Source organism: Edaphocola flava, from assembly GCF_004118155.1.
In the GTDB taxonomy this organism is placed as follows: Bacteria; Bacteroidota; Bacteroidia; order Chitinophagales; family Chitinophagaceae; genus Edaphocola; species Edaphocola flava.
In genome coordinates, this window is sequence record NZ_SAIQ01000002.1 from 634,384 (window position 1) to 749,726 (window position 115,343).

Annotated in this window: 93 protein-coding genes (2 of these 93 only partly in view); 52 read left to right on the top strand and 41 right to left on the bottom strand. The window is 44.5% G+C overall.

Features of this window, described 5'->3' with window-relative positions:
• The 3 genes in view from EMP01_RS08995 to kdsB are tightly spaced (at most 31 nt apart) and all read left to right on the top strand, a layout consistent with a single transcriptional unit that may run on beyond the window.
• Positions 1 to 313, top strand: partial view of a sensor histidine kinase gene (locus tag EMP01_RS08995; protein ID WP_129021176.1) — the 3' end only. The gene continues 461 nt to the left of window position 1, outside the view; the window shows 313 of its 774 coding nt (coding positions 462–774); the start codon falls outside the window, past its left edge; it ends in the stop codon at positions 311 to 313.
• Between the two features lie 14 nt (positions 314 to 327).
• A complete protein-coding gene (locus tag EMP01_RS09000) occupies positions 328 to 981 on the top strand; it encodes a response regulator transcription factor (protein ID WP_129021177.1) in 654 nt (217 codons plus the stop codon).
• 31 nt (positions 982 to 1,012) lie between these two features.
• Positions 1,013 to 1,753, top strand: coding sequence for a 3-deoxy-manno-octulosonate cytidylyltransferase (gene kdsB, locus EMP01_RS09005; RefSeq protein WP_129021178.1), 741 nt, complete (start codon positions 1,013 to 1,015; stop codon positions 1,751 to 1,753).
• A 116-nt stretch (positions 1,754 to 1,869) separates the two neighbouring features.
• On the opposite strand, the gene EMP01_RS09010 is transcribed toward kdsB, so the two are convergent.
• Positions 1,870 to 2,532, bottom strand: coding sequence for a CBS domain-containing protein (locus EMP01_RS09010; protein ID WP_129021179.1), 663 nt, complete (start codon positions 2,530 to 2,532; stop codon positions 1,870 to 1,872).
• 164 nt (positions 2,533 to 2,696) lie between these two features.
• On the opposite strand from EMP01_RS09010, the gene EMP01_RS09015 reads away from it, so the two are divergent.
• The 4 genes from EMP01_RS09015 to EMP01_RS09030 all read left to right on the top strand — a co-directional run bounded on the left by EMP01_RS09015 (position 2,697) and on the right by EMP01_RS09030 (position 6,450).
• Positions 2,697 to 3,269 (top strand): RNA polymerase sigma factor, encoded by a 573-nt coding sequence (locus tag EMP01_RS09015; protein ID WP_161971280.1) that lies wholly within the window; start codon positions 2,697 to 2,699, stop codon positions 3,267 to 3,269.
• On the top strand, positions 3,266 to 4,471 hold the full coding sequence (locus EMP01_RS09020; RefSeq protein ID WP_129021181.1) for a hypothetical protein: 1,206 nt from the start codon (positions 3,266 to 3,268) through the stop codon (positions 4,469 to 4,471). Before EMP01_RS09015 ends, EMP01_RS09020 begins: the two co-directional genes overlap by 4 nt.
• 75 nt (positions 4,472 to 4,546) lie before the next feature.
• Complete coding sequence (locus tag EMP01_RS09025) at positions 4,547 to 5,788, top strand: mechanosensitive ion channel family protein (protein WP_161971282.1); 1,242 nt, start codon at positions 4,547 to 4,549, stop codon at positions 5,786 to 5,788.
• Between the two features lie 68 nt (positions 5,789 to 5,856).
• On the top strand, positions 5,857 to 6,450 hold the full coding sequence (locus tag EMP01_RS09030) for an HD domain-containing protein (protein ID WP_129021183.1): 594 nt from the start codon (positions 5,857 to 5,859) through the stop codon (positions 6,448 to 6,450).
• A gap of 355 nt (positions 6,451 to 6,805) precedes the next feature.
• Here the strand turns inward: EMP01_RS09030 and EMP01_RS09035 are convergent, their stop codons facing one another.
• Positions 6,806 to 7,864 (bottom strand): branched-chain amino acid aminotransferase, encoded by a 1,059-nt coding sequence (locus EMP01_RS09035; protein WP_129021184.1) that lies wholly within the window; start codon positions 7,862 to 7,864, stop codon positions 6,806 to 6,808.
• A gap of 168 nt (positions 7,865 to 8,032) precedes the next feature.
• Here EMP01_RS09035 and EMP01_RS09040 point away from each other — a divergent pair, with 168 nt between their 5' ends.
• Both EMP01_RS09040 and rdgB read left to right on the top strand, forming a co-directional pair.
• Positions 8,033 to 8,458 carry a hypothetical protein gene (locus EMP01_RS09040; protein ID WP_129021185.1) on the top strand — a complete coding sequence of 142 codons (426 nt, stop codon included), beginning with the start codon at positions 8,033 to 8,035 and terminating at the stop codon, positions 8,456 to 8,458.
• Between the two features lie 14 nt (positions 8,459 to 8,472).
• The gene (gene rdgB / locus EMP01_RS09045) at positions 8,473 to 9,054 is read left to right on the top strand and encodes an RdgB/HAM1 family non-canonical purine NTP pyrophosphatase (protein WP_129021186.1); all 582 of its coding nucleotides are present in this window, start codon (positions 8,473 to 8,475) and stop codon (positions 9,052 to 9,054) included.
• Here rdgB and EMP01_RS09050 read toward each other — a convergent pair.
• Positions 9,035 to 9,349: a cell division protein ZapA gene (locus tag EMP01_RS09050; protein ID WP_161971284.1), complete on the bottom strand. Its 315-nt coding sequence runs from the start codon at positions 9,347 to 9,349 to the stop codon at positions 9,035 to 9,037. The two genes, rdgB and EMP01_RS09050, sit on opposite strands and share 20 nt — an antisense overlap.
• A gap of 88 nt (positions 9,350 to 9,437) precedes the next feature.
• On the opposite strand from EMP01_RS09050, the gene ftsY reads away from it, so the two are divergent.
• The 3 genes from ftsY (at position 9,438) to EMP01_RS09065 (ending at position 16,343) form a co-directional block, all read left to right on the top strand.
• Positions 9,438 to 10,412: a signal recognition particle-docking protein FtsY gene (gene ftsY, locus EMP01_RS09055; RefSeq protein ID WP_129021188.1), complete on the top strand. Its 975-nt coding sequence runs from the start codon at positions 9,438 to 9,440 to the stop codon at positions 10,410 to 10,412.
• 118 nt (positions 10,413 to 10,530) lie between these two features.
• The gene (locus EMP01_RS09060; protein ID WP_129021189.1) at positions 10,531 to 13,308 is read left to right on the top strand and encodes a carboxypeptidase-like regulatory domain-containing protein; all 2,778 of its coding nucleotides are present in this window, start codon (positions 10,531 to 10,533) and stop codon (positions 13,306 to 13,308) included.
• Positions 13,309 to 14,132: 824 nt separating this feature from the next.
• Positions 14,133 to 16,343: a B12-binding domain-containing radical SAM protein gene (locus EMP01_RS09065; protein ID WP_237559506.1), complete on the top strand. Its 2,211-nt coding sequence runs from the start codon at positions 14,133 to 14,135 to the stop codon at positions 16,341 to 16,343.
• A 124-nt stretch (positions 16,344 to 16,467) separates the two neighbouring features.
• On the opposite strand, the gene EMP01_RS09070 is transcribed toward EMP01_RS09065, so the two are convergent.
• A complete protein-coding gene (locus EMP01_RS09070) occupies positions 16,468 to 17,439 on the bottom strand; it encodes a polyprenyl synthetase family protein (RefSeq protein ID WP_237559507.1) in 972 nt (323 codons plus the stop codon).
• A 149-nt stretch (positions 17,440 to 17,588) separates the two neighbouring features.
• Between EMP01_RS09070 and EMP01_RS09075 the strand changes: the two genes are divergently transcribed.
• The 3 genes from EMP01_RS09075 (at position 17,589) to EMP01_RS09085 (ending at position 20,208) form a co-directional block, all read left to right on the top strand.
• Positions 17,589 to 18,461, top strand: a complete 873-nt coding sequence (locus tag EMP01_RS09075) for a murein L,D-transpeptidase catalytic domain family protein (protein WP_129021190.1) — start codon at positions 17,589 to 17,591, stop codon at positions 18,459 to 18,461.
• Positions 18,462 to 18,670: 209 nt separating this feature from the next.
• Complete coding sequence (locus EMP01_RS09080) at positions 18,671 to 19,612, top strand: hypothetical protein (RefSeq protein ID WP_129021191.1); 942 nt, start codon at positions 18,671 to 18,673, stop codon at positions 19,610 to 19,612.
• Between the two features lie 11 nt (positions 19,613 to 19,623).
• Complete coding sequence (locus EMP01_RS09085; RefSeq protein WP_129021192.1) at positions 19,624 to 20,208, top strand: hypothetical protein; 585 nt, start codon at positions 19,624 to 19,626, stop codon at positions 20,206 to 20,208.
• Between the two features lie 95 nt (positions 20,209 to 20,303).
• On the opposite strand, the gene EMP01_RS09090 is transcribed toward EMP01_RS09085, so the two are convergent.
• The gene (locus EMP01_RS09090; protein ID WP_129021193.1) at positions 20,304 to 22,826 is read right to left on the bottom strand and encodes a T9SS type A sorting domain-containing protein; all 2,523 of its coding nucleotides are present in this window, start codon (positions 22,824 to 22,826) and stop codon (positions 20,304 to 20,306) included.
• A 646-nt stretch (positions 22,827 to 23,472) separates the two neighbouring features.
• Between EMP01_RS09090 and EMP01_RS09095 the strand changes: the two genes are divergently transcribed.
• Entirely contained in the window at positions 23,473 to 23,841 is a 369-nt protein-coding gene (locus EMP01_RS09095) for a DoxX family protein (protein ID WP_129021194.1), read from the top strand.
• On the opposite strand, the gene EMP01_RS09100 is transcribed toward EMP01_RS09095, so the two are convergent.
• From EMP01_RS09100 to EMP01_RS09120, 5 genes are read right to left on the bottom strand one after another with little or no spacing between them, the layout of a single operon-like run.
• The gene (locus tag EMP01_RS09100; protein ID WP_129021195.1) at positions 23,820 to 24,542 is read right to left on the bottom strand and encodes a type 1 glutamine amidotransferase; all 723 of its coding nucleotides are present in this window, start codon (positions 24,540 to 24,542) and stop codon (positions 23,820 to 23,822) included. The two genes, EMP01_RS09095 and EMP01_RS09100, sit on opposite strands and share 22 nt — an antisense overlap.
• Positions 24,539 to 25,279, bottom strand: coding sequence for a YggS family pyridoxal phosphate-dependent enzyme (locus EMP01_RS09105; protein WP_129021196.1), 741 nt, complete (start codon positions 25,277 to 25,279; stop codon positions 24,539 to 24,541). Before EMP01_RS09105 ends, EMP01_RS09100 begins: the two co-directional genes overlap by 4 nt.
• Positions 25,264 to 26,001, bottom strand: coding sequence for an AAA family ATPase (locus EMP01_RS09110; RefSeq protein ID WP_129021197.1), 738 nt, complete (start codon positions 25,999 to 26,001; stop codon positions 25,264 to 25,266). The genes EMP01_RS09105 and EMP01_RS09110 overlap by 16 nt, the downstream gene beginning before the upstream one ends.
• Positions 25,988 to 26,527 (bottom strand): GNAT family N-acetyltransferase, encoded by a 540-nt coding sequence (locus tag EMP01_RS09115; protein ID WP_129021198.1) that lies wholly within the window; start codon positions 26,525 to 26,527, stop codon positions 25,988 to 25,990. Before EMP01_RS09115 ends, EMP01_RS09110 begins: the two co-directional genes overlap by 14 nt.
• On the bottom strand, positions 26,517 to 27,077 hold the full coding sequence (locus tag EMP01_RS09120) for a GNAT family N-acetyltransferase (RefSeq protein ID WP_129021199.1): 561 nt from the start codon (positions 27,075 to 27,077) through the stop codon (positions 26,517 to 26,519). Before EMP01_RS09120 ends, EMP01_RS09115 begins: the two co-directional genes overlap by 11 nt.
• Before the next feature lie 69 nt (positions 27,078 to 27,146).
• Here EMP01_RS09120 and EMP01_RS09125 point away from each other — a divergent pair, with 69 nt between their 5' ends.
• Positions 27,147 to 28,628 (top strand): aminotransferase-like domain-containing protein, encoded by a 1,482-nt coding sequence (locus tag EMP01_RS09125; RefSeq protein WP_129021200.1) that lies wholly within the window; start codon positions 27,147 to 27,149, stop codon positions 28,626 to 28,628.
• Positions 28,629 to 29,103: 475 nt separating this feature from the next.
• Here the strand turns inward: EMP01_RS09125 and secDF are convergent, their stop codons facing one another.
• Positions 29,104 to 32,181 (bottom strand): protein translocase subunit SecDF, encoded by a 3,078-nt coding sequence (secDF, locus tag EMP01_RS09130; RefSeq protein ID WP_129021201.1) that lies wholly within the window; start codon positions 32,179 to 32,181, stop codon positions 29,104 to 29,106.
• Positions 32,182 to 32,374: 193 nt separating this feature from the next.
• Between secDF and EMP01_RS09135 the strand changes: the two genes are divergently transcribed.
• The 3 genes from EMP01_RS09135 to EMP01_RS09145 all read left to right on the top strand — a co-directional run bounded on the left by EMP01_RS09135 (position 32,375) and on the right by EMP01_RS09145 (position 34,106).
• Entirely contained in the window at positions 32,375 to 33,400 is a 1,026-nt protein-coding gene (locus tag EMP01_RS09135; protein WP_129021202.1) for a Smr/MutS family protein, read from the top strand.
• 4 nt (positions 33,401 to 33,404) lie between these two features.
• Positions 33,405 to 33,716, top strand: a complete 312-nt coding sequence (locus tag EMP01_RS09140; protein WP_129021203.1) for a hypothetical protein — start codon at positions 33,405 to 33,407, stop codon at positions 33,714 to 33,716.
• Positions 33,717 to 33,815: 99 nt separating this feature from the next.
• Positions 33,816 to 34,106, top strand: a complete 291-nt coding sequence (locus EMP01_RS09145; protein ID WP_129021204.1) for a hypothetical protein — start codon at positions 33,816 to 33,818, stop codon at positions 34,104 to 34,106.
• Positions 34,107 to 34,163: 57 nt separating this feature from the next.
• Here the strand turns inward: EMP01_RS09145 and trmD are convergent, their stop codons facing one another.
• Together trmD and pyrF are read right to left on the bottom strand one after the other, a co-directional pair.
• Entirely contained in the window at positions 34,164 to 34,856 is a 693-nt protein-coding gene (gene trmD / locus EMP01_RS09150; RefSeq protein ID WP_129021205.1) for a tRNA (guanosine(37)-N1)-methyltransferase TrmD, read from the bottom strand.
• Positions 34,857 to 34,880: 24 nt separating this feature from the next.
• Entirely contained in the window at positions 34,881 to 35,693 is an 813-nt protein-coding gene (pyrF, locus tag EMP01_RS09155; RefSeq protein WP_129021206.1) for an orotidine-5'-phosphate decarboxylase, read from the bottom strand.
• A 108-nt stretch (positions 35,694 to 35,801) separates the two neighbouring features.
• On the opposite strand from pyrF, the gene EMP01_RS09160 reads away from it, so the two are divergent.
• Together EMP01_RS09160 and EMP01_RS09165 are read left to right on the top strand one after the other, a co-directional pair.
• Positions 35,802 to 36,404, top strand: a complete 603-nt coding sequence (locus EMP01_RS09160; protein ID WP_129021207.1) for a trimeric intracellular cation channel family protein — start codon at positions 35,802 to 35,804, stop codon at positions 36,402 to 36,404.
• Positions 36,401 to 36,919 carry a C40 family peptidase gene (locus tag EMP01_RS09165; protein WP_129021208.1) on the top strand — a complete coding sequence of 173 codons (519 nt, stop codon included), beginning with the start codon at positions 36,401 to 36,403 and terminating at the stop codon, positions 36,917 to 36,919. The genes EMP01_RS09160 and EMP01_RS09165 overlap by 4 nt, the downstream gene beginning before the upstream one ends.
• Positions 36,920 to 36,958: 39 nt before the next feature.
• Here EMP01_RS09165 and EMP01_RS09170 read toward each other — a convergent pair whose 3' ends face one another.
• From EMP01_RS09170 to EMP01_RS09190, 5 genes are all read right to left on the bottom strand, one after another.
• Positions 36,959 to 37,270, bottom strand: a complete 312-nt coding sequence (locus tag EMP01_RS09170; protein ID WP_129021209.1) for a phosphoribosylpyrophosphate synthetase — start codon at positions 37,268 to 37,270, stop codon at positions 36,959 to 36,961.
• Between the two features lie 116 nt (positions 37,271 to 37,386).
• Complete coding sequence (locus tag EMP01_RS09175; RefSeq protein WP_129021210.1) at positions 37,387 to 38,442, bottom strand: prolipoprotein diacylglyceryl transferase; 1,056 nt, start codon at positions 38,440 to 38,442, stop codon at positions 37,387 to 37,389.
• Between the two features lie 162 nt (positions 38,443 to 38,604).
• Positions 38,605 to 39,330: a type IX secretion/gliding motility protein PorT/SprT gene (gene porT / locus EMP01_RS09180; protein ID WP_129021211.1), complete on the bottom strand. Its 726-nt coding sequence runs from the start codon at positions 39,328 to 39,330 to the stop codon at positions 38,605 to 38,607.
• Between the two features lie 81 nt (positions 39,331 to 39,411).
• Positions 39,412 to 40,149 carry a bifunctional demethylmenaquinone methyltransferase/2-methoxy-6-polyprenyl-1,4-benzoquinol methylase UbiE gene (gene ubiE, locus EMP01_RS09185; protein ID WP_202616030.1) on the bottom strand — a complete coding sequence of 246 codons (738 nt, stop codon included), beginning with the start codon at positions 40,147 to 40,149 and terminating at the stop codon, positions 39,412 to 39,414.
• A gap of 56 nt (positions 40,150 to 40,205) precedes the next feature.
• Positions 40,206 to 40,700 (bottom strand): GNAT family N-acetyltransferase, encoded by a 495-nt coding sequence (locus tag EMP01_RS09190; RefSeq protein WP_129021212.1) that lies wholly within the window; start codon positions 40,698 to 40,700, stop codon positions 40,206 to 40,208.
• Between the two features lie 295 nt (positions 40,701 to 40,995).
• On the opposite strand from EMP01_RS09190, the gene rpoB reads away from it, so the two are divergent.
• From rpoB to EMP01_RS09220, 6 genes are all read left to right on the top strand, one after another.
• The gene (gene rpoB / locus EMP01_RS09195) at positions 40,996 to 44,826 is read left to right on the top strand and encodes a DNA-directed RNA polymerase subunit beta (protein WP_129021213.1); all 3,831 of its coding nucleotides are present in this window, start codon (positions 40,996 to 40,998) and stop codon (positions 44,824 to 44,826) included.
• Between the two features lie 123 nt (positions 44,827 to 44,949).
• Positions 44,950 to 49,272, top strand: a complete 4,323-nt coding sequence (rpoC, locus tag EMP01_RS09200; protein ID WP_129021214.1) for a DNA-directed RNA polymerase subunit beta' — start codon at positions 44,950 to 44,952, stop codon at positions 49,270 to 49,272.
• Between the two features lie 188 nt (positions 49,273 to 49,460).
• Entirely contained in the window at positions 49,461 to 50,546 is a 1,086-nt protein-coding gene (locus tag EMP01_RS15520) for a DinB family protein (protein WP_161971286.1), read from the top strand.
• Positions 50,547 to 51,191: 645 nt separating this feature from the next.
• Positions 51,192 to 51,893 carry a hypothetical protein gene (locus EMP01_RS09210; RefSeq protein WP_129021215.1) on the top strand — a complete coding sequence of 234 codons (702 nt, stop codon included), beginning with the start codon at positions 51,192 to 51,194 and terminating at the stop codon, positions 51,891 to 51,893.
• A 299-nt stretch (positions 51,894 to 52,192) separates the two neighbouring features.
• Complete coding sequence (locus tag EMP01_RS09215) at positions 52,193 to 53,404, top strand: hypothetical protein (protein WP_129021216.1); 1,212 nt, start codon at positions 52,193 to 52,195, stop codon at positions 53,402 to 53,404.
• A 239-nt stretch (positions 53,405 to 53,643) separates the two neighbouring features.
• The gene (locus EMP01_RS09220) at positions 53,644 to 54,417 is read left to right on the top strand and encodes a hypothetical protein (RefSeq protein ID WP_129021217.1); all 774 of its coding nucleotides are present in this window, start codon (positions 53,644 to 53,646) and stop codon (positions 54,415 to 54,417) included.
• Between the two features lie 73 nt (positions 54,418 to 54,490).
• On the opposite strand, the gene EMP01_RS09225 is transcribed toward EMP01_RS09220, so the two are convergent.
• The gene (locus EMP01_RS09225; protein WP_129021218.1) at positions 54,491 to 55,039 is read right to left on the bottom strand and encodes a type 1 glutamine amidotransferase domain-containing protein; all 549 of its coding nucleotides are present in this window, start codon (positions 55,037 to 55,039) and stop codon (positions 54,491 to 54,493) included.
• A gap of 31 nt (positions 55,040 to 55,070) precedes the next feature.
• Entirely contained in the window at positions 55,071 to 55,577 is a 507-nt protein-coding gene (locus EMP01_RS09230; protein ID WP_129021219.1) for a pyridoxamine 5'-phosphate oxidase family protein, read from the bottom strand.
• Between the two features lie 481 nt (positions 55,578 to 56,058).
• Between EMP01_RS09230 and trxB the strand changes: the two genes are divergently transcribed.
• The 3 genes from trxB (at position 56,059) to EMP01_RS09245 (ending at position 59,325) form a co-directional block, all read left to right on the top strand.
• A complete protein-coding gene (trxB, locus tag EMP01_RS09235) occupies positions 56,059 to 57,009 on the top strand; it encodes a thioredoxin-disulfide reductase (protein WP_129021220.1) in 951 nt (316 codons plus the stop codon).
• Positions 57,010 to 57,093: 84 nt separating this feature from the next.
• A complete protein-coding gene (gene tgt / locus EMP01_RS09240) occupies positions 57,094 to 58,224 on the top strand; it encodes a tRNA guanosine(34) transglycosylase Tgt (protein WP_129021221.1) in 1,131 nt (376 codons plus the stop codon).
• Between the two features lie 18 nt (positions 58,225 to 58,242).
• Positions 58,243 to 59,325, top strand: a complete 1,083-nt coding sequence (locus EMP01_RS09245) for an LptF/LptG family permease (protein ID WP_129021222.1) — start codon at positions 58,243 to 58,245, stop codon at positions 59,323 to 59,325.
• A gap of 62 nt (positions 59,326 to 59,387) precedes the next feature.
• Here EMP01_RS09245 and rfaE2 read toward each other — a convergent pair whose 3' ends face one another.
• From rfaE2 to EMP01_RS09275, 5 genes are all read right to left on the bottom strand, one after another.
• A complete protein-coding gene (gene rfaE2 / locus EMP01_RS09250; RefSeq protein WP_129021223.1) occupies positions 59,388 to 59,879 on the bottom strand; it encodes a D-glycero-beta-D-manno-heptose 1-phosphate adenylyltransferase in 492 nt (163 codons plus the stop codon).
• Positions 59,851 to 60,864: a lysylphosphatidylglycerol synthase transmembrane domain-containing protein gene (locus EMP01_RS09255; protein ID WP_129021224.1), complete on the bottom strand. Its 1,014-nt coding sequence runs from the start codon at positions 60,862 to 60,864 to the stop codon at positions 59,851 to 59,853. The genes rfaE2 and EMP01_RS09255 overlap by 29 nt, the downstream gene beginning before the upstream one ends.
• A gap of 77 nt (positions 60,865 to 60,941) precedes the next feature.
• The gene (locus tag EMP01_RS15715; RefSeq protein WP_237559508.1) at positions 60,942 to 62,048 is read right to left on the bottom strand and encodes a TraR/DksA family transcriptional regulator; all 1,107 of its coding nucleotides are present in this window, start codon (positions 62,046 to 62,048) and stop codon (positions 60,942 to 60,944) included.
• 2 nt (positions 62,049 to 62,050) lie between these two features.
• Positions 62,051 to 65,419 carry an isoleucine--tRNA ligase gene (ileS, locus tag EMP01_RS09270; protein ID WP_129021225.1) on the bottom strand — a complete coding sequence of 1,123 codons (3,369 nt, stop codon included), beginning with the start codon at positions 65,417 to 65,419 and terminating at the stop codon, positions 62,051 to 62,053.
• 233 nt (positions 65,420 to 65,652) lie between these two features.
• Positions 65,653 to 67,191: a T9SS type A sorting domain-containing protein gene (locus tag EMP01_RS09275; RefSeq protein ID WP_161971290.1), complete on the bottom strand. Its 1,539-nt coding sequence runs from the start codon at positions 67,189 to 67,191 to the stop codon at positions 65,653 to 65,655.
• A 747-nt stretch (positions 67,192 to 67,938) separates the two neighbouring features.
• On the opposite strand from EMP01_RS09275, the gene EMP01_RS09280 reads away from it, so the two are divergent.
• Both EMP01_RS09280 and EMP01_RS09285 read left to right on the top strand, forming a co-directional pair.
• Positions 67,939 to 69,834 carry a RecQ family ATP-dependent DNA helicase gene (locus tag EMP01_RS09280; protein ID WP_129021227.1) on the top strand — a complete coding sequence of 632 codons (1,896 nt, stop codon included), beginning with the start codon at positions 67,939 to 67,941 and terminating at the stop codon, positions 69,832 to 69,834.
• A gap of 82 nt (positions 69,835 to 69,916) precedes the next feature.
• Positions 69,917 to 70,975, top strand: coding sequence for a class I fructose-bisphosphate aldolase (locus tag EMP01_RS09285; RefSeq protein ID WP_129021228.1), 1,059 nt, complete (start codon positions 69,917 to 69,919; stop codon positions 70,973 to 70,975).
• A 441-nt stretch (positions 70,976 to 71,416) separates the two neighbouring features.
• Here the strand turns inward: EMP01_RS09285 and EMP01_RS09290 are convergent, their stop codons facing one another.
• From EMP01_RS09290 to EMP01_RS09300, 3 genes are read right to left on the bottom strand one after another with little or no spacing between them, the layout of a single operon-like run.
• Positions 71,417 to 73,360, bottom strand: a complete 1,944-nt coding sequence (locus EMP01_RS09290; RefSeq protein ID WP_129021229.1) for a DUF3857 domain-containing protein — start codon at positions 73,358 to 73,360, stop codon at positions 71,417 to 71,419.
• Between the two features lie 19 nt (positions 73,361 to 73,379).
• Positions 73,380 to 75,305: a transglutaminase-like domain-containing protein gene (locus EMP01_RS09295; RefSeq protein ID WP_129021230.1), complete on the bottom strand. Its 1,926-nt coding sequence runs from the start codon at positions 75,303 to 75,305 to the stop codon at positions 73,380 to 73,382.
• A 60-nt stretch (positions 75,306 to 75,365) separates the two neighbouring features.
• A complete protein-coding gene (locus tag EMP01_RS09300) occupies positions 75,366 to 78,659 on the bottom strand; it encodes a tetratricopeptide repeat protein (protein ID WP_161971292.1) in 3,294 nt (1,097 codons plus the stop codon).
• Between the two features lie 183 nt (positions 78,660 to 78,842).
• On the opposite strand from EMP01_RS09300, the gene EMP01_RS09305 reads away from it, so the two are divergent.
• A complete protein-coding gene (locus tag EMP01_RS09305) occupies positions 78,843 to 79,205 on the top strand; it encodes a hypothetical protein (protein WP_129021232.1) in 363 nt (120 codons plus the stop codon).
• Positions 79,206 to 79,320: 115 nt separating this feature from the next.
• On the opposite strand, the gene EMP01_RS09310 is transcribed toward EMP01_RS09305, so the two are convergent.
• The gene (locus tag EMP01_RS09310; protein ID WP_129021233.1) at positions 79,321 to 79,962 is read right to left on the bottom strand and encodes a DUF4272 domain-containing protein; all 642 of its coding nucleotides are present in this window, start codon (positions 79,960 to 79,962) and stop codon (positions 79,321 to 79,323) included.
• 40 nt (positions 79,963 to 80,002) lie between these two features.
• Positions 80,003 to 80,878, bottom strand: a complete 876-nt coding sequence (locus tag EMP01_RS09315; protein WP_129021234.1) for an RDD family protein — start codon at positions 80,876 to 80,878, stop codon at positions 80,003 to 80,005.
• Between the two features lie 249 nt (positions 80,879 to 81,127).
• On the opposite strand from EMP01_RS09315, the gene EMP01_RS09320 reads away from it, so the two are divergent.
• The 4 genes from EMP01_RS09320 to EMP01_RS09335 all read left to right on the top strand — a co-directional run bounded on the left by EMP01_RS09320 (position 81,128) and on the right by EMP01_RS09335 (position 86,843).
• A complete protein-coding gene (locus EMP01_RS09320) occupies positions 81,128 to 82,894 on the top strand; it encodes a T9SS type A sorting domain-containing protein (protein ID WP_161971294.1) in 1,767 nt (588 codons plus the stop codon).
• Positions 82,895 to 83,091: 197 nt separating this feature from the next.
• The gene (gene abc-f / locus EMP01_RS09325) at positions 83,092 to 84,681 is read left to right on the top strand and encodes a ribosomal protection-like ABC-F family protein (protein ID WP_129021236.1); all 1,590 of its coding nucleotides are present in this window, start codon (positions 83,092 to 83,094) and stop codon (positions 84,679 to 84,681) included.
• Between the two features lie 14 nt (positions 84,682 to 84,695).
• Positions 84,696 to 85,397 (top strand): deoxyribonuclease V, encoded by a 702-nt coding sequence (gene nfi, locus EMP01_RS09330; RefSeq protein WP_129021237.1) that lies wholly within the window; start codon positions 84,696 to 84,698, stop codon positions 85,395 to 85,397.
• 93 nt (positions 85,398 to 85,490) lie between these two features.
• Positions 85,491 to 86,843, top strand: coding sequence for a methyltransferase RsmF C-terminal domain-like protein (locus EMP01_RS09335; protein ID WP_129021238.1), 1,353 nt, complete (start codon positions 85,491 to 85,493; stop codon positions 86,841 to 86,843).
• Here EMP01_RS09335 and EMP01_RS09340 read toward each other — a convergent pair whose 3' ends face one another.
• Positions 86,844 to 87,503 carry a J domain-containing protein gene (locus tag EMP01_RS09340; protein WP_129021239.1) on the bottom strand — a complete coding sequence of 220 codons (660 nt, stop codon included), beginning with the start codon at positions 87,501 to 87,503 and terminating at the stop codon, positions 86,844 to 86,846. It lies immediately after the preceding gene.
• A gap of 120 nt (positions 87,504 to 87,623) precedes the next feature.
• On the opposite strand from EMP01_RS09340, the gene EMP01_RS09345 reads away from it, so the two are divergent.
• Positions 87,624 to 87,884: a hypothetical protein gene (locus EMP01_RS09345; RefSeq protein WP_129021240.1), complete on the top strand. Its 261-nt coding sequence runs from the start codon at positions 87,624 to 87,626 to the stop codon at positions 87,882 to 87,884.
• An 86-nt stretch (positions 87,885 to 87,970) separates the two neighbouring features.
• Here the strand turns inward: EMP01_RS09345 and EMP01_RS09350 are convergent, their stop codons facing one another.
• Complete coding sequence (locus EMP01_RS09350; protein ID WP_129021241.1) at positions 87,971 to 89,476, bottom strand: tetratricopeptide repeat protein; 1,506 nt, start codon at positions 89,474 to 89,476, stop codon at positions 87,971 to 87,973.
• A 131-nt stretch (positions 89,477 to 89,607) separates the two neighbouring features.
• Here EMP01_RS09350 and paaZ point away from each other — a divergent pair, with 131 nt between their 5' ends.
• The 5 genes from paaZ to EMP01_RS09375 all read left to right on the top strand — a co-directional run bounded on the left by paaZ (position 89,608) and on the right by EMP01_RS09375 (position 98,322).
• A complete protein-coding gene (paaZ, locus tag EMP01_RS09355; RefSeq protein ID WP_129021242.1) occupies positions 89,608 to 91,683 on the top strand; it encodes a phenylacetic acid degradation bifunctional protein PaaZ in 2,076 nt (691 codons plus the stop codon).
• A 177-nt stretch (positions 91,684 to 91,860) separates the two neighbouring features.
• The gene (locus EMP01_RS09360; RefSeq protein WP_129021243.1) at positions 91,861 to 92,382 is read left to right on the top strand and encodes a hypothetical protein; all 522 of its coding nucleotides are present in this window, start codon (positions 91,861 to 91,863) and stop codon (positions 92,380 to 92,382) included.
• Positions 92,383 to 92,468: 86 nt separating this feature from the next.
• On the top strand, positions 92,469 to 95,882 hold the full coding sequence (locus EMP01_RS09365) for a methylmalonyl-CoA mutase family protein (RefSeq protein ID WP_129021244.1): 3,414 nt from the start codon (positions 92,469 to 92,471) through the stop codon (positions 95,880 to 95,882).
• 158 nt (positions 95,883 to 96,040) lie between these two features.
• Positions 96,041 to 97,438, top strand: a complete 1,398-nt coding sequence (locus tag EMP01_RS09370) for a hypothetical protein (protein ID WP_129021245.1) — start codon at positions 96,041 to 96,043, stop codon at positions 97,436 to 97,438.
• 158 nt (positions 97,439 to 97,596) lie between these two features.
• A complete protein-coding gene (locus EMP01_RS09375; protein ID WP_129021246.1) occupies positions 97,597 to 98,322 on the top strand; it encodes a fatty acid desaturase in 726 nt (241 codons plus the stop codon).
• An 82-nt stretch (positions 98,323 to 98,404) separates the two neighbouring features.
• Here EMP01_RS09375 and EMP01_RS09380 read toward each other — a convergent pair whose 3' ends face one another.
• The 4 genes from EMP01_RS09380 to EMP01_RS09395 all read right to left on the bottom strand — a co-directional run bounded on the left by EMP01_RS09380 (position 98,405) and on the right by EMP01_RS09395 (position 101,084).
• Complete coding sequence (locus EMP01_RS09380) at positions 98,405 to 98,596, bottom strand: cold-shock protein (RefSeq protein WP_129021247.1); 192 nt, start codon at positions 98,594 to 98,596, stop codon at positions 98,405 to 98,407.
• 267 nt (positions 98,597 to 98,863) lie between these two features.
• On the bottom strand, positions 98,864 to 99,055 hold the full coding sequence (locus EMP01_RS09385; protein WP_129021248.1) for a cold-shock protein: 192 nt from the start codon (positions 99,053 to 99,055) through the stop codon (positions 98,864 to 98,866).
• A 28-nt stretch (positions 99,056 to 99,083) separates the two neighbouring features.
• Positions 99,084 to 99,518: a cold-shock protein gene (locus EMP01_RS09390; RefSeq protein WP_129021249.1), complete on the bottom strand. Its 435-nt coding sequence runs from the start codon at positions 99,516 to 99,518 to the stop codon at positions 99,084 to 99,086.
• A 390-nt stretch (positions 99,519 to 99,908) separates the two neighbouring features.
• Positions 99,909 to 101,084, bottom strand: coding sequence for an acyl-CoA dehydrogenase family protein (locus EMP01_RS09395; RefSeq protein WP_129021250.1), 1,176 nt, complete (start codon positions 101,082 to 101,084; stop codon positions 99,909 to 99,911).
• A 337-nt stretch (positions 101,085 to 101,421) separates the two neighbouring features.
• Here EMP01_RS09395 and EMP01_RS09400 point away from each other — a divergent pair, with 337 nt between their 5' ends.
• Positions 101,422 to 102,279: a sigma-70 family RNA polymerase sigma factor gene (locus EMP01_RS09400; RefSeq protein WP_124634262.1), complete on the top strand. Its 858-nt coding sequence runs from the start codon at positions 101,422 to 101,424 to the stop codon at positions 102,277 to 102,279.
• 122 nt (positions 102,280 to 102,401) lie between these two features.
• Here the strand turns inward: EMP01_RS09400 and EMP01_RS09405 are convergent, their stop codons facing one another.
• The 3 genes from EMP01_RS09405 to rsfS form a co-directional block, all read right to left on the bottom strand.
• Complete coding sequence (locus tag EMP01_RS09405; protein WP_129021251.1) at positions 102,402 to 102,908, bottom strand: DUF4476 domain-containing protein; 507 nt, start codon at positions 102,906 to 102,908, stop codon at positions 102,402 to 102,404.
• Positions 102,909 to 103,038: 130 nt separating this feature from the next.
• A complete protein-coding gene (gene ftsH / locus EMP01_RS09410; protein ID WP_129021252.1) occupies positions 103,039 to 105,063 on the bottom strand; it encodes an ATP-dependent zinc metalloprotease FtsH in 2,025 nt (674 codons plus the stop codon).
• Between the two features lie 48 nt (positions 105,064 to 105,111).
• Entirely contained in the window at positions 105,112 to 105,519 is a 408-nt protein-coding gene (rsfS, locus tag EMP01_RS09415) for a ribosome silencing factor (protein WP_129021253.1), read from the bottom strand.
• A 64-nt stretch (positions 105,520 to 105,583) separates the two neighbouring features.
• Between rsfS and EMP01_RS09420 the strand changes: the two genes are divergently transcribed.
• The 5 genes from EMP01_RS09420 to EMP01_RS09440 all read left to right on the top strand — a co-directional run bounded on the left by EMP01_RS09420 (position 105,584) and on the right by EMP01_RS09440 (position 109,898).
• Positions 105,584 to 106,351 (top strand): biotin--[acetyl-CoA-carboxylase] ligase, encoded by a 768-nt coding sequence (locus EMP01_RS09420; RefSeq protein ID WP_161971297.1) that lies wholly within the window; start codon positions 105,584 to 105,586, stop codon positions 106,349 to 106,351.
• Between the two features lie 66 nt (positions 106,352 to 106,417).
• Positions 106,418 to 106,930 carry an LptE family protein gene (locus EMP01_RS09425; RefSeq protein ID WP_129021255.1) on the top strand — a complete coding sequence of 171 codons (513 nt, stop codon included), beginning with the start codon at positions 106,418 to 106,420 and terminating at the stop codon, positions 106,928 to 106,930.
• A gap of 12 nt (positions 106,931 to 106,942) precedes the next feature.
• A complete protein-coding gene (locus EMP01_RS09430) occupies positions 106,943 to 107,788 on the top strand; it encodes a hypothetical protein (protein ID WP_129021256.1) in 846 nt (281 codons plus the stop codon).
• Between the two features lies 1 nt (position 107,789).
• A complete protein-coding gene (gene secG, locus EMP01_RS09435; protein ID WP_129021257.1) occupies positions 107,790 to 108,104 on the top strand; it encodes a preprotein translocase subunit SecG in 315 nt (104 codons plus the stop codon).
• A gap of 654 nt (positions 108,105 to 108,758) precedes the next feature.
• Complete coding sequence (locus EMP01_RS09440; RefSeq protein ID WP_129021258.1) at positions 108,759 to 109,898, top strand: acyl-CoA dehydrogenase; 1,140 nt, start codon at positions 108,759 to 108,761, stop codon at positions 109,896 to 109,898.
• Positions 109,899 to 110,164: 266 nt separating this feature from the next.
• On the opposite strand, the gene EMP01_RS09445 is transcribed toward EMP01_RS09440, so the two are convergent.
• Positions 110,165 to 111,094 carry a helix-turn-helix transcriptional regulator gene (locus EMP01_RS09445; RefSeq protein ID WP_129021259.1) on the bottom strand — a complete coding sequence of 310 codons (930 nt, stop codon included), beginning with the start codon at positions 111,092 to 111,094 and terminating at the stop codon, positions 110,165 to 110,167.
• A gap of 189 nt (positions 111,095 to 111,283) precedes the next feature.
• Here EMP01_RS09445 and EMP01_RS09450 point away from each other — a divergent pair, with 189 nt between their 5' ends.
• Positions 111,284 to 112,789, top strand: a complete 1,506-nt coding sequence (locus EMP01_RS09450; RefSeq protein ID WP_129021260.1) for an aldehyde dehydrogenase family protein — start codon at positions 111,284 to 111,286, stop codon at positions 112,787 to 112,789.
• Between the two features lie 116 nt (positions 112,790 to 112,905).
• Entirely contained in the window at positions 112,906 to 113,280 is a 375-nt protein-coding gene (locus tag EMP01_RS09455) for a DUF779 domain-containing protein (RefSeq protein WP_129021261.1), read from the top strand.
• Between the two features lie 1,366 nt (positions 113,281 to 114,646).
• Here EMP01_RS09455 and EMP01_RS09460 read toward each other — a convergent pair.
• Positions 114,647 to 115,343 carry the 3' portion of a pseudouridine synthase gene (locus EMP01_RS09460; RefSeq protein WP_202616031.1) on the bottom strand. 71 nt of this gene lie beyond the right edge of the window, so 697 of the gene's 768 nt are visible here — the last part of the coding sequence; its start codon lies beyond the right edge, outside the window; its stop codon occupies positions 114,647 to 114,649.

Genomic DNA, 115,343 nt, shown 5'->3' on the forward strand with positions numbered 1-115,343 from the left:
TTCCGGTGAGGTCAGGGTATTGGATACTAATGTAGAATTGATTATCTTTCGTATCTGCCAGGAGTTTATTACCAATTCACTGAAACATGCGCAATGCGATCGTATTGATATTACCTTAAGGTATAATCCGCACCAGCTGATGCTACAGCTGAGCGATAATGGCTCCGGATTCAATATACAGGACATTTCTGAAGGAAATGGCGTGCTCGGATTTTATAACCGTGCCAAAATCATTAATGCCCGGATAGAGATGGATTCCGTTCCTGGAAGCGGTACCACACTATCCCTGGTTTACAATACACCACAACAATAAAATACCGCACGATCATGGAAAAGGTAAATGTAATCATAGCCGACGATCATGAACTGATGTCCCGGGGTATCTGTACCCTGGTCAATTCTATACCGGATCATGAAGTGATTTATGAAGCACGGAACGGCAAAGAACTGGTGCGCTACCTGGAAACCGGCGGTAACCTCCTGCCGGATATTATCCTGCTCGATATCAATATGCCGGTCATGGATGGGTTTAAAACCATGGAGTGGATGCAGATCAATCATCCCGAACTGCCCGTACTGGCCCTGACCATTAATGATGATGATGCCTCTGTGATCAATATGCTGCGCTTGGGGGTAAAAGGTTATCTGCTGAAAGAAACCGATTCTGAAGAGTTGATCCTGGCGATGAAAACGATACTGAACAGAGGATTCTACAGTTCGGAAATAGCCAGCGCAAAGCTACTGCAGGCCGTAATGCAACCCAAAGGAGCCATGGCTGTGAAAGTGGGCCTGAAAGAAAGAGAACTCGAGTTTCTGAAACTGGCCTGTACCGACCTTACTTATACACAGATTGCTGACCGCATGTGCCTTAGTCCTAAAACGGTAGACCACTATCGTGATGCACTGTTCGAAAAATTCGAAGTGAAATCGAGAGTTGGTCTCGTCATCTTTGCGATAAAAAACAGGCTGGTGCAGATTTAAGCAGTACATTTGCCTTCAAAAAAAAGTATACATGAAAGCGATTGCGCTCATCCCGGCACGACTGGCTTCCACACGGCTGGCCGAAAAATTACTGATAGAACTGGAAGGTAAAACAGTGATCCAGCGGACCTATGAGGCTACTCTGGCCACAGGCCTTTTTGAATCGGTTGTCGTGGTGACTGACAGTGATGCCATAGAATCCATCATCAGGAATTGTGGCGGAACCGTGTTGCGCAGTACAGAGGAGTATGAATCCGGTACCGACCGTATCGCTGCTATTGCTGCTCAGCTGGAAGCAGACGTATTCCTGAATGTACAGGGAGATGAGCCTTTTGTGCAGCAAAAACCACTGGAACAATTACTCGATTTATTCCGAGACGAAGCCGGAAAGCAGGTTAGGGTAGGGAGCATTCGCAAGCCTATTGCCGATCCGGCGCTGATCAATAGTCCCAATGTCGTAAAGGTAGTTTGTGACCTGGATGGCAATTCCCTGCTGTTTTCCCGCAGCCCTGTACCATATGTGCGTGATGAAACTGTTCCCAATACTTATTACCAGCATATAGGCGTTTATGCTTTCCGCAAAGAGGCCCTGATGTTGTTTCCGACACTGCCTATGACCCCTCTGGAAAAAGTAGAAAAGATAGAATGTCTTCGCTTTTTGGAGCATGGCATTCCATTGAAGATGACTACTGTTTCTGAAATGGGTATTGGTATTGATGTGGCCGATGATGTGGAGCGGGCCAGGGCTTACCTGAAAACAATTCAACAATAAAAAATCAAAAAGACAAGCCTTCTTGGACCCGGGTTGAAGGAGCTTGTGCACATCTTATAAAAAGTGTTGCGCGGCCCAAAGGGCCGCGCAACACTTTTTATAAGACTTTTTTTTAATTACATATTGATATAAGTCATCAGCAATTTATAACGCTGTGCCAGATCATCATAAGCTGGCAGGTCACCATACACTTCTTTTACGGTATACTCAAAGCGCTCAAACGCAGCAACAACAGTTTGTAACTCCTGTTTATTCATTTTCAGCGTTACTTCCAGCATACCGGTTTGCGTATTGGTATACACCCTGCTGTTGAGGATAATCACATTTTCTCCTTCGCAGATACGGGCAATCTGTCCCAGGCTGTAATCGCCCAGTTTCATTTCCAGTACAATGATGCCGCCAGGCTCATTCAGGCTGCCATTCTCTCCAAGATAATAAAACAACGCATCACGGGAGATTGAACCCAGGTATTCCTGCTCCTGGTTGAGTACCGGTACAACAGGAAACTTGTTCTGTATCGCCATTTTTACGGCCTCAAAAGGGTGTAGCTGTACATGACAGAACAGACGGTTCAGCCTGCCTTCAAGCACCGACAATTCATCATCCGGATTCTCCCAGTCCAGCAGTATCGATTCCTTAACCATGCCCAGGTAATTCTTGCCGTTTACCAGAGGTAATTGTTCCAGGTGCGTCTCTGCAATCATACGTAACGCATCATCGACAGTATCGGAAGGTTTCAGTACAGGTATGGTAGGTTCTATTAAAGCGTCTAATGGCATGATGTGATTGTTTATCCTGGTGAGCAGATATTGTTGCAAATGTAGGCAATATGCCTGTTGCAGTGGTTAATTTAAGTCTAAAATTATTTTAAAGAACATATTGCCGGTTTTTACAGTCAAAAACATAGAAAAACATTATTTTTACGATTCAAAACCTTTTTCCTTTGTCGCATACAATCTATCGAAACCTATTGGACGAGGAACTCTTGTACAGGGTTGCTCATAAGCGTGATCAGGAGGCACTGGCCACCCTGCATAAACGTTATGCACACCTGGCTTTGGGTGTGGGTATGAAATACCTTTCTGCCGACGCTGCAAAAGATGCGGTGCAGGTCGTTTTTATCAAAATATGGACCGATGCGGCACAGTATAAAATCAAGAGTTTTAAACCCTGGTTATATACCGTTGTAAAGAACCATTGCCTGATGGAACTGCGGAAGCAGCAACCGACTACTCCCGTAGATGCAGAAAATACATTTGACTTTGTGGAATATGAAGACCTTTCGCATCATAAGATGGAACAGGAACAAGTATTACGTATTCTCGAATCCTGCCTGAGTAAATTACAGGAAGCACAAAAAGCCTGTATAGAGCTGTTTTACCTGCACCAGAAGACCTACGCAGAAATTGCTGCACACAATCAGATGGATGACAAACAGGTGAAAAGCTACCTGCAAAACGGCAGACGTAATCTGAAACTTTGTTTTGGTCAACATAAAAACAGCATTGCATCATGAACAGTAGAGCCAGATTGATAAAAGCGATAGATAACAGTGCCTGCCTGACCAGAAGGCAGATTAATGATTATATCTATAAAAAATTATTTCCGGAAGAGCAGTATGTTGTAGAAATGCACCTGAATGAGTGCCCTTTCTGTAACGATGCTATAGAAGGTTTCTTAAAGACATCCAATGCCAACCAGTTGCTCAGCGAAGTAGACACCCTTCAGTTACCTGCGGTTGAGGCTGCTCCCGAGCCATTGGTAGAAAAGGTTGTGCCTAAAAAAGAAGTTATCGTACCTCCGGTATCCAAAACGGCGACAGAAGGACCGGTACATCCGACACAACGTAAAACAGTTGCATTTGATACACCTGACCGTAAACGTGGCATGAACTGGAAAGTAGGACTGGCTGCAGCTGCAGTCGTTGGTCTGGGTATCTGGGGACTGAATCAATTTAACAATCATAAAGCGGAGAAAGCCGCTATGCTGGCGAAAGCAAACGAATCGGCCGGCGCGCTGGATGAAGGTGTAAGCCCTCCGGTAAGCCGACAGGACGACTCTGTAATGAACGCCAAATATGGAATGCAGCCACAGGCAGCTCCGGTTGTAGCCAGTCACAGCAGTGCCAGGGTGAGTAATGTTGCTGCTGATAGTGATGCCGCCATGGTGGCTGCGGCCGATGTGCCTGCAGCTGCTGCACCGGCATCTGCAGCGATGTCCAAAGAAGCCGCTCCTGGCACTGTCGCGGCAAAAACAGCCGCTCCTGCGGAAAGTAAGGCTAAGACAAATGCGACACCTGCATTAGCGAAAGCGACCCCTGCCGAAACAAGGGCTAAAGCTGCAGAAGTAGTGAAAGAGGCCGATATGCGTACAAGCAGCAGCAGTACTACAACGACTAAACCAGTTGTTACAGCCGCGAAGACGGCAACAACAGAAAGGACGGTCGCTAAAGAAAAAGTACGCCCGTCTGCCAAAACACCTGAGGAGCGCGCCAAAGATGCCGCAACTAAAAAAGCAGCAGCAGAAGAGAAAGCGATCACACAGGCAGAAGCAGACTTTAAGAAGGGTATGGATTTGTACAAAAAGAAACAATATGCCTCGGCATTGCCTTATTTCCAGGCAGTGGCTAAAAAGCCTGATATGCCGAACAGCAAGCAGGCGGCCAAATATGTGAAGCTGTGTAAAGAGCAGCTGGCCAAAACTAAGGACGATAAGTAATGCGGCCTGTAAGCGGGTGTAACAGAATAGCGGTGTTGCCCGATGTACTTACAGGTTACTAAAACGGATGATTTTATGCTGAAAGAATATATCAATATAATTGACCGCTATATCAGGGATGAATTTCCTTTACAACTGCGGGAAGTGTCAGTATTGGCGTATAAAATAATCGCGCTGATACTGCTATTCCTGGTACTGTCATTTGTCCTGAAACGGGTCTTTATACCCATCATCCGATGGATCGTTTTTAAATCCAAGAGGCCGTTTTATATTGCCTGTTACAACCGGCACGTGTTCCGATCCTTTCTCAATTTTATTCCCATGCTGTTCTGCTACTGGATTATTGAGGATGTGTTTTACCGGAGCAAACGATTCCTGCCCTATATAGATGCTATATTTAACTGGCTTATCATCACCGTAGTCGCCGTCATTCTGCACAGGCTCATCAAAGCGGTGGAGGATTATGCCGATGGCAATCAGCTAAACTATAATGCAACCGGTATCAAAGCAGTGGCACAGTCCATGCGCATTATCGGCATCATAGCCTACGTCATTATTTCCCTGTCTATATTCCTGCGCATCTCTCCCGGTAGTATTTTTGCCGGACTGGGTGCCATGACTGCTGTTGTACTGCTTATTTTCCGGGACACGATCCTGGGGTTTATTTCCGGTATCCATGTGGCGACATCAAGACTCTTCAAAGTAGGAGACTGGATTAATGTAACCAAATATAAGCTGGAGGGAAATGTGATAGAGATCAACCTGCTGACGACCAAGATCAAGAATTTTGATAATACCATATCCTCTATCCCTACCTACGACCTGATCTCTACAGAAGTGCGCAATGCACAGGTGCTGATCGATAAGAACTCCAGGAGGATTAAGCGATCTATATTTTTCAGTATCAAATCATTTAAATTTATTGACCTGGTGGCCTACCAGCGCCTGCAAAGGATCGATATGCTGAAAGATTATTTCCTGACCAAAGAAATGGAAATACATCGCCTGGAAGAGATCAATACCGGTGAGGCGGTAGATGAATACCTGATCAATGGTAAGCAACTGACCAATATCGGAACCTTCAGGATGTATGTATACAATTACCTGAAGCGCCATCCGCAGATCGATGAACAGCAACCGATCATGGTACGCCAGATGGAGATTACACCCAATGGGATGCCCCTGGAGATCTACTGTTTTACCAAGCTGGGGATCTGGAGCGATTTTGAAAACCTGCAATCCGATATTTTCGATCACATACTGGTAGCTGCCCGGGAGTTTGACCTGGATATAGTACAGACGGTAGCCAGCTCATAGCCACAATGCAAGCTGCGGTAGGATCGAAGGTCGGGAAACAAATATGTAATCAATATATAGTGTACAATATGATACCCGAAAAACTGCTGCAGCAAATTGATTTTATTAAAGAAATAGATAAGGTCAAGTACATTCAGCGCAGAACCAAATTATTCAACAGCGACAGAAATGAAAACGATGCCGAGCACAGCTGGCACCTGGCCTTAATGGCCATCGTACTTGCAGAGCATGCCAATGAGCCGGTAGATGTCCTGAAAGTGGTGAAGATGGTGCTGATTCATGATATTGTAGAGATCGATGCCGGAGATACCTTTATCTACGATATGCAGAAAAATCACAGCAATACAGATGAGGAACTGCTGGCCGCAAAACGCATCTTCGGTATGCTGCCACAGGCACAGGCCGAAGAGATGATTGCGATCTGGGAAGAGTTTGAAGCCGGTGTCAGCATCGAAGCCAGGTTTGCCCGCTCGATGGACAGGCTGGAACCATTGCTGCAGAATACTTCTAACAATGGAGGCACCTGGAAAGAATTTGATGTTCCCTATCAGAAAGTATATGAGAAGAAAAGTGTCGTTAAAGAAGGCTCAGAGCCGATCTGGTCCTTTGCCGAAGGGCTGATCAATGATAGCGTGGAGAAGGGCATTTTAAGAAAGGATTAAGCATAATGCTTCGCTCCGTTACTCTATGGTCGATATCACGAAGTGATCCATACCGCACAGATCGCTCCAAAAGGCTTTATAAATCCGGCGTCAAGAAAATCATTGGCTCGGTCGATAGGGTTGCAAACCACTGTCTGAACGAAGTGAGTCTGGTTTGCGACCGACCGACACCTTGATTTTTAGCCAGGGATTTATACAGCCTTGATTTTTTGGCGGTACCTTTTGCATCAAGGCAAAAGGTAGCAAAAGATATAAATAGAATGCTAGACTTTGCTTCCTTTAAACAGATATTCAGTAAATAAATAAATGGCCGGATCATTGATCCGGCCATTTATTATATGCTAAAAGCGATTGATTAGTTTACTTTAAACAACCATCCGTTTTTATCTTCTGTACGTCCGTAACGGATATCGTCCAGTTGTTTTTTGATTTTGTTCGCGATCGGGAATGTCTCTGCAGGAGGCAGGGTCAGTGTTTCGCCTTCGTAAGTCAGGTCCTGGATCAGGGACATAGACGCCGCTGTACCAGTACCGAATGCTTCCTGGAATTTACCTTCTTTATACGCTTGTACCAGCTCTAAGATGCTGATCGGACGCTCTTCAACAGGAATTCCGTTTTCTTTTAGCAGGGCGATAACGCTGTCTCTGGTTACACCAGCCAGGATTGTACCGCTGTTCAGATCAGGTGTCAGGGCTTTACCATCAACGATGAAGAACACGTTCATGGTACCGATTTCCTGTACGAATTTATGCTCAAATGCATCTGTCCACAGGATCTGATCGTAACCCATTTTCTTGATTTCGCTGGTAGGCAGCATGGATGCGCCATAGTTACCAGCAGCTTTGGTATACCCGATACCGCCAGGCACCGCGCGTACATATTTCTCCTGCACATAGATACGTACCGGTTTGCTGTAGTACGGACCAGCAGGGCTATTGATGATCATGAATTTATAATCGTGAGAGCTTCTTACACCCAGGAACTCATCTGTAGCCATCATAAAAGGACGGATGTACAGAGATGTACCATCTTCGTTAGGTACCCATGAGTTATCCAGCGCAATCAGCTGACGCATACCTTCCAGGAAAATTTCTTTAGGAATCTCTGGCATATCCAGGCGGGCAGCAGATTTATTTAAACGTTCCCAGTTTTTTTCCGGGCGGAAAACCGCAGCCGTTCCATCTGGTTGACGATAGGCTTTAACACCTTCAAAAATAGCTTGTCCGTAATGTAAAGCAGAGGTCGACGGACTTAAGCTTAAAGGACCATAAGGTACAATTTCCGGAGTGCCCCACTGCCCATCTTTATAATCACATACCAACATGTGGTCTGCATACTCCTTACCAAAAACCAGTTCATCTTTGCGTAGCTCATGTGCGCGACTGTTTGCTACTTTAGAAATTTTAATGTCCATATTGTCTAAATAATAGATTTAATATAATTATGACCCGGCTCTAGTGCTAGTCAATGACTTACAAAGCCGGGGCAAATCTACGTTTTTTTGAACAATATAGAAGTGTATTGCAGTTTGTTCATAAAAATTTACTTTTGCCGGGAACGCTTTCTATACGTACTTTACCATATGATACAGCAACTTTTTGCCTCCGAAACACTGGTGCATAACCTGCCTAATTTTAACAGTTTGTCAACACCCGAAGGGGTGCGTGTACTGGTGATCCTGGACCGTTTTGTAGACGAAAATGCTGATAAAGAACAGATTACGAAGATTTTTCAGGCATGTAAAGTCACGCCGGAGCAACTGTATATTACAGACGAGTGGGTAGCCTGGCAAAACATCAGTGGGGTAGAAAGTATTAAAGAAGTATTTCTGTTCAACGTAGATCCGAAAAGTATACATATTCATTATACCTTATTCCCTTATAAAATGCTGGGTATCGGAGATAAGCAGATCATGCTGGCAGATGAGCTGCGCATGATTATGGGCAATGCCCAGCTGAAGGCCGACTTCTGGAACAAGGCACTGAAACCATATTATATCGGAAAATAAACACATACAGATTCATGACCAGACTAGTATTAGCCTCCAATAACGCACATAAGATTGCAGAGATCAACGGCCTCCTGGAGGGCGCTTTTGAAGTGATCAGCCTCAAAGATACCGGCATTACAGAAGAGATTCCCGAGCCATACGATACCTTCGAAGAGAATGCTCTGGCTAAGGCCAACTATGTATATGAGCGTACCGGCCTCATGACCTTCTCCGAAGATAGCGGCCTGATCGTACCCGCGCTGGGTGGTGCACCAGGAGTGTTCAGTGCACGCTATGCCGGCGAGCCGCGCAGCGATGAGCGCAATACCGAAAAGCTATTGCAGGAGCTGGAGGGTAGTACAGACCGCCATGCCTATTACCAGACGACAATTTGCCTGGTAGGCAGCGGAGCACCAGTATATTTTAAAGGAATCTGTGAGGGAGATATTGCCACAGCACCATCGGGCAGCGGAGGCTTTGGCTACGATCCTGTATTTATCCCAAAAGGGTATGACCAGACTTTCGGACAGCTACCCGCAGAAGTGAAGAAGGCCGTAAGCCATCGCGCTAAAGCCATGGCTCAGTTCGTCGGGTTTATAAAACAAGGTCTGTAGCAGGGGCAGACTTGTCTTCGAGGCAGTCGTCTATAGATTGCATCATTTCCTGTATCGTATCCTGCTGCACCGGGGTGAAGCCACTGTGATCGGTCACCTGGTCGGTAGCATACATCATCAGGCACATCGCCAGGAAGTCCTGTTCATCTTTGCCCACGATATCGTTGCGCAGTTTGGCCAGTCGCTGTTCAGCTACTTTCATGGCCTGGCGTATCGCCTGTTCCTCTTCCGGCTTTACCCGGATGCGGTAACTGCGGCCGGCCAGCCATAAGGTTATAGGGATGGTGTTTTCCATAACAGCATTCATTTTCAGCAAAAATAAAATTTTGTATCCTTATATAATAGACTAATTTTACACCTTATAATTTTTTATATTATCTGTTATGGGTTTTTTTGACAAACTATTCAAAAGAAATAAAGATCAGGAAGAACAAAAAGCGGTATTAGACGAAGGACTAAAACAGACCAAAGAGAATTTCTTTAGCAAGATCTCCAAAGCCATTGCAGGAAAGAGTGAAGTAGATGAAGAAGTGCTGGATAACCTGGAAGAAGCCCTGATTACAGCAGATGTAGGCCTGGATACGACCGTTACCATCATCAAAAATATCGAAGCACGCGTTGCCAAAGATAAATACATCAATACCGGCGAACTGAACAACATTCTTCAGGAAGAAATCGCCAATATCCTTACCGACTCATCCAGTACCGATTACAAAACGTACGGCACACCGCTGGATAAAAAACCTTATGTAATACTGGTTGTAGGCGTAAACGGTGTAGGTAAGACTACAACGATTGGTAAGCTTGCATATAATTTCAAAAAGAACGGTAAGTCTGTATTGCTGGGTGCAGCCGATACCTTCCGTGCCGCAGCTGTAGATCAGCTGAGCATCTGGAGCGATCGTGTAGGCGTACCTATTGTAAAGAAAGAGATGGGTAGCGATCCAAGTTCTGTAGCTTATGATACTATCGTCAGTGGTATAGCCCGCGATGTAGATGTGATCATTATCGATACCGCCGGTCGTCTGCATAATAAAGCGCACCTGATGGAAGAGCTGAGCAAGATCAAACGCTCTATCGGTAAAAACATGGAAAATGCTCCGCATGAAGTTATGCTGGTGCTGGACGGCAGTACAGGGCAGAACGCACTGGAGCAGGCCAAGCATTTTACCGCAGCTACAGAAGTGACCTCACTGGCCATTACCAAGCTCGATGGCACGGCCAAGGGTGGTGTGGTATTAGCCATCGCCAATCAGTTCAAAATACCGGTAAAATATATAGGTGTAGGAGAGCGAATGGAGGACTTACAAGTATTCAATAAATATGAATTTGTAGACTCTTTATTTTCCTTGCAGTAACATATGGTTAATGGTAGATAAATAACAATTACTTTATACAGTTTCTCTCAGTAGCGGCAAAACTTATTCTAGTTTTGCCGCTACTTTTTAGAACCATTTTTTTAGTTATTTATACTATATGAAGCACGTTTTACTGCTCTCAGTTATTTCATCTTTTTCCGTTATTGTGCAGGCGCAGACTGCCCTGGTAAAAGGTGTTCTGGAAAACAAGGATAACGGCAGGCCACTTACCGAAGTGGAAGTGACCATTCCGCAACTGAAGCTGATGAAGATAACCAATGCAGAAGGGCGCTTTACCTTCAGCCAGGTGCCGCATGGTACCTACAAGCTGGTTGTAAATACTTCTGCCAACAAACAAGAAACAGTAACGATCAATGTAGACCAGGATGTGGTAGACCTGGGCGCACTGGCTTTCGGGATTGATGAACAGGCCATAAGCGTAGCGGCCAATCAGGCACCGACCATTTCGCTGGAAGAGAATGCCTCTTCGGGAGATGATGATGGTATCAGCGATCAGAGCGTGTCCGGTGTACTCACCGCATCACGCGATCCTTACCTGGCCGCAGCCTCTTATACCTTCGGGCCGCAGCGCTTCCAGATTCGTGGATATAAAAGAGATCAGCTGGAAGTATATATGAATGGTCTTCCGATGAATGATGCTGAATCCGGTTCAGCCTTCTTCGGGCAGTGGGGCGGACTGAACGATGTGTTCCGCAACCAGACCGTAACCTACGGACTGTCGCCTTCAGAAGTAGGCTTCGGCGGACTGAGCGGCGCGACACAGATCGAAGCCACTGCTGCCGATCAGCGCAAGCAGACCCGTATCTCCTACGCTGCCTCTAACCGTACCTACCGTAACCGTGTGATGATTACCCACAGCTCTGGCCTTAACGAGAAGGGCTGGGCTTATTCCGTATCTGCTTCCAAAAGATGGAGCGATGAAGGCTACATTCCAGGTACATTCTACGACGGCTACTCAGCCTACCTGGCCGTGAGCAAGAAGATCAATAATGCCAACTCCATTCACCTCACCGCCTTCGGCGCACCAACCAGCCGTGGCAAGGCCATGCCTGCTACGCAGGAGGCTATGGATCTGGCCGGCAGCAACTTCTATAATCCTAACTGGGGTTATGTAAATGGAGAGAAGAAAAATTCTCGCGCCAACAATTCTAACCAACCCGCGGCTATACTCACCTACAAGTATAACCCGGACAATAATACCCAATGGAATACCTCACTGGGCTTCCAGACCGGTTATAATGGCAATACCTCCCTCGACTGGTACAATGCTATGGACCCTCGTCCTGATTACTACCGCAACCTGCCTAGCTATTACCTGTATGATCCGAGAGGCGCAGACGAGGCTATGGCCAATGCACAGCGCGATTACCTGCTGGCAGATCCAAGTCGTATGCAGGTCAACTGGGATAGACTGTATGGTGCCAACCGTATGAATGTACGTACCGTAAATGGCGTTACCGGCAAGCGTTCGGTATACCTGATCGGCGAGGACAGAGACGATATCAATAAATACATGCTCAACTCCACACTGCAAAAGGTAATAGGAGCGCACGTAAAAGTAACTGCCGGTGTAGCGGGCATCCTGCAAAAGACTGCCAGCTATCGCAAAGCCTATGATCTGCTGGGTGGCGACTATTATGTAAACCTGAACCAGTTTGCAGAACGTACCTATATCGGTAACAACGATTACAACCAGAATGACCTCAACAATCCTAATGGTATTGTGTACAAAGGCGATAAATACGGTTATTACTACAAGTCAGACTTTGTGCGCTCTTACGCATGGGCACAGGGCGAGTTTACCTACAACAAAGTAGACTTCTTCCTGACTGGTCGCCTGGGTATGGAAGGCTTCCGCAGAAATGGTATGTTTAAGAACGGTCTGTTTGCCGGAGATTCCGAAGGCCAGTCAGAACGTTTCGACTTCCTCACCTATGCCGTAAAGGGCGGACTGACCTACAAACTGGATGGTCGTAACTATCTGTACGTAAATGGTGCGGTAATGACCAATGCACCTACATTTGACAATACCTTCGTATCACCACGCACCCGTAACAAGGCTGTAGGCAACCCGGTTGTAGAAAAGATCACATCATTAGAGGGTGGATATTTACTGCGCTCGCCGTTCCTGAATGGTCGCCTGAGCGGGTTTGTAACCGAGATGAAAGATATTACCGACATCAAACGTTTCTATCACGAAGATTACCGCACGTTTGTAAACTATGTATTACAGGGTGTAAATATGCGCAACCTGGGTGGAGAGTTTGCCCTCAAAGCCAAGATCAGCCCGAGCCTGTCTGCCACCGCAGTAGCCAGCTGGACACAAGCCTTCTATACCAGCCGTCCTACGGCCAGCGTATTCCTGGACAATGATACCTCTACCAAAGTAGCTACGCAGACCATCTACCTGAAAGACTATTATGTAGCATCGGGCCCGCAATCGGCCTACACACTGGGGTTGAACTACAGCTCGCCTAAATACTGGTGGGCCAATGTAAATGTCAACTTCTTTGATCGCAACTATATCGACGTAAACCCTGCCCGCCTCACTTCCGATGCCGTAGAGTTTGTACAGAAAGGTACACCACAGTGGAACGATATACTGGGTCAGGAGAAGCTGCCGGCATATTACACCATCGACCTGTTCTGCGGTACCTCCCTGAAGCTGAAGAAATACATCAGATCGGCCAGCAACGATATGTTCCTATACATCAATGTTGGGGTTAATAACCTGCTGAACAATAAGAACATCCGTACCGGAGGTTTTGAGCAGTTGCGTTTCGATGCCGCTACACAGAATGTAGAGCGCTTCCCGGCCAAGTACTTCTATGGCTATGGTGCCAACTACTTTGTGAGCGTTACCTACAAGTTCTAAGCATTCGATCCTATAACTATATACATGGCCCTTCCTCAGCAGGAAGGGCTTTTTGTTTCGTCTATTGTTGGCGCGCATTCACAAACGCGTGCCTCTATTGATACAAACAGACACACGCGAGGGCGCGTGCGCTAGCTTGGGGAGAGGAGATGTCTCCATACGATCGACATCACGAAGGGACGTAAACCGTTCGCTGAGGCCCTCGAAGTGATAATGTTGTGCATAAAGTACCTCTCGATGCTGGCGCGCGCCCCCAGGCGCGTGTCCTCGCATACCTCATGACCCCACCTCAGAGGTACCCCCTGCTACCCCAAACCTTAATGAACGCGATAAAAAGCTCAATTCGATTTGCCAAAAAGCTCAATGAAGCGACCTAAAAGCTCAATCAAGGGTATATAAAAGCTGCGCGCGAGGGATAAAAAGCTCCATTCGCGCAGCTTTTTGCTTAATTCCATTTCATAAAAAGCTGCGTGCATTCCATAAAAAGGTGCGCCCGGCCACTAAAAAGCTAAATGATATGTAGCTTTTTTGCGCGTCGATTCAGGTTTTCAGCGGGTGAATGTAGCTCCCAAAACAGGTTGATGTAGTTTTTTTGCGTGCCAATGTTGTATAGCGACAGATCGATTTAGTTTTTGTCCGGGTCGGTGTAGCATACCGGTACATTGCCGCGGCTTTTTATATCGTTCATGTTGCGCTGAATAGGGTAGACTTAAGGTAGACTTAAGTACAAGAGCGCACGCGCGAAGGCGCGTGCCTACAACATAAAGCTACCTTCCGCACGTGCCAGCAAAAAGGCCTATCTTTGCATATTGTTGAATAATAATATGATGCGTCCCGTGCAACAATCCGTTTTCCTGGTCACCCCTCCGTTTACACAGCTCAATACCCCATACCCGGCTACTGCTTACCTCAAAGGTTTTCTGAATACCAAAAACATTGAGTCGCACCAGGCCGATCTGGGTATACTGGTCATCAACGAGTTGTTTTCTGCAAAGGGGCTGGAATCCTTGTTTGCCGAGATTGAGGCCGGCGGTTATGTGCTCGATGGCAATATAGCCCGTATCATGACCCTGAAAGAGGATTATCTGCACACGATAGACCCGGTCATAGCCTTTCTGCAGGACCGCAATCCTACACTGTCATACGCCATCTGTACCGGTAACTATCTGCCAGAGGCAAGTCGTTTTGAGCAGGTGGCTGACCTGGAGTGGGCCTTTGGTACACTGGGTATCCGCGACAAGGCACGACACCTGGCTACCTTATATTTAGAAGATATTTCAGACCTCATCATTGCTACCGTCGATCCGTTGTTCGGGTTCAGCCGGTATGCCGAGCGACTGGCCAGCAGTGCCCGCTCTTTTGATGACCTGTACAATGCCTTAAAGGCACCGCCTACCTTTACCGATCGCATATTGCTGCGCATACTGGAGGAGCAACTGGCGCTGTACAAGCCTACCTTGATGGGGCTTTCGGCACCATTTCCCGGCAATCTGTACAGTGGTCTGCGCTGCGGACAATATATCAAACAACATCACCCCGACATCAAGATCTGCCTCGGCGGCGGTTATGCCAATACCGAGCTGCGCAGCCTGAGCGATGCCCGGGTATTCGAGTTTCTGGACTATGTAACCCTCGACGATGGCGAGGCGACCGTACTGCACCTGATCGAGATGCTGGAGGGCAAGCGCGATATACACTTTCTCAAGCGCACCTTTGCTTTGGATGAAGAGGGTGTGGTACAATACTACAACGGCACCATAGCCGGAGATTATAAGCAGGCCGATGTGGGTACGCCCGATTACGGAGACCTGCCGCTGGACCGCTACCTGTCGGTGATAGAAGTAGCTAACCCGATGCATCGCCTCTGGAGCGATGGCCGCTGGAACAAGCTGACCCTTGCACATGGCTGCTACTGGGGCAAATGTACCTTCTGCGACATCTCGCTCGATTATATTAAAAATTACGAAGCTACTACGGCTGTAGTGCTGGTTGATCGTATGGAGCAGCTGATCCGCGAGACGGGACAGCATGGCTTCCACTTTGTCGATGAGGCAGCACCGCCTGCACTCATTCGGGAGGTGGCGCTGGAGATCCTGCGCCGTAAGCTGACCATTACCTGGTGGACCAATATCCGTTTCGAAAAAAGCTTTACCCCCGACCTGTGTCGCCTGCTGGCGGCCTCGGGCTGTATAGCGGTATCGGGCGGGCTGGAGGTAGCCTCTGACCGATTGTTGCAACTGATCAAGAAAGGGGTAACCGTAGCCCAGGTGGCTAAGGTGGCCGATAGCTTTACCGAAGCGGGCATTATGGTACATGCCTACCTGATGTACGGCTTCCCTACACAGACCGAGCAGGAGACGATCGATAGCCTGGAGGTGGTACGCCAGTTATTTGAACTGAATGTGGTACAATCGGGTTTCTGGCACCAGTTTGCCATGACGGCACACAGCCCGGTGGGCATGAATCCTGAGCTCTTTAAAGTGAAAAATGTGCTGGAGGGAGTAGGGGCATTTGCCAATAATGACCTGCCGCATATAGATGAGACGGGAGCAGACCATAGCCGTTATGCCGGTGGTCTGAAAAAGGCGCTGTATAATTATATGCATGGTATCTGTTTCGACTTCCCACTGCAGGATTGGTTTGACTTCCGGGTGAAACGACCAACCATAGCCCCGGATTATATAGAACGCAGCCTGGCCGAAGCACCGGAGCCGCCATTGCGCCCCAGTACCAAGATCGTATGGACGGGCAAGCCGCCGCAACTGGAGGTAAATCATCAGAAACATAAAGGTAAGATTGTGACCCGTGCACAGCTGATCTTTCAGCAGAAACGCAGTGCCCTGGAGCTGAATGTAACCCCTGCTGAGGGTAAGCTGATTCAGGAATTGCTGGAGCGTTGTCATGTAAGTAACCAGGCCATGACTGTAGGTGCGCTGCAAGACCATTTCATGCAAACCCACCATACCGACATTATGCCTTTACTGGAAGGCCCTACTATACAAGACTTAAAAGAAATGGGCTTATATATTCTATAAGCCCATTGTGGTATTTGTCACAATTATTTTAATGTTCGTCCTGTCGACCAGCGTGGAGACATCTCCTCTTGCAGCGATCAGAGATTTCTCGGCACCGCTGCGCTCGCTCGAAATGACGGGCACATTAGTAATCTCTGTTGATGAGGAATTGTACCAGTTCGCGGAATGGTGCTTTCTTTTCGTCCGGCACCTGCACTTCGTTCAGCGCTTGTAATGCCTTTTGGGTATAAGCATCTATCGCTTGTTTGCAGATAGATCCTACACTCAGGGTATTGTACAACTGAATGGTATCCTGTACTTTGGTAGTACCATGACCATGCGCCAGTATGTTTATGGCTGTTTTCTGCGTATCGCTTGCCTGTAGCATAGCCGTAATAGCTAGGAAGGTTTTTTTATTGGCCTGTATATCTCCGCCTATTTGTTTGCCTACTTTATCGCCATCACCAAAAGTATCCAGGTAGTCGTCCTGTAGCTGGAAGGCAATACCCAGGTTCTTGCCGAAGGTGTACAGGCGGGCTGCATCCTCTTCCGTAGCACCGGCTATCAGCGCACCGATCTGCATACTGCAGGCTAGTAATACGGCTGTCTTCTGCGCAATCATGTGTATGTAAGCCTCTTCGGTAACATTGTCCTGCTGCTCAAAATCCATATCCAGTTGCTGCCCCTCACATACCTCTATTGCTGTACGGTTAAAAATGCCCAGCAGTACGGGTATCAGTTCCGGTTTTACCCTTTCCAGGCACTGAAATGCCATAATGTTCATCACATCGCCGGAGAGGATTGCTGTAGTGGTACTATATAACTCATGAACGGTAGTCTTGCCACGACGCAGCGGGGCATTATCCATAATGTCATCATGTATGAGGGTGAAATTATGAAACAGCTCTATAGCTGCAGCGCCCCAGTATACATCTGGTGTAATGCCTTTGTATAAGGCAGCGGCCATAAGGCATACCGATGGTCTGATTCTCTTACCGCCAATCGATAATATATAACTGCAAGGTTCATATAAATTCCGGGGTTCGCGGGAGAAGAGTTGCTGCTCCTGTAAAAACTGCTCAAAAGCCTGAGCGTGGTGCTGGAAAGACTGCATCATAAAGGATTTCAGAGAGATAAATGTCCGTTGCGAAAGTAAACAATCTTTGTGAGAGCGATGGGCTAATATGTTAAAATTTCCCCCTAAAGGGGTGATATTTCTAATATATTTTTTAACTTTGAATATTAACCAACAGAAAATTTTATTTGATGATACAAACTAAAAACTGGGTAAAGGCATTTATTCTTTTTTTATCAGTACACATCATTCCGGTGTCGAACGTAATTGCAGAGGGTTTGGTAATACCAACTTCTACCAAAACAGTAGAAGATAACGCAGCCCGTCTTTATCAGGAGATCAACTTCGGTAACTTCCGAAAATTGTCTAAAGACGTATTCCTTAAAGGATATCAAGGCTTCCTGAATCTGAAACAAAGTGGTCAGTTAAATGATCGTGATGTTTTAACCATTTGTGACTTTAGTCTTTCTTCTAACGTTCCGCGCCTGTGGGTGATCGACCTGAAAAAGAAAAAAGTGCTGTTTAACTCTCTGGTCGCACATGGCCAGGGTAGTGGCGAAGAGTTTGCAACAAACTTTTCTAATGTAGAGAATTCTCATCAGAGCAGTATGGGTTTTTATGTAACCGATAATACATACTATGGTGATAAAGGATATTCTTTGAAATTGCAGGGTAAAGATGTCGGGTATAATGACCAGGCATTTAGCAGGGCAGTGGTAATACACGGAGCAGATTATGTCAGCTACGATTTTATTAAAGGCAATCAACGCCTGGGTCGCAGCTGGGGATGCCCGGCATTACCGGTAGAGCTTACCCGTCCTATTATTGATAATATCAAGGGTGGTACCGCTTTATTTATCTATACGTCAAACCGTAAGTACCTGGCCAGTTCAAAATGGCTGAACAAATCTCCTAAAGTTAAAATGGAGGATATGTTTAACCCCAATGAACCGAGAATGCTGGCAGAAAACGCACAGGAAACGAGAGACACTGTAGCCAAGCCGGTAGCCCCGAAATTGCCGGTAGAAAAGAAACCGGTGCCCGCAGAGATGTACTTTAATTGAACTTTAGTATTGGTTGCTTTTGGCGCATACAAATATGCTTGAGCAATAGTTAAAAGGCCGCAGCAATAGCTGCGGCCTTTTTTTATGCGGATTTTTAAATACTGTAATATTATAATTTGTTGGATTGCTTATTTATATATTTCTCTGTATTGTAAAAAAATAAAATAAGTATTACTTTTGGATTCTTATTTATTAAATAATTTTCTTAGATGAAAGCACCGTTTTTTATTGAAAATATATCAGAAATAAATCCTAAGACTAGATATTGGTTTGTTAGAACAGAAGGAGGTGGATTATATGATATTTATAAAGACGATAATTTTATTGCTATCGGTTGGAATCAAATATCAATAAATATGTTAGAAACTTTGTCTTTTAATAATATTGCTGATATTTATGCTAAAACATTACAAGAAACCCGTTCAAAGAAGGATATATCAACAACCGTTAATCAACTTTTTAGATTTTATAATATTGAGAAAAATGACATTGTAATTATTCCAAGTAAAAATTCTACAAATTATACCTTTGGTATTGTGCAAGATGAAAGGCCATACGAGTCTTATGAAAATGACATGTGTGAATATAACAAACGTAGAAAAGTAAAGTGGGTTAAGACAGTGTATGTTGGAAATATAGATCCGCATTTCTATAAAATAAGAAATCGACATACAATTACGAATGTGGATTACCTTTCAATTTATATTGATAAGGTAGTTGAGAAGTTATATAGAAAAGGTGAGAATATACATTTAGTATTTGATATAGAAACAAAGGAAGCCATTAATGTAAAAATTCTTGCAGAATTGCTAACGGATATTCAAAGTTTAGTTGAGGATGCTAATGCATTTTACAGTTTTGAAGAAGATGTACAATCTACTTCAGTAAGATTAAACTTACAATCTCCTGGACAAATTGAATGCATAACAAAAATCGGAAAGTCTCTTGCAGTGGTGGCAGGTGCTTTGGCATTTGCTAGCTGTGGTGGGATTAATAATAATAAGAGCTCGAGCACTATTGAAGATGATACTAAAAAATTGTCTAATTTTGTTCGAGAAAATGAGGCAAAAATAAGGCGGATAGAAGAAAATCAGAAAATACTCAACTCAAATAATAATAGCGATTATCAAGATGTATTATTTGGCAAATAGAATATTTTGTTATGGGCATCAGTGAATTCTTTCCTAATTCAGATAATTTTTACAAGTTTTTACTTGTTGGAGGGGCGATTTTAATTGTTTTTGCATTAGCATATCCATCAGAGAGAGAGTTGCAAATAAGGACTGAACAAAAAGTGCTGTTAAAAGATGCGGAAATATTAAATAATGAATTGAGCTTTTTAGAAAATAGGTATGAATGTTTGCTTAAAGAAAGAGATTCAGTGAATAAGCTTAGAGTTCAATCAATAGTTTCAAGTAAAACAAGCCAATTTATTAACGTTCATTATAATAAATCAGTTATACTTGATTCTTGTCTTAGAGTTGCTAAATCTAAAAATATTGAAATAAAATATAAAGCAGAGCAAGTAGAGGTTTTGAAAAGCCAAATTTCCTTTTTTGCTTGGCTTAAATGGGTGTTGATTGGTGTGGGTATTATAATGCTTATTTTTGGATTGATTAAATGGTTTGTCGCTACTTCAGAAAATGATAAGTTACGTCGTCTTGAGATAGAAGAAAAAAGGAGAAAACTTATTAATTATAATTCATATTGGACAGGTTCAAATACTACTTCAACAACAAATAATTAATGCATTAAATTTTTCTACTTAATACCGAATGAAACAATGGGTCCGCAGCAATTGCTGCGGACCCATTGTTTCATTCGGTATTTTAAGCGTCTGTACTATTCTTTTACAAACGATGATCTGGATAACTGAGCGCCAGCCTGGTCTGCCACGATGCATAAGTATACACCAGCAGGCAAGTGCTTCATATTTACCTGTACAGCGCCTGCTTTTGTTTTGCCGGTATATACCACCTGACCATTAGTATTGTACACCGTTACGGTTTCAGTACCTTTCAGGCCATTGATTGTTACCGATTCACGGGCGGGGTTAGGGTATAGGTCGATACCATTGTTCGGAGTATATTTCACCATTCTTACCGGGCTGTATGCATAAGCACCATCATGATCTTTTTGTTTCAGGCGATAGAAGTTATCTCCGTACACGGGTTGCAGATCGGTATAAGTATACCTGCCCTGCGACACCGCTGCATTACTGCGTACTGAACCAATAATGTTCCAGTCCTTGCTGTCTGTACTTCTTTCGATATCAAATCCCCAACTGTTTTGCTCTGCAGTGGTCAGCCATTCCAGCAGTACACTGTTGGGTTGCTTAATGGCTTCGAAGCGCAGCAATTGTACCGGCAGCGGACAGGTTACCTGGTATGCCACGGTATCTCTGCTCATACAGCCTCCCATAGGACTGGTTATGGTCCATACAAAGCGATAAGTACCTACAGAGTCCATATTGTTCGCCATCGTAGAAAAGCTGGATGTTGAAGCAATAATTGGTACTGCACCTGCCGGAGCCTGTGCAACGGTCCATGCACCGGTGCCGGAACCTGGATTATTGCCCAGCAAAGCTGCACTGTTGGCACACAATCCAGACTGATCCGATCCGGCATTTGCATTGATTGGATTTTCTACATGAATGGTAAAGGTTCCCGTCATAGAAGAACCGGAGCATGCATACTCCTGGTCCAGGAACGGACCCACACCACCGGTTGCCCGTGTGGCCGTTATGCTGAATACATAATCTCCTGCCTTGTCCAGGTTACTGATGAGCGTAGAAGTGCTGGTTATTGAGCGCAGATTAGAGGAGGTATAGGTAGGGGTAGAAGATCCTGCCGGTTTGGAGATTACCGCAAAATTATAGATGCCATTGAACTCCTGAAAGTAACTACTGTTGACTACGCCCTTATAGATAGCGGGCAGAGGTATATTGGCCGAAATAGCGCCGGTGCCCGGGTAGCAGATGCTCTGGTCAGGAACGGCAACATCCGGACGGTTATTGTCGGATATATGGATGTAATAGGGTTGAGAAATCGAGCAGGAACCGTTAGAGGTACTGATGTTGAACTTATACGTACCGATCTGCCAGCCGCCTGCAGGAGGGGTTACCGTTACGGTTCTGTTATAGGTGCCGGCTCCGGACAGGCTCACCGAAGGGGCGCCTCCCGGAGGCAAAATGCCAGTTGTTGTAACGGTAGTGGTCACCGTGGCCGGATCAGATGGGTCAATGTCAAAGTAAAATAATTCTGGTGCGGTAGTGCCGACTTTATTAGTGCAATGTAACTCTCCTCCGCTACCGGTGCTTACATACACCATGGATTGCTCCGGATGGCTGGGCAGCGCGAAGTTAACCAGGTTAGGCGTGGTGCCGGAATAGGTAAATGATATTGTCGGGGTAGTATAGGTACCGCAACTGTTGGTAACGGTCAGGGTAAACTGATAAGTACCGTTTACACTCATACCGTTAAAATACACACGCGATAACTCAATAGCATTAAAAGTCATATTAGCTCCTGCCGGCTGGCTGATTACATTTAGAGTAACCGTGGTGCCGTTGGCTACAGTGCCCGCCGATCCTGCATATGCAGTACTGAAGGCCGGTGAGGTAGATTGTAAATCGTAAAAGTCCACAGTGTTGGCCAGGTTTCGGCATTTGGATATGGTTGTTGGCGAAACGATCTGCGGATTAGGCACAAAACGAACGATGGTAGTATCCTCATAACTACATACACCATCCAGCGAGGTAATCTTCAATATGGCATAATATGCAGGATCTATTTCATGATTAGTAGTGTTGATCAGGGAAAATGTTGGCGTAGCAGAGGTGGTACTGCTGAATTGTGCATTGGTCGATACCTGGGTGCTGAAGCGGACAAGGCTGAAAATATTTACCGCTCTCCAGCTTCCGGTATAACCGGCTGGAATTACCCCGGCAAGGTTCGTGGTACCGGTGGTAGCACAGATCGTAGTAATATCTGATCCTGCTGTAAAGCTGGCAGGTCTTGGATGTGCGGTGATGGTTACATTAGATGTAGCTGTACCAGTACCGCAAGGGTGGCTGAGGCTGAACACATAATCTCCGTTTACGGTCATGCCGGTAACTGTTGTGGTAAGGCTGTTGGGAGTAGTGATCACAGGGGTTGTGGGGCCGGACACAAAGGTCCATGTAGGATTGCCCGCGCCGACTGTACCGGATACCCCTCCTGTAAGGGTAGTGGAGGAGCCGCAGATGATGGCATTTCCACCGGCATTTACGGTACAGTTAATACCTTGTGCATACAGGTTAGTTGCAGCACCGGACAGAATGGCCAGGTATAGTGCAACAATTAAACGGGTAAAGTTTAGTTTCATGATTTTTGGTTTTGATTTAAAAATTGCTTGGATTGTGTTAAAGAAGAGTAGGGTGCGCTATAGTAGTATTTCCTGGGTTGTCGTGGTGCAATGTCAATACTGTTATGCTTTATAAAAAAATCGATCCGGTCTTTCGCCTGTGAGCAGGCAAAGAGGAGAATCGATTTCAGGGTTTATTTTTTGTAAGGTGTGTAGTATGGAGAGAACTAATCTCTTCATCATTTAAGTTGTTCTGCGATTAATTCTGCAAGCAAAGTAAAGCCAGGAGATATAGAATAATAAATTATATAGTATCTCCTGAATACTAAGCTGCGGTTTTTACAATTGTTTTGCAGTACATTTCCGATAGTATTAACCAATCAATAGTATTCTCGGTGCTTCAAAGTAGTGCAGTGTCTTGCTGGTGAGCGAAATAGAAGTTTATGGCGCGCAATTTTCCCCGTAGTTCCTGCAGTATGCAGCCTGGTTTCTTTCGGGTTGCTCAGGTTTTATATTCGGGAAGTACTATAATGCAGGTTAAGTTATAGCAGAGTATGGCAATGAGATGGGCATGGAATGGAATAAGCACTCTTGTGCTTAGATTTGTTTTATAAGCGTATACCGGCTTAATTTTGCTGCCGGAAGCTGTGACACAGCGATTTTATTTATGATGAATACCATATTGTGGGTACTACAGATCCTGCTGGCGCTATTTTTCATCATGCCGGGTTACGGCAAGCTGTTCAGCAGCAGGCAGCAGCATATTGAGGATAAGCATATCGAAGCTGATGGCCAGGTATGGCCGATAAGAGTGCTGGGCGCGTTGGAGTGGCTGGGTTGTATCGGCATTATACTGCCCTGGTATACCGGCATAGCACCAGTGCTGACACCATTGTCTGCATTGGGTTTCGGGCTCATTATGCTGTCCGGTATATTCATGCATGAGCGCAGGAAAGAACATAAAATGCTACCCATGCTGTTTATTGTCTTTTTAATGGCTGCAATCGTTACGTATTATCGGTTTGCAGGGTTGTAGCTGTAGGGTAACCACTGCTCCAGGATTGCCGCCATTATAGCGTTTGAGCGCCCGATGTGATCCATCTTGCTCAGTATAGTCTCCCGGTCCTGCACAAAAGGATTATTCGTAATGTCAGCCGGAATGTGCTCCAGCACCTGCTGCAGGCTTTCCTTCGTTAGCTCCAGGTGAAACTGTAAGCCGATAACTTGTGTGCCATTATACATAAATGCCTGGTGGCCGTTGGCCTCTGACTGTAACAGATCCAGTGCATTGGCTGGGATAGTGAACTGGTCGCCATGCCAGTGAAATACAGTTGGTTTGCCGCGGAATAAATCATCAAACCAGGGCACCTGATTACAGTCAAAGTCTGGTAACACAGGCCACCATCCAATCTCTTTATGGTCTGCCATCACCACTTTTGCACCCAGGCAATGCGCGATGAGCTGTGCTCCCAGGCATATGCCCAGTACTTTTTTGCCGGAGCGGATACATTCTTTTATCAGCGCTTTCTCCTGGCTCAGCCAGCTGTACCGGTCTTCTTCATACACATTCATCGGACCGCCGAGAATGATCAACGCATCAATTGCAGGCGCATCCGGTAACACATGGTTTGCTTCATAAAGCCGGGTAGCAGAGAGGTTGTGCTGATGCTCCTTTAACCATGTTTCGATATAACCCAATCCTTCGAAAGGGGCATGTTGCAGGTAGTGTACATTCATATCAGTGTTGTATGTTCGTTCCAGTAATAATGGTCAGGCGTATTGCGCTGTCCGAATACAGCGGTGCCTACCCTGATGATGGTTGCCCCCTCTTCAATGGCCGTTTCCAGGTCGCCGCTCATCCCCATCGATAATTCGTCCATTGATACTTCAGGAATATCCAGGGCAATAACCTCCTGCTGTATGGAACGGAGTAGCTGAAAGCACTTGCGTACCTGCTCTGTATCTGCACTGAACAGGCCTATGGTCATCAAACCTTTTATCTGTAAAGTGCCCAGTTGGGATACCTCCTGTATAAGGGCAATAGCCTGGTCGGGATGTACGCCAAACTTACTTTCCTCTCCAGAAGTATTGACCTGTATCAGCACTTCCATTTTCCTGTTTTCTGCGGCTAAGCGCTGATGCAGCTTTTCGGCAAGTTCCCATCGGTCCAGCGATTGCAGGCAGCTCACTTCATATTTGAGGATGTCTTTAATCTTATTGGTCTGCAGGTGGCCGATGAAATGGTTGGTATGTGGTATCGTTTTCAGGGCCTCGTACTTTTCTTTCAGTTCCTGCACCTTATTTTCTGCAATAAGGGAACACCCCTGTTGCAGCGCCACACCAATACGTTCCGGTGGGACCGTCTTGGTGGCCAGTAAGAGTTTGACTTCATTACGTGGTCTTCCGCTTTGCAGGCAGGCTTTTGCAATGCGATTCTCTATCTGCGCTATATTATGGGTTATGTCGTTATACATAGTTCTGCTTCCGTTACGGCTTTTGCTTCCAGTTCATTGATCAGGTTTGCTTTCACAACCCCCAGTGCATAATCTTTAGCTTCGGCAAAGGAGCAGCCATATCTGCGTTCAATGATTCGGAACTGTTCCGGGAAGCGCGATAGTAATAGGGTATAGTAGGTGTCCAGTGCCTCATCTGTCGGCATTTCAAAAGGCAGCTTCAGCTGAAAACGGCGGATCAGGGCTGAGTCAATAATCTCCGGGTGATTGGTCGCACAAATCAGCAATGCCGTATCAGGATAATAATCGATCAGTTGTATTAACGTATTGACCAGTCTGCGCATCTCGCCCACATCTTTATCCTCACTGCCGCGGGCTTTACCGATCTGGTCAAATTCGTCCAGGAAGAGGACTGCCTTATCTCTTATGGCGCGGTCAAATACCTGTTTGATGTTCTGTGAAGTCTCCCCGATACGGGAGCAGACCACATTACTCAGGTTCAGGATCAGTATCTTTTTACCTAATGCTTGTGCCAGCGCCTTTGCGGTCATCGTCTTGCCGCAGCCGGAGCTGCCATACAGTAATATTTTATTGTCCAACGGTAAGCCATGCTGATGCAGTTCTGTAGCGAAACGATGTTCCCGTATCAGTTGCAGGACTTTAGCTCTGTTCTCTTCAGACAGTACAGTATCATCCAGCGATACAATCTCTTTATCATTTATGATCAGGTCAAACGAGTTCATTATGCCATTTACTTTTAGTGATTTGATATGCAAAGTTAAGCTTCGGTTGCTCTCCGAAATAAGTAACTTCCTGTTCTGCGATTTTTTCTGCACCCAGTCGTGAAATAGCGATCTGCGAGCGGATATTCTGTGCCCCGATATGGAAATGTACCTTCGATACAAAACGGAACAGATAGTCCAGCATCAGGCGTTTTACAGACTGGTTATAGCCTTTGCCCCAGCAGGATACCGCATAAAAGGTATAGCCGATAAAGATACTGTCATCCTGTTCATCATAATCGTACAAGCGGGTGCTGCCGATGACTCTGCCACTATGCCTGTCGGTAATGAGAAAGGCACCTTTGCTCTGCATAGCCCCTTCAAAGAACGTGCGGAACACATCCTGCTTCCAGCGGTCTTTGTTGGGATGCTGTTCCCAGATGGCCGGGTCGGCGGCAACAGGATATAATATATCAAAATCCTGCTCACGGAGCGGCGTCAGTACGGCAAGTTCATTTTCCAGTAAGGGTTGAATATTAAAATGCATGTTTTGTGTACACTAATTTGGGGTTTAAGATTTTCTTCATCATCAGATCGGTTTGCTCATCATTACCCAGTCTGAAAATATGTTTGTCGAAGACCGTAAATCCGTTCTTCTCATAAAACCGCAGCGCGCGTTTATTTTCCTCCCATACGCCCAGCCATATATACTGTGCCTGTTCCTGCGCGGCAACTTCCATTGCCTTTTCAAACAACACTTGTCCTACCTGTTGCCCGTGATATGCCTGCAATACATAGATCCGCTCTATCTCCAGCGCAAGGCTATCTCTCAGTTCTGTCTGTGCAATACCTATATTGAGTTTGAGGTATCCCAGTAACTGATTATCCCGTAGCGCAAAATAGAACCGGGTATGCTCATTCTGCCACTCTTCAGTCAGCTTTTCGATAGAGAGGTTTTGCTCGAGATACTGCTGCATGTTTTCTGCGGTATTAACGGAAGAGAACGTTTCTGAAAATGTGTTGCGACTGAGCTCTTGCAGCAGGGGTATTTCGGCTGCTGTTATGGGTCTGATCTCTATTGATGTAATCGTGTGCATGAGGATACTCTATTAACACCCCAAAAATAAAATAGTATTGGATTATATTTGTAGTCCAATATTAATAAAATGGATAGTCCAATTACAGATAGTTTGTTCAGCAGTATACAGTTCAGTAATACCGATAGCAGACCGGTATACCTTCAGGTTGCCGATGCTATACTTTTACTGATCAGAGAGGGGAAATTAAAGCCGGGACTGCAACTGCCGAGTTCGAGAGCGGCTGCACAACTCCTGCGGCTGAACAGGATTACCGTCTCAAAAGCGTATGAGGAACTGCAGATGCAGGGCTGGCTGGAGCGCTTTGTAGGGCGGGGTACCTTCATTTCTATGCACATCCCGGAGTCTGAACCCAAACACTGGGATGATAGCGCCTTAAACCGTGCCCGGAAGACTGCCGGTTTTTCTGTAGACCGCAGTGCCTATCCTGAAAATGACTTTTTTGTACCCTCCGTTCCGCTCCACCTTGATGATGGTTTTCCAGATCCTAAACTGGCGCCGATCAAAGAGCTGTACAGGGCATACCGGGCACAGCTGACCCGCAGCGGATTGTACACTAAATTTGGCAGCTATAGTAACCCTGATGGTTCTGCAATCTATAAGGAAGCGCTGTCTTCGTACCTGAATGAGACGAGGGCATTAAAAACAACTGCTGCCAATATTCTGTCGGTGCGGGGTACATTAATGGGCATCAACCTGGTCTGCAATGCGCTGATCAGGCCGGGCGATGTGGTGGTTTCGGGCATTCCGGGCTGGCAGCGGGCGGAGCATAATTTCCTTCATGCCAGCGCCAGGCATATTGGTATACCTGTAGATGAGCATGGCATAGTGGTTGCAGCCCTGGAGCAGATCTGTAAGCAACAAAAAGTAAGGATGGTGTATGTAACCCCGCATCACCATTATCCTACAACGGTATCCTTACGCATCGATCGCCGACTGGAATTGTTACGCCTTGCCAATGAATACGGCTTTATCATTTTTGAAGACGATTATGATTTTGACTTCCATTACCGGCACAGACCTTTATTGCCCCTGGCCAGTGCAGATGAGAATGGTATGGTTATCTATTGCGGCTCTTTTAGTAAAAGCTTCTCACCGGCTTTCCGTATGGGCTACCTGGTGGCCTCGGAAAATGTAATTGAACACTTGGCTAATGTACGGATATTGCTGGACAGGCAGGGCGATCATGTGCTGGATAATGCTATGTCCGAGTTGTTGAATGATGGTACTATTCAACGCTATCTGCGCAAAGCATTGACAGTATATGAAGACCGAAGGAACTTTTTCTGCGATGCCTTGCAACAGGAATTGGGTGGGCTGGTGGACTTTTCTATACCAGAAGGGGGAATGACCGTATGGACAAAATTTGATAAATCAGTCGATCTGCAAAAGCTTTCTAAGCAGGCTTATACCAGAGGCTTATACCTTTCTGCCGGAGTAATGCATCAGTATCCAGGTTATAATGAAAATGCTGTGCGGCTGGGCTTTGCCTCTTCGACAAAAGAGCAACTGGCAGAAAGCATCGGCATTATGAGAAATCTCTTGAAATAGTGGAAATACATTAACTGAGTATCTGCTTGTAGGAACCAGATAATTATGTTACACTGTTTTGATTTGGCACCTTTTGCCTTGATGCAAAAGGTGCCGCCCAAAAATCAAGGCTGTATAAATCCTAGGCTAAAAATCAATGTGTCGGTCGGTCGCAAACGCAAACTCGCTGCGCTCAGACAGTGGTTTCCGACTTAATCGACCGAGCCAATGATTTTATTAACGCCGGATTTATAATGCCGTTTCGAGCGATCTGTACTGTACTGCTCTGCTTCGTCTTATCGACTAAGGCAGAGCAGAATAGATATGTGTCATTTGGAAAGGGAAATTTCTTGAAGCCGCTGCGCTGTGCTAGAAATGACGTAATGCCAATAGAAAACAGAAGAATAAAGTAGTTGACTACATGCGAATGACACATAAAAAGGAATCGGGCGATGATCATATGATCATCGCCCGATTCCTTTTTATGTGTATCTGATTAAGCTTGTGCTTTCAGATTTTTGATACGCTCTTCTTTGTCTTCTTCTTCACGTAAAGAGTCAGATTTATCCATATCTACCAGAACCGGAGCGGCCAGGAAGATAGAAGAATAAGTACCGATCAATACACCCAGAGACATTGCAAATGCGAAACCTCTCAGTACTTCACCACCGAAGATGAACAGGATTACTGCAGTCAGGAATACCGTTACAGATGTCATTACAGTACGGGATAAAGTATCGTTGATCGCACGGTTGATAACAGTTGTTTTGTCAGCATTTGGCGTCTTGCGGAACGTCTCACGGATACGGTCAAATACGATAACGGTATCATTCATTGAGAAACCGATTACGGTCAGTAAGGCTGCGATAAAGTGCTGGTCAATCTCTAATGCGAATGGTACGAAGTCCTTAGCGAAAGAGAATACTGCAATAGTCAGTGCCGCATCGTGTATCAGGGAAATGATGGTACCGAAAGAGTACTGCCATTTTCTGAATCGGATGAAGATGTACAGGAAGATGGCAACGATCGCAATGATAGACGCTTTGATCGCACCTTTCTTCAGGTCTTCAGAGATAGTAGGAGATACTGCTTGAGTACTTTGTACATATCTTGTAGAGAAGGTAGCCAGGTCTACATTAGCCGGGATCAGTTTCTCAGCTTTCAGACCATCATATAATTTAGTCAGTACTTTAGTTTCAGCATCTTTACCTTGCATGTTGATCAGGTAATCGGTAGTAATGTTCAGTTGGTTACCGGTACCGATTGTTTTTACAACAGGGTGTTTCTCCAGGTGAGCAGTCAGTTTTTCACGAACATCTTCTGTTTTCAGATGCTGATCAAATTTGATGGTATAGCTACGACCACCGTCAAATTCTACACCATAATCAAATCCGTGGAAGAAAGAAGCAATACCCAGGCCGATGATTACAGCAGAGATAACATAAGTGATCTTTCTTTTCTCGATGAATTTGAAGTTTGCTTTATGGAAGATTTTTTCAGAAAGCTTAGTGAAATATTTGAAGTGACGACCTTTCTTAGTGTAAGAATCTGTGATCAGGCGGGAAACCATGATACCAGTGAACAGAGACAGTACCAGGGCAATGATCTGAGTCAGGGCGAAGAAACGGATAGGACCCATACCGAACACCAACAGGATAACCGCAGTGATCAGGGAGGTAACGTGACCATCCAGGATAGGTGCATAAGAGCGTTTGTACCCTTTGTCTACCGCTTCAGAATAAGTATCACCCAGTGCCAGTTCATCTTTAATACGCTCAAAGATAATTACGTTCGCATCCACAGCCATACCGATACCTAATACGATACCCGCGATACCAGCCATTGTTAAGGTTGCACCGAACTCAGCCAGCAAACCGAAAGTGAATAACAGGTTTAATAATAATGCGATGTTAGCAATGATACCTGAAGTATTGTAGTACAGTACCATCAGTACGAAGATTACCAGGAAGGCAACTGCGAATGATTTGATACCACCATCAATAGACTCCGCACCCAGGGTAGGTCCTACCACTTGTTCCTGAACGATTTTCGCAGGAGCAGGCAGTTTACCGGTTTTCAGGATGTTAGCCAGTTCTGTACCGGAAGTAACATCAAAGTTACCGGTGATAGAAGATCGACCACCAGAAATTTCATTGATTACGTTAGGAGCAGAATATACAAAGTCATCCAGAGTAATAGCGATCGGATGACCAACATTGTCTTTAGTCATTTTAGCCCAGATAGAAGAACCTTGTGGGTCAAACTCCAGGGAGATCTCAGCCTGTCCGTTTTGCTGATAGTCAAAGCGGGCATCTTTTACGTGATCACCTTCCAGTTTAGCATCATCTGTACCTGGTAATGTTTTGATGGCATAAACACCTAATTTAGGGTTTTTGTCTTTTTTGTCACCAGCTTTAGCATATGGATTTTCACCCAGTAAGAACTTAACATTAGACGGGAATTCTTTTCTTACCACATCCATGTTCAGTAATTCTAAAACTTTATCCTTGTTTTTACGGTCAACAAGACCAATGATGCTTGCTTCAGCAGCCTGACCTTGCTGGTCAACCATTGGGGTCATGTACGTAAATAAAGATTGATTTGCAGCACCAGCTTTAGCACCGGCTTTGCTGGTATCGCCCAGAATGCTCGTCAGACTACCGTCTTTTGCAGCAGTAGTATCTTTTGCCGCTAAAGTTTTAGCAGTATCAGTAGCTTTCTTGGTTGTATCAGCAGCAGGTTTTTCACCGGCAAAGTATCCTTTCAGTGTTTCGTCAGCTTTAAATACAGAAGCTACCAGCTCCTGGTTAGAGTAAACTTCCCAGAATTGCAGTTTTGCAGTTGCCTGCAGGGTATTTCTGATCGATTCAGGATTCTTTACACCAGCCAGTTCTACGTTGATAATACCTTTTTCTTTATCTAAAGAGATAGTAGGTTGCGTAGCACCAAATTTGTCAATACGGGTTTCCAGAACTTTGTACGTGCTTTCGGTAGCTTCACCGGCAGCTTTTCTGATGTACGCCAGTACTTCTTCGTTAGAACTGTTGCTATTGATAGCAGTTTGGTTTGGCTTGGCAAATAAAGATGCAAGTCTGCCACCCGGATTAACCTGGTTATAAGCGTTGCTGAATAATGTAATATAGTTTTCAGGCTGTTGCTCGTATTTCTTATTAGCGATATCGATAGCGCTCAGTAAACCCGGATCTTTAGGGTTGATTGCCATGGATTGTAACAGACCGTCTAAGCCAACTTCAAGCGTTACACTCATACCACCCTGTAAGTCCAGACCTAAGGCGAGCTCTCTTGATTTTAACTCCTGGTAAGAGTATTCTGCCCCTAAGAAACTGAATGCTTTCTCATCACGAAGACTATCTGTAATGTGCACGAAAGCTCTATCGATCAATTCTTGCTTTTCAGCGCCGGTAGCTTCCGGATGCTGTTGATTGATCTGCTTTGATGCCATTGCAGTGTACTTCGCATCTACGTTGTGTGCGACGAATGTAAATGATAATCTCCATAGGGAAAAGACTATCAGGGCCGCGGTAAAAAACTTTACCAATCCTTTTAATTGCATACCAATAGTGATGTTATGACTTTAATTAACAAAATTTATTCAAGTGGGCAAATATAACAGTTTAATTTCAATTTGTTATATATATTTTAGCATTTTGCCAAACCATTGATTTTCATAGTATTTTAGCGGTTTTTAGCCTATGTAGCTGATATAAAGTATCTTTGTCCGCATAATTTAACATAAAGACTGTAGCATGAAATTTTCCGTTGGTGATAAGGTAATTGTGAAGCATACAAAAGAGGAAGGAAAGGTAGTAGAACTGATTAATGATCAGATGGTTGAAGTAGAAGTTCTGAACACCCGGTTCCCGGCATTTACCGACGAACTGGAGCATCCTTACCTGGATTGGTTTACTTCAAAAAAGATGAATGCACGGAAAAGAGCGCTTAGTTTAGATGATTTCCCGGCAGAGCACCAGGTGTCCGCTGCAGAGGGGGCTAAAATGCATTCCGGTATGGAGCCCGGCTTTCATATGGCCTTCTTGCCGGTATACCATTTTGATGCACAGGAAGAGGAGCTGGCCAAGCTAAAGCTCTATTTCATCAACCAGACAGAATATACCCTCAAGCTTAAATACGATTGTGTTACCGCATTGGGCAAAGAATTTTCTTTCGGTACCACCGTTTACCCTTATCAGCATTTATACCTGCATCATATCCGGTTCGATCTGGTGAACGAGCGATTGCATTTCGATTTCGAGATCAGGGGTATAGGTAAGGAGCATGAGTATAAACTGCTGGAACACCAGCTGAAAATCAAACCAAAACAGATCTTCCAGAAGATACAGCAGATACAGGAGCAGAATCAGCCGCTCTTTCACTGGAGTATTGCATCAGACTTTCCCATAATTGACACTAAAGAACTGACAAAGGACCTGTGGGTGCCTAAGGCCAAACCAGCCAATATATACCAATTTAAAAAACGACCTAAACTATCTACAACCGTAGATCTGCACATCGAGAACTTACTGGATGACTATATAGGTCTTGGCAATTTTGAAAAGCTGAGCGCGCAATTACAAGCCTGCGAAGAAGCTGTTCTTGATGCGGTACACCATCAGCAGCCGTCCATCATTATCGTTCATGGAGTAGGGTCGGGCAAACTAAAAGAAGAAGTACATGCCCTGCTGAAAAGAATGAAAAAGGAAGTAAGACTTTTTGAGAATAAGTACAGTAGTAAATACGGCTTCGGGGCTACGGAAGTATTTCTGAGATATTAATTTTATGACGCAGGATACTATCATCATTATAGGGGCATACCTGCTTAGCTGGTTCGGTATCGCTACGTTTGCCTATATCGGCAAACGATGGAGAAACATGAGTTCCAGAAATATTGTAATCGTTAATCTGCTTGTGCAAATTGCTTATTCTGTCTTGTTTTTTTACTTACTCCGGTATGAAAGTGCAGGAGGAACAGGTTTATTGTGGTTCTTGCTGGGTCTTTCTCTTATATTTATCCAGACCATAATTAATTTTGGTTCGGGCCTGGTCGTTTATATTCTTGGCCGGCGTGATCAGCCGGGGCAAAACGGGTAAAGATTATTGACCGCATGCCCGTTCATTGATATTTAAGGATAAGTTTATTTGAATTTTAATAAATATCTATTATCATTGTGATATAAATATTTGTCATCTATGTTAGAGATTATTGGAATTATCTTTTTCGCCCGCAAAATCGGTAGCATAGCCCAGGAAAAAGGGCTGCCGGTTGGTTGGTGGCGCTTTTACGCTGTAATGGCCTGGATACTGGGAGAGTTTGCCGGGGGCTTTATTGCCGGATTATTACAACAGGATACAATTGTGATCATACTGCTGGCTTACCTTTGTGCCGGTATCGCCTGTTTTACCCTGTACAAAATCATCAGCTCCAAACCGGATGTAATGCATGAGTTTGACTTCGATAAACAAGACAACACCTACCAATAGAGTAGTGATATTATAAAAAGAAAAGGGAGCTGATACAGCTCCCTTTTCTTTTTATGATTAATGTCCGTGTTCCTCATCTCCCATCAGATCTGGTCTGCGCTCCAGTGTGCGCTGTACGGACTGTTTGTATCGCCATTCTTCAATTACTTTATGGTTACCACTCATTAGTTCGGCAGGTACCGGCATACCTCGGAAGTCCTGGGGACGGGTATATACCGGTGGGGCCAGCAGATTGTCCTGAAATGAATCGGAGAGGGCAGAGGTCTCATCGTTCAGTACACCCGGTATCAATCGGCCAATAGCATCGACCACAACAGCAGCGGCCAGTTCTCCGCCACTCAATACATAATCTCCTATAGATAACTCCATGGTTACATACTTATCGCGGATGCGCTGATCAATACCTTTGTAATGCCCGCAGATGATCATCAGATCACCACCCAGCGATAAGCGATTAGCGATCGACTGATTAAAGGTCTTACCATCCGGAGTCATAAATATGATCTCTGCATAAGTGCGTTCAGCCTGTAATTTGTCGATTAATATGGCCAGTGGTTCCGGCATGATTACCATACCGGCACCACCGCCGAACTGATAATCATCTACCTGTCCCTGGCGGTAAGGAGTATACGTCCGCAGGTCGTGGCAGTGCACTTCCAGCAGGTTTTTGTCCTGTGCCCGCTTCATGATGGAATGGGCAAATGGACTGTCTAATAATTTTGGTACAACAGAAATAATATCTATACGCATAAGGTATGCTGCAAAAAATAAAAACTAAAGAATAGGTTGTAATAATCCGGCCATCTCTTCCTGGTAAGCCTTAGCCGCATCATGAGCCGCAGCAGCAAAGTCTGTACCGCTACCAGCATATATAACGCCGCGAGATACATTCACCAGCAAGCCGCAATCCTTATTTATAGCCACTTTGGCTACGGTCTGTAAATCGCCACCCTGTGCCCCTACACCAGGTACCAGCAGGAAGTGGTCCGGAATCAGCTGGCGCACGCGCTCCAGGTATTCGATACGGGTCGCACCGATCACAAACATTGTATTCTCTGGTGTGCCCCAGGATGCAACAGTTTGTAAAACCGCTTCATACAACTTACCATCTTTGAATGGCTGCTGCTGAAAATCGGCACTGCCTGCGTTGCTCGTCAATCCCAGCACAATAGCCCATTTACCCTCATATTTCAGGAATGGAGTAACACTGTCATGACCCATATAAGGCGCAACCGTTACACTGTCGAAAGGGTAGGTATGGAAGAATGTTTTGGCATACTGATCTGCCGTATTTCCGATATCGCCGCGCTTGGCATCAGCAATAGTGAAGATGTCTTTAGGAATATAGTTCAGGGTCTTCTCCAGGCTTATCCAGCCTTTCACACCCATAGCCTCATAAAAAGCTGTATTGATTTTATACGATACGGTATAGTCTTTAGTCGCATCAATGATCGCTTTATTAAACTCAAAAACAGGATCTTCGGTCTCCAGCAAGTGTTCCGGTAGTTTGGTGATGTCTGTATCCAGACCTACACATAAAAAACTTTTCTTGGCTACAATGGCCGCTCTGAGTTGTTGACGATTCATATATATAATAAACGATGTTTCTTAATTGGGCGCAAATTACAAATAGATTCTCGCTTAAGCAGGCCTTTCTTCTTTTTTGTTTTAGATTTGCCCGGTAATTGTTGCCATATGAATGTAATTGATATCATTTCCTATATAGGTATTTTCGTTTTTGCGGTAGCGGGTGCGCTTAAGGCCCGTACCAATGAGATGGATATACTGGGTGGTCTGGTGATTGCATTTGTAATGGCCTATGGTGGTGGTACGGTGCGCGATGTACTGCTGGGTATAGGCCCAGTAAACTGGATCAATAATTATCTTTCCCTTGCACTGGTGCTCACGGCTAGTTTTATCGTGTTCCTGTCGAAGAAAAATATTGAGAAATTCAAGCAAACTATCTTTATCTCCGATGCCATAGGTCTTGGTATGTTTACCATACTGGGTATAGAGCGTAGCATGGCTTATGGTGCCAATAGTGTTTATGCTATTCTGCTGGGGGTGATCTCGGCAACTTTTGGAGGTTTACTATCCGATATTTTATGTAACCGTGTTCCGGCCCTGCTGAAGAATGGTGAGATGTATGCCACTGTTTGTGCTATCGGGGGCATACTTTATTATTTACTGCAACGAGCAGATGTCTCCAAAGACTGGTCCATGGTATTTTGTGTACTGGTCGTGGTGGTCATCCGTATTATGTCTAAACTGAAAAACTGGTCTCTTCCGAATATATGAAACGATTGTCCTGGATCTGGATTGCAGCCTTGTGGCTGATTGTAGGAACCGCCTGTGGTACCCGCAAACATGCTGAACGTAACCGTAACATACCTGATCGCAATGCAGAAGCGACACAACCCGCCCGCAATAAAGATCGCGCAGCAATTGTGAACTATGCCGAAAACTTTTTAGGGGTTCGATATGTATATGGCGGTACAGATCCGAAGCGCGGATTTGACTGTTCCGGACTGGTACAATATGTGTATCATCATTTCGGAATCATGGTGCCCCGCACGACAAAACAATATGCTGGTTTTGGAAAGCGTATCAGCATCAAACAGGTAAAGCCAGCCGATTTACTGCTGTTCTCCCTGTATGATGATTACAAAACCATAGGTCACATCGGTATTGTATCAAAGGTATCCGGAGACAGAATATGGTTCATACATGCAGCCTCTAAAAAAGTGATGATCAGCGAACTGGAAGGCGTACATGTACGCAGATTGAAATTTATAACCCGCGTAATAGAATAGAAAAAGGTGTGTAAGCCTAGCTTACACACCTTTTTCTATTTATTGCGGATGCATTCCGTCTTTAAACTTCATGCCTTTGATCAGGGCCGCACCAGGGCCGTCAGCCGATATTCCGTAACCGGTTACCAGTATGCCTTTGCCGCCATCTGATCTTTCCAGTGCATAGACAACAGCCAGGTCATCAGGGCTGGAAAATCCTTCGAAGCGGTAGAACTCAACGATCACGAAATCAGCGATGCTGCATTGCACACCATCACATAACAGTCCCTCTTCTGTAAGGTTGAAATCCAGTGTATAACCTCTTTTAGCAAGATCATCTGTAGCCTGCGATAATGTTTCATAATTCCTCATATACAGGGTGTTATTGTTTATGCTAATATACGAATTATCTGCGGTCTGTAAAAGAACAAAGCTGCCGGAACTTGTTAAAAGGCCGGCAGCTTTGGTATATATGGATTAGTAAAGAATTAAGCAGGAATGGCTCTGGACCGTTTCGTTTTACGAACCAGCAGTATAATACCGGCCAGGATCAGCAAGGAGGAAATGATCTCTGCCTGCGTCGGGTGTATAAAGCCCAGGTCATATCTTGTATTGACCCTTACTTTCTCCACCAGGAAGCGTTCCAGCCCGTTAAAGATCAGGTAGAGACCGAATAGTTGCAGGGGCTCATTAAGTTTTTTTCTAAGGCTCCACAATATCGGGAAGATGATGAATACACAAGCCAGGAACTCCCATACAGAAGTAGGGAATACGGCAACCGGTAATACGGAATTATATTCCTCCTGGTCACCGGCAATCGGCATACCTTCATTGTTTACATTATGCTTGTAGTTCATAGCTACAAACCAGCGCGGCAGTACAGATGGGGCAGGGTAGTAGATATGCGGAATCTTACCTTCGAAGTGTTGCATATATTGTCCCTTTTCGGCAGCCACCTGGTTGTATTCCTCAATAGTGGCTGTTTTTACCGTACCATCGGCCTGGCTTACGTAAGCACTGTTATAGATACCCCAGTCTCCGTCGCCGGCAAAGTGACAACCCAGACGGCCTATACCATAAGCCAGGATCAATGCTGGTGCCGCTGCATCGCAAAGATGCCTGAAGTCCAGTTTTATTTTTCTGGCGAAATAATATAAGGCAACAGTAGCCAGTATCAGACCACCATAGAAGGTAAGCCCGCTGCGGGAAAACAGACTGCCGATAGGATCCTGAATAAAATCGCTCCAGGTCTCCAGAGCATTAAATACTTTGGCACCGATAAAGCCTGCAATAGCAGCTACGAAAATAATATCCGATACCCTCTGTTGCGGATAGATTTTTTCACTCTGGCCGGTCTTTTTATTGATGCGGATATCCGGTTGTATCAAACCGGCTTTTGCTTTGCGCTTAAGTTCTTTCTGCAGTGCCAGTGCACCAAAGATGAAGCCGAGTGCAACAAAGAAGCCGAATGTCTTCAGGATGCTCAGCCCCGGGATGTCGATACCGAAGAGTCCCCGGATGAGGTAGTGGAAGTCAGGATACATAATTGATCAATACTTGCGTACTTGCTGTGCGCAAATTTTTTAAGAATAAGGAAATATCTGTGTACACCGGTTCTGTCTCTGCCGGACAAAAATAAATAACCCGGTGTATAGTACAAAGAAGAAATATACACCGGGTTGTAATTTGATATTTTTTTAAGGGAACTATCCCTGTATCTGTATCGAAAAAGTTATCATGCGGCTGTTTATTTTGTCAATCGCATTGGATAATGGAATGGTATTATCAGGGAAGTGATTGTTCATCATGCCCTGGCTGATCTTGATCTCCGGAGAGAAAATAAAGTTAGGGTATATAAATTCCAGCCCGAAGCCTACCTCGGCAGAAAGATCATTAGGCTTTATACGCAATACCTCGTCCGATCTGCGGGAGCGGGCATTGGAGGCCATATCATAATCAAAGCGGCCACCCAGCAAGCCGTAAAAACGGAAATTGTGTATGCGGTCACTCTTGAACTTTAACTGCAAGGGCAGCTGCCCGTATATCGATTCGATCTTGTTGTCCTGGACGATGCCGCTTCGGCTCACCGTGCGTATCCCTTTCTCTGCAAATACAACGCCGGGTATAAAACGCAGGTCAATGAATTTGTTGATTCTTAAAGAGCCCATCAGCCCGATATGGAATCCGGGACCCCATTTAGGTTGTATCACCTGAAAGGTATCCTGCTGCACAAAATAGTTGGTATTGCTAATCTTGAATGCAGAGGCATTGGCACCGAAGGTCAGCCCGAAGTAATATAACTTACTGTCGTGCTCCTCCATATTCATTACTTTTTCCTGTGCTGTAGCAGTTTGCTTTGCAGCAAACAATAATACCGCAGCACCAATAATATACCGGCTTAGATGTGTGAGATAAGAATTGCGTATGTTCATTATACGTTCAGTGTATGGTAAAAACGAAAGCCGACGAGGCTTTAGTATCTGTTATAACAGGGTAAATATACTGTTTTCTTTTTATTTCTCAGCGGTATACAGTGTGGTAATGCCAAATGTCAGCGGACGTGCTTTTACTTGCTTAAAGCCGCATTTGGTCAGGATCTTAAGGAAATCCTGTCCTTCAGGGAAGGCCGCCACGCTCTGTGGTAAATAAGTGTATGCTGTAGCATCTTTGGATACGGCTTTACCGATGGTCGGCAAAATGTACCGGAAGTAAAACTTATACAGCTGACGGAACGGGAATTTTTTCGGATGCGAAAACTCCAGTATGGCCAGGCGGCCACCGGAGCGCAGTACGCGCTGCATCTGGCTCAAACCTTTCTCCAGGTTTTCAAAATTACGTACACCATAGGCACAGGTAATGGCATCAAAACTATTATCTTCAAAAGGTAATTGCTCACTATCTCCGTACATCAGGCTGATTTTATCTTCCAGCTGTTTCTCCTTCATTTTGGTACGCCCTACAGCCAGCATCCCTTCAGAGATGTCCACACCCGTTACTTTGTCCGGACTGATGGCCAGGCAGGCAATAGCAAAATCGCCGGTACCGGTAGCCACATCCAGGATCTGTTTAGGCTGTATCGGTTCAATAGAGCGAATGGCTTTCTTTCTCCAGCCTTTATCAATGCCTAAAGACAGTAAGTGGTTCAGGAAATCATATTTACCGGCGATACGGTCAAACATGCCGGCAACTTGTTCTTTTTTATTGAGATCAGATTCGGGCAGGGGTACTACCATTTTTCTTGAATTGTCCATAATGTGGGTACAAAGATAGTAAGATATTGATTTGAAACGCGATAAAAGTGATGGGTTTATATCTTTTTACCCAGTATGACCAGTGTGCGCTTAGCCTGCGGCATATGTGCTATTTCCGGCAGGCGGCCCCATTCTTCAAAGCCCGCCCTGGTAAAGAGTTTGAGGCTGGGCTCGTTATGTGCAAAGATAAAACCCAGCAGGTTGGAAATGCCCAGTTCGGGCGCCATTTCTATAAGCTGGTTCAGCGCCATCTTGCCATACCCTTTGCCCTGGTGCTCATTTGCAATATACATACTCACTTCGGCGGTGTTGCGGTAAGCAGGACGGCCATAAAAATTGCTGAGGCTAAGCCAGCCAGCAGGCGCGCCGGCTTCATTGATTAAGATCCATACCGGGCGATCACTTTTCTGGTGCGCTTCATACCATTCTTCACGGGCAGAAAAGGGAAGGGGTTCTGTGTCAGCAGTGGCCAGTCCGGCTGGTATGCTATCGTTATAAACGCGGTTTATGAAATGAAGATGTTCGGGCTGCGCGGGGCTGAAATGGAGCATATTCTAATATTTTTAACAAATAATTATATAAAATATAGTTAAATCGTGTGTTTTTACAAATCTATTAACAAAACAAAATGTTAAATTTCTGAAAATTCAAAAATATTTTAGAAAAATTGGTCAATTCATCTTATGGTCGTATCTTTGCAATCCTCTCTAAACAGAGGAAAACGTACGTGCAATATCAACTTGATCAAAATACTTATTAAATTTTATTGTTAAACCTGTTCAAAAAGGACATCTTTTTTGGATGGGATTTTTCTGTTTATACCCAATAAATTGGTTTAGATTACTTATGTCGAAACAATTAAAACGCACACAGTCGGGTCGTGTTAACTTTGCAAAGATACACGATGTAGCGGAGACGCCCGATCTGTTAGCCATTCAGCTGCAATCATTCCAGGATTTCTTCCAATTGGAAACCACGCCTGATAAGCGTGACAACGAAGGTTTGTTCCGCGTATTCAAGGAGAACTTCCCGATTACGGATACCCGCAACATCTTTGTGCTGGAATTCCTGGACTACTTCATCGATCCGCCACGTTACTCTATCGAAGAGTGTATGGATCGCGGACTTACGTATTCCGTGCCGTTAAAAGCTAAGCTGCGTCTGAGTTGTAACGATGAGGAACACGTAGATTTTGAAACTATTGTTCAGGATGTGTTCCTGGGTAATATCCCATACATGACCCCACAGGGTACTTTCGTGATCAATGGCGCTGAGCGCGTTGTCGTATCTCAGCTGCACCGTTCTCCTGGTGTATTCTTTGGTCAGAGTACACACCCTAATGGTACCAAAATTTACTCTGCCCGTGTAATTCCGTTTAAAGGTGCATGGATGGAGTTCGCAACAGATATCAATAACGTAATGTATGCGTACATCGACCGTAAGAAGAAATTCCCGGTTACTACCTTACTGCGTTCTATCGGTTTCGAAAATGATAAAGACATCCTGAACCTGTTCGGTATGGCTGATCAGGTAAAAGCAGACAGAAAATCACTGCAGGCTAATATCGGTCGTCGTCTGGCAGAGCGCGTACTGCGCACCTGGACAGAAGACTTCGTTGATGAAGATACCGGTGAAGTTGTTTCTATAGAGCGTAACGAAGTTATCCTGGAGCGTGACAGCGTTCTGGATGAAGAATATATCGATTCTATCCTGGAAATGGGTGTAGATTCTATCTACATTCAAAAAGAAGAGTTGAGCGGTGATTACTCTATCATCTACAACACTTTAAATAAAGATACTTCCAACTCTGAGCTGGAAGCGGTACAACACATCTACCGTCAGTTACGTGGTAGTGATGCACCGGATGATGAAACCGCCCGCGGTATCATCGAAAAACTGTTCTTCTCTGACAAACGTTATGATCTGGGTGAAGTAGGTCGCTACAAGATCAACCGTAAACTGGAGATGGATCAGAGCAATACTAAAAAAGTATTGAGCAAAGAAGATATCATTGCTATCATTAAATATCTGGTACGCCTGTCTAACGGTAAAGCAGAGATCGATGATATCGATCACCTGAGCAACCGTCGTGTACGTACAGTAGGTGAGCAATTATATGCACAATTCGGTGTAGGTCTGAGCCGTATGGCACGTACCATCCGTGAGCGTATGAATGTTCGTGATAATGAGGTGTTCACTCCGATCGACCTGATCAATGCGAGAACACTGTCTTCTGTAATCAACTCTTTCTTCGGTACATCTCAGTTATCTCAGTTCCTGGATCAGACCAACCCGCTGTCTGAGATCACGCACAAGCGTCGTATCTCTGCACTCGGACCAGGTGGTCTGTCTCGTGAAAGAGCCGGCTTCGAGGTACGTGACGTTCACTACTCTCACTATGGCCGTCTGTGTACCATTGAAACTCCAGAGGGTCCAAACATCGGTCTGATCTCTACACTATGTGTACACGCTAAGATCAATGATATGGGCTTCATCGAAACACCTTATCGTAAAGTTGATAATGGTAAAGTAGATCTGAAACACCAGATTTATCTGAGTGCGGAAGAGGAAGATGATAAAAAAATTGCACAGGCGAACGTTCCTCTGGATGACAAAGGAAGCTTCGCTGAAGATAAAATCAAATCCCGTGAAACAGGTGACTTCCCTATCCTGGAAAGAGAAGAGGTTCAGTACATGGACGTCGCTCCTAACCAGATCGTAGGTCTGTCCGCATCTCTGATTCCGTTCCTGGAGCATGATGATGCCAACCGTGCGTTGATGGGATCAAACATGCAACGTCAGGCTGTACCACTGATCCGCCCTCAGGCGCCTATCGTTGGTACCGGTCTGGAAGCAAAAGCTGCCCGCGATGCCCGTACGCAAATTCATGCAGAAGGTACCGGTGTGGTAGAATATGTAGATGCAAATGAAATTCACGTTCGTTACGATCGTACAGACAAACAACGTCTGGTATCTTTCGAAGACGATCTGAAAGTATATAAACTAATCAAATACCGTAAAACGAACCAAAGTACTTCTATCACCCTGAAGCCTGCTGTACGCAAAAATCAGAAAGTGGTAGCAGGTGACTTCCTGACTGAAGGTTATGCAACACAGAAAGGTGAGCTGGCACTGGGCCGTAACCTGAAAGTAGCATTCATGCCTTGGAAAGGGTACAACTTCGAGGATGCGATCGTAATTAATGAAAAAGTAGTTCGTGAGGACTTATTCACTTCTATTCACGTTGATGAGTATGAACTGGAAGTACGTGCGACTAAATTAGGTGAAGAAGAACTGACTTCAGATATCCCTAACATCTCTGAAGATGCGACTAAAGACCTGGATGAAAATGGTATTATCCGTATCGGTGCGCATGTAAAAGAAGGTGATATCATGATTGGTAAGATCACTCCTAAAGGAGAATCTGATCCTACTCCTGAAGAGAAACTGTTACGTGCGATCTTCGGTGATAAAGCCGGTGATGCGAAAGATGCTTCTCTGAAAGCACCTCCGAGCACTGATGGTGTAATCATCGGAAAACAATTATTCCAAAGAGCTAAGAAAGATAAATCTCAGAAACTGAGAGAGAAGAGCGATCTGGAAAAAATTGAAAAAGTACACGTAGAGAATGCTGAAGCCGTAAAAAAACTGTTACTGGAAAAACTGCAGATCTTACTGGCTGATAAAGCTTCTGCCGGTGTTACCAATACATATGGTGAGCCTGTAATCAGTAAAGGTGGTAAATTCAGTTCTAAAGTACTGAACTCTGTTGACTTCCAGAATGTAAATCCATTAGGATGGACTAACGAAGAAGAAACAGATGATCTGGTAAACCAGTTGTTACACAACTATAATATTAAATATAACGAAGAGCTGGGCCGTTACAAACGCGAGAAGTTCAATCTGTCTATCGGTGATGAGTTACCAACAGGTGTATTGAAACTGGCGAAAGTATACATGGCGATCAAGCGTAAGCTGAAAGTAGGTGATAAGATGGCGGGTCGTCACGGTAACAAAGGTATCGTATCCCGTATCGTACGTGCAGAAGATATGCCGTTCCTGGAAGATGGTACACCGGTAGATATCGTTCTGAACCCACTGGGGGTACCTTCCCGTATGAACCTTGGCCAGATCTATGAAACGATCTTAGGATGGGCAGGTGAAAAACTGGGTCTGAACTTTGCTACTCCGATCTTTGACGGTGCTTCTGTAGATGAGATCAAAGGCCTGATCGATGAGGCAGGTTTACCTAGCTTCGGTCACACTTATCTGTATGATGGTGAAACCGGTGAGCGCTTTGACCAGAAAGCTACAGTTGGTATCATCTATATGATCAAACTGCATCACATGGTTGATGATAAGATGCACGCCCGTTCTATCGGACCATACTCACTCATCACACAGCAGCCATTGGGTGGTAAAGCCCAGTTCGGTGGTCAGCGTTTCGGTGAGATGGAGGTATGGGCACTGGAAGCATACGGTGCATCTAACATCCTGCAGGAGTTACTGACGATCAAATCGGATGATATCGTAGGTCGTGCGAAAACGTACGAAGCGATTGTGAAAGGAGATAATATCCCTAAAGCGGGTACTCCGGAATCCTTCAACGTATTGATACACGAGCTGAGAGGTCTGGGTCTGGAACTGACCTTCGAGAACAATGAAAGTAAGAACTAAGTTATAAATACGGCGGGTACGATTCCGCATCCGCCGTATCTTAATACCCTTACTTTTAACAACAAAAAATATTTAATAATTAAAGCAAGGAATAGCTATTCCACGCTTCAATTCAAATAAAAAATGGCAATAAAGAAAGATAATCGCCCAAAATCGGGTTTCGACAAGATTACGATTAGCCTTGCTTCTCCGGATGCTATCCTGGATCGCTCTTACGGTGAAGTATTAAAACCGGAAACGATCAACTACCGTACTTATAAGCCTGAGCGCGACGGTCTGTTCTGTGAGAAGATTTTCGGACCAGTAAAAGACTACGAATGTTATTGTGGAAAGTACAAGCGTATCCGTTATAAGGGTATCGTTTGTGACCGTTGTGGTGTAGAAGTTACTGAGAAGAAAGTACGTCGTGAGCGTATGGGTCACCTGAAACTGGTTGTACCTATCGTGCACATCTGGTATTTCAAATCATTACCGAATAAAATTGGTTACCTGTTAGGTTCCAGCTCTAAAAAACTGGAAAGCATTGTTTACTACGAACGTTATGTAGTAATCCAGGCAGGTGAGGCGGAAGAAATGATCCGTCAGAAATTAAACTTAAAAGACAGCGAAAAAACATACCTGCAATTATTGTCTGAAGACGAGTACCTGGATATCCAGGACGCACTGTCTAAAGAGAACCAATACCTGCCGGATGAAGATCCTAATAAATTCGTAGCGAAAATGGGTGCTGAAGCAGTTCAGGATCTGTTGGGCCGTCTGGATCTGGATTCTTTATCTTACGAGCTGCGTGCTGCTGCTGCGAACGAGACTTCTCAGCAACGTAAGCAAGAGGCGCTGAAACGCCTGAGCGTGGTAGAAGCGTTCCGTGATGCTAATACCCGTATCGAAAATAAACCGGAGTGGATGGTGATGCAGTATCTGCCAATCATTCCACCGGAACTGCGTCCGTTAGTACCTCTGGATGGTGGTCGTTTTGCGTCTTCTGACCTGAATGACCTGTATCGCCGTGTGATTATCCGTAACAACCGTCTGAAACGTTTGTTAGAGATCAAAGCACCGGAAGTAATCCTGCGTAACGAGAAACGTATGTTACAGGAAGCGGTAGACTCTCTGTTCGATAACAGCCGTAAATCAAATGCTGTTAAGGCAGAAGGTGGCCGTGCACTGAAATCATTATCAGATGTACTGAAAGGTAAACAAGGTCGTTTCCGTCAGAACTTATTGGGTAAGCGTGTTGACTATTCTGGTCGTTCAGTTATCGTAGTAGGACCTGAAATGCAGTTACATGAGTGTGGTATTCCTAAAGATATGGCGGCTGAGTTATTCAAACCGTTCATTATCCGTAAATTAATAGAAAGAGGTATCGTTAAAACCGTAAAATCAGCTAAGAAACTGGTTGAACGTAAAGAAGCGGTAGTTTGGGATATCCTTGAAAACGTACTGAAAGGTCACCCGGTAATGTTAAACCGTGCCCCAACGCTGCACAGATTATCTATCCAGGCCTTCCAGCCACGTATGATCGAAGGTAAAGCGATCCAGTTGCACCCTCTGGTGTGTTCTGCGTTCAATGCCGATTTCGATGGTGACCAGATGGCGGTACACGTACCGTTAAGTAATGCGGCTATCCTCGAGGCACAAATGCTGATGCTGGCTTCTCATAACATCCTGAACCCTCAGAATGGTACACCAATCACCCTGCCTTCTCAGGACATGGTATTAGGTCTGTACTATTTGACAAAAGGTAAAAAGACCAATGAAGAGGAAACCATCAAAGGTCAGGGTATGACTTTCTATAGCGCTGAAGAAGTAATCATCGCGCATAATGAAGGTAGAGTAGCACTGCATGCGTGGATCAGAGTAAAAGCTGATGTACGTGGTAAAGACGGACAGCTGGAGCGTAAACTGATCGAAACTACTGTAGGTCGCGTACTGTTCAACCAGGTTGTACCTAAAGAGAACGGTTATGTAAACGCACTGCTGACGAAGAAATCACTGCGTGAGATCATCGGTGCAATCCTGAAAAATACAAATATTCCTAAAACCGTTCGATTCCTGGACGATATTAAACAAATCGGATACCGTACGGCCTTCCGTGGTGGTTTATCGTTCAACATCAATGACCTGACCATTCCGGATATCAAAGAGAAACTGGTTGAGAATGCACAGGTAGAAGTTGATGAGGTTTGGGATAACTATAACATGGGTCTGATCACCAACAACGAACGTTACAACCAGATCATCGATATCTGGTCTCGTGTAGATACGAGAGTAACTGAAACACTGATCACCGAAATGGCTAATGATAAACAAGGGTTTAACTCTGTATACATGATGCTGGATTCCGGAGCCCGTGGTTCTAAACAACAGGTAAAACAGCTGGCTGGTCTGAGAGGTCTGATGGCAAAACCACGTCGTAGTGGTTCAAGCGGTTCTGAGATTATCGAGAACCCGATCTTGTCTAACTTCAAAACAGGTCTGTCGGTATTAGAATACTTCATCTCTACGCACGGTGCCCGTAAGGGTCTTGCGGATACGGCCCTGAAAACGGCGGATGCGGGTTATCTGACCCGTCGTCTGGTAGACGTTGCTCAGGACGTAGTAATCAATAGTGAAGATTGTGGTACATTACGTGGTCTGGCTACATCAGCACTGAAAGACAACGAGGAGATCGTAGAACCATTGTTCGATCGTATCCTGGGTCGTACTTCACTGCACGATGTTTATCACCCGCACACAGAAGAGCTGATCGTTAATGCAGGTATTGAAATTGACGAAGATATCGCTAATGCTATCGAAGAAGCAGGTATCGAAATCGTTGAAATCCGTTCTGTACTGACTTGTGAGGCTAAGCGTGGTGTATGTGCTAAGTGTTACGGTAAAAACCTGGCTACAGGTTATATGACTCAGAAAGGTGATGCAGTAGGTATTATCGCTGCACAGTCGATTGGTGAGCCGGGTACACAGCTGACATTACGTACCTTCCACGTGGGTGGTACGGCGAACTCTTCTGCGATCGAGTCTAACTTAATCGCTAAGTTCGAAGGTACCGTTCAGTTCGATGGTCTGCGTACTGTTAAAACAATTACTGAAGAAGGCGAAGAAGGACAAGTAGTAATCGGTCGTACCGGTGAGCTGCGTGTAATGGATCTGGAAGAAGATCGCCTGATGAACACACATAACATTCCTTACGGTTCTATTCTGAAAGTGAAAAACGGTCAGAAAATCAAGAAAGGTGATATTATCTGTTCATGGGATCCGTTCAATGCCGTTATCATCTCTGAGATCGACGGTACAGTAGATTTCGAGAACGTAATTGAAGGTATCACTTTCCGTGAAGAAGCGGATGAGCAAACAGGTCACCGTGAGAAAGTGGTTATCGAGACAAAAGATAAAAACAAAATTCCTTCTATCCTGATCAATGGTAAAGAAGTGAAAACATACAACTTACCAGTTGGCTCACACATTGGTATCAATATGGGTGACAGAGTGAAGAGCGGTCAGGTAATTGTGAAGATACCACGTGTAATGGGTCGTTCCAAAGATATCACCGGGGGTCTTCCTCGTGTTACCGAGTTGTTCGAAGCACGTAACCCGTCTAACCCTTCTGTAGTAGCAGAGATTGATGGTGTAGTAAGCTTCGGTAACATCAAGCGTGGTAACCGTGAGATCATCGTTGAAAGCCGTGAGGGTATGGTTAAAAAATACCTGGTGCCGCTGACACGTCAGATCACTGTTCAGGATGGTGACTTCATCAAAGCGGGTAATCCGCTGTCTGATGGTGCCATCACTCCTAGCGATATCCTGGCGATCAAAGGACCTAATGCGGTACAGGAATACCTGGTAAATGAAATTCAAGAGGTTTACCGTTTACAAGGGGTAAAAATCAATGATAAACACATCGAGGTAATTGTACGCCAGATGATGCGTAAAGTATCTGTTCAGGATCCTGGAGATACCCGCTTCCTGGAAGATGATACTGTAGATAAGAATGATATTCTGGATGAAAATGACTGGATCTTTGATAAGAAAGTAGTTGTTGATGCCGGTGATTCTGAGAAATTCAGCGCTGGTCAGATCACTACACTGCGTGAGATCCGTGAAGAGAACAGTATGATGCGCAGAGCAGATAAGAAACTTGTAGAATTCCGCGATGCGGTACCGGCTACATCTTCTCCACTGCTGCAAGGTATCACCAAAGCGTCGCTGGGTGTACCAAGCTGGATCTCTGCAGCTTCCTTCCAGGAGACAACTAAAGTATTGTCTACTGCTGCGATCAACGGTAAAGCCGATGATCTGACAGGTCTGAAAGAGAACGTAATTACAGGTGGTCTGATTCCTGCAGGTACTGGTATGCGTGAACTGAATGAGATGGTAGTTGGTTCTAAAGAAGAGTACGAACTGTTACTGGCTAACAGAGAGGTTCTGGAATTTGACGAAGAAGAGTAATCAATTCAGATATATAAAAAAGGAGCGCGCCGGCATAGCCGGCGCGCTCCTTTTTTATATATCACGCCTTTATTTCAGTTCAAATGTGTATATTTACTATGTGTTAGTGTGTGATTTCAGGAACGTGTTATAGTAGTATACTAGCTATTCATCCCGGCATTTCATTTATCAACATAAAATCACAAATTATGAAAACACTTCGCAAGGTGCTGATTGCACTACTGATTATCATTGCCATACCCCTGGTGGTGGCTTTATTTGTAAAGAAAGATTACGCGGTATCACGGGAAGTCGTGATTAAGAAACCCAGAGCGGCCGTATTTGATTATATACGATACCTCAAAAACCAGGAAAACTATAGTAAGTGGGCCAGTATGGATCCGGCGATGAAGAAGTCTTATCGCGGTACAGACGGCACCGTAGGTTTTGTCTCCCGTTGGGAAAGTAATCATAAAGATGTAGGTACCGGCGAGCAGGAGATTAAAAAAATCACCGAAGGGGAGCGTATCGATTATGAGCTGCGCTTTTATAAACCTTTTGAAGCGACTGAACCGGCCTATATGACTGTAGCGGATGCCGGGGAAGGGCAGACTAAGGTTACCTGGGCCTTTAGCGGACATATGAACTATCCTATGAACCTCATGATGCTGTTTATGAATATGGAAGAGATGATTGGCAATGATCTGGAAACCGGGTTGACTAAGTTAAAAACAGTCCTGGAAGCACAGGCTACCACAGCCGATGGCAGCAAAGCTTTTCTGGAAAACTATTATAGACAGACGGCTGCAAACCTGGAGAAAGCGGTGTCTGGTCTGAGTGCGGCACAGATGAGTTTCAGCCCTGGTGGTGGAAAATGGTCTGTGGCACAATGTCTGGAGCATATTATTGCCACAGAGAAGAAGATGTTTGCAGATATTAAGAAAGATATGGACAAACCTGCACAACCTGAGCGGAAGGCAGAAATACAAGGAACAGATGCAGATATTATCAAGATGATTACCGACCGTTCGACTAAGTATAAGGCCCCGAAAGAGCTGCAGCCTGCGGGCAACTATGCCAGCACAGCCGAGGCCCTTTCTGCTTTTATGACCACAAGGCAAGCCATAATGGGATATATACAGAGTACCAGCCTGGACAATCTGCGTAATCATATCAGTGATTATCCTACCGGTAAGGCAGATGGGTATCAGAATTTCCTCTTCCTGGCAGCACATACTGCCCGGCATACTTTGCAGATTGAGGAAGTGAAGGCCGATCCGGCTTTTCCGAAATAATATTATTGAGGAAGTGATTCTTTTGTGTACTGTGTTGTTGCGCACGGCATAGCCGTGCGCAACAACGTTTATGAAAGTATATGATTCTTATCGCTTATGTATTTTCCTTCATTTCTTATTTTTGTGCTTATGATGTTTCGGGGATATATCAGATGGGTGTTATGCATAGCACTTTTCTTTGAGCTGTACGCTTGCAAATCGGCTGGCCCTTCAGGTTTCTGGAGTGGATTTCATGAGCAGGAGATCACAATACATAATAATGATCAGGGCCCATGGGGTGGACACCGGCAGATACAATGGAAAGGCAAGCATGGTGATCATGTATCTGTACCAGAAATAATTACTTACGCAGCAAAGAATGGCTGGAAATACTCCCGGCAATATAGTTTTCCGTTAGAGACAAATCAGCAGTGTTATACATATCTTCAGCTAAAGGAGCGAATACCTTTGCAAATGCAGTCAGCTGGTAACCGCATGCTAGTATTTCAGACAGACTGGCTATTGGTTGAGCCTGGTGATCAAAGTGAAACTTATGAAAATGGTTTTTTTATCCTCAGCGCAGATAGTACAGAATGGATAATGTGGCACATTTGGGGGGAATAGGATTCGTTAAGTAAAACTTACTAACTAATTAATAATAAATTTATGCAGCAGTATTTCGATCATATAAAAAATCATATAGATGAAAACGGTATTGTGCAGGAGGGTGAAAATGTAACTGCTTCACTGCAAGCGGCTATAGCTTTAGGAGAAAAGATTTTGGGTTGTACCCTGGTAGTGAATGGCAAGCGCTTTATCATCCGGATGCTTGAATTGTATTATGGAGGGGCGGGAGATACTGGTCATGATTGGTATCGCTGCCGTTATTCGTATAAGACTTCAAAATATAAAGAACAGACAGACGTGCAAAACCAGCAAGGCTTTGCTGTGTATCTTAGTTCGGGTAATGTAGAAGATGCATATACCCGGATGGATATCGTTGCAGGTCATGGAGGTGTACCAGTTAGTTTCCTGCTACGGAGTGTATGGGAAGAGTCTGCAGATTCTATGGTACGTATAGGTTCCTATGCTGGGAGTCCTCATACGGTACTGAAACAATTAGCATTATTACCAGAACATCATGGGGCAAAGATTGCTGTAGATCAGCTCAATGCCGATATCTATATTGATACCATGGGTCGTGATGCCTTGTTGCAAAGAGAGCAGCTAACTGTTTTATATAGGAAGCGCATCAATCTGAAACTGGAGAAAGATTTTGAAAACCAGCATAAGGTGTTGCTAAACATGTTTTTGGAAAAAGATGTACCAGGGTCTTATGGATACTCAAAGACATATAATCAGCCATAAATCAGATCAGAAGCTAATAGAATTGCTGTTACAACAATCATTGCAGGATCATAGCTTGCCTTATTACCATCTGCTCAATGAAATGAATGACCGATTGCCAGGGAAGAAGTATATCAACCTTACGGTGCGGCAACAAAGGAAAAGTCTTTATGGGACAATAAAAGGGTGTTTTGCACAGTTTAAAACCGGGCGAAACACTCTTTTTGTATCAATACGTTATTTGTTCAGTCAGTTTGCTTGTTTTTCTCTCCATTGTACATGTATTTTCGTGCTTAAATTGAATGTAAAATATATACAATATGAAAGTCGGCATCTACATTTCAGGCTTGGGCCAGTCGGTGGTAAACGAAACGGTGGAGAAGTATGTCGAACGACTGAAGAATGAACTTTGCTTTGATACACATAAGGAGGTGTATGAGATCCGTAAAGGTAAGGAACGCTATATGCAGGATCGCGATTGTACGGTGATCAGTATCTGGCAGACACAGCCGGAAGAAAAAATGATATACAAAATATATGAATTTGACTATCATGAAATGCTTACGGTAAAATTCAACAGCAGCTCTTTAATCGTTAAGAACTTCCGTCTCTTCCTGCTGATGATCAGTAAGTTTCCGTTAATCCTGAAACGGCTATTTGTCTCTAACGGGTATAACCGCCCTTTGCAGACTCTTTATATCTTCCTCATTTTCATGATCATTTCTAGTGCAGTTTTACTCATGGTGCCGGCTAGCATCAGCTCCATAGGTCTTATGTTTGAGCAACCAGCCGTTACTAACCTGTTGAATGGCTTTAAAGAACTTATAGGTACTAAAGATATCCCGGTAATATCTAAACAAGGATTTAAAGAAGCTACTCAACTGGTGGTGCTCATTACGGCACCATTGCTGCTTATTGTACCCAATGCCAATGTGCTGCTCACCAATCTGGCTATAGAATTTCTTTGCGTGAATGATTACATGCAGTATGGTGCCCAGCGTCAATTAATATTAGGTAACCTTGAGCAACTCGTTGAATATGTTACAGAAAATGAAGAAGACTGTACCATCCACTTTCATGCATATAGCTTTGGCAGTATACTGGCTATAGATTATTTGTATCCGTTAAGTGGTAAGCCAAGCCGAAATGTACGTACCTTTTGTAAGGCACTGATTACGATAGGTTCTCCGTTTGAGTTTGTCAAATCTTATTACCCGCAGTTCTGCGTGAACCGTGTTACGGATATGGATAGTTCAATACAATGGATTAATGTATATTCTATATCAGATGCTTTTGCGACCAATTTCCGGTACAATGCCCAGATAGGCGATGCCGAATTTGGTATACTTAAGCATTCGGCCCGGCCACATAATCTGAATTATGAGGTAGTATTATATAATAAACACAATATCATAGACTTCTTTACCCTACAGAGCATTAAAGCACATAGTATGTATTGGGACAATCGCCCGGAAGGGAATAGTTGCCTGAGCCTGATCTATGAAGCCATGAAAGAACGGGAACTGCTATAAAATAAAAGCTGTCTTTGTTTTCATCAAGTCAGCTGCACGACACTTTCATTTTGTACCCCTGCGTGTTTTGATCATGAGCACATTCAATTTAGTGTCCTATCTGGAAGAGAATTATATATTTTAGCAGAATTAAGTAAAAGGGCAATACTGTTAAGAGAAATCTTTTTGCTTGGTATTATGATTATCTTATGCGAAATTTAGGGCTGCGTAGTTAATCAATTGCTCATAACGAATCCCTGATGAAGAATTCTTACATTTTTTTGCTTTGTTGTTTATTGCATACGCATGTCTGGTCTCAGAAAACCAATATGGTGACAAAAGAAAAGCAGCTGGCTGCTTTATATAGTAAAATAGATGGTAACAGATATAGTGCAAATTCCGATAATAAAGCAGAAATGTTTGCCCGGCAAATGAATGATTTCATTCGTGATAATCCTGCTACACTGAGTTATACTTTTACCAAGCTGCAAAAAAGCGGAGTGCATATCGCAACCTCTCCGGATGGTAATTTCAGGATCTATAGCTGGGATACCTGGACGGGTGGGAGCATGCACTTTTTTCAAAGTATTTACCAATGGAAAGATGGCGGACAAATATACTATCGTATGCCGCAATACGGTGAAGGTGATCCGGGTAGTTTCTCATCACAGATCTATATGGTAGATATAGGTAAATACCGCTATTACCTGTCTGTGGAGAACATGATTCTTTCGACAATGCATAGAGGCCAAATGGTAATGGCACACCGGATTGCAGGTAATAAACTGATTGATACGGATAAAATATTTAGAGCAAAAACACAAAAGCTTAAAGTTATAGATATATATTTTAATGTCTCCAGTCTGGATGAAACACGTAAATGGACAACTGATCTGATCACCTACGATTACAGGTATAAACTACTGTACATTCCACTGGTTACTAAAGATAACGTAACCTATAGGAATCTTTTATACCAGCTCAAGGGCAACTACTTTGAGTATATCGGTATCGAAACCGGTAAACGTAAGTAATGTATATTGTTGAACATCAATTAAAAAGCCATCTGTACCTACAGATGGCTTTTTAATTTGTATATAATTCCGTTTACGGATGTTGGGCTTCATGCTTGCCTTCATTGATCTCTTCGACCAGTTTGGCATTAAAGGCTGGTAAGTCTGCGGGTGTACGGCTGGTCACGAGTCCGGAGTCTACGACCACTTCATTGTCTGTCCATTGGGCACCGGCATTGATCAGGTCTTTGCTGATGTTCTGGACAGAAGTCATCTGGCGGCCCTGCACTACCTCAGCATTGATCAGCAGCTGTGGGCCATGACAGATGGCGCCGACAGGCTTTTGCTGCTGAAAGAAATCCTGTATAAATGCAATTGCTTCCTGGTTGGTACGCAGCTGATCTGGATTGATCACGCCGCCAGGCAATACCAGTGCATCGTAATCTTTGGCCGAGGCACTGTTCAGGGTTTTATCTACCCGGTATTCAGGACCCCAGTCCTTTTTGGCCCAGGCTTTTATCGTGCCTTTTTGCGGGCTTACGATATCAACTGTCCAGCCCTGTTGCTCCAGGTGCTCTTTGGGCGATTTTAATTCACTTTCTTCAAAGCCGTGTGTGGCTAATATTGCAATGTGTTTAGACATAATTGTAGCGTTTTGAGGTTAGTGTTTACGGTTAAATATTCAGATCGCCGGAGCGGCCCACATCCATTTTCTGACCGGTAATACCGCTGACGGCCACCTTCATAAAGGTGATCATTTTGTTGGATTTCGTGTCCCAGTAGTGCGCTTCGTGGGGTTTTACTTTCATGACGCGTATACGCGGGTCTTCCTTTCCTTTTTCAAACCAGCCCTCGATCATCTTATTCCAGTATTTGTCAATACGGCCCTGGTCCTGGCTCACCTCGGTATCGGCATGGATGCTGAGGAAACTGTAATTGCCCGGATCGGAATACAGCAGGCAGATGGAAGAGTCCTCTTGCAGGTGGCGGAAAGTTTCGCTTTCAGAAGAAAACAGGAACCAGATATTACCCTGGTCATCGACCTCCTGTGTGCTCATGGGCACAGCATGTACATGCTTGCTGTCTTTAGTGTGGGTACATAGCATACCAATATCAATCTTGGTAGCCATTTCCTTTAATTTGCTGATCGCTTCTTCGTTATTCAGATGCTCTGTACTCATAAGATGAAATTTTATTGGTTTTAAATTAAATATTAATCCTTAATCTTTCTTCTGGTATGATGCAACGGTGTTACCGTTCTTACCGGCACGATGCCGGCGTAAGCAAATCTGGGTGGGGAACCATTTCGGAATACAGGAATGCATAAACGAAATGTGGTATAAATTTAGGTACAAAATGCGGATTATCAGTTCTTTGTAATACTTAAGTCTTGTTAATTGTGTAAACCTTAGGAACTTAAATTCAAAAAGTAAATTGAGGTTATAGTATACTTCTTTACCAATCTAGAACTATTATACGCGCATGATGTACTCGTTTTAAAGTTCCTTCGTGATCGTGTTTATCTTTTTACTTTTTACTTTTCTTCCTTTTGACTTCTTTAACGTATAGATTTTATCCACACCAGGCTAATATTTTCCTATACCCAGGTATTTTTTGTTTTGCCCTAAAAAAATTAACTTCGCCAAGTTTAAATAATAAAATATGTCTACTGAAAATACTACAGAACTGATCGACTGTTTAATCATCGGTTCCGGACCTGCAGGTTATACTGCCGCTATTTACGCATCCCGTGCCAACCTGAAACCTGTATTATACAGTGGTCTGCAACCAGGCGGACAGCTGACGATTACTACAGATGTAGAAAACTATCCGGGTTATCCTGAAGGGATTATGGGTCCTCAGATGATGAAGGATTTTGAAAATCAGGCGCGTCGTATGGGTGCCGATCTGCGTTGGGGTATGATCTCTAAAGTAGACCTGAGTGTGCGTCCGTTCCGTGTAGAGGTAGATGAGTCTTCCTGGATCGAGGCAAACAGCATCATTATCGCTACCGGTGCTTCTGCCAAATGGCTGGGCCTGGAGAGCGAGCAACGCCTGAATGGTTATGGTGTATCAGCTTGTGCCGTATGTGACGGTTTCTTCTTTAAAGACAAAGAAGTAGCGATCGTAGGTGCCGGTGATACTGCTTGTGAAGAGGCGCTGTACCTGTCTAAGATCTGTAGCAAAGTACACATGTTCATCCGTAAAGAAGAAATGCGTGCATCTAAAGTAATGCAGGACCGTGTACTGAAAACAAGTAATATCGAGGTATACTGGAATACAGAAACGGACGAGATCCTGGGTGAGAAGAAAGTAGAAGCCGTACGCGTGCTGAACAATAAAACCAACGAAAAAACTGAGATCCCTCTGAGTGCCTTCTTCGTTGCGATTGGCCACCAGCCAAACAGTGATCTGTTTGCAGGTGTGATCGATATGGACGATCAGGGCTATATCATGACCACTCCGGGTACTTCCAAAACCAATATCCAGGGTGTATTTGCCTGTGGAGATGTACAGGATAAAATGTACCGTCAGGCAGTAACTGCTGCCGGTAGCGGCTGTATGGCTGCACTGGATGCTGAGCGCTACCTGGGCGAGTTTGTACACAATTAATACGATTAACATTATATACTATAGTGAGTCCGCAACAGCGGCTCACTATATTTATTGATATACCATTCTTTTTTTATCTGTAATATGAAGTTTGAATTACAAGCCGTTTGTCCCGATACAGGTGCCCGTGCGGGCCTGTTGCATACCGATCATGGTGTGATCGAAACGCCGATCTTTATGCCTGTAGGTACAGCCGGCAGTGTAAAGGCGGTAATGCAGGATCAGCTGCTGAATGATATTAAGGCCGAGATTATCCTGGGTAATACTTATCACCTGTACCTGAGACCAGGCACGGACATTATCGAGGCAGCAGGCGGTCTGCATAAATTCAACGGCTGGGACAAACCGATTCTTACAGATAGTGGCGGCTACCAGGTATTTTCCCTTTCGGGCAACCGTAAGCTGAAAGAAGAAGGAGCCATGTTCCAGTCGCATATCGACGGTTCCCGACACCTGTTCTCCCCGGAAAGAGTAATGGATATACAACGCAGTATCGGTGCCGATATCATCATGGCCTTTGATGAGTGTACTCCTTATCCATGTGATTATGAGTATGCCCGCAAATCTATGGAGATGACACACCGCTGGCTCGACCGCTGTGTGCAACGCATGGGCGAGACTGAACCTAAATATGGTTATAACCAGTCGCTTTTCCCCATTGTACAGGGTAGTACCTACAGAGACCTGCGCAAAATATCAGCGGAGTATATCGCCTCCAAAGGTGCAGATGGTAATGCCATCGGTGGCCTGTCGGTAGGGGAGCCGGAGCAGGATATGTATGAAATGGCCGAACTTGTATGCGGTATACTACCAAAAGACAAACCCCGTTATTTAATGGGAGTAGGTACACCATGGAATATTATCGAGAATATCGGTTTGGGAGTAGATATGTTTGACTGCGTAATGCCGACCCGTAATGGCCGTAACGGTATGCTGTTTACCTCACAGGGTGTGGTGAATATCAAGAATAAGAAATGGGAAAAAGACTTTAGCCCGATAGATGCGGGTATAGAAAACCGTTTCAGTAATTTCTATACAAGAGCATACCTGAGACACTTGTTTCAGGCCAAGGAGATCTTGGCGTTGCAGCTGGCTAGTCTGCAAAACCTGTCGTTCTACCTGCATCTGGTAAAAGAAGCACGTCAGCATATACTGGCTGGTACCTTTGCTTCGTGGAAGCGTACCGCATTAGATATTGTAAAAACAAGATTGTAACGCCATTTATAGATTCATATGAGATTTTTGACCAAGATCGACCGGTATATTTTAGGAAAATTCTTATCGACATTTTTCTTCTTTATCCTTATGATGGCGGTCATCATATGTGTAATTGACTACAGTCAGAAGATTGAAGATTTTGTAACCAAAAAGGCGCCGACCGGAGAGCTGTTTATCTACTTCCTGGTATCAGCACCCAGCTTTATTACCATCCTCTTCCCGCTGTTTGCCTTCCTGCCCACCATCTTCTTTACTTCGAAGATGGCCAGCCGTACAGAGATCATTGCGATACTGGCTACAGGCTCTTCCTTTAAGCGTTTCCTGAGGGCCTATGTCGCCGGGGGTATATTACTCGGAGGGCTTGCACTGGTTACCAATCACTTCCTCATTCCCCGTTCCAATGTGGTGATGAATGATTTTCTGAGAAAATACTTCTTTGATAAAAAGCTGTCTACAGAGGGCCATGTACACCTCAAGATTGCCAATGATACCTACATTTATGTAGAGAACTTCACCTACGATTCTCAGACCGGTACACAGTTTACCGTAGAGACGATGGATGGCATTATCCTGAAAGAGAAGCTGACTGCTGATCGTATTTCCTATACCGATTCTACCAAAGAGTGGACCCTGCGTAATGTGGTCATCCTGAAGAATGAAGGTGTAAAAGAGACCCTTACCCGCATACCAGAGCTAAAGAAGAAGTATGCTTTTACCCCTGATGACTTGTCCATTGATCGTAATGTGAAAATGGAAATGACTACGCCGCAGCTGCTGGGCTACATCAACCGCGAGAAAGCACGTGGTACCGAGAATGTGTCTGATTTTGAAATTGAATTATACAAGCGTACGGCACAACCATTTGCCGGGTTTATCCTGGTCATCATTGCAGCCTGTATTGCTTCCCGTAAGGTACGGGGTGGGAGCGGGGCGCACCTTGCGCTCGGTATCAGCATCAGTGCCCTGTATATCCTCATGATGCAACTGACCTCAACCTTTGCCACCAATAGCGGCTTGCATCCTGCAATTGCCGTATGGATTCCTAATGTCATTTTTGCCGTACTGGCTTATGTACTGTACCGCCGTAAAATGAGTTAAGGCAGCTAAGGAATGAAATGATTCCGAAACTGCCTTAAGTATGCTATAATTTATTATGGTGCTTATTCCCCCTTACTCCTGGAGATAATAATCGTTGTGGAGAAATCCGGAACTATAGGAAGGATAATTGTCTCTCCGCCGATAGAAGTAACATAATCATTGCCCACTACCGTTTCCGGCGTATAATCGCCGCCCTTAGCCAGTACATCAGGTCTTACTGCCTTGATCAGCTCCAGCGGAGTATCTTCCTCGAAAATACATACAGCATCTACAAATTCCATAGCGGCCAGTACCATAGCCCTGCTGTAGGCATCGTTAATCGGCCGCTGCTCTCCTTTCAGACGCTTTACTGAAGCATCGGAGTTAACACCTATAACCAGCTTATTGCCCAGGGAGGCCGACTGGCATATGCTGGCAATATGACCCTGGTGTATAATGTCAAAACAACCATTGGTAAATACAATCTTATGACTGTTTACCCGCCAGCCGGAGCATATGCGTTTAAGGGTAGTCTTGTCTACTATTTTATGCCGTATGAGTGCTAGTTTGTCCATCTTTTTTATGCTTATTGACAACAGGTAAAAGAATGAGGGAAAGTAATCCCAGCACCAAAACTAATACAGTTTGCACAGACCAGCAAATCCATCCGAAAGCCTGTCCCACACCTTCATTGATACCAAAAAGTAATAACACAGCAGAGACAATGAGCGGGTAGGTGCCAATCCCTCCGGGAGTAACAATCATGCCAATACTGCCAAAGGCAATAATAGCCAGGGCAGAGGTCATATTAAGCCCTGTAGTAGCCTCCAGTGCATGGTAACCAATATAGACCATCAATGTATACATCAGCCAGATAAGGACAGTATACAGCAGGAATTTGCCCCTTTCTTTCAGTCTCCATACCGATGTAATACCCTCGCCCAGATTTTTGAATAACTGGCCCAGCTTAGATCCTTTAATGCGTTTAAACAGGTAGCGCAGCAGTATAGCACTAATAATCAGGATGCCCGCAATAATCATAATCTGGTTCCATCCGACACCATTACCGTAAAGCAAATTTCCCAGGTATTTGTCTATCAGCTGTGCCGCAATGGCACGCTCCATAACCAGGGTCAGCAGCATTACAATCACCAGGGAAACCAGGTCGAAGGCGCGCTCACCGATAATAGTGCCGATTGCCTTTTCCGGAGCGGTCTTTTCATATTTGGCCAGAATGGTACATTTGGCTACCTCTCCCAGACGGGGCACTACAGTATTGGCCATATAGCCGATCAGTACCGCAAAGGTGGTGTTGGCAGTGCTAGGATTAATATCTACCGTACGCAAGAGGATCTTCCACCTCAGCGCACGGAAATAATGGGACAGAAAGCCGACAAAGAAAATAGGGATCAATACCCACCACTGAATGTTTTGTAAAGAGGAGAGCATGGCGTCTTTGTTCTCTTTGCTCATCTCGGTGTAGCGCCAGTAGATCAGGCCAAGGCCCAGTCCTATAAATATAATAATCTGTAAAAAGGTATAAATATGCTTCTTCTTCATGAATCAGAATATGTGCAAGGGAGGTATATAATAAAAGCCTGTCACAGACAGGCTTTTATTATAAGTAATGTAAAAGTCTATTTTTTCATTGAATTTTTAGCTTCAATACTTAAGGTAGCGTGTGGAACCGCTCTCAGACGAGCTTTATCGATCAGCTTACCTGTTTCACGGCAGATACCGTATGTTTTGTTTTCGATACGCACCAGTGCTTTCTCCAGGTTGTTGATGAACTGGATCTGGCGTGCTGCCATCAGAGACAATTGCTCTTTCTCCATCGCTCCGCTGCCATCTTCCATGCTGTTCAGCTTGTTGTCTGCATCATCACCAGCTTCATCCTTACGGGTAATCAGGTTCTGATAGTAAGCGAAGTTTTCTCTTGCTGTATCTAAACGTTTTAAAATCAGTTCTTTGAATTCATTTAATTCCTCGTCACTGTAACGATATACTGGACCTGTGCTTTGTTCTGGCATGTCTAATAAAGATCTTGTGTGTGGATTATATTCTTTCATGGTCGTGCTCGGAGCGGTAATTTTTGCGGATGGTTTTTCCTTTTTACGATGTGCAATAATTGGTGCGGGCTGTTTGCTCTCTGCTTTTCTCGAAGCAGGTTCTGCAGCAGCACTTGATTTGCTTGATTGTCTATCTTCAGCGACAGGAGCCGATTTGGCCACTGGTGCAGGAGTTACTTTTTTAGGCGCTGGTGCTACCGGTGCTTTTGGAGCGGGTACAGCCTTTTTAGGCGCCGCGACAACTTTTGCCGGAGCTGCTTTTTTAGGGGCTTCAGCCACTTTTTTTACAGGAGCAGCCTTTTTAGGCGCTTCTGCAGCTTTTGCTACAGGAGCAGCTTTTTTAGGAGCCGCCGCTTTTTTCGCCGGAGCTGCTTTTGAAGCAGGAACCGCTTTTTTAGGGGCTACTGCTTTTTTAGCCGGAGCTGCTTTCTTAGGAGCCGGCGCGGCTTTTTTCGCTGGTGCGGCTTTCTTAGGAGCGGCTACTGCTTTTTTCACAGGAACAGTTTTTTTCGCTGGTGCCGCCTTTTTAGGAGCAACGGCTTTCTTCGCTGGTGCGGCTGCTTTCTTAGGTGTTGCTGCCTTTTTCGTAGCCACAGTTTTCTTCGGTGAGGCAGCAGCTTTTTTCGCAGGCGCCGCCTTTACTGGTTTTTTGGGAGCTGTTTTCTTGGTGGCCATAATTACGAATTTTTAGTAATAGAAACGGCTAGCAGTAAATCGTTGACCTCAATGCTGATGCCATCCTCAATGTTGTTGACTAACTCAATTTTGTCTGCAAGTATTTCTTCCGAAATATACGCTATATTATTTTTAACGGCGCTATTAATAGCCTCGTTTTCTTCAATTTGTACTAATATTCTATCAGTCAGGGCAAAATCCCTTTCTTTTCTGATCTTCTGAATGCGGTTGACAATCTCACGCGCGTTACCTTCTTCAGTTAACTCATTGTTCAGAGAAATATCCAAAGCTACGGTAATATTTTCTTTATTTGCAACAGACCAGCCAGGAATATCTTCTGCAATGATCTCAACATCTTCTATATCCACAATCACTTCAGTACCCTCTATGTTTACTGCTATATGCTTGTGGTGCTCTAATGCTGCAATCTGATCGGTACTCAGATCATTGATATAAGCGGCAACCGCTTTCATTTTCGCACCTACTTTCTTACCCAGGGTTTTGAAATTAGGTTTGATGCGTTTTTTTATAAATCCGTCATCCGTCAGGAATTCCAGTTCCTTTACATTCACCTCGGAAAGGATCAGGTCCTTCACCAGGTTCAGCTGATCTTTGTCATGCTGGTTGAATGCTGGTACCAGAATTTTCTGTAATGGCTGGCGCACCTTAATGTTTACTTTCTTACGGATGGATAATACCAGGGAGCAGATATCCTGCGCTTGCTGCATACGCTCTTCCAGGTCAGTATCGATTACCGATACATCAGAAACCGGGAACAGGGCGTGGTGTACCGACTCTTCAGTGAATCTGTTGCTCACGCTGTTCAGATTCTGGAACAGCCAGTCTGCAAAGAACGGAGAGATAGGTGCAATCAGTAAGCTCAGTTTTTCCAGGCACTCAAATAAGGTCTGGTATGCGCTGATCTTATCCACTTCATACTCACCTTTCCAGAAACGGCGGCGGCATAAACGTACATACCAGTTACTCAGTTGCTCGTCTACAAAGTTCTCGATCGCTCTGCCGGCCTGAGTAGGCTCATACTCATTCATCGATTTGGTTACCGATGCAATCATGGTATTCAGAGAGGATAAGATCCATCTGTCGATCTCAGGACGTTCCGCTACCGGAATGTAGGCTTCTTTAAAAGCAAAGCCGTCTACATTGGCATATAATGCGAAGAACTGATAGGTATTATATAATGTACCGAAGAATTTACGCTGAATTTCTTCAATACCTTTAATGTCAAATTTTAAGCTATCCCATGGAGAAGCATTGGTAATCAGGTACCAGCGTGTAGCATCGGCACTGTATTTCTCAATTGTCTCAAACGGATCTACTACATTGCCCAGGCGCTTGCTCATTTTATTACCATCCTTGTCCAGAACCAGACCGTTGGCAATAACTGTTTTATAAGCAACACCAGGATATTTATCTTCTGTTACCTCTATGCCTGCCTTGCGCAGTTCTTCATGCACACTGTCTTTCAGTAATGCACCCAGTGCATGCAGGGTATAGAACCAGCCACGGGTCTGATCTACACCTTCCGCGATAAAGTCGGCAGGGTAGTTACGGGCAAAGATTTCTTTATTTTCAAACGGGAAGTGCCATTGAGCATAAGGCATCGCACCCGAATCGAACCAAACGTCGATCAGGTCCGGCTCACGGTACATCGGCTCATTATTATCATCAATCAGCACGATATCATCTACAACCGGTTTGTGCAGGTCAGCCAGCGGCAGTACAATGTCTTTACTGTAACCGGCAGCCTGTGCCTTGCGGATCTCAGCTTCCAGTTCTGCTACAGAGCTGATACATTTCTGCGCACCATCAGTACCTGTCCAGATCGGCAGCGGTGTACCCCAGTAGCGGCTGCGACTCAGGTTCCAGTCTACCATATTCTCCAGCCAGTTGCCGAAACGGCCTTCACCGGTAGCCTTAGGCTTCCAGTTAATGGTTTTGTTCAGGGCTACCATCTGATCTTTCAGCGCTGTAGTTCTGATGAACCACGCATCCAAAGGATAATAAATAATCGGCTTATCAGTTCTCCAGCAGTGCGGGTAACTATGCTCGTATTTCTCTACTTTAAAGGCCTGGCCATGTTGTTTGAGGAATACAGAAATATCAACATTTACATCCTCATAATCAGGATCGTCTTTATAATTTTTGACAAAACGGCCTGCATATTCCCCGGTGCCTTCCACGAATTTACCTTCGCGGTCTACCAGGTTATAGATACCGATATTGTTTTTCTGACCTACTTTATAGTCATCCGCACCGAATGCAGGAGCGGTATGTACGATACCGGTACCATCTTCAGTCGTTACGAAATCGCCCAGGATCACGCGGAACGGGTCACCACCGCTCAGTTCAGGCTTATTGCTTTCGAATGGCAGTAACTGCTCATAGCGCAACCCTTCCAGGTCTTTACCTTTGAAAGATTTTTCAATCGTCCAGGGCAGGATTTTAGAACTGCTGTCCCAATCGCTTAACGGTTGGTTTTCACCTTCCGCTTTAAAATATTTAGCCACCAGCGGCTGCGCCAGGATTACCTTTTGCTCCGCATGGGTATAAGGATTCAGGGTTTTTACCAGTACATAGTCAATGTTTGGTCCTACTGTAAGACCCGCATTGGACGGTAAGGTCCATGGGGTAGTAGTCCATGCCATGAAATATACCTGCTCGTCTGCAGCATTCAGTCCCAGTTTGGTTCTGGCTTCTCCGGTCAGACGGAACATCACGGTAGCACTGGTATCTTTTACATCTTTGTAAGTACCTGGCTGGTTCAGTTCATGCGAACTTAAACCCGTACCCGCTGCTGGAGAATAAGGCTGGATGCTCACACTTTTGTACAGCAATCCTTTCTTGTATAATTCTCCCAGACACCACCAAAGGCTCTCAATGTAATTATTGTCAAAAGTGATATAAGGGTCGGATAAGTCTACCCAGTAACCCATTTTAGTGGTAATCTCGTCCCACTTATCTTTAAATTTCATAACCTCCCGGCGGCAGGCTGCGTTATAGTCTGCTACAGAGATTTTTTTACCAATATCTTCTTTTGTAATACCCAGCATCTTCTCCACACCCAGTTCTACGGGCAAACCGTGTGTATCCCAGCCAGCTTTACGCTTTACCTGGAATCCCTGCATGGTTTTGTAACGACAAACCAGATCTTTCAGTGTGCGGGAAATGACGTGGTGAATACCCGGCATACCATTAGCGCTCGGAGGCCCTTCATAAAAAACAAAGGCAGGGCTTCCTGCTCTGAGATCCATACTTTTTTGAAAAAAATGACCTGCGTCCCACTTCTGGTGCTGATCCTGCTCGATGGCAGGCATGTTAAGCTGCTTATATTCCGGATACTTATTACTCATTGATTGATCTACGCGATTACGCTAAAAAATTGTGTGCAAAGTTATGATTTTTTTTGCGATATTTCCAATTTTGCACGGCCGTAAATATAATGATAATTAATGACCCGGACAGAAAATAATTTGTCCGGGTCATTAATTGTGAGCACTAGCCCAATGTCAAAGTAAGAGAATGTATTATATATATTATCTGTTTTTATGTGATTTTCTTTTTCTTTAGGTGTTGTATTTTCGGTTTACTTAACGGCGAGGGTTTTACATACTTTCTCTTTATTGGCACTGTACATAAAGATATAATAGAGGCCACTGCTCAGGTCGTCCAGCGTAATGGTACCACCATGTACGTTATTGAACTGGCGCACAACCTGGCCCAATGGATTTATTACAGCAATATTGGCAGTTTCTCCTTCCGGCAGGTCTGCTACCATCTGAACAGATGTAGATGGGGCCGGGTTAGGGAATATATGCAGGTCCATAGGTGCTGCATTGCGTTCCAGTTTGATTACATTTGAATATCCGTATTGTCCGTCCGGGTTAAATGCTCTTACGCGGTATAAAGCCGTCTGAGGTTCCATGTCGGTATAGGCATATTGTTCATATCCTCCTGCTTCGGTGCCTTCTTTCACTTTTTCAATACCAATCTGTTTCCAGGTGCTGCCTTCGGTCATTTTTTCGATGGCATAGCGGGTATCATCAGTGGGCACTTTCCAGAACAGTCTGTTCCAGTTACCATCGCGTTTACCGGTAATGACTACATTGTCCAGCGGTAATACAATAGAACAGTCCGGTGCAGTAGTGGTAATAATCGTATTACCGTATGTGGTAAATTGATTGGTTATGGTATTAGTCACTTTAATATTACCCACTATAAAGAACAAAGGATTATTGTTTTTCGTAGGAGACCAGTTAAATGTGGTGAACGGAACAGAATAGGGGTCTGTCATAGTTACATCGGGTAGAGAGGCTGCTGAGTAAGAATGTATCAGTACATTGTCAATAAACGGATTAAAGTCTCCGCTGCTGTCTACATCTGCAAACACATCCACGCTGTAGTCTACAGAATAATCAGGCAGACCTGTAGATACAGTGAACTGGTATTGTGCCTGTTGAGCTCCTTTCTGACATAATTGTACCGCATCCATAGTAGGGACATTAGACAGGTAGGTAAATCCGACCATAGTACATTGTACATTTAAAGAAGCTGCATTGGAAGACCAGGCATCGCCTTTAAATTTAATCGCCTGATTACATCCTCCTGGATACAACAGTGTCAGGTTTTTGATCTGATAAAAATAGTTACCACTACCTACATCAGCTACATTTAATATAAGGCCGTCTGCACCGTCTTTCACCTGGTTGATACAAGGTAGTGTGTTGTCATCAATAGTCGGGTCAATGGCATAGGTAGACACAAAGGTTGCAGGGTTTGTGTTCCGGTTAATGATAATAGTGGCCAGGGCATTGTCCAGGGCACCGTTGCCACCACCGGTACTGGATTCCGGTGCATTGCTTACCGCATAGGGGAAGCTTGGATTAGGGTATTGGCTTTCTGCCCATAAGTGCAGCACCGTGTATTTATTACCGTTATTAATGTTGATGGTAAAACTCAGGTTCACATTGACCACACAGTTACCGTTAATGTCTGTATTTGTATAATTAAGCTCCACTGCTGGGCTTACGAATGTACAGGCGCTGGTTTGCGCATAGCTGTATCGGGGCACGATCATCCAGAGACATATAGCCAGGATGGAAGCCCATGTTGTAAATTTTTTCATGATTTGGCATTTAAAAAAGATGAAATAGGTTAAAATAATGCACAAGAGATCATGCCACAACATATTAAATAAGTGTGTAGGTGGTCGTTTTAGACAAAGCATTACCTGCTGCAAGCAGGAGCAAAGCAGATGGCAGCATACGCTATGCCAAAACGTGTCTTTTTTTAAGATGTTATATTACGTATTGAAAATTGGTCCTCGCCCGGCATGATGGGTTCTGCCGGTTTGTATTGTTTTTAAGGTTGGATATAACAATATCAAACAAATTTGGAAAGGAGTTAAGTATTGTGGCTCTTCATACAATAGATACTCCGGGAATGGAAAAATATCAGTACAGCTCGTTGGGTTGTGCTCACGTGGTAAGTCACTAATTAATGCTACATAAGATAGCCAGAGTATGTTGCTCTTCTTCAACAGAGGCTCTTGAGTATGGGGGAAACGCTTCGGTTTACAGCTTCACAATGTCAAATTCAGGTCAAATCTATGGAGGATCAAAAAAGAGGCGTGATCTGCGGAATAGCCGATTGGGCGCACATCTGTTTGATTTCCACTTCTAAGTTACGATTATAAAACAGGACACTTTGGGAATTATTTACAGTTAACGTATTAATAACATATAAACTTTGAGGTGTTGCAGAATAAGTTTAATACAGAATGCGTTGTATTGGTAAAAATAATAATATTTTTGCATATTCGGCCCCCGAATTTTGAGATCAAAGCAGCGCCAGGCGCGCGCAAAAGTGTATTATGAATGTATTGACAACGCTACAGCAGTATTGGGGGTATAGCGGTTTCCGTCCCATGCAGGAAGAGATTATCCAGTCCGTATTAGCGGGTAGGGATGTATTTGCCATGTTGCCTACCGGCGCAGGCAAGTCTCTTTGTTACCAGGTACCTGCAATGAATATGGAGGGTATTACTATAGTAGTCAGCCCGCTGATTGCCCTGATTGAAGACCAGGTACAGGCGCTGAATAAGCGTAATATTCCTGCAGTGAGCATTCACTCCGGGCTTGATCGCTTACTGCTGGTGCAATTGATGGATGAGGTCGCAGACGGGCGGTATAAACTGGTATATGTCGCCCCGGAACGCTTGCAGAGCGAGACGTTCAGAGAATTGATGATACAGTTGCCTGTACAGTTTATTGCCGTAGATGAGGCACACTGTATTTCTCAGTGGGGCCATGACTTTCGTCCTGCCTACCGCAACATAGCAGAGTTCAGGGAGCTATTTCCCAAAGTACCTGTGCTGGCCATTACTGCTTCAGCTACGGCTGCTGTGCAGGAAGATATCTGTAAGCAATTAAAACTGCATCAGCCGCAAACCTTTACCCAGTCTGTGATACGGCCTAACCTGTCCTATCATATCGATTATACAGAGAACAAACCTGTTGCGCTTACCGAAGCGCTGGTTACGGCTGGCGGCAGCAGCATTGTGTATTGCAAAACCCGTAAGCGTACTGTAGACTGTATGCAAATGGTAAAGGATCGTACCGCCTTGCCTGCTTACCATTACCATGCCGGTATGCGCAAGATGGAAAAGGATTTTGCTTACCATCAATGGCTGGAAAAAACAGATGCGGTCATGACGGCCACAACGGCCTTCGGTATGGGAATTGATAAGCCGGATGTAAGGCTGGTATTGCATTACGACCTGCCTACAAGTATAGAACAATACTACCAGGAAGTAGGTCGTGCCGGTCGTGACGGAGCGGCCGCAAGAGGGCAATTATTTTATCATACAACCGATATCAATTACCTGCTGGACCTGCCTGAAATACAGTTCCCGCCTATATCGCAGGTAAAGGCGGTATACCAGCACCTGTCCGATTACCTGGGCATACACCTGCACACCGGCAACGAGCAGGTATTTGCATTTGATATTACAGAGTTTGTAGCCCGTTTCAAACTGGACATGGTCACCACCGTCAGTTCTATAAAGATACTGGAGCGGGAAGGGTTTATGGAGTGGAATGAAAATGCGCAAACCCAGTATACAATAAGGTTTACCACGGACAGGGATACTATAAATTATCTCGAAAAGAACTATAAAACGCTATATCCTGTAGTAGAGACGCTGTTGCGCCACTACGGGAGTATCTATAATTTCGAAACAGCAGTGCCCATTTTTAAAGTGGCCAAAGCACTGAATATCGATAAAACCATATTGGAAGACAGGCTCTGGCAACTGCAGGACCTGGGTGTGCTGGAGTATAAACCGGCAATTGTAGGCAGTTATATGCTCTGGTTGCATAACCGTATTCCGTTCCCATACCTTAACCTGAACGAGCCGACCATCCGTAAAATGAAAGCAGCATTGTCGCGCCAGGTACAGGAGATGGCTGATTTTATACAGAATGAAGAGACCTGCCGTAATCGATTGCTGTCTGTCTATTTCGGACAGGAAGATGTAGCAGATTGCGGGCAATGCGATAATTGTCAGAAGCATCGCTCAGAGGAAGTGCATACCAATGCATCTATAAATAATACCTTGCTTGAAGTGCTGAAGCGGGAGGCACCGTTGCCGCTGAGTGATTTACTGCAGCAGCTAAGGCATATTCACCGCGAGCAGGTCATACAGGCCTTGCGTGCATTGGTAGCAGATGGTAAAGTGCGCCATGAGGGTGGAATTATTTCCTTCTGATTTTTGTTATTTGATAATATTAACATATTTTACTACTTTTGCAGCCAAATTAGAAAACCAATTTTAACCATACAACATCATTATGGCAAACAACAAAATAGTTGAGTTATTAGGCGCCGACGCCGATTCATTATTGAATCACGAGTGTAAGACTATTGATAAGTCTATGTTACACGCTCCATCACCATCACATGTAGAGGATATCTGGATGCCGTCTAACCGTAATGTACAGACTTTACGCAGCCTGCAAACTATCTTAGGTAACGGCCGTCTGGCAGATACCGGATATGTATCTATCCTGCCTGTGGATCAAGGTATTGAGCATAGCGCTGGTGCATCTTTCGCACCAAACCCAATCTATTTTGATTCTGAAAACATCGTGAAACTGGCTATCGAAGGTGGTTGTAACGCGGTTGCTTCTACATATGGTGTACTGGGTTCTGTTGCCCGTAAGTACGCGCACAAAATTCCGTTTATCGTTAAGATCAACCACAATGAATTCCTTTCTTACCCTGATAACTTTGATCAGATCATGTTCGGTTCTATCAAAAACGCATGGGAAATGGGTGCTGTAGCGGTTGGAGCTACTATCTATTTCGGTTCTCCTGAGAGCAATCGTCAGATCGTAGAAGTGGCTAAAGCATTTGAATATGCACACTCTCTGGGTATGGCTACAGTACTGTGGTGCTACCTGCGTAACAACGCATTCAAAGTAGATGGCGTTGATTACCACACTGCTGCGGATTTAACAGCACAGGCTAACCACCTGGGTGTTACCATTCAGGCAGATATCATCAAACAAAAATTACCTACCCTGAACGGCGGTTACAACGCAATTAAAGTGGGTAAAACTCATAAAGATGTTTACAGCAAACTGACTACAGATCACCCGATCGATCTGGCTCGTTACCAGGTGGCTAACTGCTACATGGGTCGTGCAGGCCTGATCAACTCCGGTGGTGAGTCTAAAGGTGCATCTGACCTGGCTGAAGCAGTAACTACTGCGGTGATCAACAAACGTGCCGGTGGTATGGGTCTGATCTCTGGCCGTAAAGCATTCCAGAAAGATATGAAAGTAGGTGTTGAGCTGCTGAATGCAATCCAGGACGTATACCTGGATGATAGCATCACTTTAGCTTAATCCTGATATAATATAAACAATAAAGCCCTTCCGATCGGAAGGGCTTTATTGTTTATAACTATACCGAATACTTTTGTTCGTATATCGAGCTTTGCATAGCGGCGTCGGGGAATCTCCTCTTTTCTGTGCAAATGAAATATATCTACTCCGTTAAATTACTGTCAATATAATATGTCTGTACCGTACAGATCGCTGGAACCGGCATTATAAATCCAGTGTTAAGAAAATCAGTGGCTCGGTCGGTTAAGTCGCAAACCACTGTCTGAGCGCAGCGAGTTTGCGTTTGCGACCGGCCGACACATTGATTTTTAGCCATGGATTTATACAGCCTTGATTTTTTGGCGTTACCTTTTGTATCAAGACAAAAGGTAACAATAGATATAAAAGGAAAACTAAAGCTCATCTTTGTACACCCTATTATTCTAAATATACATATCAAGACTATATCTTCTCCAGGACCAGTGTTACTTTGTTGAAGTCTGCAGAAGCATTGATCACTTTACGGAAATCCTCTACCTCAGTTGCATCATAACGCGGTTGCGCATAGAATTCTTCAATCACTACGGTCAGAACATTGCCTTTCATGCTGTGCGAGGAGATGAAGCCATATTTTTGCTGACCATAGGTAACTTTAAAGTCTGCCGCATTGGGATTGGAGACTTTGTAGCCCTGTGGTACATGCACAATGATCTCCCGTTTCAGTACATGCGGGTATGCGATCGAAATAGGCAGAATACGTTTCTCCTCCCGGTACATTTCCATTTGCGGACCTATAATATCGCCTAGCTTAAACAGATATTTACTGCCTGCTTTTTCGATAAGTTTATCGGCCTTGATCTCTGCTACAATCTCCACAGGCTTATTGTCTGTATAGTGTTCCAGCCCTTTATTGTTGAACTGGTAGCTTAATATATCACTCTCTTCATCCGCAACAAACATCAGTGCCTTAACCAGTTCTTTTTCTTTCTCTTTAGGTACCAGGGTTACATTTTCCCTCATTCCTACAGATGAGGCACCTGTAAAGGAATGGGACATCTTGATCTGCGGAGAGAGGTCTTGCTCGTTAAAGTTAACGGTAGCCACCAGAGCAGTAATGTTATCCTCTATTTTGGAGCGGGGCACCTCTCTGAATACCTGTACCGAAGAGGTAACACCACCCAGAGATACCCGCTTACAGAACAGGGCTTTATTGCCCTCTACATACGCACCCAGTGCTGGGTAGCGCATAGTGGTGGCAGTAGGTAACAGGAATTTTTTGGTTTCCGGAAAATGGAAGATGTATATATCCAGGTAGTTCCACAGCTCCATTTCCTCATCCAATTCATATTTGAACCGATTGGCGGTAATGCCCGCCTCATGCTTTACCTGCAGCAGGTCAAATGCATTGGCAAACAATTTAAAGATGCCACGCTCTGTAGTCGTCTTTTTCTCAATCATATAATCAAGCCGCTCATAAGCCTCATCAGTCAGCTCTTCGTTAACGACGAACTGTTCTTTGATCACTTTCTCCAACTTAATAATGCGTTGGTCTACAGGCATGTCAACCGTGATGTTCAGCGATTTGATATATTTTTCCAGGGCCTTCTGCTCCTTCTCGGTAGGAGTGTACAATTGGGTGTAGATCCCTTTTGCTAAATCGGCCCAGGTGTTTGCCCTCTGCCCGTCATTGATATAGCTTATTTTATAGTCAATCCGTTTGGCATTAGGATCAGGATCGGCATATTTTTCATCCTTAAGCGCATCAATCTTTGCGAATGAAGCCTTGTATGTTGCTGTTTTTTCCTGCTCATCTTCCTTTAAAACTGGGGTAGGGAAGCCGTTATAGCCTTTGCAGTCAAACTTAATATGATCTGGTGTGGACAGGACAAACGATGAGGAAACGGTCGGTATGCCGAACTGAAACAGTTCTGAGCCAAACGAGTTAACGGCGCGTTTTTCTTCGTAGATAAATTCAATCTCATCACCTACCGCAACATTTTCAAAAGCAACGTGGTATTGGGTATTGCCATATTCATCCTTAGAAGTCTTGGTGTCTGATTTTTTGATTTCATATACCTTACCATTTGCCTTGATCGTGCGGGCTTTCAGATCCACTATCTCTCCAGAGCGCGATGGTCCTATCACCATTTTATTAAAAGCCTCTAAACCTTTCTCGTCCTGTAGTTTGACAATGCGGTGAATAGTCCGGTACAGAAAGAAATCTTTGGTTTTACTGTCGAATTTATAATTCAGTTCCCTGGCATCTTCCATAAAAATCAGCGACTCTTGTGCAAATTCTTTAGGTACCTCATGCATGGCAGGCTTTTCGGTCCACGATAACTGAGCATAGCTAAAGGCCGGTAACAACAGGAATGCAGATGCGCAGTGCAGCAGTATCTTCCTCATATTCAGATGTGTTTTTGTTTTATTTGATTTTACTGAGTTCTATAGTTTCTTTATATGCTTTTTGCAAAGCGGCAATCATAAGATTATATTCCTTAAACTGACTTTCTTCAATCATCAGTTTCTCGAAGGTGAATTCACTTTTCAGGGTCAGCAATGTACCGTTTTGCTGGTAACTGACACGATAGGCACCCAGGCCTTTGAAATTGTGCTCCTCATTGTCGGGCACGTAAGATACTTTGTATCCCTTCGGAATCTCCAGCACAACCGTGTATTGCAGTGTCTGGTTGAAATCGAAATTCACCGGAGCCTTGCGTGTCTGGGTTTCAATCTTTCCGTCTGCAAAAGGCTTGAGCAGGTGCATATTGATATAATAATCATCACCAACGTTTTTGATATAATCCTTCAATTCAAAAGAAGCATTAATGTGCAGAGACTTCTGTTTGTCTTTTTCCAGCACATAGTCAAATGATTTTTGAGCGTACTTATTATTGCCTCTTGAGGTAATGGCCGAAAAGACTTTTTCTTTATCTTTCTCGCTCATGTACATCAGGTGTTGCTGCACTTCCCAGGCAGCATAGCCTTTAAAGTCTGAGTGTACCACACCAGTCAGCATATTATTCTCGATGCGCACATAACTGCTGTCGCGGATAATGCCACCCGAAGCATTCTTTACCGGTATGGTTACGATCTCATAATCTGTACCATCATGCGCAATAAACGCATCTTTGCCCTGCAATGAATAGGGTACACTTCCGTACGGGGTAACATTGTCTGTTGCATCCAGGAATACCCATTGGCCTTCAATCTTCACCGCACCGATCATATGATTAAATGCACCGGGCATCGGAGTTTGTTTGAGCGAGTAGGGCAGGTCTCTTGTACCGATCCAGACATAACGCGCATCCAGTCCGGCTTCGCGGCACATCATCACCAATAGGCTGGACTTGTCTTTACAGTCGCCAAACTTGCGCTGGAATACGACATCGGCTTCCCTGGGCACAAATCCGCCTAAGCTGTCTTCAAAAGCGATATACCGGATGTGCTCCTGTACCCATTCAAATATAGCCCTGGCCTTGTCTTTGTCATTGGAGATGCCCGTAGTCAGTTCTTTTACCTTGGCCTTAAGATCGGTGCCTGTAGCCTGGTTTATGTTCTTTACTTTGTCAAACAGAAAGCGACCCAGATCGTCAGCATTGCTCAATACCTTTACCGGCTTGTCGCTATTGGATGCCGTATACTCCTGCACCAGGAAAAATACGTGTGGCAGGTAATAGTACACTGCCGGGGCATCGGCATAAAACTTTGCTTTAGGTACCTGTCTGCCCTCCCAGGTTATAGTGATCGTTTGCTTGTTTTCTTTTACTGTTTTTTGCAGCCATGGTGCATCCGTGCCCTTAAAGATCTCGGAGATCTTTACACTTTTGGGAAAGGTAACAGAGACTACCTGGTGCTCAGTAGGCAGATAGTTTTGCAGGAACACTTTAGACATCAGGAAGATGTCGCGGAAGTGCTGTGTATATTTTAAAGAAGTTCTATTACCCTTGGAGAGGTTGTTATAGTAAATTTCCTTTTCCTTGGTGTCATCGTAAAATACATGTCCCGAGGTGCCGGGGCTTGTTTTAATATTGGTCGTAGGGATGCTTTTAAATCCTTTTGCAGTGGGTATAAGAGTTGCTGCTTCTAACTTACCCAATGTCGAGAAGTAGCTGTCATGTACTGTTTCTACCGACAGCGCGGCTGCCCTTGTTTCATCAATCAGCATTATCTCCTGCTCTACATCCATGCTGGCTTTTAGCGCGCCTTTTTCATAATATATGTTTACATAATGATAGTCTTTTGTGTAAACACCTGTTTCTCCGCTATATTTCTGCAACAGCTCTTCTGTCGATTGTGCAGACAGGTTACTGCTTACAGCGCATAGTAAAAGGATCAGTATTTGTTTCATATGTGTATTGTTTTGCCCTGGCAGATGTAATGACTAGCCAGGGCTTATATTCCATAAAAATTATTGTATGGCCAGGCCGTAATAGTAAAGCACTTCCTTCATCTTACCTGTACCATCTGTGATCTGCATTTTACCGTGTTGCAGACCATCGATGAAATTAGTGGCAGATAAAAGATTGCCTTTCTTATCGTACTCCTTTCTCATTCCCTGCAGCATATCATCTTTGTAGAATGATTCTTCAAGCTTCGAACCGTCTTCATTCCACCTGTTGTACAAGCCGTCGCACATTCCTTTTTTGAAGGTTCTTTCTTCGGCAAGCTTTCCATTACTGAAATAAAGTTTCTGCACACCTTCATACAAATTATTAACCCAGTTAAATTCCATTGCTTTAGCACCATCTGCATAAAACGTTTTTACTACAGCCGTACCATTAGTAATCGGAATCATGGGTGCTTTCGTATTATCCTTGTTCAGATAAGCATAACCGATAAGCAAGCCACGGTCATAGTACAGCAAGCCCGCTATTTTACCCTGTTCTCCGAAAATAATCGATTCGCCATGTCGCTCACCATTCACTGTGTTGAAGAGGTAGCGCAATTGCTCTCCGCAATAGACTTTAGTCGGGCCGCTCTGTTCATCATCTATATATTCGTTTGTTTCTGTCAGATTTCCGGCAGCATCATATCTCTTTAAAGTGCCGTTCAGATCACCTTTGTGGTAGATTGCCGTAATCCATGGTTTACCGTTGGGGTGATATCTTTCAGATAAGCCCTCAAGTTGTCCCTGTTCAAAATTGCTGCGCTCGATAACCGTTTTATTATCCAGGTATTTCAGGTATGGGCCATTAAAGCTGCCATACTTAACCGGCACCGTGATACGTGTATTTCCGCTTGGGTAGCGAAGTACATAAACACCTTTCCCCTTCGGGAAATCTATTCTGGGAGCCGATTTGCCTGTAGTATCGTATTGGGTTACACCCAGCAGCATGCCGTTATCGTAATACTGTATGAAATCAATTTTTTCATTATAAAAATACGATACCTCCGGACCGGATCGTTCTCCGGCATTGAAGAAATTGCTTTTCGATACTTTACCGTTTGAAAAATAGTTCTGAAGCCCGTCCTGCAACTCATTTTCATGCAGATAACCCTGGCGGGATAGTTTTGAGGCATCTGAGAAAGAGGTATATGGACCCTCGTCCACTCCATTAACGGTAGTCTTCTCATAAGCCAGTGCCCCGGTCGAATGATAATATTTACTCGTTCCGTCAATAACACCATTGGTATACGGAATCTCCGATTCTATGCCACCAAATTCCTGGTATGTTTTTACCAGTCCATGATTCTGTCCCTTTTTGTTCAGTGGTGCCGATTTTATTTTAACACCATATTCATTGTAGGTTTCCAGTAAGGTAAGGCCATTCTTATCCGCAGCTGTATAGATTACCTTTCCTTCAAGGTTTTTGTATTCAACAGCAACCGGCGAGCCGTTATCAAAATTAACCGTTGCATATTTTACCTTGTTTTTATTGTAGCGCTCCAGCAATCCATGAAGTACGCCGTTTTTATACTGCTGGGTAAAATAGCTTTCTTTCTCATCGTAGAAGTCCTGGCACAGGCCATTGAGTTCGCCATTAGTGTATTCATACACCATATCGGGATGCCCGCTTTTGAAAAACTTTTTATACGTCCCGTTCAACTTTCCAAGTACATACTGTGCATCGAGTTTCAACTTACCGTTTTCATAATACTCTTTATAGATACCATCAAGTTTATTATTTCTGATAGAGTATTCTTTCTCCAGTTTGCCATTGGAGAAATATACCTTGTAAGACCCGTCTACAGCCTTATCCGCATCAGATTTGTCATAGACCATAGTATAATGTTCCTTTCCATTCGGGTGCAGATAGGTTACTTTAAAATTCCCGTCCTTATCTTTTACCTGAGTCGATGCTACCTGTCCATTGTACCAGTAATCGGTCCGGTCGTGGAATGAATGGTTTTGGTCATAGTTAATACTATACTCCATATTACCGTTGGTATAGTACTGCACGAACTGACCATTTTTGGCATTTCCGTCTGTATATGTTTCCTCCATGCGCAATTGACCATTCGGATGGTAATATTTCCAGATACCCTCTTTTTTTGTATTGGCATTGAATTTCCCTTCTGCACGCAGCATATGGCCTTCATAGGCCTTCATATACCCTTCTTTTAATTTGGTAAACATGATGTCGGCAGGTTTGCCTTCTACGAACATACCATCAATAAGCAGGTAATTTACCTTGTCCAGCGTACGTTTTTTGTAGTTCAGTTCCCGTGTACCCAGGATCATTCTGCGATAGGGATCTAGTATATCGGTAATAGAGGCTAACTTTTGTTTTCCTCTCTTACCGTCAACATGTTTGTCTACAGATGCAATGCCATAACCCGAAAACAGGAACAGCATATAATCATCAAAAAGCCCTTTTTCCCGGATATCCAGCAGAAAGGGTACATAGTATTGCATCACGAAGTTATTATCCTTTTCATCATATTGCAGTTTCTCAAAGATCACCTGCATCTGGCGGATAATAGCATCATCTATTTTGCCAGACACTTTAAAATCCTTGCCCAGTGCAAGTTTAGAAGAGATCAGTTCATCAATCTCATCAAATAATTCGTGACGGTATACCGGTTTTTTGTCACGGTAATATCCCGCAGCATCATCCTTCATGGAGGCAATAGTTCCCAGTATCAGGATAGGAGAGCGTGCTTCGTCCAGATCTCCGGTACTTGATAGTGCACCTTGCATTGCGATCATGGCTTCGGTTAAGCGGCCTTGCAGGGCGTAAATCGTGCCCAGCAGGCGATGCGATTTCGGATGCATAGGATTATAGAGCAAGGCTGTCTGTAGTTGCTCTATAGCTTTGTCGTATTCCTTGTTCTGAAGGTATACCACCCCTTTTTCGTAAAAAGGTCTGTGATCGTTCGGGTAGCGTACATGTGTAGAGTCGAAATAAGCAATTGCCTTTTCTTTATTACCCAGGTTAGAGTAACCTACACCAATATTGAGCAGAATCTGCCGCTCCTCCTGCGGGTAAGAGTTCAGTAATTGTTTATTTAAGGCTATTGACTTCTCATACTGGCTATCGACCAGGTAAGAAAGTGCCAGTTCATATTGTGCAGCATAGTAATTGGTATCACCTTCCTGTATCTGTTCAAATGCCGCAATAGCTTTTTTGTACTCGCCTTCTTCGTACGCAGCAACACCGCTATTGATCAATTCTCCGGAATTGAGCAGCTTTTTCTGAGCATGGGCAGGGAACAGGGCAGCTGCAGACAGGCAAAGCCCTGAGAGTAGGATATGTTTCATGCCATATGAATGATGCATAGTAGTAAATTGTATTTTATGATAAAATGTTAAGATAATGAAAAAGTGCATTAACCGGAGAATTTGAACACACTTTTTTAAGAAATATAGGTATGCAGAATTGTTAAATCACTTTTTGGTGAATTTATGTATATTTGACTATCATTAACCCTCTGAATTTTTTTTATGAAAAAGTTTTTAATGGCTGCAGTGCTTTCCTGCGGCGCATTTGTAACGGCACAGGCCAATTCCCTGACTATTATTAACCTGACGAGCTGTACTTTCCGTTGTGGCGTATCCTGGTACGGAGATGTGATGGCTGCACCGGGTACAACAACCATCAACTCTATTGGCCAGGATCTGGAATCGCTGAAAATGGAGTGGCTGGATGTAACTGGTACTTACCGACAATTGGTGTCTGGAATTACGCTTCCGAATACGAACAGTTTAGGTATGCCGGCACCTGCATGTCCGGTACCAAATGGTTTTATTACCCTTAGTTGGGCACAGGCTTCCTTGTCGGCCAATGCAACCATGGTGATCTTTTAAAGGATATTACAATTACGATAAAGCCGCACTGCCTATGGCAGCGCGGCTTTATGCTTTGGGTATTGGCAAAATAACCTTTATCTCTTTAAGGGTATAAGTTACATATCAGACTTATCTACGTTACCATCTCCACATGATCCCAGTCCACATCCTTATTCATCATCCATTCCAGCGCTTTGCGACGTTCATAGACAAGACCTTCATTCACCGGTGCCTCGTTTTGTTTAATGCGTTCATCTACACAGTACCAGTGTATACGATAGTAATAATCCAGCATGGTATACAGCTCGGCTTCCGTTCTTAATACAGACAAGGCCTCAATCTTCTGGTTGGTTTCGCCTTCTTCCAGGTTAGGCAGCAGGGTAGCCATTTCATCACCGCACCATTCCTTTTCATCCAGACTGTCGATCATATTAGTGGCCCACATCAGCGCCCATAAACCCTCCAGGTACCAGCGCAGGGTATTCAACTCCACATTGCTCAGTTCTTCTTCTTTCTTTTCCAGCACAGCCTTTTCCCATTCCGACAAATGAGCATCCAGACCCGATTGACTGATCCAGTCTTTAATGATTTTTACCGGTGCTTCGAACGAGATATTGATCAGGGCATTCATTACCGACATCCTGCCTTTGATATCGCTCAGGGAACGCATGGCAGGTGTTTCCATCACCGGCAGCCATTCTATAAAGCGATAACCTTTGTCACGGATGCGGGCTATATTCTCTTCTTTGATGTGTATTCTTTGCGCTTCGGTCATTATATGTTTATTGAAATATGGTTTGGTAATTGAGGGTGTCTTAATTACTGTTATTGCCTATATTTTGTGCTACACTCTTAAAAGAATAATTGTCTTTATACAGGAACATTTCCTGTCCGGTAAATATTTTATCCGGGTACACTGTATTCAGTAATGTATGGGTAACCGTACGGAGCTGCTGCAAGTGTTCATCATCTTCCAGCTCATTCTGTTTGAGCTGATGCACAATGTAAATATACTTCAGGTTGCTGCCTGTAGTTTTATCGTAAATGCGTACCGTTGTGCTCATCTTGTCGCCCAGACTATCGGCAAACACTGCTTCCAGCGCTTTGCTGGTTTGTTCGTTATAGCTCTGCTCGATATAAGGAGCTTTTCCGATATTGCCCATAAATGTGCGGAATGGCATAGCAATGGCCAGCATAAATCCATATGCCAGTAACAGGGACAGGAGTAGTTGAGGCAGTTTCGTTCTGGATTTGGGATGCTGCGCCGGATCGTAATTGACCACCTTAGTTCCGGCAACAAGATCACCAAGTCTTCGGCCCGGATTGATTAAAGTAATGATCACTTCTACAGGCCAGATGATGCAAAACAGGTTGCGCACAACCGTCCTCAGAGGACTGGCAATCGCACCGGTTTTATAGTGCACAATCTGCAACTTAGTTATTCTCTTCCCCGGACTTCTTCCCTGGAATACATCTTTACAAAAGTAGAAAGCAAAGCCGATAAGGGAAACGTAAAATGAAGGGCCGGAAATACCAAATCCTGGTGTGGGATGGGCAGTATTAAAGGCCGAAAAAAAAATCATAAACACAGCCGGCAGGGTAAGGATCATCGCCGCCGCACTCATGATAAAATGGTCTAAAAGCATAGACCCGATGCGGGTTCCGGTATTGACTTTCGATTGAGTATACATCTGTCTGTTTATTGAATATGGTAGCCGTAAAGGATGGGCACAAAAGTAAATTTTTCTAACGATATTGAGGTATATGTGTAGTCATATAGTGCTATTGTATTAATTTTTTATTTATCATATATTTGTGAATAATGAATTGTTTCACCAGTCCGGATACAAACCAACATCATATATTTTCCGGCTACTACACCTGTTTAATAAAGATTATGCATACTTCAATCCTTATCCATCACCTTAAACACTATGTTTATGACACACCCATCCCATCGCAGGGTAGCCGCCGGCACCCTCAAAACCCACTATGCCCGCATATGTAGTTATGCACTCCTGATGTGCAGTATGATGCTGCAACACTTAGCTCACGCACAGGTATTCAACAGTTCCACCTCTACCGAAACGACCTTTCCTGCTCCGCCACTGGGGCCTATGTACTACCTGGATAATAATATCAAATACCTCTTTACCTCCTCTGTTTACACTACATTGCTATACGCCCCGCCTTACATGAGCGGTACGGCTTCTGTAGCTTCCTGGTCGCATGATATGTATGTGACCCCCTCCGGTGCCAGTGCTGCAGATGGTGGCGGCTTTTCACTCGGACTGATTGAGCCTGCAGGCAGCTATATCGGCCTCCTGGCAGTGGCAATGCCCAATGCGGCCAATATCTCTGCAGTAGCTATGCATGGCAATTGTCAGGAGAATGTTATGGTCGTATATGCTATGCCCTGTGGCGGTGATTCTCTGGACGAATGCCGGCCATATGCACAATATTATTACCAGATGTACCATTGGGTGCATCCAAGCTCCCTTACGCCTACAGGCCCGCCGGTAGCGCTCTCTACCGGTTGTTCTTTCTTTGATCGCATCAGTATTGATATAAACCATGATGCCACCAAAGCGGTTGTAGTATGGGGACATAATAACACTGCCTTATTTTCCAAAGCATTTGACTTCAATACGGGAGTTCTTACCGTAGGGCCAACCAATATTATCTCCACCAAAGGGAACCTGGCCGATGTCGCTTTCCGTAAAGATCCCGGCAGCGGTACTGAATACCTGCATTTTGCCTATCTCAGCAGGGTGATTCGGGCTTCCTGTGAAGAGGTATATGAGGGAGACACTGATCTTGGATTATCAGAAGCCACTTTTATAGAAGGCATGACCACTTTTAATGACCTGATGTCAGGCACTTTCTCCGGGCTAACGGATCTTAATATAGAACCCTCCGGTATCTCGGGTATTGTAGATGAAGCGCACCTGGTGCTGGATGCACCGGATGTTTCTGCAGCACCAAACTGGAGCTACACCTGGAATGAACGCACGGATAATAGGGTATATGTGCGTACATACAAAGACCTGGTGAGTTTACCTACCGATCCCAGCTGGACAGTCAATAACGGTATTGTTGGCGGACCTGCTCCTCGTTTTACACCCGGAATCAATCCTTCTGTAGCCTATCATCCTATGGGTAGCCAGTATTTTGTTGGCTTTGCCGGTGGTCCGAAAGATTATGTAGCCTGTCAGATCAATGATCTGGGCGGACTGGTATCCATGAATGACTACCTTGAGGTTCCTAATAGCAGTGCCCCTACAAGTGGCAAACCCCTGGTGGCACTCAGCAAGAACAGTACCGGTGATTACCTGTATACTGCTTTTGTGCAGGAAGATGAAATGGGCAATTTCAGCCTGGTACATAAAGGGCATCCCTGGATGAGTCCTATGGCCTGGAAACAAACTACTGTGCTGGATGGCGCTCCGGGAACTGATGTGCGTGTTTACCCTAATCCATTTACAGATGTCCTTCACTTTGACGTTCCGGATGCAGGACAAACCGGAGTATGGACCCTGACCATAACCAATGTACTGGGACAATCAGTAGCTGATATACGCGGCGCCACAGCAGAGATTAATAATCGCCTGCAGCAGCTGGCACCGGGTCTCACACGCGGCCACTATATGCTGACGATCGATAACGGATCAGGAAAAGTGCAACATAAAACAATAGTGAAACAATAATACAGCATGTGTAGTTGGAGGGTATCGCTTCGCGATACCCTCCAACTTTTTTAACTTTTGGCTTAACGTGTAATTCGTACCTTTGCTACTCTTCAAGCGCAGATATACATGTAGAATTTATCTTTTCTTATGGTTACAATATCAAATGCCGGCTTCCGCCGGAAGTCTGGCTATTGTTCACATTCAAACGAAAAGATATGTTGGTTATACAACAACTTACTTACGCGCATTCCGATAAAACTATATTATTTGATGAGCTCAGTATGAGCATCAGCACACAGCAGAAAGTGGCCCTTGTCGGCAATAACGGCGTGGGCAAATCCACATTATTGCAATTGATTGCGGGCAGACTGCAATCACAGGCCGGTAGCATACAGTTACAGGAGCAGCCTTATTATGTGCCACAGGTATATGGTCAGTTTAATGACCTGGACATAGCCCGGGCATTGGGCGTGGCCGGGCGTATTGCAGCATTGCACAGTATACTAGCCGGAGATATGAGTGAACGAAACCTTGATCTGCTGCAGGATGACTGGGCTATAGAAGAGCGATGTACTGCTGCGCTGGAGCAGTGGGGCCTGGGTGCATTTAGCCTGGATACACCTATGTCACAACTGAGCGGCGGGCAGAAGACTAAGGTCTTTCTGGCTGGTATCGCCGTACATGAAGCCTCCTTTGTGCTCATGGATGAGCCCAGTAATCACCTGGATCAGGAAAGTCGCAATCTGCTATATGAGTACATCCGCAATACCCGTCATACACTGCTGGTGGTAAGCCATGACCGTACCTTGCTCAACCTGCTAGATACGGTTGTAGAACTGAGCCCTAAAGGGATAAGCCTGTATGGTGGCAATTACGAAGAATATAAAATACAGAAACAAACCGGCCTCGAAGCGCTGCAGCAAGCAGTGCATCATAAAGAGAAAGAATTGCGTAAGGCAAAAGAGATAGAACGCCAGGCAGCAGAACGAAGGCAGAAGCTGGATGCACGGGGTAAACGAAAGCAGGAAAAAGCCGGAGTGCCCACCATTATGATGAATACCCTGCGCAACAGTGCACAGAAGAGTACTGCAAAGATGGGCGATGTACATGCGGACAAAGTACAGTCTATACGCCAGGATATGCAGGACCTGCGCAATGATCTGCCCGATCCTGATCATATGCGCATTGGCTTCGCCACCACCGATTTACATCAGGGTAAGATATTATTAAAAGCAGGGGAGATCAATCATAGTTTTGGTGACCAGCCTTTATGGAAGGAGCCTTTGTCCTTTATCCTTGTCAGCGGTTCCCGTACGGCTATTGCGGGTGCTAATGGTTCTGGCAAAACTACATTGTTACGGATGATTATGGGTACGCTGGAGCCACAGCAGGGCATGCTGTACCGTGCAGCGCATACCATGCTCTATATAGACCAGGAGTATAGCCTGGTACAGACCAGTGATAGTCTTTATGAACTGGCACAGCAATATAATCGTACCGGACTGCAGGAGCATGAAATCAAGAACCGGTTGAAACGTTTTCTCTTTGGCCCGGAGGATTGGCATAAATCTTGCTCCGTATTAAGCGGAGGAGAACAGATGCGTATGCTGCTCTGCTGCCTGACCATACAACAGCAGACGCCGGATATTATTGTACTGGATGAGCCTACTAATAACCTTGATATTCAGAACATGGCTATACTTACAGCAGCGCTGAATGAATATAAAGGAACGCTGATTGTAGTGTCGCATGATGCCTATTTTCTGAAAGAGATCGGCATAAAAGATCAGATCTGTTTATCTTAAATTACATTATAGCTATGGAACATACTTCTTTATATGACCGCATGAGCCCTTCAGAGGCAGTGGAGCTGCAAAAACAGCTGCGTAGTCAGATCGACCTGAGTCCTTATGAAGGGGACATTAAATATATTGGTGGTGCAGATATCTCTTTTAACCGTTTTGAAACAACCGTTTATGCCGGGATCGTTGTGCTGTCTTATCCTGAGATGCAGGTCGTTTCGCGCGTTGCAGTGGTAGAAGAGGCAACATTTCCATACATATCGGGCTTGCTGGCTTTCCGTGAGGTGCCTTCTTTGTTGAAGGCCTGGCAGCAGCTTGAACTCAAACCCGATGTGCTGGTACTGGACGGGCAGGGTATTGCTCATCCGCGCCGTCTGGGTATTGCCACGCACTTTGGTCTGGTGGCTGGTGTGCCCACACTGGGCTGTGGCAAAAGCAGGCTTACCGGTACGTTTGAAGAACCGGACAATGAACCGCTGTCGCAGCGACCGCTCTGGCACCAGGGAGAGCAGATAGGCGTAGTACTGCGCACCAAGCGCAACTGTAAGCCGGTATTTGTTTCTCCGGGACACCATATCAGTATGGAGCAAAGCGTACAGTTGATCCGTAACAGTCTCCGGGGTTATCGCATACCGGAACCTACGCGTAAAGCCCATCTGTGGGTCAACGAGGTACGCCTGCAGGCCAAAGAGGCACCCGGACAGCAATTGTTTGTATAAGCTTCGGTCATTTTCCGTCTAAATCGTATTTTTGTGCACATTGCATGGTTTTGGCCATGCAATGTTTGCTTTTAATGAATTGCCCGGAATTTTATGACATCACTACCGCAACATGTTTTTGATACTGCTCCTGACTGGAATGAGGATGCTTATGTAATGGCCCATCAGCAGGCACCACCGGTATCGGTACGCCTCAATCCGCTGAAGCCTTCTACTGCATTTCCTGAGATGCAACGGGTGCCCTGGAGTGCAAACGGACTTTATCTTCCGGAAAGGCCCTCTTTTACGCTGGACCCTTTGTTTCATGGCGGGGCGTACTACGTGCAGGAAGCCTCTTCCATGTTTGTAGAGCAGGCTTTTCAGCAACATGTATCGCGTAGCCAACCGCTTAAAGTGCTGGACCTTTGCGCGGCACCGGGCGGTAAAAGCACACTGCTGGCCTCTTTGCTCCGGGCTGATGATCTGCTGGTATCGAATGAAGTAATACAAACCCGTGCATCTATACTGGTAGAGAATATGACGCGCTGGGGGCAGATGAATACCTGGGTGACCAATAATGATCCTAAAGATTTTGGCAGGGCTACGGGATTCTTTGATGCAATGCTGGTGGATGCACCCTGTAGTGGTTCCGGTTTGTGGCGGAAGGATGAACAGGCTATTGACGAGTGGAGTGAAAGTAATGTACAGCTTTGTTCTGAGCGTCAGCAGCGCATCCTGGCCGATGCCTTACCTGCATTAAAGAAAGACGGGGTACTTATATATGCAACCTGTTCTTATTCTGTTGCAGAAAATGAGCGCATTGTAGACTGGCTCGTTACAGAAATGAATATGACAGCCTTGCGTGTAGATTGCGATGCCGCATGGGGCGTAACAGAAACGCAGTCACCACAGCATAAAGCCTGGGGTTACCGTTTCTATCCCTGGAAGGCCAAAGGGGAGGGCTTCTTTCTTGCTGTACTGCGCAAGAATGACGGGCTGGTCACGGATAGCCTTTACCAGAGCAGTACCAAACAAAAAGCCAAAGCGAAGCAGGATGCAGCATTGCAGCAGCAGATGCAGGCTTATTTCAATACAGATATTGAGCTCTTCCAGCACCAGGATATGATCTACGCGGTACATCCCGAACACAAGGCTTATGTTGACTCTATGCGTGGGGCATTTTATATTAAAAAAGCAGGTACGGCAATGGGTACTATGCTCAAAGAACTGGTGCCGGAGCATGACCTGGCACTGAGTGTACACCTTGCGGAGGGTGTCTCCCGCATTGCTCTAAGCCGTGATGAAGCATTACATTACCTCAAGAAAGAATCGGTACGCACCGGTGACGGATATAAGGGATGGCATGTGGCTACTTACGAAGGAGTAGGTCTGGGCTGGGGTAAATGGATGCCTAATCGTATGAACAATTACCTGCCCAAGCATTACCGTATCCGTATGGATCTGTAACTACACCTTACGGCTGTACCAGTACATTGCAATACATAACAGTATGGCAATCGCCAGTATAATCCAGACTATATTTTTCTGATAACGATCGGTATGTTTACGGCTATCGAGGTAAGCTTGTATGCGCTCCAACTGCGTTTCCTGTTGCGCACATAAAGCAGTCAACCGGTCGGTAACCATCCTGCACTGGTGCTCTGGCAGCACGGTGCATAAGGCCAGCACATCGGCACAGCATTGTGCATATTGCTCTTCGCCAGCTTTCTGCTGAAACACGGCAATGTTATGGTCATTCAGTAAGGAACAGAGATAATCGGTAAGGTGATTTTCTATTACATGATGTGTTTTTCTGTACACAATAGCATCCGCCACATGACGTACCCGGTCCAGGATCAGTTCCGGGGTAATTGCCTGGGTGTACCGGATTGTATTCTGCTGCAGCAGCCATAATTCTTTATCGTATTCCTTTCGTTTTACAGCATCCGTCAGCACTTCATAGGCCTCCTTGATCAGGCTGAAATGCGTATGTGCAAAAGCATTATCCGCATTCTTATCCGGATGAAACTGGTGCGCCAGCCTGCGAAACGATTTTTTGATCGTATCGGTATCGGCCTGCGGCGGCACTTCTAATATCTGGTAGTAATTGCTGATAATACGGGTTATTTATAACTGCTTTCCGGATACGGAGGCAAAGAAAAGGTACATGGGTACGAAAATAGCATATAAATGCATTTTGATTTCTGCATTTCGCATATTATCTTTGAGAAAATTTGAACAATCGCCATGATGAATAAACATTTACTGCGTGCTGCCTTCTCTGTCTGTGGTATCGGTCTGCTGAGCCTGGGTTTTATCTCCTGCATTAAAGATTATACCTGTCGTTGTGAAATCTCTTATTCCGGTAAGCCTGGATTGCCAGAGCCTACTGTAAAAGAATATTCTATCAAAGATAATGGCAGTGGTGCTGCTTCAAAATGTAAAGCCGCTTCCCGTGTGACTACCGAAATGGGCATCACAACAACGGAGACCTGCGATCTGTATTAATCTGATCTCATACATTTATTTATAAAAAATTGCGTGCATTGATATCATCGATGCACGCAATTTTTATTATCCCTATGTCTTACGGATTATTTTAAACGGTTCAGGGCCGCTTTGGCTTTCTGTTCCAGCGAGTTTTCATAATCATGATTTTTCATGTCGATACACTCGTTATACCTTTTTATAGCCAGGGCACGCTGCCCCATATCTTCATAAATATTGCCCAGTTCCAGCGCTGCTCTTGCAGCATAGTGCTCAGAGCGTTCACTGCCCATTTGTATGGTTTCCTGAAAATAGGCAATAGCCAGTTGCTGCTGCCCCAGGGCATGATAGATCTGTGCATTGCGGTAGGTAAACTCCAGCTGATCGGCAATGTTGCTGAAATCAGCCTTATCATAATTCTTAATCACCTGGCTGGCACTCAGGTAATTACCCCCGTCACACAGCAAGCGTATTTTTAATAAAGCAGCATTAGGGTAGTCCGGGCTTTTAGCATAGCGCAGGGCCTGTTTATCCCCGTCCGTGATGGCAGTGCCATATTGCAGACAATAACGTTTATATTCATCTGCCTTAGCCTTATTGCCCGTAACCCAGTAATACTGGCTCATTTTCTGATAGGCTTCCTTTATAAAATAATTATTCTTCGTCGTGTTCAGAAACCGGCTGAAATAAATAATGCAATCATCATCAAGGCTGAATAAAGCCGCCTGTCCCAGCTCGAACTGGAAGGCCGGTACCTCCATATAGCTGCTGCCTTTATTCATATTGTTCAGCACACTCATCGCCACTTTGGAGCGGTTGTTGTTTAAGGCTATGTTGGCTTTGGTAAAGGCAAGTAACTGGTTGTTGCGGACATCAATCTTATTGGCATCCAGGTAATCGAGTGCAGTACCCGGCTCGCTGAATAGTATAGATTTGAAATAACAGTAATAAACAATTGTCTCTTCTTTAAGCAAGTCTGTACTATTGTCATTCAGGTAATTGACGATGCGGGTGTTTCCACTCTTCACCGAACCTTTGAAACCCAGCAGGTTCACCATCCATCGATAGTTATTCGGTATGGTACCGATCATGCCCTCTGCTACACCCAGCAGTATATTATTCTGTTTGAAATTGGGGAAACGCCCCTGGTTCTCTTTCAGGTTGTTGTATGATTTACGGAACAGGTTGGCTGCCGCCGTCATATCATTAAAACGGATATTAATAGCTGCCCAGTGAAAATAGAGTGTGGCCTTGGTATAAGCATACCAGGGTGAGCTTTTATCGCCTTTATCCAGGATATTCATACGGATGCTCAGGTTATTCCTCCTGCGCTTCAGTTCTGCTGGATCGCCGCGGAATAATAAAGTAAACGCATCATCATAGCTATACAGGTATACGGCAATCAGGTTGTTGGGATGCTCCTTTAATTCTGCTTCCAGGAGCTGGTTGGCATCAGTAATGCGAAAGGCAGTATAGGCCTGATAGGCTTTCTGACAACGGGTATTAAAGTCATAATAGTATCCGGCCAGGCTCTTGAGTGTAGATAGGAGTATAAGGATAAAGGTTTGGATCAGCGATTTTCTGAGCATGGCGCAAAAATAAACTCCTTTCATGGGATAAGGTATTTTTTATTTGTTATCGGCTTCAGATTTTCAGAAAGGTTATATAATTATTGGCATGCTGCACTATTGCTTATGCTGTTTTTATTGTAAATTGCGGGTCAATAATTGAAAATTACCCTGATATGTCTTTAATAAAATTAGAAAATTACGCGCTCGGTCAGTGGGTACCCTCAACCGATAGCGGAGAGACTTTATATAATGCCATTACCGGCGATGCACTGTTTGTAGCAGACAGTAAAGAGCTGGATTTTGGCGCCATGATGGATTATGCCCGCAAAGTGGGTAGTCCTAAGTTGAGAAAAATGACCTTTCATGAGCGTGGCAGAATGCTGAAGGCCCTGGCCTTGTACCTGCTGGATCGTAAAGAAAGCTATTATAAAATATCTGCCTTTACCGGTGCTACGCGTGCTGATAGCTGGGTAGATATTGAAGGTGGTATCGGTAACCTGTTTGCCAATGCCTCCCTGCGCCGCCAGTTTCCGGACGAGCCGTTTTATGTAGATGGTGATGTAGCCCCGCTTTCCAAAGGTGGTACCTTCATTGGTCATCATATTATGGTACCGAAGCGTGGTGTAGCTATTCATATCAATGCATTCAACTTCCCGGTATGGGGTATGCTGGAAAAAATAGCGGTTAACCTGATGGCTGGTGTTCCGGCGATCGTGAAGCCTGCTACCTTAACCTCCTTCCTTACCGAGGCGGTTGTAAAAGATATTATTGCATCGGGTATACTGCCCGATGGAGCACTGCAGCTGATCTGTGGTTCTGCAAGAGGTATCCTGGATCATGTACAGAACGGAGACACCGTAACCTTTACAGGTTCTGCGACTACCGGCAAAATGCTGAAATCACATCCGCGCCTGATCGATGAGGCCGTTCCGTTCAATATGGAGGCCGACTCCCTGAACTGTTCGGTACTGGGTACAGATGTAACCACTGAGATGCCGGAGTTCGACATCTTCATTAAAGAGATCGCCAGAGAGATCACCACAAAAGCAGGTCAGAAATGTACGGCAGTACGCCGTATCATGGTGCCGGAACATATGGTGGAAGATGTACAGATCGCATTGGGCAAGCGCCTGGCGAGCTCTACCATCGGCGATCCTTCTGTAGAAGGCGTACGCATGGGGTCACTGGCCGGTCAGTCTCAGAGAGAAGAGGTGCTGGAGAAAATCGCACAGCTGAAACAAAGCCAGGACATCATTATCGGTGACCTGTCTAACTTTGAAGTGAAGGGTGCTGACAAAGCGAAAGGAGCCTTCCTGCCGCCGATCGTATTCCTGAATGATAATCCGTTCCATAAAACGGCAGTACACGATATCGAGGCCTTTGGTCCGGTAAGTACTATTATGCCGTATAAAGATATTGATGAAGCTGCTGCACTGGCACAGATGGGTAAAGGTTCCCTGGTTAGCTCTATCATTACGGCAGATGACCAGATTGCCAAAGCATATACGCTGGAAGCAGCAACAATGCACGGCCGTATCCTGGTGCTGAACCGCGATTGCGCCAAAGAAAGCACCGGCCACGGTTCTCCGATGCCTATGCTGATCCACGGTGGTCCGGGTCGTGCCGGTGGTGGTGAAGAAATGGGTGGTGTAAGAGGTATCCTGCACTTTATGCAGCGTACCGCAATCCAGGGCTCACCTACAACTATTACGGCTATTACAAATGTATACCAGCAAGGTGCTAAAGGAAATATTGACGGCATTCATCCGTTCAAAAAACATTACGAAGAATTGAAAGTAGGGGATCAGCTGATCACCGAAAGCCGCGAGATCACCAGTGAGGATATTGATAAATTTGCGGCACTGAGTGGCGATAACTTCTACGCGCATAAAGTAGAGACCAATTTTGAAGGTACCATGTTTGACCAGCAGGTAGCGCACGGATACTTCATTATGAGTATTGCTGCGGGTTTGTTTGTAGACAGCTATGAAATGAATCCTGTATTGCTCAACTATGGTATCGATGACCTGCGTTTCACCAAACCTGTTTATCCGGGTGCGAAGATCAACATCCGCTTTACCTGTAAGCAGAAATTACCAAATGATACGACACCGTCTGAAAACAATCCTAAGTCTAAGATCAAGCGTGGTGTGGTAAAATGGCTGGTAGAGATGCTGGATGATACAGATGAGCCACTGGTAGGGGTAGCGACTATCCTGACTATGGTGAAGCTGAAGAATCAGGATTAATTTTTTATACGAATAATAATTTCTAGTGTTGCGCGCCAGCTATGCCGGAGCGCAACACTTTTTTAGTCTACATTCAATGAAAGTAACAAGGTAATATCCTTAATATTATAACCAGACAAAATAAAGAGGTCTGGTCGATTAAAAACAAATGTTTATTTTTAGTCTAAAATTGCCTTTGTGAAAAAAATAGTATTCTGTGCTGCTTTAATTTGTTTACTGGCTTCCTGCAAGAAAAAAAAATATGGATGTGCAATGGGCGTTTATAGAATTCCGCCTGGTATAGCTTTTATTGGTTATGACAGTACGGAAATAAGTATAGTTATAATCTCCAAATATAAAGCAGAAACGAATTGGACTGAGTTTATTTCAAGTGACACCATTTATCCTGCGCATTTATACAGAAAAGGAGATACTATTGCTGCCAGTCAGAATAGTGGCTTTTATACTATCAGTAAGGTGTATAGTGAAGAATATGATTTTAAAATAAACCTTCCTGTAGCTGGGAGAACTCATCTGATTACAAAAGTTACTCCAGGCAGTAGTTCTTACGGTTGGGAGCAGGATAGGGAGTGTGGTAGCTCTCCCAGATCCACGGCGATGGCATATGAGGGGATGACTATTGATGGAATAATACAGCAACCGGCATCTGTGGAAATGATATCAGATTATCCCCGGGTAGTTTATATTACTAAACAATAATTGAATATATTACTTCTGTTCCCAATGGCGCTATATGCGCCATTTTTCGTACTTTTGGAACCTTAATTTATATATTACAAGGAATTATGTCGTATACTCCGAAAAACAAAATCCGCATTGTTACTGCCGCATCTTTATTTGACGGTCATGATGCTTCTATTAATATCATGCGCCGCGTGATGCAGTCTAATGGTACTGAGGTGATTCACCTGGGCCATGACAGAAGTGTGCAGGAGGTAGTAGATTGCGCGATACAGGAAGATGCCAATGCGATTGCGATGACCTCTTATCAGGGGGGTCACGTGGAATACCTGAAATACATGTACGACCTTTTGAATGAAAAAGGGGCCGGACATATCAAAATATTTGCCGGTGGTGGTGGTGTAATCCTGCCGGAAGAGATCAGAGAACTGGAAGCATACGGTATTGATAAAATTTACTCTCCTGATGATGGCCGTGCTATGGGTCTGGAGGGGATGATCATCGACCTGATGACCAAATCTGATTATCCTACCGGTAACCAGCTGAATGGTGAAGTAGGGCATATTACCGACAGAAATCCTAAAGATATCGGCCGCCTGATCTCTGCTGCAGAGAACTATGGCGAACTGCCGGAAACGCAGGCCATGCTGGCTAAAGTAAAAAGCCTGGCTGCGGAAAGTAAAACGCCTGTACTGGGTATTACCGGTACCGGTGGTTCGGGTAAGTCATCTTCTGTAGATGAGATCGTGCGTCGCTTCCTGCTGGACTTCCCTGAAAAAACGATCGGTATCATCTCTGTAGATCCGTCTAAACGTAAGACCGGCGGTGCTTTACTGGGTGACCGTATCCGTATGAATGCCATCCGCAACGAAAGAGTATATATGCGCTCGATGGCTACGCGCCAGAGCAACCTGGCTGTATCTAAATACATCGAAGATGCAGTAAACATCCTGAAAGCTGCTCAGTATGACCTGGTGATCCTGGAGACATCCGGTATTGGTCAGAGTGATACGCAGATCACGGATTACAGTGATGTGAGCATGTATATCATGACTCCGGAATATGGTGCGGCAACACAGCTGGAGAAAATCGACATGCTGGACTTTGCAGACATCGTAGTGGTAAATAAGTTTGATAAACGTGGTGCTGCCGATGCATTGAGAGATGTGAAGAAGCAATACCAGCGTAACCATAAGCTGTTCGACAAAGACATCGAGTCTATGCCGATCTATGGTACCATAGCATCTCAGTTCAACGATCCGGGTACGAACAGTATGTATCGTGCACTGATGGACGTTGTAGTGGCAAAAACCGGTGCTGATCTGAAATCTGACTTCGTTGCTTCTGGCGAACTGAGTGAGAAAATCTTTATCATTCCGCCATCCCGTACCCGCTACCTGAGCGAGATTGCGGAAAACAACCGCGGTTATGATAAAAGAGCAAAAGATCAGGCTGAAGTAGCACAGAAACTGTTTGGTATCAGTAAGACCATCGAAACCTTACAGTCTTCCGATATCGAAGACAGAGACCGCCTGATCAAAGAACTGCAGGAAGTATATCATAAAGTAAACCTGGAGCTGGATCCTAAGCATATGGAACTGCTGAAGAACTGGGAAGCGAAAAAGGCTAACTACCAGAATGAATTCTACGAATTTAAGGTACGTGATAAAGTACTGAAAATTAAAACACATACAGAATCCCTGTCTCACTCTCAGATTCCGAAAGTGGCTGTGCCAAGATTCGAAGCCTGGGGCGAGATCCTGAAATGGTCTCTGCTGGAGAACTTCCCTGGAGAATTTCCTTATGCAGCAGGTATCTATCCGTTCAAACGCGAAGGAGAAGATCCTACCCGTATGTTTGCCGGAGAGGGTGGACCAGAGCGTACCAACAAACGTTTTCATTATGTAAGTAAAGGCCTGCCGGCTGCGCGTCTCAGTACCGCATTCGACTCCGTTACTTTGTATGGTCAGGATCCTGATCACCGTCCGGATATCTATGGTAAAATCGGTAACTCCGGTGTGAGCATTCCAACCCTGGATGATGCGAAGAAACTATATTCCGGCTTTAACCTGGCTGATCCTAAAACCTCTGTGTCTATGACCATTAATGGCCCGGCACCGACGATCACCGCTTTCTTCATGAATGCAGCGATCGATCAGCAGTGTGAACTGTATATCAAAGAAAATGGACTGGAAGCGGATGTAAATGCAAAAATCGATGAGATTTATGCTTCAAAAGGCTTACCTCGTCCATACTACAGTGCCAATGTTGGTGTAGGTCAGGAAGCAGAAGGTAAACAAGGCGCATTACCGGAAGGTAATAACGGTTTGGGGCTGATGCTGCTGGGGGTAACCGGTGACCAGGTATTACCGGCCGATGTATATAATGATATTAAAGAAAGAACGCTGAAAGCAGTACGTGGTACTGTTCAGGCAGATATCCTGAAAGAAGATCAGGCACAGAATACCTGTATCTTCTCTACCGAGTTTTCTCTGCGCGTAATGGGTGATGTGCAGCAGTACTTTATCGATAAAGGCGTGCGCAACTTCTACTCTGTGTCTATCTCCGGATACCACATTGCAGAAGCAGGTGCCAATCCTATCTCGCAGCTGGCCTTTACCCTTTCTAACGGTTTCACGTTTGTAGAATACTACCTGAGCCGCGGTATGCATATCGATGACTTTGCACCGAACTTATCTTTCTTCTTCTCCAACGGTATCGATCCGGAATATTCTGTGATCGGTCGTGTGGCGAGAAGAATATGGTCTAAGGCAATGAAGTTCAAATATGGTGGTAACGAGCGTTCTCAGATGCTGAAATACCATATCCAGACATCGGGCCGTTCCCTGCACGCACAGGAGATCGACTTTAATGATATCCGTACAACCTTACAGGCCCTGTATGCGATCTATGATAACTGTAACTCCCTGCATACAAATGCGTACGATGAGGCAATCACTACGCCTACCGAAGAATCGGTACGCCGTGCTATGGCCATTCAGCTGATCATCAACCGTGAGTTAGGTCTGGCTAAAAATGAAAACCCATTACAGGGTTCATTCATCATCGAAGAACTGACTGACCTGGTAGAAGCAGCCGTATTGTCTGAGTTTGATAAAATCACCGAGCGTGGCGGTGTACTGGGTGCGATGGAAACCATGTATCAGCGCGGTAAAATACAGGAAGAAAGCCTGTACTACGAAACCCTGAAGCATACAGGTGAGTTCCCTATTATCGGGGTAAATACCTTCCTGAGCTCAAAAGGTTCGCCAACGGTAATACCAGCCGAGGTAATCCGTTCTACTACAGAAGAGAAGGAATACCAGATCGCCAATGTTCAGAACCTGTGGACACGCAGTGGTAACAATGGAGAAGAAGCCCTGAAGCGCCTGCAGGAGATTGCGATCAAAAATGGCAATATCTTCGGAGAGCTGATGGAAACGGTTAAGTACTGCTCCCTGGGCCAGATCACTCAGGCACTGTTTGAAGTGGGTGGTCAGTACAGAAGAAATATGTAATCGTAAAATAAGTATATCTCAAAACCGGTTGTAATGTTAAGTTGCAACCGGTTTTGTGTTTTTCCGGAGTAGCATTATGGAGAAGTATACTTTTTATAAGTACTTTGCGTTTTGTCTATTGACTATCACTAGTTGGAGACTTTATTTATATACAGCATATGAGGATAATTTTTACCATTCTGTTTTGTGTGGGCTTTATCGGGAATAGTGCCTGCAGTCAGCAGCATATTGATTTTAATGTTCGTTTTTCGGAATTATATGCCACATATGATTTTATGACGAAGATCTCAGACAATTATCCCGATAATGAACTGAAGACAATTTTTGAGCAGTCTGCATACAATACCGCGTCCAACAGAGAAGGGCTCAGGCGTTTTGAACAATTGCCGATTGATTATGCCTACGCTTTCCCGCAATTCCCCAAACCAATGAAAACCGGCCTCATGTCACGTGATTTACTGGAGCGCAACCTGGTGCTGAGTGACTCACTACCGGCATTCCTGAATCGCTCGATAGGTATATTACCGGCTAATGATCTGATGATATTTGCACAGTTATTGCAGCAGTTTATTCCGGTTTATAGATCACTTATTCTACTGCCATATAAAGATAGATTTGCGCTGCAGCAGCAATCCTTGCAGGCCTATGCTGATAAGGGAATACTTTCTGATTTTCTTACACTGGGACTTGCATTCTACAATACAAAATGGGACCCTGCTGTTCCCTTTGAAATATGTGTACAGCCAGCTTTGGAAGCGGATAATCTTGGAGCCCGTGCATTCCTTAATATTGCCGTATGTGAACCACCTGTAGGACTAAAAGATCATAAGTCTTTTTTTAGTGTTGCTATGCATGAAATATATCATATCATTTATGATAACCAATCGCTCGACGTGAAGCAAAATATCAAGGGTTGGTTTGCAGCAACCAATTCGCCTAACCGTCAGTATGCCTTATTGCTCCTGAACGAAGTGCTGGCTACTGCACTGGGCAATGCTTATGTTATGGATTCACTGAATGGCACTATAAAAGAAGACGACTGGTATGCAAATAAATATATCACTGCTATGGCAAAAGAGATCTATCCTGTAGTAAAAACATATATCAGGGATAAGCAACCCATAGATGAGGCTTTTGTACGTAAGTATGTAGCGATTTATGACAGGCAGTTTCCCAATTGGACTAAAGAGCTGGATCACCTGATGACCTACCGGTATGTTATTGCAGACGACCTGCAGGATCTGAATTATATCAACAAAACCTATCGCTATTATTCCTACAAAAGATCTGGCGTTCCTTTTTCGATAGCAGAGGCCGATCGGATAAGACAGGAGCCGGTTACCAAGGTATTTATAATATCCCGTAATCATAAAGAAATTCTGGCAGCATTGAGGCAGCAGTATTCAGTATTGCAGAAACATGCCTTTAATTATAAAAAGGAGTTTATACATGTAAGTATACTGGAAGATCAGACAAGGCTCATGATCATAAACCGTTATGCATCATCGACAGCTACGCTTATGAATAACTGGTTTCCTGGTAAGGTAATACCTTAATATGTCCATACTGCAATAAGTTTCTGACATATAACATTTGATTTATAATAACCTTTTCTTATATTGCGTTAATATATTGTAATTCATTACTTAAAATTTAGTTTATTAAACACCATATCTATCTGTTGTTTTATATTCTATCAAAACAACATTTTTTTATGGCGCTTTTGATCTTCTTTACCATTCATTGGTATACCTCACTATTTTTTCAATCCGTATTCCACCATCGTTATGCAGCCCATAATATGTTTACGATGTCAAAAGGCTGGGAGCGGTTATTTTTCTTCGGCTGTTTCATCACACAGGGTTCTTCCTATATCAGTGCCTATACTTACGGGCTGATGCACCGATTACATCATGCCTATACCGATAAGCCCGAAGATCCGCACTCACCACATAATGAACCCAATCCTTTTATGATGATGTGGCTGACAAGAACCAGTTATTTTAATATCTATATCGGGAAAAGGGTAGTGGAGGAAAAGTATAAAAAGAATCTCCCGGACTGGCAGGCATTTGATAAAATCGCCCACAGTGGTATTGCACGCATATGCTGGGTAGCAATATATTTTGCAATTTATATGTCGCTGGCTACTGAATGGTGGCAATGGTTATTATTCCCGGTTACGGTTGCAATGGGCTCCTTCCAGGGAATGATTGTAAACTGGTGGGCACACAAGTTTGGCTATGAAAATTTTGAAATGACCAATACCTCTAAGAACATCCTTCCTGTCGATTTAGTATTCTGGGGTGAGGCTTATCATAATAATCATCATAAGCATCCGCATAAGCCCAATAACGCCTCTAAATGGTTTGAATGGGATATGGGATTCCAGGCGATGAAAGCATTGCAATTCATGAGGGTAATTAAGATCAGATCATAATCCCTTAACAACAAAAATGATACATAATAAAAAGGAGTAAAGCCATAAGCTTTACTCCTTTTTGGGATTAATGATACTGATATTAAACTAATTTTATATTAACTGCATTTAATCCTTTTTTACCGTTTTGGGTGTCGTACATTACTTTGTCATTTTCTTTTACATCAGAGGTTAATCCGCTAAAGTGAAAGAAGATATCTTCGCTTTCGTTAGATGGTGTAATGAAACCGAAACCCTTTGTTTCGTTGAAGAACTTAACTGTACCTTCTTGCATGGTTATATTGATTTAAATTATAAATTTCTTATTTAATTTTTTTTACGTTAACAGCACGGCATCCGTAATAATCATCATAAGCACCCGCATAAGCCTAATAATCCCTCTAAATGGCTTGAGTGGTATATGGGATTCCAGGCGATGAAAGCATTGCAATTCATGAGGGTAATTAAGATCAGATCATCTCCCTTAACAACAAAATGATACATAATAAAAAAGGAGTAAAGCCATAAGCTTTACTCCTTTTTGGGATAAATAATACTAATATTAAACTAATTTTATATTAACTGCATTTAATCCTTTTTTACCGTTTTGGGTGTCGTACATTACTTTGTCATTTTCTTTTACATCAGAGGTTAATCCGCTAAAGTGAAAGAAGATATCTTCGCTTCCGTTAGATGGTGTAATGAAACCGAAACCCTTTGTTTCGTTGAAGAACTTAACTGTACCTTCTTGCATGGTTATATTGATTTAAATTGTAAACTTCTTATTTAATTTTTTTCACGTTAACGGCACTGTATCCGTTTGGCGTTTTCTTTTTGAAAAATGACACTCTGTCTTTTTCCTGTATAGGCTCCTTGAACTTACTTACGTGTACAAAAACGGTATTTCTGCTATTATCTTCAGTGATGAAACCGTAGTCTTTATCCGTAAACAGTAATGAAACCATTCCTGTATAAATTGTATCGTCTGGCGCTTCGTCAAAATTTCTTCTGTGATCCTGTGCTGCTGGCTTCCTGATTTGTTGCTGATCCGGTGGAACATCTGTCAGGTTACCGTTTTCGTCCAGGTACACAGTCATTTCCTCCAGACTTTTCCCCTTATCGTTGTTTGTTTTTCTGTCTTCTTTCTTTTCAGCCTTATCCTGTTTTTTCTTTGCTTTTTTCTTCTCTCTTTCCTTTTTTGAAAAAGTATCTGCCATGCTTAGATTAATTGTTTTTTTATTAATGAATTACGCTGGTTCTCCTATGAGCCAGGCCTTATTTGTTTACTATTTAACTTTCGTCAGAGTAGTGTATTGAATAACCAATGACGGAAATGATAATGTAGTAGTTTAAAGCGAGAACTGAGGCGGGAGCAGTAATAAATTATTGATACAATCAGCTAAAGTAAAGGCCGAAACCTACTATTGAATTGCAAAGGTAGGGTATTTTCTAATAATAAAAAAATATAATATTTTCTTTTGCGTGATATGAGATGCCTTATACTAGCGGTAATGCAGGCCAGGCCTGATGATAAGCCTATTTTATAAAATTATAATGGCCTGCAATTTTTTTTTGCAGGCCATTATAATTTTATAAACTTGTTGTGTTTATTTGAATGCGCTTAAACCGGTTACATCTTGTCCGGTAATCAGCAGATGGATGTCATGTGTACCTTCGTAAGTAATTACAGACTCCAGGTTCATCGAGTGGCGCATAATGCTATACTCACCAGTGATACCCATACCACCTAAGATCTGGCGTGCTTCGCGGGCAATGTTGATGGCAACATCACAGCTGTTGCGTTTAGCCATAGAGATTTGCGCCGGTGTTGCACGACCTTCATTTCTCAGCTGGCCTAAGCGCCATACCAGTAACTGACCTTTAGTGATTTCAGTAATCATCTCAGCCAGTTTCTTTTGTGTCAGTTGGAAGCCACCGATAGGGCGGTCAAACTGTATACGTTGCTGCGAATAACGCAGTGCTGTATCATAACAGTCCATACCGGCACCCAGGGCACCCCAGGCAATACCAAAGCGTGCGCTGGACAGACAGCCCAAAGGACCTTTCAGCCCTTGTACGCCAGGCAGGATATTTTCTTTAGGAACTTTTACATTATCAAATACCAGTTCTCCGGTAGCAGAAGCACGTAAGCTCCATTTGCCATGTGTTTCCGGAGTAGTGAAGCCTTCCATACCGCGCTCAACAATCAGACCCTGGATCTTGCCTTGCGGGTTTCTTGCCCATACTACAGCGATATCTGCAAATGGTGCATTGGAGATCCACATTTTAGAACCATTCAGGATCACGTGACTGCCCGCATCGGTAAAGTTGGTCAGCATACCGGCAGGATTAGAACCAAAATCAGGCTCGGTAAGCCCGAAACAGCCCATCATTTCACCAGAAGCCAGTTTAGGTAAGTATTTTTTCTTTTGCTCTTCAGAACCGTAGGTGTAGATCGGATACATAACCAGTGACCCTTGTACAGAAGCAGTAGAACGAACGCCGGAGTCACCACGCTCCAGTTCCTGCATCATAATACCGTAGGTCATATAATCCAGTCCGGGACCACCATACTCTTCCGGTACAAACGGACCAAAACAACCTTGCTCACCCAGGCCTTTAATGATCTGGCTTGGAAATGCAGCACGTTGCGCATAATCTTCAATTATTGGGGAGATATCTTTCTTTACAAATGCCCTTACCGAATCGCGAATTACTTTTTGTTCATCGGTTAAAAACTCGTCTAATAAATAATAATCCGGATGTTGATACAGATCTTGCATATTGATTTTGAGATTTTTTTGAAATTCGGACAAAGTTAATGTTTTGGATTGATCTACGCTTCATTTTTCAAAGAATCTTATTTGTGGCAGTTATAGTCTTTTTTAACAAGGTAATGTCTGCAAATTGTGTTAATTTTGCGCCGCCAAGGTAAACATGACAGTCGGATGCCGTTCCGGTACGATTTTTGAGGTGTATTAAATGTATGTACAAACAAACATTTAACATATTAATTTCATATGAAAGCTTTGAAATGTATCGTTAGGATTGTATGTTTATCCCGGAATTGCAGGAGACAATGTGCGGGCGTTTTACTTCTAAAAATATCTATTATATAATATGAGACAACTCAAGATTGCAACCCAGATTACGAACAGAGATTCGCAGGCCGTTGAGAAATATCTTCAGGAGATCAGTCGTATTTCGATGATCACTCCGGAAGAGGAGACTATACTGGCCCAAAAGATCCACATGGGGGATCAGCGTGCTCTGGAGAAGCTGGTGAAAGCCAACTTACGTTTTGTAGTATCGGTTGCGAAACAATATCAACACCAGGGTCTTTCTTTAAGTGATCTGATCAATGAAGGTAACCTGGGTTTGATCAAAGCGGCACAACGTTTCGATGAGACCAAGGGCTTTAAATTCATTTCTTATGCGGTATGGTGGATTCGTCAGAGCATCCTGCAGGCATTAGCAGAGCAGGGACGTCTGGTACGTCTGCCTCAAAATAAAATTGGTACTTATAACAAAGCCAACAAAGCATATATTGCTTTCGAACAGGAACATGAGCGCGAACCAAGCACAGAAGAGCTGGCCAGCATCCTGGAAATGAGCGAAACAGAGATTGCAAATATCTTCAGCAGCAACAGCCGCCACACCTCACTGGATGCGCCGGTACATGAAGCCGAAGATGTGGCTATGGGTGACCTGCTGGAAGGCAGCAGCGATACCGATGATGATGTAATGAAAGATTCTCTGAAAGCAGAGATTCAGCGCATCTTAAAATCATTAAGTGTTCGTGAAGCCGAAATCATCTCTTCTTACTTCGGACTGGAAGGCGATAATGGCCCGACAATCGAAGAAATCGGTAAAAAATACGACCTTACTAAAGAGCGTATCCGCCAGATCAAAGAAAGAGCGATCAAACGCCTGCAAAAAGCGCGTTACAGCGGATCCTTGAAATCTTATTTAGGTTAATAAGAACGAATAACCTAAGCAAAAAAGAAAGCGTGGTATATATACCACGCTTTCTTTTTTTATAACTAAAGTAAGTATCTTATTCTGGCAACACCTGCCTGAACCGGTGCTGTTACGCCTTCTTAGCGGTTAGGATTAGTCGCATTGACATAATCCCATACCTTATCCTTATTAGCGGAAAATGTAAGGGTATTTATCGCTTTGAAGTACATTCCCTTGTCTACACAATTGGCATAAGCACTTTTCAATAAATCTACCTTACCATCTTCAAAGCTGAACCGCTTGCTGATGGCAGCAATCTGATCAGAAGACAGGTAATTATTGCTGCTGATGAATATGGCCATACGCAGTTTGTCCTTGTCAAACGCCTGTTTATTGATCTCTGTCAGTGCATCGGCAAAATCCATGTCACTCATGGCAAATCTGGTATTAACAGGACGTCCGCCACACAGGCAATTACCGTTACATGGTCTGCCGTATTGCGCATCCGGATTAGGACGGCTACTATGGTCTGGACGATTCTGATTGCCATAATCAGGACGATTCTGGTTGCGGTTATTCTGCTGTGCATTCATGGTGCCTGTCCATAAGAGTAGGGCGGCAAGAGGTAGTAAGGCTCTTTTCATCATTGTATGTTATTATTTAGGGGTTGAGTATTCAGGTTGCAATATTAAGACACCGGGTGGAGATAAAAGTTTATTGCAATAAAAAAAAGTTCAGGATTTTTTCCTGAACTTTTTTTTATAATGTATTGATTACTTATGCATTAAAGGTAACCGGATCAATTGCCGGAGGGGCAGTATTACCATTTTCCGGGAAGAACGGGGTGTCCTGCGGATCTTCAAATGGTCTCTGGCCGATCAGGCGCTCCAGGTCATCTTTATATAAGACTTCTTTTTTCAATAATTCTTCAGCAACCAGTTCTACTTCTCTGCGTTTTTCAGAAAGTAATGCCTTAGCTCTCAGGTATGCCTTGTCTGACAATAGTTTTACTTCCTGGTCGATGATCTTGCCGGTCTCTTCACTATAAGGCTTCTGGAAGCTACCTTCGCTTTGCGGATCATAGAAAGAGATATTACCGATCTTGTCATTCATACCATAGATACTGACCATAGCATAGGCAGTACGGGTCACTTGTTGCAGATCACTCAATGCACCTGTAGAGATTTTACCAAAGAAGATTTCTTCGCTGGCACGACCACCAAGGGTCATACACATATCATCTTCCAGTTCCTGTGTCAAGGTCAGGTATTTCTCTTTAGGCAGGTATTGTGCAAAGCCCAGTGCAGCGGTACCTCTCGGTACGATGGTAACTTTTACCAGTGGGTGTGCATGCTCCAGGAACCATCCTGCTACGGCATGACCCGCTTCGTGATAAGCAATTACTTTTTTCTCTTCTGGTTGAATGATCTTGTTTTTCTTTTCCAGACCACCGATGATACGGTCAATTGCATCATTGAAGTCCTTCATATCTACCTCTGTCTTACCATTACGGGCAGCGATCAGGGCAGCTTCATTACACACATTCGCAATGTCTGCACCCGCAAAACCAGGCGTCTGGATGGCCAGTTTCTGCACATCAAGGTTAGCTGATTTTTTGATCGGGGTCAGATGCACCTGGAATATTTTTTCTCTTCCTTTAGCATCTGGCAGGTCGATAGAGATCTGACGGTCGAAACGACCCGGACGTAATAAAGCCGCATCCAGTACATCTGGTCTGTTGGTCGCTGCAAGGATAATGATACCACTATCTCCGCTAAAGCCATCCATTTCTACCAGCATCTGGTTCAGCGTATTTTCACGCTCATCATTACTCATTACCGCATTCTTGCCTCTTGCACGGCCTATCGCATCAATCTCATCGATAAATACGATACAAGGTGCTTTTTCGCGAGCCTGTTTAAATAAGTCTCTTACACGACTGGCACCTACACCTACGAACATCTCTACGAAATCGGAACCCGACATAGAGAAGAACGGTACCTGCGCTTCACCGGCAACAGCTTTAGCCAGCAGGGTTTTACCCGTTCCCGGAGGGCCTACAAGCAGGGCTCCTTTGGGAATTTTACCACCGAGATTTGTATATTTTTTAGGATTTTTCAGGAAATCTACGATCTCCATGATCTCCACTTTTGCTTCGTCCAGTCCGGCAACATCATTGAAGGTGATATTAACCATAGTCCCTTTTTCAAACAGCTGTGCTTTAGACTTACCGATGTTGAAGATACCACCACCTGCAGGACCTGCGCCACCGCTGCTCATTTTACGGAACATGATCAGTATACCGATCAGTACGATTGCCGGCAGGATCAGTTGTGTAAGGAAAGCAAAAGGATTGCCTCTGTCTTCCAGGAAAACCGGTACTTCAGGTTTGTTTTCAGCTTTCAGCTGTTTCATAACCTCCTGGTAATTGTCATTAAAGACCTCGTATTTACCAATATTGAAGGCAAAATCAAATGCGCCGTCCTTATTGGACATCAGCATATCATAGCGATCATTGCGTTTCGGTTTCTCTTTCGCCCAGTCTTTCAGGAAAACCTCGGCTACCTGGTTGTTTACAATAACAACTTTATCGACTTTATTCTGCAGCAGAAATTCGTTCTGGAATTGCAGGAAAGAAATTTCTTTATTCTTTCCGCCACCAAGACTGATAAACTGCATACCGATTATAATCGCTAAAATAATGCCATAAATCCAGTAGAAAGAGGTCTTAGGTTTTTTGCCCTGATTGTTATTATTCATCCCCGGCTGTTGCGGGGTCTTCTTATTATTAAGCTCGTCCATTGTCTGTTTTGTATTAGTAATAGGGAGGCCATGACGTGTTTCGTATGGCTATGGGTGCTCCTGCTTTTCAGCATCCAGCCACAGACTTTCGATATCGTAGAATTTGCGTTCTTCCGTCTGGAATACGTGTACCACAATATTTACATAGTCTACCAGGGTCCATTGCTGTCCTGGCTCTGCATGGTAAGGTTTTTCGCCGCATTCTTTGCGTACTTCTTCTTCAATGTGCTGCGCAATGGCTTTCACCTGAATGTGTGTCTGCGCATCACAGACAATGAAAAAGTCCGCTACCGCTTCTTCGATATTACGCAGATCGAGTGAAACGATACGTTCTCCTTTCTTGTCCTCAATGGCCGAAATGATAGTTTTGAAAATGGCGCTGTCCCGGGTTACTCTTTGTTGTGCTTTTCTTACTACAGCTTTTTTGTCTGCCGCACCTGATTGATTATTGTCCAATACTAGTTTATAAATTGAAAATTAAAAATCTAATTTTATATTGCGTCCAAAATTAAGAAATCTTTTGGCAATTAACACTGTTAAAGCTTATCCAAATTGGTTGCATTATTTACCTACAGTAGATAGTACCAATATCTATGCCACAAGACTGGCAGAGGACGGATTGGCACATCATGGCGAAGTCGTATGGGCACTGGATCAGACGCAGGGCAGGGGACAAAGAGGCAAGCAATGGGACACCCGGCCCGGAGAAAATGTCATGATGAGCCTGATAGTACAGCCCACAGGGGCACTGACCCGCTCACCCGCTCACCTCAATATGATGGTGGCTGCAACCATTGCGCGCTATTTTGAAGCCATCGGTAAAAACTGGACAGTGCATATTAAGTGGCCCAATGACATTTATGTCAATGACAAAAAGGCAGTAGGGATTCTGATCGAAAATGTATTCCGTGGCATGCAATGGACCAATGCTGTGATCGGTATTGGCATCAATGTAAACCAGACCAACTTCAACCCGGAGCTGACAAGGGCAACCTCTCTCAAAGCAGAATCGGGCAAGGAGTACGACCTTTTTGAGATCATCAATGACCTGCGCAGTGGCCTGCTCAATGAACTGATCTATTATAAACCAGAATTATTTAAACATACTTTACAGCAGTACAATCAATTCCTGTACAAAAGAGGCGAGGAAGTGCGTTTTACTCATATGCCGGACGGGACTGTATTTACAGCAAGGATAATTGCGGTAAGCGGCGATGGTACGCTGATCCTGGAGCAGGAGGATGGTATGCATACCTATCCCTTTGGTAGTTTACAATGGCATTTGTAAGCAGTGTGTAATCTGCGCAAGCTTTGCGGCCAATGCCGAAAAAATTAAATACTTTTGCATAATCGTATGAAGAACTGCATCAAAAACATTGCACTGATTCTAATGGCCTGCTTTTTCTGGCTTGGGTGTAAAGTATATTCTTTTACCGGCGCAAGCATTGCCGGTAAGACCATGAATGTGCAGAATCTCCAGAACAATTCGGCCAATGTGGTGCCTACACTAAGCCCTACACTGACCGATAAGATCAGGAGTCGTATTCTCTCCCAGACTGGTCTGGCACCGGTTCAGGGCCTTAATGCCGACTATGAGCTGAGTGGTGCAATAACGGGTTACAATGTAACGATTTCCGGTCTGGGTAGCGCTCAGCAGGCACAGGCCTCGCAGAACCGCCTGACCATTACGGTACAGATAGAGTTTAAAAACAAGCTGGATCCTAAGGCGAGCTTTAAGCAATCATTCAGCCGCTTTGCAGATTTTGGAGCGAACCAACAATTACAATCGGTAGAGAACAAACTTATAGAAGACATCGGAAACCAACTGGCTGATGATATCTTTAATAAGGCTTTTGTAAACTGGTAAACATTTTTCATTTTGATCTCAGGAACACAAATACACCATTGGCTGCAACAGCCCGATTTACTGCTACAGGAAGATAATACTGCTTTGAAAAAACTGGAGCAGGATTATCCTTATTTTTCCCTGGCACCTTTAATGGCACATTACCAGCAATTGGGCAATGTAGTGAATCGCGATCTGCTGGAGATCTATGGTTATAATCCCGTGGTTTTTCATTACTGGAAAGATAAAGAAGAGACCTGGGCCTCACTCATCAGCCAGGAGGTAGCAGATGCGCCGGAAGCAGTGACGGAAACGGTCATTGAAGAGCCTCTTGTGGCAGATAATGTTATTGCAGAAGAAGATTTCTTTACGCATGAACTGACCTTTGATGCCCCTACTGTGGACTATTTTGCCAAGCAGGGTATTGATGTATCTACAGACCTTCCCGAAAAAGAAGATCTGGACGAAATGACTTTTCCGCATATTGATGCACAGGAAGGCGATGAAGAAGATGTAGATAAATCTTTATTGGTGGTGATGAGTTTTGCAGAATGGTTACAGTTCCTGCAGCATAAAACCCGCCACGAGCAACAGGAAGAGCAGGAGAAGAGTGCACTGAAAGCCATGTGGCAGAGACAGAAACTGGCCGAGGCACTGGAAGAAGAAAGTGATGAAATACCGGCTTCTGTATTCGAAATGGCGGTCAATTCTATATCCCGTGAAGATGGCGTGGTCAGCGAATCTATGGCTATTGTTTATGCCAAACAGGGCAAGATCAGGGAATCGATCGAAATGTATCAAAAATTATGTTTGAAAAATCCAGATAAAAGTGTTTATTTTGCTCAGAAAATAGAAAATTTACAAAAAGAATTAAAATAAAATGACTAGCCTTTATATCATATTAATCATCGTAGCATGTGCTGTATTAGCATTCTTCATTCTGATCCAGAAGCCTAAAGGAGGCGGTCTTTCCGGTTCTTTCGGTAGTGTAGGTACCCAGGTTATGGGTGTACAGAAGTCTGGTGATGTAATGGAAAAAGGGACTTGGTACACTGCAACAGCAATTATGTTACTGTGCATCTTATCTACATTCTCTCTGGGTATCGGACAGAACAAACCTTCTGCTAAAGAGCAGCAACAACAGCAACAACAACAAGCTCCTGCTAAAAATCAGCAAGCTCCTGCACAGCAATAATTTTTGCCTGCAATATAAAATATTTAAAGGCCGCATATTTGCGGCCTTTTCCTTTGTATACAGCCGTATTCATATTAAGTAAACTGGCTATCCGCATATAGTAACCTTTTTTCTTCGTCCTTTTGTCCGGCAACAAAAGGAACAAAAATGCCTTTGTTTTCATCAAGGCGATTGCATAGCACCGCCATTTTGTACCGTTGCGTGCATTGATCGTCTGAGCTTAACGTGTGATTCGTTCGGTGCTCAACGATCGCAGCTCCAACCAAAATGGCTATCGCTGTGATGAAAACAATAAGCGATCCGTACAAGTACAGATCGCTTAGAAAGGCCTTATAAATCCGGCGTTCATAAAATCATTGGCTCGGTCGATAGAGTTGCAAACCACTGTCTGAACGAAGTGAGTCTGGTTTGCGACCGACCGACACATTGATTTTTAGCCAGGGATTTATACAGCCTTGATTTTTTGGCGGTACCTTTTGCATCAAGGCAAAAGGTAGCAATAGCTATATAGGCTACTAAATCATAATGCTAGACTTTGTTTCCTTTAAACGGATACTCAATTTACTTAATAGGAATCTGCTTTGATTTTAATACAAAAGAATTATCTTTGTCGCGTCAAAAAAGACGCTTACATTTTTTAAACAAAATTACTTTATGAATTTCCAGTTTACAGAAGAGCAGCTGATGATCCAAAAGGCAGCTCGTGATTTCGCTCAAACAGAATTATTACCGGGTGTAGTTGAGCGTGATGATCAGCAAAAATTTCCTGCAGAGCAAATTAAGAAATTAGGAGAGCTGGGCTTTATGGGAATGATGGTAGATCCTAAATACGGCGGAGCTGGTATGGATACCGTTTCTTATGTATTGGCAATGGAAGAAATTTCTAAAGTAGATGCTTCAGCTTCTGTATGTATGAGCGTAAACAACTCATTGGTATGCTGGGGTCTGGAAAAATTCGGATCAGAAGAACAAAAACAACAATACTTAGTACCTCTGGCTAGTGGTCAGGCAATCGGTGCTTTCTTATTAAGCGAGCCGGAAGCGGGTTCTGATGCCACTTCTCAGCGCACTACTGCTGAAGATATGGGTGATTACTACCTGTTGAATGGTGTTAAAAACTGGATCACTAATGGTAATTCAGCTTCTTACTACCTGGTTATCGCACAAACACATGCAGATAAAGGGCACAAAGGTATCAATGCTTTCATCGTAGAAAAAGCTTGGGATGGTGTTACTGTAGGTGCTAAAGAAAATAAAATGGGTATTCGTGGTAGTGATACACACACTATCATGTTCCAGGATGTAAAAGTGCCAAAAGCAAACCGTATCGGTGAAGACGGATTCGGATTCTCTTTTGCCATGAAAGTACTGAGCGGTGGCCGTATCGGTATCGCTTCTCAGGCATTAGGTATTGCAAGCGGTGCATTAGAACTGGCTACTAAATATTCTAAAGAGCGTAAAGCATTCGGTAAAGAGATCATGCACCACCAGGCTATCGCCTTCAAACTGGCAGATATGGCTACTGACGTAGAAGCAGCTCGTCTGTTATGTCTGAAAGCAGCATGGTTAAAAGACCAGCATGAGAACTATGATGTAGCTTCTGCTACAGCTAAACTGTTTGCTTCTCAGATCGCACAAACTGTAACTAACGAAGCGGTTCAGATCCACGGTGGTTACGGTTATGTAAAAGAATTCCACGTAGAGCGCCTGATGCGTGATGCGAAGATCACTCAGATCTATGAAGGAACCAGCGAAGTGCAGAAAATCGTAATCAGCAGAAACCTGTTGAAATAATACAGCAAAGTATATATAATAATAAAGGCTACCGATCCGGTAGCCTTTATTATTATATATCTATTTGCATGTCGTACATTCTATTTATATCTTATTCGTTCTTTTGTCCGGCAACAAAAGGCCCCAAAATGCCTTTTTTTTCATCAAGACAAAAGGTATAGCATAAATTATAAATGGGAGCCCAAAGAATACATGTGCATTCGTTTTTTGAGCATAGGTATTTATTTACAATTTGACCTTTACCTTTATATTTTTGAATTAAAGAATCAACCCGCGATCAGTAACGCATTCTGATAGCTTTTGGGCGTCACACCTTCCGCCTGCTTAAAAGATTTGATAAAGTAATTGGTATCTGAAAAGCCCGTCTGGTAGGCCACTTCCTTAATACTGGTATTAAAACGCAGCAGGTTTTTCGCCTTGCTGATGCGTTCCTGGAGAATGTACTCATTGGGAGACATACCCAGCTCCTGGCGGAACAGTTTGAAGAAATTGGATTTGCTGATATAAGCCAGCTTCGCAATATTTTCGATCGATAATTTCTGATGCAGGTTACTCTTGATATATTCTATCACAAAAGCCAGGCGGCCCGGCGTTTTTTTGCGCTGCTGGTTATTCTCAACCAGTTTGCGTGCCTGTGTCTGCATCAGGCGTATCAGTAACTCCTTCAGTGCCAGATCAGCCATAATATCCTTCTGCATATTATCTTCCATTGCAATGCGCATGATATTATTTGTGGCGGAGGCCAGGGCAGTGCTGTTAAACAGGTAATAATCCTCCTCCCTTATATTCCAGCTGCTTTCCTCATCTACCTTGCCATACTGATGATTGAGGTACTGTAAGGTATGCTCTACAAACTCGGGACTGATACTGAGCGATATGCATTGAGAGGGCTGCTCATCAGAATCCGGGAAGTCAATCAACATGGTCTCTCCCGGTGCCACCAGCACACTCTCTCCCGGCAGGTATTCAAAGTAATCCGTTTTGTCCTCCAATTTCATCACCTTTCTGCCCCGCAGCATAGCCGTATAAGCCATGTGCTGAAAGTGCAGCTTTACATCCCGTGCAGACTGGTGCGTCTCATAGATAGAGAACTCACAACTATTCATATTAAACGTGGTACGGTGCTCTACCAGGCTGCTCAATTGTTGCGGTAATTGCAGGCCAGGAATATCCGGTATAATACGTTGTTGTGCCATATGTCTGATTATGAATAGATTGGGAATAGGGTGATACTCAAATTTAAGCATTATTTGAGCCAGACGTAATAATAGAAATAAAATTTAACACAAGCATGTGCTTAGACGATTTTACTATCCTAAAATACGATTTTGCTATCCTTTCCGTAAGGACATGGATAACTTAGACAAATATTAAAACAACAAATTATGTCAACAGTTATTAATCGTCCGAGCTTCTGGGAACAATATGACAACTATATCAATGGTCAGTGGACCCCGCCGGCCAACGGAAAATATTTCGATGTAATATCGCCGATAGACGGCAATGTATTTACCAAAGTGGCACACTCTTCTAAAGAAGACCTGGAACTGGCCGTAAATGCAGCGCATGAGGCCTTTAAGACCTGGGGCAAGACCTCCGCTACCGAGCGCAGCATCATCCTCAACAAAATTGCCGACCGTATGGAGGCCAATCTGGAGCAACTGGCCGCAGTAGAGACCGTAGATAACGGTAAGGCAGTGAGAGAAACGCTGGCAGCCGATATACCACTGGCTATAGACCACTTCCGTTATTTTGCCGGTGTCATCCGTGCAGAGGAAGGTTCGCATACCGAATTAGATGAGCATACCGTATCCCTGATCGTACACGAGCCGCTGGGTGTAGTGGCACAGATCATTCCATGGAACTTTCCTATCCTGATGGCCGTATGGAAGCTGGCCCCGGCACTGGCCGCGGGAAACTGTGTGGTGCTGAAGCCTGCAGAGAGTACACCGGTATCTATTATGGTACTGATGGAGCTGATCGGCGATCTGCTGCCTGCAGGTGTAGTCAATGTAGTGAATGGCTTTGGCGGAGAGCTGGGCCGGGCACTGGTTACCAATCCTAAGGTGTCCAAAGCGGCATTTACGGGCTCTACCGCCACCGGCCGACTGGTCATGCAGTATGCTACAGAAAACATTATTCCCGTTACCCTGGAGCTGGGTGGTAAATCTCCTAATATCTTCTTCAGCTCGGTGATGGATCATGATGATGAATTCCTCGACAAAGCCATTGAAGGAGCTGTACTGTTTGCCCTGAACCAGGGCGAGATCTGTACCTGCCCTTCGCGCCTGCTCATACAGGAAGATATTTATGAAGCCTTTATTGCCAGAGTGATCGAACGCGTAAAAGCGATTAAAGTAGGTAACCCGCTGGACCCAACCGTAATGATGGGTGCACAAGCCTCTCAGATACAGAAAGACAAGATTGCATCTTACATCAAACTGGGCAAGGAAGAAGGGGCAGAAGTGCTGACCGGAGGTGATATAAACCACCTGGGTGGCGATCTGGAGAATGGCTACTACATTCAACCAACCCTGTTTAAGGGACATAATAAAATGCGCATCTTCCAGGAAGAGATCTTTGGACCGGTACTGGCTGTAACCACCTTCAAAACGCAGGAGGAAGCTATTGAGATTGCCAATGATACTATGTACGGCTTAGGTGCCGGTGTGTGGACGCGCGATGCGCATGAACTGTACCGTGTACCAAGAGCGATCCAGGCCGGACGCATCTGGGTCAATCAATACCATGCCTACCCGGCAGGTGCACCGTTTGGCGGATATAAGCAATCCGGTATCGGCAGAGAGAATCATAAAATGATGCTGGCACACTACCGCCAGGCCAAAAATATGTTGATTTCATACAACAAAAATAAACTGGGCTTCTTTTAAGTCATTGGTTATACGGTTGATTATGCTTTATGTAACACCTATCCTGTATGCAACACAACAGCTGCAGGTGGGTGTTTACAACAATTAATGGCACGCTATAATATAAATGAACAGATATGGTACAAAGACTAGCCGTAACGGAAAAGGCGATGGAGGTGGTACGGCAGCTGGAGCAGCAGTACGGAGAGTTGATGTTCTACCAGGCCGGGGGCTGCTGCGAGGGTACACAACCGCAGTGCTTCGAAAAGGGAGGCTTCTATCCGCGTATGAACGATGTACTCATAGGCCATGTCGATGGGGCAGAATTCTGGGTAGACCGCGACCTGTTTGAGTACTGGCAGTACTCCCACTTTACGCTCGATGTACTGGAGGGCTTTGGTCCCGGAGGCTTCTCGCTGGAGACCCCGCTGGGCAAAACCTTTAAGGTACACTACCGGTTGTTTACCGACGATGAATTAGAACAGTTAGAACCGGTTACCCGGATGTTATAGAGGTAAGAAAGGGCTGCATGTGCAGCCCTTTCTTTTTATAAAGTATAAAGACTAGATATAGCGCATGCGGGCGAGGTCGCGTGCGCTAGCGCTGAATGGAACCATAACCCGTTCGCTGAGGCCCTCGAAACGAATGTGTTGTCTCCACAGTAGCCTTCGAGTACCTCAGGTTGCACATCCCTCTTGTCCTGTCGACTGTAGCGCAGCGGAAGGGAGACATCTCCTCTTTTATAATTACTAATGGAGATTTCTCGACGTCGCTACGCTGTGCTCGAAATGACGATAGGAGCGTATAAGGTCACACGCGAGGGTGCGTGCGCTAGCCGCAAATGGAGTCGTAATTTGTTCGTTGAGGCCCTCGAAACGAATGTGTTGTCTCCACAGTAGCCTTCGAGTACCTCAGGGTACACATCCCTCTCGTCCTGTCGACTGCAGCGCAGCAGAATGGAGACATCTCCTCTTTTTGCAGCACAAGGAGATGTCTCGACGTCGCTACGCTGTGCTCGAAATGACGATAGGAGCATATGAGGTCCCCCGCGAGGGCACGCGCTCCGCGTGTGCCCCATAATATATCCACCCCTACCTCAGAGGTACCCCCACGTGCCCAAAACGGAAATTGAAGGTAGAAAAATGTAAAATGTAACCTATCGAAAAGATTAATGAAGGTACTCCAAAACATACTCAAGGGTAGACAATAGCCGAGTGCAAGGGGTAGCAAAGCTTTATAGAACCAGTATGTTGTATACCCTTAAGATATTAGTTTGCCTGCCTGCAGGCAGATCAATGGTACCCCCGACCACCAGAAAGCTGAATGACATTTTACTTTTTGGTGCGTCAATGTAGGTTTTGAGCCGGTGCAGGTAGTTAAAGGGTAGGCAGGTTTATGTTTTTAGTGTGCCGATGCAGCAAAGCTGTAACTCAATTGAGTTGTTTGGCCCTTGTATTCAGTATTGGGCAGGAGCGATATAATACATTGTAAGAGGCATTAAAGTACCTTATGATTTTTGTTGCGATTCGATGTGCAGTATACCCGATAATGCCTGTTTTACCCCCAGCTGGCGCACGCGCCTCGCGTGTGCCATAAACGAATGGAGCCGTAATTTGTTCATTGAGGCTACCGAAACGACAATTTTGTATCCACAGTAGCCTTCGAGTACCTAGGGTACACATCCATCTCGTCCTGTCGACTGTAGCGTAGCGGAATGGAGACATCTCCTTTTATAATTACTAATGGATATTTTTCGACGTCGCTACGCTGTGCTAGAAATTAACGAGAGGAGCGTATGAGGTCACACGCTAGGGCGCGTGCGCTAGCTGTGAAATAACAGGAACAATAAAGGGCCGCAAACGCGGCCCTTTTTGATTATTAAAACTTTTCATCCTTACCTAAGTATCGCCACTTGCCCGGTGGTAAAGTGCCCAGGCGCACATTGCCCATGCGTATGCGCTTGAGGTGCACCACCTTAAGGCCCACCAGTTCGCACATACGGCGTATCTGTCTTTTCTTACCCTGTTTCAGTATAAAGCGCAGCTGATCCTCGTTCTGCCAGGTCACCTTGGCCGGTCTCAGCTTCTCGTCATCCAGGCTCAGTCCATGGTTGAGCAGCTCCAGCCCTTTAGGTATAATCTTACCCACCACACGTACCAGGTATTCCTTTTCTACACCGCTGTTTTCACCGATCAGCTGTTTGGCTATGCGGCCATCCTGCGTCAGTACCAGCAGTCCTACAGAGTCTATATCCAGCCTGCCCGCAGGCGCCAGACCATAAGCCTGCTTTTCGTGGTAGCGTATACCACTCTTATCTTCAGCCCAGTGGTTTTGTGGCGTGATCAGTTCTGCCGCGGCTTTGTATCCTTTTTCGGGCTGCGCACTTACGTAACCCACTGGTTTGTTCAGTATAATGGTAACCCGGTTAGATTGCTGCTGCTGTCCCTGGTCGTTCAGTGTGATCACATCACTTTCCTGCACACGCATACCCTTCTCTTTGGTCACCACACCATTTACCTTCACCCAGCCTTTCAATATATATTCATCGGCCTCTCTGCGCGAGCAGAAGCCCAGA

Excerpts from the sequence above, each read along its gene's own strand:
- EMP01_RS09375 (WP_129021246.1), top strand. The coding sequence starts at position 97,597 with ATGGCGCTTTTGATCTTCTTTACCATTCATTGGTATACCTCACTATTT.
- EMP01_RS09440 (WP_129021258.1), top strand. The coding sequence starts at position 108,759 with ATGAATTTCCAGTTTACAGAAGAGCAGCTGATGATCCAAAAGGCAGCT.
- abc-f (WP_129021236.1), top strand. The coding sequence starts at position 83,092 with ATGTTGGTTATACAACAACTTACTTACGCGCATTCCGATAAAACTATA.
- EMP01_RS09190 (WP_129021212.1), bottom strand. The coding sequence starts at position 40,700 with ATGCTCCATTTCAGCCCCGCGCAGCCCGAACATCTTCATTTCATAAAC.
- EMP01_RS09140 (WP_129021203.1), top strand. The coding sequence starts at position 33,405 with ATGACGCAGGATACTATCATCATTATAGGGGCATACCTGCTTAGCTGG.
- rdgB (WP_129021186.1), top strand. The coding sequence starts at position 8,473 with ATGACCAGACTAGTATTAGCCTCCAATAACGCACATAAGATTGCAGAG.
- ubiE (WP_202616030.1), bottom strand. The coding sequence starts at position 40,149 with ATGGACAATTCAAGAAAAATGGTAGTACCCCTGCCCGAATCTGATCTC.
- nfi (WP_129021237.1), top strand. The coding sequence starts at position 84,696 with ATGGAACATACTTCTTTATATGACCGCATGAGCCCTTCAGAGGCAGTG.
- EMP01_RS09035 (WP_129021184.1), bottom strand. The coding sequence starts at position 7,864 with ATGGACATTAAAATTTCTAAAGTAGCAAACAGTCGCGCACATGAGCTA.
- EMP01_RS09125 (WP_129021200.1), top strand. The coding sequence starts at position 27,147 with ATGGATAGTCCAATTACAGATAGTTTGTTCAGCAGTATACAGTTCAGT.
- EMP01_RS09395 (WP_129021250.1), bottom strand. The coding sequence starts at position 101,084 with ATGCAAGATCTGTATCAACATCCGGATTATTATTTATTAGACGAGTTT.
- EMP01_RS09070 (WP_237559507.1), bottom strand. The coding sequence starts at position 17,439 with ATGATGCAGTCTTTCCAGCACCACGCTCAGGCTTTTGAGCAGTTTTTA.
- porT (WP_129021211.1), bottom strand. The coding sequence starts at position 39,330 with ATGAACATACGCAATTCTTATCTCACACATCTAAGCCGGTATATTATT.
- EMP01_RS09120 (WP_129021199.1), bottom strand. The coding sequence starts at position 27,077 with ATGCACACGATTACATCAATAGAGATCAGACCCATAACAGCAGCCGAA.
- EMP01_RS09385 (WP_129021248.1), bottom strand. The coding sequence starts at position 99,055 with ATGCAAGAAGGTACAGTTAAGTTCTTCAACGAAACAAAGGGTTTCGGT.
- EMP01_RS09365 (WP_129021244.1), top strand. The coding sequence starts at position 92,469 with ATGTCGTATACTCCGAAAAACAAAATCCGCATTGTTACTGCCGCATCT.
- EMP01_RS09295 (WP_129021230.1), bottom strand. The coding sequence starts at position 75,305 with ATGAAACAAATACTGATCCTTTTACTATGCGCTGTAAGCAGTAACCTG.
- EMP01_RS09115 (WP_129021198.1), bottom strand. The coding sequence starts at position 26,527 with ATGCATTTTAATATTCAACCCTTACTGGAAAATGAACTTGCCGTACTG.
- EMP01_RS09225 (WP_129021218.1), bottom strand. The coding sequence starts at position 55,039 with ATGTCTAAACACATTGCAATATTAGCCACACACGGCTTTGAAGAAAGT.
- EMP01_RS09230 (WP_129021219.1), bottom strand. The coding sequence starts at position 55,577 with ATGAGTACAGAGCATCTGAATAACGAAGAAGCGATCAGCAAATTAAAG.
- EMP01_RS09455 (WP_129021261.1), top strand. The coding sequence starts at position 112,906 with ATGGTACAAAGACTAGCCGTAACGGAAAAGGCGATGGAGGTGGTACGG.
- EMP01_RS15715 (WP_237559508.1), bottom strand. The coding sequence starts at position 62,048 with ATGGCCACCAAGAAAACAGCTCCCAAAAAACCAGTAAAGGCGGCGCCT.
- EMP01_RS09310 (WP_129021233.1), bottom strand. The coding sequence starts at position 79,962 with ATGACCGAAGCGCAAAGAATACACATCAAAGAAGAGAATATAGCCCGC.
- EMP01_RS09030 (WP_129021183.1), top strand. The coding sequence starts at position 5,857 with ATGATACCCGAAAAACTGCTGCAGCAAATTGATTTTATTAAAGAAATA.
- EMP01_RS09215 (WP_129021216.1), top strand. The coding sequence starts at position 52,193 with ATGAAAGTCGGCATCTACATTTCAGGCTTGGGCCAGTCGGTGGTAAAC.
- EMP01_RS09445 (WP_129021259.1), bottom strand. The coding sequence starts at position 111,094 with ATGGCACAACAACGTATTATACCGGATATTCCTGGCCTGCAATTACCG.
- ftsH (WP_129021252.1), bottom strand. The coding sequence starts at position 105,063 with ATGGACGAGCTTAATAATAAGAAGACCCCGCAACAGCCGGGGATGAAT.
- EMP01_RS09345 (WP_129021240.1), top strand. The coding sequence starts at position 87,624 with ATGATGAATAAACATTTACTGCGTGCTGCCTTCTCTGTCTGTGGTATC.
- EMP01_RS09290 (WP_129021229.1), bottom strand. The coding sequence starts at position 73,360 with ATGAGGAAGATACTGCTGCACTGCGCATCTGCATTCCTGTTGTTACCG.
- EMP01_RS09145 (WP_129021204.1), top strand. The coding sequence starts at position 33,816 with ATGTTAGAGATTATTGGAATTATCTTTTTCGCCCGCAAAATCGGTAGC.
- EMP01_RS09315 (WP_129021234.1), bottom strand. The coding sequence starts at position 80,878 with ATGTATACTCAATCGAAAGTCAATACCGGAACCCGCATCGGGTCTATG.
- EMP01_RS09210 (WP_129021215.1), top strand. The coding sequence starts at position 51,192 with ATGCAGCAGTATTTCGATCATATAAAAAATCATATAGATGAAAACGGT.
- EMP01_RS09275 (WP_161971290.1), bottom strand. The coding sequence starts at position 67,191 with ATGAAAAAATTTACAACATGGGCTTCCATCCTGGCTATATGTCTCTGG.
- EMP01_RS09320 (WP_161971294.1), top strand. The coding sequence starts at position 81,128 with ATGACACACCCATCCCATCGCAGGGTAGCCGCCGGCACCCTCAAAACC.
- EMP01_RS09405 (WP_129021251.1), bottom strand. The coding sequence starts at position 102,908 with ATGATGAAAAGAGCCTTACTACCTCTTGCCGCCCTACTCTTATGGACA.
- EMP01_RS09165 (WP_129021208.1), top strand. The coding sequence starts at position 36,401 with ATGAAACGATTGTCCTGGATCTGGATTGCAGCCTTGTGGCTGATTGTA.
- EMP01_RS09245 (WP_129021222.1), top strand. The coding sequence starts at position 58,243 with ATGAGATTTTTGACCAAGATCGACCGGTATATTTTAGGAAAATTCTTA.
- EMP01_RS09170 (WP_129021209.1), bottom strand. The coding sequence starts at position 37,270 with ATGAGGAATTATGAAACATTATCGCAGGCTACAGATGATCTTGCTAAA.
- EMP01_RS09100 (WP_129021195.1), bottom strand. The coding sequence starts at position 24,542 with ATGAATGTACACTACCTGCAACATGCCCCTTTCGAAGGATTGGGTTAT.
- EMP01_RS09040 (WP_129021185.1), top strand. The coding sequence starts at position 8,033 with ATGATACAGCAACTTTTTGCCTCCGAAACACTGGTGCATAACCTGCCT.
- EMP01_RS09075 (WP_129021190.1), top strand. The coding sequence starts at position 17,589 with ATGATACAAACTAAAAACTGGGTAAAGGCATTTATTCTTTTTTTATCA.
- ftsY (WP_129021188.1), top strand. The coding sequence starts at position 9,438 with ATGGGTTTTTTTGACAAACTATTCAAAAGAAATAAAGATCAGGAAGAA.
- EMP01_RS09080 (WP_129021191.1), top strand. The coding sequence starts at position 18,671 with ATGAAAGCACCGTTTTTTATTGAAAATATATCAGAAATAAATCCTAAG.
- EMP01_RS09050 (WP_161971284.1), bottom strand. The coding sequence starts at position 9,349 with ATGGAAAACACCATCCCTATAACCTTATGGCTGGCCGGCCGCAGTTAC.
- EMP01_RS09285 (WP_129021228.1), top strand. The coding sequence starts at position 69,917 with ATGGCAAACAACAAAATAGTTGAGTTATTAGGCGCCGACGCCGATTCA.
- secDF (WP_129021201.1), bottom strand. The coding sequence starts at position 32,181 with ATGCAATTAAAAGGATTGGTAAAGTTTTTTACCGCGGCCCTGATAGTC.
- EMP01_RS09095 (WP_129021194.1), top strand. The coding sequence starts at position 23,473 with ATGATGAATACCATATTGTGGGTACTACAGATCCTGCTGGCGCTATTT.
- EMP01_RS09450 (WP_129021260.1), top strand. The coding sequence starts at position 111,284 with ATGTCAACAGTTATTAATCGTCCGAGCTTCTGGGAACAATATGACAAC.
- EMP01_RS09300 (WP_161971292.1), bottom strand. The coding sequence starts at position 78,659 with ATGAAACATATCCTACTCTCAGGGCTTTGCCTGTCTGCAGCTGCCCTG.
- EMP01_RS09370 (WP_129021245.1), top strand. The coding sequence starts at position 96,041 with ATGAGGATAATTTTTACCATTCTGTTTTGTGTGGGCTTTATCGGGAAT.
- rpoB (WP_129021213.1), top strand. The coding sequence starts at position 40,996 with ATGTCGAAACAATTAAAACGCACACAGTCGGGTCGTGTTAACTTTGCA.
- EMP01_RS09220 (WP_129021217.1), top strand. The coding sequence starts at position 53,644 with ATGAAGAATTCTTACATTTTTTTGCTTTGTTGTTTATTGCATACGCAT.
- kdsB (WP_129021178.1), top strand. The coding sequence starts at position 1,013 with ATGAAAGCGATTGCGCTCATCCCGGCACGACTGGCTTCCACACGGCTG.
- paaZ (WP_129021242.1), top strand. The coding sequence starts at position 89,608 with ATGTCTTTAATAAAATTAGAAAATTACGCGCTCGGTCAGTGGGTACCC.
- EMP01_RS09175 (WP_129021210.1), bottom strand. The coding sequence starts at position 38,442 with ATGTATCCTGACTTCCACTACCTCATCCGGGGACTCTTCGGTATCGAC.
- EMP01_RS09305 (WP_129021232.1), top strand. The coding sequence starts at position 78,843 with ATGAAAAAGTTTTTAATGGCTGCAGTGCTTTCCTGCGGCGCATTTGTA.
- EMP01_RS09390 (WP_129021249.1), bottom strand. The coding sequence starts at position 99,518 with ATGGCAGATACTTTTTCAAAAAAGGAAAGAGAGAAGAAAAAAGCAAAG.
- pyrF (WP_129021206.1), bottom strand. The coding sequence starts at position 35,693 with ATGAATCGTCAACAACTCAGAGCGGCCATTGTAGCCAAGAAAAGTTTT.
- EMP01_RS09105 (WP_129021196.1), bottom strand. The coding sequence starts at position 25,279 with ATGTATAACGACATAACCCATAATATAGCGCAGATAGAGAATCGCATT.
- EMP01_RS09065 (WP_237559506.1), top strand. The coding sequence starts at position 14,133 with ATGATGCGTCCCGTGCAACAATCCGTTTTCCTGGTCACCCCTCCGTTT.
- EMP01_RS09160 (WP_129021207.1), top strand. The coding sequence starts at position 35,802 with ATGAATGTAATTGATATCATTTCCTATATAGGTATTTTCGTTTTTGCG.
- EMP01_RS09335 (WP_129021238.1), top strand. The coding sequence starts at position 85,491 with ATGACATCACTACCGCAACATGTTTTTGATACTGCTCCTGACTGGAAT.
- EMP01_RS09020 (WP_129021181.1), top strand. The coding sequence starts at position 3,266 with ATGAACAGTAGAGCCAGATTGATAAAAGCGATAGATAACAGTGCCTGC.
- EMP01_RS09350 (WP_129021241.1), bottom strand. The coding sequence starts at position 89,476 with ATGAAAGGAGTTTATTTTTGCGCCATGCTCAGAAAATCGCTGATCCAA.
- EMP01_RS09135 (WP_129021202.1), top strand. The coding sequence starts at position 32,375 with ATGAAATTTTCCGTTGGTGATAAGGTAATTGTGAAGCATACAAAAGAG.
- EMP01_RS15520 (WP_161971286.1), top strand. The coding sequence starts at position 49,461 with ATGAAAACACTTCGCAAGGTGCTGATTGCACTACTGATTATCATTGCC.
- rpoC (WP_129021214.1), top strand. The coding sequence starts at position 44,950 with ATGGCAATAAAGAAAGATAATCGCCCAAAATCGGGTTTCGACAAGATT.
- ileS (WP_129021225.1), bottom strand. The coding sequence starts at position 65,419 with ATGAGTAATAAGTATCCGGAATATAAGCAGCTTAACATGCCTGCCATC.
- secG (WP_129021257.1), top strand. The coding sequence starts at position 107,790 with ATGACTAGCCTTTATATCATATTAATCATCGTAGCATGTGCTGTATTA.
- EMP01_RS09010 (WP_129021179.1), bottom strand. The coding sequence starts at position 2,532 with ATGCCATTAGACGCTTTAATAGAACCTACCATACCTGTACTGAAACCT.
- EMP01_RS09000 (WP_129021177.1), top strand. The coding sequence starts at position 328 with ATGGAAAAGGTAAATGTAATCATAGCCGACGATCATGAACTGATGTCC.
- EMP01_RS09060 (WP_129021189.1), top strand. The coding sequence starts at position 10,531 with ATGAAGCACGTTTTACTGCTCTCAGTTATTTCATCTTTTTCCGTTATT.
- EMP01_RS09425 (WP_129021255.1), top strand. The coding sequence starts at position 106,418 with ATGAAGAACTGCATCAAAAACATTGCACTGATTCTAATGGCCTGCTTT.
- trmD (WP_129021205.1), bottom strand. The coding sequence starts at position 34,856 with ATGCGTATAGATATTATTTCTGTTGTACCAAAATTATTAGACAGTCCA.
- EMP01_RS09090 (WP_129021193.1), bottom strand. The coding sequence starts at position 22,826 with ATGAAACTAAACTTTACCCGTTTAATTGTTGCACTATACCTGGCCATT.
- EMP01_RS09085 (WP_129021192.1), top strand. The coding sequence starts at position 19,624 with ATGGGCATCAGTGAATTCTTTCCTAATTCAGATAATTTTTACAAGTTT.
- trxB (WP_129021220.1), top strand. The coding sequence starts at position 56,059 with ATGTCTACTGAAAATACTACAGAACTGATCGACTGTTTAATCATCGGT.
- EMP01_RS09110 (WP_129021197.1), bottom strand. The coding sequence starts at position 26,001 with ATGAACTCGTTTGACCTGATCATAAATGATAAAGAGATTGTATCGCTG.
- EMP01_RS09380 (WP_129021247.1), bottom strand. The coding sequence starts at position 98,596 with ATGCAAGAAGGTACAGTTAAGTTCTTCAACGAAACAAAGGGTTTCGGT.
- EMP01_RS09025 (WP_161971282.1), top strand. The coding sequence starts at position 4,547 with ATGCTGAAAGAATATATCAATATAATTGACCGCTATATCAGGGATGAA.
- EMP01_RS09400 (WP_124634262.1), top strand. The coding sequence starts at position 101,422 with ATGAGACAACTCAAGATTGCAACCCAGATTACGAACAGAGATTCGCAG.
- tgt (WP_129021221.1), top strand. The coding sequence starts at position 57,094 with ATGAAGTTTGAATTACAAGCCGTTTGTCCCGATACAGGTGCCCGTGCG.
- EMP01_RS09255 (WP_129021224.1), bottom strand. The coding sequence starts at position 60,864 with ATGAAGAAGAAGCATATTTATACCTTTTTACAGATTATTATATTTATA.
- EMP01_RS09280 (WP_129021227.1), top strand. The coding sequence starts at position 67,939 with ATGAATGTATTGACAACGCTACAGCAGTATTGGGGGTATAGCGGTTTC.
- rfaE2 (WP_129021223.1), bottom strand. The coding sequence starts at position 59,879 with ATGGACAAACTAGCACTCATACGGCATAAAATAGTAGACAAGACTACC.